We start from the raw sequence: 112,361 nt of genomic DNA on the forward strand, positions 1-112,361 counted from the left end.
GAGGAGTGTCTCTATATGGGCAATATCGACAGTTTGCGCGACTGGGGCCATGCCAGGGATTACGTGCGGATGCAGTGGATGATGCTGCAGCAGGAGGCGCCCGAGGATTTCGTCATCGCCACCGGCAAGCAATATTCGGTGCGCCAGTTCATCACCTGGTCGGCGCAGGAGCTGGGGCTGACGCTGGCGTTTTCGGGCGAAGGCGAAGCGGAAATTGCCACCGTGACCGCGATTGAGGGCGATATGGCCCCGGCGCTGAAGGTGGGCGATGTGGTGCTGCGCATCGATCCGCGCTATTTCCGCCCCGCCGAGGTGGAGACGCTGCTGGGCGATCCGGGTAAGGCAAAGCAGAAACTGGGCTGGGAGCCGGAGATCACCACCGAGGAGATGTGCGCCGAAATGGTGCGCGAAGACCTCAAAACCGCCCGCCGCCACGCCCTGCTGAAAGAACACGGCATGGACCTGCCGGTCAGCACCGAGGGCTGAGGATATGGTGGCGCGCGTTCAAGAGGCTGGGAGACCCGGCCGAAGATGTGATCGTCGACAGATGCTCTGGCAATAGAAACAAGTTATCGGCCACCCCACCACGACGGGGAGGTGGCCGGGATACAGCGTCAGCCAGCGTTTGACACAAGCTCGAATGTGGCATTGTCGTTCAGCACCTGGATGCCCTGGGCGACGCCGACGCCGTTGCTGCCGAACGTCGTTGCGCCCTCCGTGTTGAGCGACAGATAATAGCCAGCAAATGTCGAGCATTCGAAGGCGAAATAATTGGCGCCGACGACACGCAGTATCCAGCGCTCGAGCCCGCCGCAACCGAACTGGCAGTTGATCGGTTTGATCTCTCCCGGCGATGGGGTGCCGATGCGCACGTAGCAATTGTTCCATGCCGCTGAGAGCAGGCCGACTGTACCGTCGTCCTGCGGTGTCAGAATAAACTGCTCCCATGAACTTGCGCCGATTTGCGCGTTGACCGTTCCGGCGCCTTCAGGGGCGGGCGCGTCGACACCGCTGCCATCCATGCGAAGATAGGCGTCGTCATAGGCCGCGCATTTGAGAGCATAGGTCAGCTTCTGCGTCGCTGATGCGGTAGCGTTCTCTTCCAGTAAACCGAGATTCATAGCAGGTACTCCTCCGTTTCAGGGAGGTTTGAATAGCATGAAACACAATCAAAGATTGAGTTAAATCGCCATCATCCCAGCGCGATGGTAGAGTGAATTGCGGCCTCGTGGCTAGGAGCGTTTGATGATCGCAAACAGTGATCCAGCGCTCGGCCACAGGGGGGTGGGTCACGCACTGGGTTTCTGCGCCGCGGCAATATCGACCGGGATCGGCGCGTTGACCGTCAGGGTTCGGTAGGGGAAGGGAATCTCGATACCCGCATCGTCCAGGGCGGATTTCACTGCACCGACAACCTGATCCCGGCTGGCGCGGATATCCACCGGTTCGGACCCGGTCCACCAGGTGATTTCGAAGTCGATGGAGGACGCGCCAAAGCTCTTGGCAAAGACCTGAATGTCGCGCACGTCGTTGCGCACCATATCGACGCCTCTGACCGCTTTTGAGATGACATCACGAGCGGCATCGACGTCTTCGCCATAGGCGACGCCGCAGATCAGCGTGGCGCGCCGCAGCTCGCGGTTGGTGCGCACTGTGACGGCGTTGTGGAACAGCTGCGCGTTGGGGACGACAACCAGTTGGCCGTCTGTCTGACGGATCCGGGTGTCGCGCACGGTGATCGCCTCGATCTGGCCCTCGGCACCCTCGCATTCGATGAAGTCGCCGATTTGAAAGGGTTCTCGCAGGAGGAGCAGAATACCAGCCAGGAAGTTTTCAAAGGTATCCTTGAAGGCAAAGCCAATCGCCACTGACCCAAGGCCAAGGGTGGTCAGCGCCTTGCCCGGCGTGATCGTGGGGAAAACGACGGTGACTGCGATCAGGCTGCCGATAAGCCACAGAAGGACGCTGGCAAGGAGCTGTAACACATCGCAGAGATTGCGTCGCAGTTTCAGCCGGCTGCTGAGCCGCCGGATGATCGTTTTTGCAGTCCAGACCAGCGCAGCTGTCAGCACCAGAACGATGATGGCAACGGCCAGACGCGGTAGCGCATCGATGGCGCCTTCCAGCCACCCCGTCAATTGGTCCATCAGTGTGGCGCTGATCTCGGCAGTCATCGACGTATCCCGTTACAGGTCTCTTGGGCTAACGCTCCGGCGTGAAAAAGGTTCCGCGCGGCGGAACCGACTGGGACGCTTGGGCGTTGAACTGGATACGGAAAACAGGAGTTGCAGATGATCGAGGCCAAGACGTCCGGCGAAGACCTCATCCAGGAAGAGTCCGAGAATGAGGCCGTCGAAGAGGCAACAGGCCTGTCTCCAAGGCTGATCTTTGAAACCATTCGTCGCAACGGTGAGGAAGAATTGGAGCGACCCGTGCGGGCGCTGTGGTGGTCTGGCATCGCTGCCGGGCTATTGATCAGCTTCTCGGTGTTGGGCAAGGCCGTTTTCAAGACCCATCTGCCAGATGCCAGCTGGTCCCCGCTTGTTGAGAACCTTGGATATTCACTAGGCTTTCTGATGGTCATCCTTGGCCGAATGCAGCTGTTCACCGAAAACACCATTACCACCGTGGTGCCGGTCATGTTGCGCGGGGACAAGGCCAGCCTGCTGCGCACCGCGCGGCTTTGGTCGGTGGTGCTGGCTGCGAATGTTGTCGGGGCCTTCCTGATTGCGTCGTTCTTTGCCCTGACCCCGGTGCTGGACCCGGCCCTGCGCGCCTCCATGGTGGAAATCAGCGAACACGCCACCGGAATGCCACCGTTTATCGGCATGATCAGCGGTATCCCGTCGGGGATCCTGATTGCCGCAATTGTCTGGATGCTGCCCTCTGCGCAGAATAGCGAAATCCCCCTGATCGTCATCTTCACCTGGCTGATTGCCGCCGGGGACTTCACCCATATCGTCGCGGGTTCGGTTGAGATGGCGTTTCTGATGGTGCAGGGCATGCTGCCTCTGGGGCAGGCTGTCTTTGGTTTTTTCCTGCCGGTCTTGGTGGGCAATATCATCGGCGGGACAGCGGTTTTCACCGTGTTGACCTACGCGCAGATCAAGCCTGAGATTGACGAGAAATAGGCGTCTGTTTCAGACCCGGTCCGCGCCAGTCAGGCGTAGGACCGGCCAAGTCTCGGAACCTTTTCCTGTCAAAAACGTTGTATTTGCAGAACCATAACGGATAGAGACGAGGATGATCGATGATGAATTGGCCACTGGTTTTTTCTCTGATTGCAGCTGCTTCGGCAGTACTGGCATTTGGTGGTGTCGCGGCAGGGGCGGCATTTGCTGCCAACGTGGTATTCCTGATTTCAATGTTCTTGCTGGGGCTCTCGCTCATCGATCGGACGCTGTGCGACTGACCGGACGACGCCTCCGATAAGAGCAGAAAAAAGACGCGACCCAGAGTGGATCGCGTCTTTTTTGTCTGCGGTATCTTACGGGCCGACCGTCTCTTCTGCAAAACTGGGGTGAATGCCGACGACTGCGTCAAGATCGTCTGCGGTGGCTCCGCTTGCGATCAGCGCGGCGAAGGGGGCGATCACCTCCGGTGCTGAGTGATCGACCAGCGCCACGCCGCTCAGCAGGGGGCCGTTGAACGATCTGTCAAAGAACGAGTTGGCAGCCGTGCCGTCGTCCAGCACATCGCTGGACAGGCCAGACACCTGTTCGCCGCCGCTGTTTGTCTGATCCATCCGGCCGACCTGCGCGACCGGCGGGATGGTATAGGCCGACTGCGGCACCAGATTGAGATCTACCTGTGCGGCGCCGTCGCCAAAGTGTTGGGTCGCAAAACAAGCGCCGTCTCGCGTCGCCACAGGGGTAAGCGGCAGACGGTCGGCAGCGTCGCCGACCGCGTAGATGCCGGGAATGGATGTTTGGAAATGCTCATCAATGGCCAGCGCGCCGGATTTCGCATGGACGATGCCCTGCACCCCTGGCCCAAGGGTGTCGGTGTTTGGTACTCTCCCAATGGCGGCTATCACCTGATCCGCATATTGGATGCTGCCATCGTCGAAGCTGACTTTGAACATTGTCCCGTTGAAGTCGATCTGCTTCGGCTTGCGGCCAAAGCCGATGGTGACGCCCTGTTTCTGAAGACCGGCCTGCACGCAGGCGATCGCCGGTGCGTGAAATTGATCAAGCAGTCTGTCGCCATCGGTCATCAGCTGCACCTCGCTGCCAAAAGCCGCGAAGATACTGGCGAACTCACATCCGATATAGCCGCCGCCGATAATCAGCAGCCGCCCCGGTAAATCACTCCACCCAAAGACATCATCACTTGTGGCGGCCAGATCACCGCCCGGAATATCCAACGCGTGCGGGCGCGCCCCGGTCGCAAGCAACAGTTTTCCGGGCTGGAAAACCTCACCACCGGCGTGAATCTGGCCCGCTTCGCCAATCTCGGCAGTGGCGCGCAGCAGGCGCACACCGGCCTGTTGCAATTGATCCTCGAAGTGGTGGTTGAGGTGGTCAATCTTGGCATCGGAGCGACGGCGCAGCGCGGCGAAATCAAAGTCCGGCAGGGCCGTCAGGCCAACCTTGGCCATATCACGGTGGCTCTGGCGATGGGCCGCGGCTTTCCACATCAGCTTCTTCGGGGTGCAGCCGCGGTTGACGCAGGTTCCGCCCAGCTCAGCCTGTTCGATCATCACGACCGAGGCCCCCAGCCGCGCTGCCGCCTTGGCGGCCGCCAGCCCGCCGGAACCGCCTCCTATGACCACCAGATCGTGGGAAGCAGCCGGGTGATGGGTGAAGTGGCTCATGGTTGTCTCCAATTGGATTGCGTCAAAACCTCAACTCGCGGGCAAAGGCTAAGTTCCAAGAAACAAAACGCCATCTTGCTGCGTTGAGTTGGCAACGCGGGAGACAGCCTCATGCCAAAACAGTCAGATCACAGCTCAACCTCCAAGTCGGGGACGACCACCACCACCGACCAGTCGAAAACAGCCCCCAACCTCGACCGCAGCGGTCCACCGAGTGACCCCGGACGGGACCGGAGCGGGCAGACACAGGATGGATCGCTTGCGCAACTGGCGTCGTTTATGAAACTGCTCTGGCGGGCCTGGGGCCGGATGGGACAGGCCAACGGCGGGCTGCTCGCCGCCGGAGTCGCCTTTTACGGCCTCCTGTCGGTTTTTCCAGGTATTACGGCAGCGGTTGCTCTGTTTGGTCTGATTGCGGATCCAACCCTGATCACTGCACAGGCTGCTTGGCTGACCGGGCTGTTGCCACCGTCGGCTGCGGATCTGGTCAATCAGCAGTTGGTGCAGGTAGCGGGCGCGCGCCCAGAGTCGCTGGGCTGGGCCGCCGCGGTTTCCGCTGCTCTGGCGCTTTGGTCCGCATCGCGTGGCACCGACAGTATGATCCAGGGGCTGAACGTGATTTTTGGCACCCGGGAAGGGCGCAGTTTCATCGTTCTGAAGGCGATGACTGTCGGCATTACTTTCACGGCCATTATTGGCGGGTGTGTCCTGCTGCTGGTCGTTGCAGCGATACCCGCCGCGGCTGCGCTCCTGGGCGAGTCAGCGTTGTTGTCGATGGTGACCCAACTCCTGCGCTGGCCCCTGATGTTCGCAGTCGGCATCGCTGGAATTTCGGCGCTCTATCGATTTGGACCGGACCGGTCGGGGGATGGCTGGCAGCTGTTCACGCCCGGCGCGATACTGAGTTGTACGCTTTGGGTCGTCGGCAGCATCGGGTTCAGCCTCTATGTGCAAGCTTTCGGCAGCTACAACGAAACCTTTGGTGCCCTCTCGGGGGTGATCGTTCTGCTGACCTGGATGTGGTTGTCTGCTTTTGTGATCCTGTTCGGGGCCGGGCTTGATGCCGAGCGCCGCGCGGTGGTGAAAACCGGCCATTCTGTACCGGGTGACGCGCCGCGTGAAGACAAGCTGACAGCGGATCACGTGCCAGCTCCCCACGCCGCCTAACCGAGCGATGGGATCGGGAGAGGCGACAGGGAGATGACGGGGGCCAGTTGGGGTGTTAGCCTTCGGCATCCTCCTGCACTTCGCTCAACCGTGAGCCAAGTGCCGCGCCCAGCCCGCTAAGCAGGGCGAGGAGCGCCAGAACCGGTGCTGCGCCAACAGCATCGGCCAGCAGCCCAAAGCCCCCACCCAGCAGCAACAGCACGCCAATCATCGTGTTGGAAAGTGCGGTATAGACCGATGTGTGACCATCCGTATCCATATCGGTCAGATGTGTTTTTCGACCGGCGCGCGCGCCTTGATAGGCGATCTGGGCGACAAAGACGAAGCAGGCCACCACGGCACTGGCAACAACGCCCTCACCCCAGCCGAACGCCGCCGCCGCCGCCAGCGTCACAGCGCTCAGCGCACCCGACACCATCAGGGTTTGGCGGCTTGATCGGTCCGATAGCTTGCCCCAGATGTAGGAGGAGACAATCGCAGCAATGGAGGAGGCCAGCACCAGCAGCCCGAGATTGCCAAAGCCGCTTTCGGCGTCGCGTCCACCAAGCATCACCAGAAACGGCGGCGCCAAGGCGGTTGAGATCAGCAGCGCCCGGGTGCCGATGTAACGCCGCAACTCGCTGTCCTGCCGCAACGGGCGCAACAGCTCCTGCGGGCTGAAGCCTTCTTCAGACTGAGGCTCGGCTTCTGGCTCGTTCAATCGTGCAAAGACGGCAGCGGCACCGAGCCAAAGCAGGCCTGATACGGCAACAACCAGCGAGATGGCCATCGGGCTGCGGGGCAATAGCCCGGTGCTGAGCAAAATCGCAAACAGAAACACACCGCTGGCGGCGACGGTTCCCGCCGTTCCCGAGACGGACCCCCGTTTGCCCTTGTCCACGGTTCGGGCGAGGATGTCCTTGTAGCTGGCGCTACACGCCGACCGCGCCAGGGCCAGCATGGCAAGGCAGCCCAGAATGACCCAGCCTGCCATGACACCTGGTAGCAGCAGGGCAGCGGCGGCAATGCCAAGCGCAGCGAGACCTTGAAGCGCCGATCCGGCAGCCCAATAGTATTTGCGATATCGGCTTTGTTCGATCCGCTGGGCAAGGACCAGCTGCGGCAGGAGCGATCCTGATTCCCGCACCGGGACCAGCACCCCAATCAGATAGCCCGGCGCACCGATTGCGTTCATCAGCCAGGCCAGCACCAGTTTGGGATCAATCAAACCATCGGCCAGCTTCGTCGCAGTGAGGGCGGTGACATGGGTCGCAACCCGGCGGGCGGCTTTGGGATCGGAAGCCTCAGACCCGGCCGTCAGCTTATACGTCAATTTTGCAAAACCCATTTCAGTCTCCGCCTCGCGCTGTTCCGATATCCTCTGCGATATGTGGCAACGGGCGCAGAAGTCTACGATCACATACAATTGCCGCCAGAAAGCGTCGCCGAAGGAGGAGGTGGCCCGGTTTCAGCCGCGGGTCCGTCGCGCGACCTTCAGGAGCCGTTGAAAGGTTGGGCATTCCATATGCGATGGCGCAGGGCAGTCGGCCACATGGCGGATCGCGTCACGAAGCGTCGACAGGTTGCGGATCTGTTGATCCAGCTTGTCCGCCCTTTGGTGCAGCTCATCGCGTGGCAGATCCGGCCGCCCATCCGAGCCAAACATCCCCGAAATTTCCGCCAGCGAGAAATCGGCTGCCTTGCCAAGCGCGATGACCGATAGCTGCAACAAGGTCTCAGGCCCGAATTGCCGCCGCAATCCCTTGCGCGCGAGCGAGGTGATCAGGCCGAGCTCTTCGTAATACCGCAATGTGGCGGGGGTGACGCCACATCGGGCGGCTACTTCTCCGATGTCGTACAGGCGCATCGCTCTTTCCTCTTGACCTAAAGTGGGCTTGAAGTTGCAGGCTGCGCCAGAATGCTCACACCCACAAGAGGAGACTGGCATGTCTGTACCGGCAGCCCCGATTTCTGATGCCGTCTGGAAGGATCCGCGCGCGCTGGCCCTGCTATTCGCCGCAACCCTGACCATTATGGCGAACGCCACCATCAGCCCGGCCCTTCCCGGGCTTGAGGCCGAGTTCGCCGATACGCCGAATGCGGCCTTGCTGACGCGGTTCCTGGTCTCTGCACCGTCGCTGTCGGTTCTGATCTGCGCGCCGCTCGCCGGGTGGATGGCGGATAGGTACGGGCGGCGCTGGATGCTGTTGCTGGGTATTGCGTTGTTTGCCGTCAGCGGCGCCGCAGGGGCGGTGCTGCCGAACCTGCCGGCGATCATGATCAGCAGGTTGCTCTTGGGCGTGGCGGTGGCAATGATCATGACTGCCCAGACAGCGCTGATCGGCGATTATTTCACCGGCGACGCGCGGCGTTCTATGATGGGTTTGCAGACATCGGCACGCAACTTCGGGGGGCTGATCTTCATCACCTCAGCTGGGGCGCTGGCGGTGATCTCAACCCGGCTTCCCTTTGCGATTTACGCGGTTGCGATCCTTCTTTTGCCGCTGGTTTGGCGTTACCTGGCAGAGCCGGATCCGGCCCAGCGGAGCGAAACCGCAACCGGATCAACCGAGGGCGCAGCCCGTTCGGCTTGGCCTGTGCTGCTTGTCGGCTTGGCATCGTTGCAGATGATTACCAGTCTGGTTTTCTTCATGATGCCGACACAGCTGCCATTTTTTCTGGCGACGCAGGCTGGCGATCATTCCGCAAAAACTGGGCTTCTGTTGGGGGTGCTGACACTATCTGGCGGGATGACAGGTTTTCTTTACCTGCGCATCAATCGCTGGCTCGGTGCGGCGGGCGCCTACGCATTGGGATATGCCTTGATGAGCAGCGGGTTTCTGATGCTGACGGGGGGCGGCACCCTGTGGCAAAGCCTGGCGATGGTCGCCATCGGTTCCGGATTGGCCACGGTGATGCCGAATTTCGTTGCGCTGGCCTTGGCGCTGTCACCCGCCTCGCGGCGCGGCGTTGTGGCGGGCGCGTTGATGGCATCGGTGTTCCTGGGACAGATCCTGTCGCCTGCCGTCAGCATACCCGGCATTGCGACCCTGGGGTTTCTGGAGATGTTTCGTGCGGCGGCTGTGCTGCTGATCTGCCTGGCGATTGGCGCTACTATGTGGGCCCTGATTCCCCGGCTCTATGCGATTCTTCTTGAGCCGATCAGGGGGCTGCGCCGCTCCAGATAGGTCGAATTGGCAGCATCACACCACCGCGCGTTAAGATATTGCAGATAAACCCTAAGGGAAGGTTAAGGCGGAGTTTTGGTTATTTGAAAGTTAAAACGGCTCTTCCTGTGCTCTGTCGACCGACCTGCCGCGCGGCGCCTGCGGCAATGTGGCAACCCTGCCGCACGGTGGCCGTAATGCCATCGTCAGCTGCCAGCGACCGGCTGCAGCCTGATTTGCCACCGTGAGAATTTATTAAGCGATCACAAAGGTTTGCTAAAAAGTTAATAAAACACCCGAGAAATTGTGTGCGCTCTGCGGTTTTTTTGCGATGATGGGGCATCAAAACCCTGGGGGGGGTCCTGATTTGTGTAGAGAGACTTATTTTCCGCATGGTTTCGGCCATGTCGGGCAGTTTTGCGTCTCATTCCAGCCGCACGCTTGAACCAAGGTGTGAGCGTGGGAATTTGGAGTGGGCGATGAAACGCATTTTTGCTGCTTTTGCGGCATGCCTCCTGTTTGGCATGCCTGATAGCTCTGCTGCGGAAGATCCGCAGTCGAGCATCACCTCCGTTATTGGATGGGAAGCCGTGGGTCGGCTGAACATTTCAGGACGGAATATGTGTACCGGGGCCTTGGTGGCACCCGATCTGGTCGTGACGGCGGCGCATTGCGTCTACAACCCCGACACCGGCCGCCAGGTTGATCCGACCAGCATCCGGTTCGAAGCGGGGCTGAACGGGCGACATGCCAAGGCGGCGCGGTCTGTCACCAAGGCGGTTGTCCACCCGAGCTACGAGTATCAGCCACTCGGCGATTCACAATTGGGCAGCGATATTGCGATCCTGCGTCTGGATCGGCCAATCAGCCGCAACATGATCCAGCCCTTTGAACTGGCCAATCGTCCGGCGCGCGGGGCGTCGGTTGAAGTGCTGTCTTATTCGATGGCGCAGCAGAACCGTCCAAATCTGGAACAGAACTGCCACGTTCTGGCGCGACAGGCGCAGGTCGTGGTGATGACGTGCCGGGTTGATTTCGGTGCGTCAGGCGCGCCTGTCTTTGACGTCGTTCCGGGCCGGATGCCGCGACTGGTCTCGGTTATCTCGGCCAAAGCGGCGATGGGCAATCGTCGGGTCTCAATCGGAACTTCGTTTGATCAGACCGTTCTGGCGATGATGCGGTCCGCCAGCTGATGGTACGATACGGGGACAAACCGGCATTCAGACCGGTCGAGCAGACCCCGTTCATCCATCTTGCGAAGGATCTCTAGGCAGCACCGATCCGAGGAAACCAGCTGACGGCCGCAGATGCACGCCGGTTTTCTCCAAGCGATCAACCTCTTAGACAGCCCCCCTGCATCCAATTGGATCGCGGGGTTTCTGGATGTGTTGCCTTAGGGTTCGCGCAGGGCCTCGCGGGATTTATACAGCGGTTTCAGCATGTAGTTCAGGATCGTTTTGCTGCCGGTCTGCAATTCAGCGGTGGCGCGCATCCCGGGGCGGATCTCGATGGCTTGCTGGCGTTCGGTAAATTCGGAACGATCAACCTTCACCGTCACCCGGTAGTACGGCTCTGCACGGGGGTTGCGCTCGTCTTCGAAGGTATCGGGCGAGACAAAATCCACCTTGCCGCGCAGCGATCCGTAGATGGTGTAATCATAAGCTGAAAGCTTGATCGTGGCATCCTGGCCGGGTTGGACGCTGGCGATGTTTTCGGGCTTCACCCGTGCCTCTACAAACATTTCCTCGCCGAGCGGGATGATCTCGACGATTTCCTCACCGGGGCGGATCACGCCGCCGATGGTGGTGACCGCAAGGCTGTTGACGATCCCGGCCATGGGCGAGGTGATCACGGTTCGGTCAAGCTGATCCTGCGCCAGCCGCAGCTCCTGCCGGTATGAGGTCAGCTCGCGAAGGGTTTTGGAGTAATCCTCCGCCAGCTCCAGCTCTGACTGGGTGCCAATTTCATTGTATTTGGCCTGGGCGTCGCTCACGGCCTTTTGCGCGCGGTTGACCTCAATCAACGCCACGATCTCTTTCTTGTAGAGACGCTGCATATTGGCCAGTTCGTCCTTTAGCTGGTCGAGGATCTCGCGGGCGCTGGCGCGGCGACTGGTGAAATCGGTCTGCCGGGCATTCAGCAGCGCACGCTCCGAGGTGTAGATGCCTGGGGAGCGTTCGGCCAGATCGTCGGGAACATTGAAATCAAACGCACCCTCCAGTTCGGCCTCAAGCCTGTATTGCTTGATTTCCAACGCGTCGATCCGGTCCTGCAGATCATCAGCGGCGGCGCGGAACTTGGTATCCTGCAGACGGGCGAGGATCTGCCCGGCCTTCACCGTGTCGCCCTGATGCACATGGAGTTCGGCAAGAATGCCGCCTTCAAGGTTCTGCACGATCTGAGAGCGCGAGGAGGACACAACCTCGCCGTCGGCACGAACGATTTCGTCGACCCAAGCAAAGCTGGCCCAGATCAGAAACACCACCAGAGCGCCCGCCGCCAGATAGATGATGCGGCTCGCCCCGCGCGAGGTTTCGCGAAGATCGTAGCCGGTCGAGGTCATTTGCCCTCACCTGCGGCAAGATGTGCCAGAACCTGATCACGCGGTCCGTCGACCACCATGCGCCCGGATTGCAGGATCAGCGTCCGGTTGGTCAGCGACAGGATCGGCATCCGATGTGTCGCAATCACGGTCGTGCGACCCTCCAGCCAGGTTTCCAGACGGCTGACCAATGTGCGTTCCAGCGTTTGGTCCAGTGCGGCAGTGGGTTCATCCAGAAGCACAATTGACGGGTTCTGCAACCACAGGCGCGCCCAGCCGATCGACTGGCGCTGCCCGATGGACAGCCCGCCGCCACCGTCGAAGATTTCCAGATCGAGGCCCTTGTGGTGATTGCGCACATGGGCGCCGAGGCCTGCAAAATCCAGCGCCGTCATCAGCCGGTCGTCGTCGCGTTCCAGCTGGTTGAGGTTCAGGTTCTCGCGCAGCGTCCCGGCAAACAGCCGCACATCCTGGCTGAGATAGCCGATATGGCGGCGCAGGTCGCGCGGGTCGATCTGGGTCATGTCGGTGCCGTCAATCATCACCCGGCCACGGTCCGGCGCATAAAGTCCCGACATCAGTTTCAACAGCGTCGATTTCCCGGAGCCGTTGACGCCAAGAACCGCAACCCGCTGGCCGGGGGTAACGGCAACGCCCGGCACGTCCAGCGTCGGGGCGCCGTCTTCGTCATAGCGAAACATCACTTCGCGCAGTTCGAACCGGCCTTGCAGGCTGTCGCGGCGCAGATAAGAGCGTTCGTCTTCTTTTTCCTGAGCGGAGTTGGCGATGGCGTCCAGTCCTTCCAGCGCACCTTTGACGTTGCTCCAGCGGGCCAGCGTGGCGGCAAACTGGGTCAGAGGTGCCAGCGTGCGGCTGGTCAGAATACCGGTTGCGATGATGGTACCGACGGTGAACTCACCGGCGAAAACCATCAGAGTGCCCACCACGACAGAGCCGATATAGGTGGCCTGCTGGACCCCCTGCGACCAATGGGTAAGCGCGCTGGCAAGGCGGCGCTGCTCGGTCGCGGCATGAGTGGAGAGCGTGTTCAGCTCATCCCAGAGCCGCAGAACCCGGTCTTCGCCACGCTGGCTCTTCAGCGTGTCCAGCTCGTTCACGACCTCATGCAGCAGGCGTCCGGCTTTGGCATTTGCGCCCTGTGTCTGACGTGTCAGCGCGATCATGCGCTTCTGCATGAAATAGGCGGGCAGCAGCATCAGGATGCCACCTGCAATGATAATCCAGACGATCGGGCCCGCAATCGATGCCACCAGCAGCAGGAACACGGCGATGAACGGAATGTCGGCCAGTGTTGAAATCGTGGTGGAGGTAAAGAACTCGCGCACCGATCCGAAATCGCGCATCGCGGCAAACAGACCTGAGGGGGGCAGTGGTTTCTTGTCAGAGCGCATCCCGATCAACCGCCGCATCAGGTTGTTCTGCACCGACAGCTCGATCTGGCGTCCGGCGGCATCTGTCAGCCGGGCACGCGCCAGCTTCAGCAGTGCTTCCAGCATGATCGCAAGGAAGGCGCCGACTGCCAGCACCCAGAGCGTCGCATGGGACTGGTGAGGAACCACGCGGTCATAGACCTGCAGCGAGAACAGCGCGACTGAGACGGCCAGAATATTGGCAACCAGCGAGCCGAGCATGATCTCGCCGACCTGACGGCGGTATTTGGGGAACTCACCCCAGAACCAGTGATCGCTTTCCAGCTGCGGTGTATGGCGGGCGGCGATCTGTTTCAAGGAATTGCGTGCGCCCAGCGTTGTGCCGGTGAAATAGGGACCGAACTCGGCCACCGGCACATCCGCGCGATTATCTGTGCAAGTGGTGTCATAGACGCTCAGCATATCCCGGCTTTGCGACAGGACCAGAACGCATTGACCATTGTTCATCATGGCCAGCGCGGGCCAGCTTTCGGGGATGAGCGGCACCTGATGATTGATCTGCGCCTGCATCCCCGTGGTCTGAAGCGCACGGGCAAGCGAGTCGACGGAGACATCGCCCGGATCATTGCGCCACATATGTTCGGCAAGGTCGCTGAGGGCGACATTCGTGCCTTTAAGGGCTGCAAAGGTCGCGATGAGCGCGGCGCGATGCTGAATACGCGCTGTTGCGTCCTCGATCAGCGCGCTGACCTCGCCCACGTTGCCATCCTCCAGCAGGCCGGTCAGATCGACATCGGGCATCGGTGGGGTCGCGGGACCGGGGGCCGGCGCAGGGGCGGCAGCGGCCGGCGCCAGATGTGGCGTCGACTGGGTATCAATGGCGCGCAGCACCGGTTTGCCACCACTAGCACGTCCTGCCGTCCCGGTGTCGCGCGGGGCAGGGGGGACGGTCCGCAGCACGGTGTCATCTGTCGGGCGGTTGGAATTGCTCAAATCCGGTCCCCATCGGCCAATAGTCCCATATCGCTTGCCAGCGCCAGCTGGATCAGAACGACTTCGTATTTTGCGTCGATATGGGCGTGTTCGCGGCGTACCACCTCTTCATAGATGGATACCACATCCATGACCGAGCGTTGCCCGGCCTTAAACTGTGCCTGAAACAGGCGATAAGTCTCGCGGCTGGTCTGCGCCAGGGATGCCGCTTCGGCCTCTTGCCTACGATAAGAGGCGAGGCGCTGCATCTGGCGACTGAAATCGCGGCGTGCATCTTCCTCGGCCTCGGATACCTGCCGTTTGGCAATTTCCTTGGAGGCTTCGATCGCTTTCAGCGCCGCAGGCGTGCCAAGGCCAAAGGGCTGCGCCAGATCAAGGGTCAGTCCGGCTCCCGAACCATCGCTGGTGACATTGCCCGCGGCTGAGACCTGCGGCAGCAGCCCTGCGCGCTCCATCTTGGCCTGTTCGACACTGCGGGTGGCCTCGGCTTCGGCTTTGAGAACGGTGAGATAGGCACCGGCCTCCGGCGGGGTCGCCAGTTGCAGGTGGCTTGGCGTCCCGTCAAAGCTCTGACCGGTCATCGCCCTGAGTTCGGCTGTTGAGGTGGTGGTGGCGTCCTTGGCCGTGGCCACGGCTGAGCGGATGCTGTTGATCTTGCTCTGCACTACGTTGAGGTCGGACCGGTCCGACACGCCGCCATCAACGCGCCCCTTCACGATACGTTCAAATTCATACATCCGCGACAGCGCGCGGGTGCCGATCGCAGCTTTCTCAGCGCCGCGCAGGCCCGCGACATAGAGGCCCAAGGCCGTCTCTACACGGCTGTTCATGTCAATCGAGAGGTTGACCGCTGCGACTTCGACATCGGCGGCGGCAAAGGCGCGCTCGGCCTTGCGGCGTCCATTGTCGAACAACACCTGTTCAATCAGGATACCCGCCACCAGATCCCCGAGATCGGTGAGGCTGACAGAGGGGCCAAGCGTCGGCAGCCAGTTCTTGGATTTGGCCTCCGCACGCAGTTTGGCGCTGGTCAGCTCGGCCTCGGCAGCGCGGGCAGAGGCGGAAATCGCGGATTGCGCAACAACGTCATAGACACTGCCGTCTTCAAGCAGGGACTGACGCTGCATCAGGGTTGAGATCACCACCGAGGGGTTTTTGGCATCCGGCTGGGCAAAGCTGCTGGCGCGTCGATTGACATCGGTTTCGGCGCCTTCGCCGGTTTTGGCAAAGGGCAGGGACTGCATGCAGGCCGACAGGCAGCACAACAGTGCCACCGCGCCAATGGGTCGTCCCAATTGCATTCTGCCCCCTCGCATCGCCTGTGCCCTTACCCTTGTTGCCGGGTAGTTTTGCCGGGGGCCGTTGGTTTGCGCCAAACGGCCCCCGGGTGATCGCTGTGGATCAGAAGACCACCTGAACGTCCTGATCGACGATCAGCGTCGTGCCATCGTTGCCAATGGTGTAGACATTGTAGAGTTCACCATCGACCACACGGGTGCCCGCGCTCGCGGCGTTGCCGCCGGTGAGGGTGATCTGGTCGTTGTCATTGTCGCTGCCGTGGATCGTCAGGGTGTCGGAATTGTTCGACAGTGCCTTGATGTCAGCTTCATTGAGTGTGAGGTGCACATCGTTGGCAAATTGCAGGTCCAGATGGTCGATGTTGAACTGGCCCAGCCCGGCGTGATTGATGGTGCCGCTGTTGGTTGCGTTGTCATCAAAGATCACCAAGGTGCTGGAGGTATTGCCAACATCATCGCTGCGCGACAGGACCAGATGTGTGCCATCCGGGATCGGCGTGCCGAAGGCAAACTCGGTGCCATCCTGCGGGTCGACCGTCTTGGTCGCCGCGGGAGAGCCAACAGTGCCTGCCGGGTTCAGCGTATTGACCGCGTAATTGTCGGTAGCGTCCTTGGTTTCCAGCTCAAGAATGCCCTGGCCAGTGATTTTCAGCGCATAGATGGACGCCGGATCAACCAATGTGTCGATGTCGAACTGCTCGGTGATGCTGCGTTCGTTACCGGCAGCGTCGGTCGCGGTAATGGAGGCTGTCACGGTGCGGTCACCGTCCGGCAATGTTGCGTCGTCGAGCGTCGCCGTCCAGTTGCCGAGGGCGTCGACTGTGGCAGTCTGCTCTTTGCCTTCAACGTTGATCACCACCGTCGATCCTGCTTCGACAGTTCCGCTGAAGGTGACACCCGCCTGCTGCTCTGCCTTGTTCACGATGTCGTCCGAGGTCTGGTTCGGTTGCACCGTCAACGGCGTCACCAGCGTATCGAGCGCAACGCTATCTGAAACGCTCGCGGTATTGCCCGCGTCATCGATGATGGAGGCGGTGATCGGCAGGTTGCGGGTGCCGGTCGGGATCTGGGCCGCCGGGAAGGTGGTCGCCCAGTCGCCGTTTGCATCGGCGACGACCTGACGGCTTGCGGTGCCTAGGCCAACCGTCACGGTCAGGCCCGGCGTCGCGGTGCCGCTGATTTCGACACCGTCGGCGCGTTCGACAGCGTTGATCACATCGTCGATCTCGATCGGGTCGGGAGATAGCGTCACAGTGCCCGCAACGGTGTCTACCCGCAGGGCAGAGGAGGCCGAAGCGGTGTTACCCGCCGCGTCCGTTGCCGACACTGTGACCGAGGTATTGTATTCGCCAGCAGCCAGCGCGCCGGGCTCGAACAGCGCACTCCAGTTGCCATTTGAAGCCACGGTTGCGCTGCGGGTCACGCCTGCAACGGTCACCGAAACCACGGAGCCGGGCTCGGCGTTGCCTGTGAGCGTGACACCGGCCTGCGCCTCTGCTGCGTTGACGATATTGTCGCCGCCTGCCTGGTTGGCATCAATGCTGACAGCGGTCGAGGTATCGACACGCAGGGTGCCGGAGGTGCTCTCGCTATTGCCGGCCGCATCGGTCGCGGTGACGCTGATCGGGGCGTCATACTCGCCGGGGGTGATTTCGTTGGTTGCGTAGGGCGCGCTCCAGCGGCCTTGTGCGTCGGCGGTGACGGTCCGGGTGATGCCCTGGAAGGTCACCGCGACAGAGGCGCCGGGCTCGGCGCTGCCGGTCAGGGTCAGACCACCTGCGGCTTCGGCACCGTTCAGCACATCGTCGCCACCGGCCTGCCCGCTATCAAGTCCAACGCTGGTGGTGGTATCCACACGGATCTGACTGCTGGTCGAGGCGGTATTGCCGTAGGCATCGGTCGCTGTTGCGGTCACCGTTGTGTCATAGGTGCCATCGGCGATATCCGACCCGGCGAAGCTGGCCGTCCATTGCCCCTGGGCGTTGGCTGTCACAGTGCGGGTGGCTGTTCCCAGCTTGACCACAACGCTGGCGCCCGCTTCGGCGGTGCCGGTCAGGTCCAGACCGTTGTTGGCCTCTGCCGCATTGATCATATTGTCGCCCGCCAGCGGATTGCTGAGGGTGATATCGGTTTCGGTATCCACACGGACGGTGCCGGTGGTGGAGGCAGTGTTGCCTAGTGCATCAGTTGCTGTCACCGAAATATTGGCGTCATATTCACCGGTCGGGATCTCGCTGCTGGTGAAATCGGCGCTCCAGTTGCCCTGCGCATCCGCAGTGACCGTGCGTGTCGTTCCCTCGAGCGTCACCGCGACACTGGCGCCTGGCTCGGCCTTGCCGGTCAGGGTTACGCCGCTGGCGACTTCCGGCGCGGAAATCACATTGTCGCCGGCCTGAACCGCGTCGAGCGACGCCATGGTTTCAGTATCGACCGGGATCTTGGTGGAGGTGGAGCTGGTATTGCCGCTGGTGTCTGTTGCCACGGCAGAGACGCTTGCGTCATAGGTGCCGGTTGCGATTTCAGAGCTGAGATAGCTGGCCGACCAGTTACCCTGCGCATCTGCGGTTACGGTACGGCTGACCCCCTGGAAGGTCACCACAACACTCGACCCCGCCTCGGCTGTACCGGTGAGGGTAATGCCCGCTGCCTGTTCCGCGCCGTTGATCATGTGATCAGTGCCCACTTGGGTGTTGATCGTGACCCGGGTTTCGGTGTCGACGTCGACCGTGTGAGTCGTGGTGCTTGTGTTGCCAAAGGAATCTGCGCTGGTGACTTCGATGGTGGAGCTGTAGATGCCCGTCGCCACTTCGTTCACGCTGTAGTTCACCGACCATGTTCCATCATCGGCCACGGTGGTTGTGCGGGTCACACCCTGGAACACAACACTGACGCTGGCCCCTGCTTCGCCGGTGCCGTTGATCACAACACCGTCGGCCACTTCGATATAGTTGATGTGGTCGTCGCCTTCGACAGTGTTGACGTCGATTGGCGGCGGGGTGGTGTCGATGATGACCGAGGGACCATCCAGATTGAATTCGGTACCGGCCGGATCTTTTACATAGACTGTGGTCTCGTAGGAGCCATCCGGCGGCAGGTTGGTCACCGGGAAGTTGGCAACCCAGGTGCCATCATCCTTGACCGTGACGGTTTCGGTAATTGTGCCGAGCGTGACTTCCACGGTGGAGCCGGGGGCGCCAGTGCCGCTGACGATCACATCTTCGGTGGTCGAGCCTGCAACCGGATAGGTCGCATCGGGATTGTCGACGGTTGGCGTGACGGCCCCGCCGCCTCCGCCACCACCACCGCCGCCTGCACCAACAATGGCCGCCGCGCCAACGACGCCAGCCGCGGCGCCTGCGGTGCCGAGGCCGCCGATCAGCGGGGCCACAAGGGGAGCGACAACCGGTTCGATACGGTCCACGTCAAGGAACACCATGTCATCGTAGGCGCTCCACTTGCCGCTCATGTCGAGAGGTTCGTAGCTGGCATAGAGCATGCCATCGGTTCGGTCTTCCAGAACCACTTCGATGAAGTTGCCTTCTTCGCTGAGGAACAGGTTCTTGCCACCTGTCGCGTCGGTGTTGAAGAAATCATCCAGCACCACCACCTGACCGTCGATCAGCGTAATATGCAGGTCCTGGCCCCGCCGCGCGTAGCTTTCGACATCGGAGGGTCCGAGGTTCAGCGAAATGTCTTTCGCGGTTGCTGTCGCAATTGTCGCCTGGGGGGTGTCAGCAGATGTACCATGCTGCTTGGTGCCCGCCATGTCGCGGACGATGTATCCAACCGTACTCATTTTTATATACCGCTCGTCAAAAGACCAAAGCGCCGAAACCGTGACGCCCAGGTAGCCTGCATTGTTTTGCCCATCAGCCGTCTCCGCGGCCATATTGCCGCCATATTGCTGCCTTCCCAGCGGCCTTGTCTAGGTTTTGATGAGCGGATTTTTACCGAAAAGATCAGGGTGTGGCTAATTTGTATTCAATTTGCATCGAAGTTTATCCGTCGGTTTTTGTTAATGATACCCTCTGGTTGACGTTAGGGAGGTGGCTGCGGTGGGTTTGCGGTGCATTTGCGATGGGCGCTGCGTTTATTTGCCTTCTGTTTATGGTGGTTCCATGTGCCCGCAGGCCGAAGGGCCGTCAGAAAGGGGGCCGGTTTCGGCTGTTCGGGTCACGTCTATATCGCCAATGTGTGAACAAGCGTTCTATTAAAACGCACTGGCAATTAACCAAAAAGACACCAGTTTCAGATAGGCTGAAGAACATAATTGGTGTAGAGTTGATCCTAAGTACACGACGCCGAAACCCAGGCCACAGCTGGAATGTCACCGCTCAGAGTGACCCGCTGGTCTTGTATCGCCGGATCCGGCGCCGAGCAGAATTCAGACGAATATTTTCACGCGGACATTACTTGGCCCTCGCGCTGGGCGCCCTCTGTCCGTGTGCGATCTTAGACCCCAGGAGGACCGGCGCGCAGTAACTAGGAGGCTAGAGCCAGATGAAAGACATTGCCGAAATTTTTGCCGAACAATACGGCGAAACGCGCGAGCAGGAGATGTCGTTACAGGACTATCTGAATGCTTGTCGCGATGATCCCAGCATGTATGCCAATGTCGCCGAACGTATGCTCAAGGCGATTGGCGAAGAGGAGCTGGTTGATACGTCAAAAGATGCGCGACTGGGTCCGATCTTTCAGAACCGCACCATCAAGCGATACGCTGCCTTCAAAGATTTCTACGGCATGGAGGACACGATCGAGCGGATCGTGGGTTATTTCCGCCACGCCGCGCAGGGGCTGGAGGAGCGTAAGCAGATCCTCTACCTGCTGGGTCCGGTCGGTGGCGGTAAATCCTCGCTCGCGGAACGTCTGAAACGTCTGGTAGAGGAGCAGCCGATCTACGTGCTGAAGGCTGGCGATCAGCTGTCGCCAATCTTCGAGAGCCCGCTTGGCCTTTTCGATCCGGTTCGTATGGGCAAATTGCTGAGCGATGAATATGGCATCGCTCAACACCGGCTGCCGGGGCTGATGTCGCCCTGGGCGGTCCAGCGGCTGGATGAGTTCGGCGGCGATATCAACAAATTCTCGGTGGTGCGGCTCTATCCGTCGCGGCTGCGCCGGATCTGCGTTGCAAAGGTTGAGCCGGGCGATGAGAACAATCAGGACATCTCCACGCTGGTCGGGAAGGTCGATATTCGCCAGCTGGAACATTGCAGCCAGGACAATCCCGACGCCTATAGTTTCTCAGGCGGCCTGAATCGTGCGACCCAGGGCGTTCTTGAGTTCGTCGAGATGTTCAAGGCGCCGATCAAGATGCTGCATCCGTTGCTGACGGCGACGCAGGAAGGCAATTACATGGGGACCGAGAGCTTCGGCGCGATCCCCTTCACCGGGCTGATCCTTGCACATTCCAACGAGAGTGAATGGCAGCAGTTCAAGAACAACAAGAACAACGAGGCCTTCATCGACCGTGTGTCGATCGTGAAGGTGCCTTACTGCCTGCGGGTTTCCGAAGAGGCTAAGATCTACGACAAGCTGATCGAACACAGCGAGCTGGCTGCGGCCCCATGCGCGCCTGAAACGTTGAAGATCCTCAGCCGGTTTTCGGTGCTGACCCGGCTGAAACCGCATGAAAACTCAAATCTCTATTCCAAGCTGCGCGTCTACGATGGCGAAAGCCTGAAGGACACCGACCCGAAGGCCAAGACCGTGCAGGAGTATCAGGATCGCGCCGGTGTCGACGAGGGGATGAACGGGATTTCGACCCGCTTTGCCTTCAAGGTGCTGTCGACCACCTTCAACTTTGACACCGATGAGGTGGCGGCGGATCCGGTGCACCTGATGTATGTGCTGGAGCAGATGATCAAACGCGAACAATTCCCGGCGGAGACAGAGGCGAAATACCTTGCCTTCATCAAAACGGAACTGGCCCCGCGCTATGAGGAATTCATCGGCAATGAAATCCAGAAAGCCTATCTGGAGAGCTATACCGAATACGGGCAGAACGTGTTCGATCGCTATATCTCTTATGCCGATGCCTGGATCGAGGAGCAGGATTACAAGGACCCGGACACCGGCCAGCTCTATGACCGCGAGGTTCTGGACGCCGAGCTGAGCAAGATCGAAAAACCGGTGGGCATCGCCAACCCCAAGGACTTCCGCAATGAGGTGGTCAAATTCGCCCTGCGTCATCGCGCCAATACCGGCTCGAACCCGGCATGGAACTCCTACGAGAAGCTGCGGGATGTGATCGAGAAACACATGTTCAGCCAGGTCGAGGAACTGCTTCCGGTTATCTCCTTCGGATCGAAGAAGGACAGCAAGACCGAAGGCAAACATCAGGAGTTTGTCGAACGGATGCGCAGCCACGGCTATACCGACCGGCAGGTTCGCAGGTTGGTGGAATGGTACATGCGCGTAAATAAGGCGGGCTAACAGCAAAGGGTGGGTGGCAGATGCATCACTTTATCGACAGGCGCGCCAATCCCAAGGGCAAGAGTTTGGGGAACCGGCAACGGTTCCTCGAACGCGCCCGCGAAAGCATCAAGGAGCGCGTGGACAGATCGGTCCGCGACAAATCGATCAAGGATGGTGGTGGTATTCCTGCCGAAGGTGAGAAGGTCACTATTCCCTCACGGGGTTTGAAAGAACCCCGGTTTCACCATTCCGCCAAGGGGGGCCGCCGCCGTCACGTGCTGCCCGGCAACAAGGATTTTGTTGTCGGCGACACGCTCAAGCGACCGCAGGGGGGCGCCGGAGAGGGGGGCAAACAGGCGTCCGAGGATGGCGATGGCGCGGATGAATTTTCCTTTACCCTGACGCGCGACGAATATCTTGAGATCCTGTTTGATGGCCTTGAGCTTCCAGATCTGGTCAAAAAAGCCTCTGTAGAGACTGAAACCATCGGGACACGCCGTGCCGGGCTGACCACTGCGGGCACGCCGAACAACCTCAACCTTGTGCGGACGATGCGCAATTCGCTGGGACGTCGGATCGCACTGCAACGCCCGACTGCCAAATCCATAGCCGAGCTGCAAAAACAGATCGAGGAGCTTCAGGCGCTGGCGGAACGCAGCACCGAACAGGAAGCCTATCTTGAAGAGCTGATCCTCCGGTTGGAGGCTCTGGAGCGCAAACGTCGCGTGGTGGGGTATATTGACCCGCTGGATCTGCGATATGACACCCACGTGCCGGAGAAGATCCGCAACTCCCGTGCGGTCGTGTTCTGCCTTATGGACGTCTCTGGCTCCATGCAGGAGCGGGAGAAGGATCTGGCGAAACGGTTCTTCCTGCTGCTGCATCTGTTCCTGGCGCGCAGCTATGAGCATACCGAACTGGTCTTTGTGCGTCACACCCATCACGCGCAGGAGGTTGATGAAGAAACCTTCTTCTATGCCCGCGAGACAGGCGGCACCATCGTGTCGACCGCGCTGGAGAAGATGAAGGAGATCGTTGCCGAACGCTACCCGCCGGATGAGTGGAACATCTACGGGGCGCAGGCCTCTGATGGGGAGAATTTCGGCAATGACTCGGCGCGTTGCAAGGCGCTGCTTCTGGAAGAGCTGCTGCCGGTCTGCCAGTACTACGCCTATGTCGAAATCGTCGATGAGAACGCCGAGATGCTGTTGAGCAATCCCGAGGCGGGTGAGGATCTCTGGCAGAACTACCGGCAGGTCAAGGCTCAGGTCCCGCATTTTGAGATGCAGCGTGTGTCGCAACCCTCCCATATCTATCCGATTTTCAGGGAGTTCTTCCTCCCCAAGGCAAAAGGGGCGCAGAATGCAGGCGGGTGATACTATCGCGAAGCCACTGTTCACGGGGCCGGAATGGACCTTTGAACTTCTGGAAGTTGCGCGGGACGCGATTGAGGATATTGCGCTGAATGATCTGGGGCTTGATGTATATCCGAACCAGATCGAGATCATCTCGGCCGAGCAGATGCTGGATGCCTATTCCTGCGTCGGTCTGCCGCTGATGTATCAGCACTGGTCATTCGGCAAGCATTTCGCCCGCGACGAGGCGCTGTATCGGACCGGGCGGCAGGGGCTGGCCTATGAGATCGTCATCAACTCAAACCCCTGTATCAGCTACAATATGGAAGAAAATACCATGGCCATGCAGACGCTGGTCATGGCCCATGCGGCCTTTGGGCATAATCATTTTTTCAAGAACAACTACCTGTTTCAGCAATGGACTGATGCGGCCGGCATTCACGACTATCTGGCCTTTGCCAAGAACTACATCGCCGCCTGCGAGGAGCGCTACGGGCTCAGCACAGTAGAGGAGATCCTGGACGCGGCCCATGCGCTGCAATCGCAGGGGGTCTTTCGCTATGGGCGTCCGCCCAAACCCACCACCAAAGAACTGGCAGCGATGCAGAAGGTGCGTGAAGGTTATGAAAGCGGTCAGAGCGTTCTGGATATCTGGACCGATGCGACCATGGGTGGCGACAAGCTGGAGCAGATCAGGGACGAGCCCTATAGTGCCCGTCGCAAGCTGATGAATCTGCCGCAGGAAAACTTGCTGTATTTTCTGGAGAAACACAGCCCGGTTCTTGATCCCTGGCAATCTGAAATCCTGCGCATCGTGCGGATGCTGGCGCAGTATCTTTACCCCCAGAAACAGACCAAGGTTATGAATGAGGGCTGCGCGACCTTTGTGCATTATTACATTATCAACAAGCTGTTCGAGCAGGGCCGCCTGACCGAAGGCGCCTATATGGAGATGATGCACAGCCATACCAATGTGGTGCTCCAGCCGGAATATGACGACCCGCGGTATTCTGGCATCAATCCCTATGCGCTGGGCTTTGCGATGATGCAGGACATTCGCCGCATCTGCGAGAACCCGACCGATGAAGATCGCGAATGGTTTCCGGATTTCGCGGGTGATCCCGACTGGCGCCGGGTGATGCGGGATGCCTGGGCCAATTACCGCGATGAAAGTTTCATCCAGCAGTTCCTGTCGCCGCATCTCATCCGCAAGTTCAAACTGTTCACCCTCGCTGATGACGCCGAGCAGTCACATCTGGTGGTGAGCCAGATCCACAATCGCAGTGGCTATCGCTCGGTGCGGCGCGATCTCGCGCATTCCTACGATCTGGCCTATTTAGAGCCTGATATTCAGGTCACCGATGCCGATCTGAAAGGCGACCGCGAGCTGAAGCTGACCCATACGGTGCGCGACGGCATTCACCTGTCGGAGGATGACCGCGACGAGGTATTGAAGCATCTGCGCCGCTTGTGGGGCTACGATGTCAGCCTTGAGGCGGTGGACGCCGGATCCTAGAGGTGCGGTAGGGCGGCAGTGCGGCGTTAGGGGATCTGCGCGCGTAGCTGATCCTCAAGCGAGGTTTTGGCAGCCAGAATATGCTCTGCTGTCAGTTGGGCCGCGAGATCGGCATCACCTGTTTCGCAAGCCGCCAGTATCGCGCGATGCTCCCTGCTGCTGCGGGCCATGCCGTCGCTCATGACAAGCTGCGCGCGAAGGTAGCGATCAATCCGGTCCATCGAGGTTTCGACGATCTCGACGTGATAGGGCAAGCCGCTGACACTATAGAGCGTGCCGTGAAATTTTCGGTTCAGCGGCCCCCATTGCATTGGCGCATCGCAGGCGGCAAAGGCATCCAGATGCGCGCGCGCCTGTGCGAGGATGTCCATGGTCATATTCGGGACGGCGGCGCGGATGATATCCGCTTCAAGCTTGGCGCGCAGCTCAAAGATTTCTGAGGCGTCCTGCATCGACAGGGTTGCGACCACGGCACCCTTGTAGCGCTGGGAGGTGACCAGCCCCTGCTGTTCCAAGCGGGCAATCGCCTCGCGGACGGGAAAGCGCGAGGTGTGAAAGGCCTTGGCGATTTCATCCTGCCGCAGGGGGGTTCCATCCGACAGCTCACCGGTGATGATCGCCTTGCGCAGGGTGCGAAAGATGATCGTCGCGGCGGATTCGGTCCGGGAGATGTCAACGGCTTGTAGTTTCAAGCAAGGTCCTCAACCAAAGCGGGGCAGGTGCCGGGCAATTATGCCTTTGGTTGACGCGGCTCGCCACCCCTTGCTGGCAGGACGTTCCCCGAATGCAGGCAGATGAAGTGAAAAAAAAAACGCAGGCCCTGCGGCCTGCGTCATGATCTCGGGTATGCGGGTGGATCAGAATTCGACCACGGCGCGGATCGACTTTCCTTCGTGCATCAGTTCGAATCCATGGTTGATCTCGTCCAGCGACAGTTTGTGTGTGATCATCGGGTCGATCTCGATCTTGCCGTCCATATACCAGTCCACGATCTTGGGCACGTCGGTACGCCCGGCGGCGCCGCCAAAGGCGGTGCCACGCCAGCTGCGGCCTGTGACCAGCTGGAACGGGCGGGTCGAAATCTCGGCGCCTGCCGGAGCCACGCCGATGATGATGCTCTCACCCCAGCCTTTATGCGCCGCTTCAAGCGCGGTCCGCATGACCTGCACATTGCCCGTCGCGTCGAATGTGTAATCGGCGCCACCCTTGGTCAGCTCAACCAGATGCGCCACCAGATCGCCCTCCACCTCTGAGGGGTTTACGAAGTCGGTCATGCCGAATTTCTTGGCCATCTCAACCTTGCCGGGGTTGAGGTCGACGCCGACGATCTGATCCGCACCTGCCAGTCGCAGACCCTGGATCACGTTGAGTCCAATGCCGCCAAGGCCGAAGACAATCGCGCGCGACCCGATCTCGACCTTGGCGGTGTTGATCACCGCGCCGATGCCGGTGGTGACGCCGCATCCGATGTAGCAGACCTTGTCAAAGGGGGCGTCCTTGCGGATCTTGGCCAGGGCGATCTCAGGCACCACTGTGTGATTGGCAAAGGTCGAGCAGCCCATGTAATGGTGGATCGGTGTCCCATCCAGCATCGAGAAACGGGTGGATCCGTCCGGCAGCAGGCCCTGACCTTGGGTAGAGCGGATCGCCTGACACAGATTTGTCTTTGGGTTGAGGCAATACTCGCATTCGCGGCACTCGGGGGTGTAAAGCGGAATGACGTGATCGCCCACTTCAAGGCTGGTGACGCCTTCGCCAACTTCGATCACGACGCCTGCGCCCTCGTGGCCCAGGATGGCCGGGAAGATCCCTTCCGGGTCATCCCCGGAGCGGGTGAATTCATCCGTGTGGCAGAGGCCTGTTGCCTTGATTTCGACCAGCACCTCGCCCTTTTTCGGACCTTCGAGGTTCACTTCCATGATCTCAAGCGGTTTGCCCGGGGCAACGGCCACAGCGGCGCGAGTGCGTATCATTGCGAAATTCCTTTGTTCTGTCAGTGACGGCAGGCGCCAATTGCGCTGAGCGGCATATTGGCAGACCCATTGGGGGGGCGTAAACCATCGGCCGTCGCGGGATGTGTATTTCTTGCGCTACCACACTAGCGGCTTCGGCTGGCTGCGCCTCAGAAGAATACGACGAGGGCCTCTTCGTTCCCGTCACCTGCCGATCCGGTGGGCGTAAGTATGGCCACGTCATCTGTTCGAGAAACCTACGCTATCTGCCCTTGACCTTCCCCTGACTGGAAGCCTCATATCTGCCGCAAAAGGGGATGATCAGATGTCGAAAGGGGTGAGCCATGGAACAGGCGCGTGTCAGAAAACTGAACGTTAAGGTGACCGGCCTCGGCAACAGCCTGGGCTTGCGTCGAATGAGTTCCGAAATAGATCCCTTAGGAAAGTTCCCAAACGCGCGAGGCGCGCAGCAATTGGCAGAGGTGCGACCATGAATATAGGCGATGTGGCGAACCGCTCCGGCCTACCGGCCAAGACCATTCGATACTATGAGGACATTGGGCTGATCAAACCGCGGCGCAGCGAAAACGGGTATCGCTGTTTTGCGGAGACCGACCTTCACAAGCTGGCGTTTCTGGGTCGTGCCCGCGCGCTTGGGTTTACGATCGAGGACTGCCGCACGCTTCTTGCGCTTTACGAGGATGAGAGCCGTGCCAGCGCAGATGTCAAACAACTGGCGCAAGAACATCTGGACAAGATCAACCTCAAGATCGCGGATCTGGAAGCGATGCGGGACACATTGTCGGAACTGGTCACCTGCTGTTCCGGCGATAATCGCCCGGACTGCCCGATATTGCGTGATCTGTCGCAGATCCCGGAGCAGCAAGACGTCGCGGATTGAGGAGGCTTGGCGCTATATCTCATGGCCAATGGGATGCGAGGGATGGTAACGCGCGGCGCATTCCAAGCCCTGTGCAACTCGGGAGGGTTAGGCAATCAGGCTACAGCAGCCGAGGGAGGAGCGGCTCTTGCTGCGAATGCGTCGCGCGCATCCTCGAGATAGGGTGCGATATGCGCGCAGGCAAGGGGGGCAGGCTGGCTGACGCCGCGTCCCTTGGGTTGGGCATGAAACAGCCGAAAGAGGTGTCTTGGGTCGGCCTATTGCTGCGCTGATAGGTGATAGCCGGTCGCCCCGTTGCAGCCGTTGGCTGCGCGCAGGCCCAGAATGCTGCGGGCCTGATGAGCGGTAGCAACGGGTCGCCCGTAGCGTTCGCACAGATCCGCCGTCCGGCGCACCAGTGCGGCATTGGAGGGGGCAAGCGTATGTCGGTCCAGTCGCAGATTATCTTCCAGCCCGGTACGGGTGTGCCCGCCTGCCGCGATGGCCCATTCGTTGACCTCGATCTGTCCGGCTCCGATCCCGGCCGCGCACCACTGCGCATCCGGGGCAAGGCGCTGCATGGTCTCGACGTAGTAGTCAAACACATCACGATCCACCGGCATTGCATTCTTCACGCCCAGTACAAACTGGACGTAGAGTGGGGCCTTCAACCGGCCGTCACGCGACATCGCCACCGCCTGATGAATATGGGAGAGGTCAAAGGCCTCAATTTCCGGTTTCACGTCGTAGGCCTGCATCTGCGCAGCCAGCCAATCGACCAGATCCGGCGGGTTCTCGTAGACGCGGGTTGGAAAATTATTGGAGCCCACCGAGAGCGAAGCCATATCAGGCCGAAGAGACAGCATTCCGCCGCGTTCGCGACCAGCGCCGGAGCGGCCGCCGGTAGAGAGTTGGACAATCATGTCGGGACAGTGCCGCCGGATCCCGTCCATCAGTTCAGCAAACCTGTCGGGATCGGAGGTTGGTGTTTCGTCGTCCTGGCGGACGTGGCAATGGGCGATGCTGGCACCGGCTTCATAGGCTTCCTGTGTGCTCTCTACCTGTTCGGAAACAGTGATCGGCACGGCCGGGTTATGGGCCTTGCGCGGCACAGAGCCGGTTATCGCGACGCAGATGATACAGGGATTGGTCATGATCAGCCCTCAGATATCGAAGAACACGGTTTCGTCCGGCCCTTGCAGGTGAATGTCAAAGCGATAGGTCACGGGTGCCTGCGCATCGTCCGCCCTGCCGTGATCCTTGCGGCGGGCGATCAGGGTTTTTTGCCGCTCGGTCTGCTCGATCAGCGCCATGGTGGGATCGCTGGCGTTGGCCTCCGGCTCATCGTCGAAGTAGAGCCGGGTATTCAGCCCGATGTTGATGCCACGCGCCACGATCCAGAGGTTGATATGTGGTGCCATGGTCTTCCCATCACGCCCGCAGACACCTCCCGGTTTCACGGTCTCGAACTGCCAGTCCCCGGTGTCGAAATCAGAAATCGCGCGGCCCCAGCCACGAAAACCGGGTTCGACGGGCCCGCGCGCATCATCGGATGTTGGAGTCTCCGGATGCGGATAGCGCCCGTCGGCATTGGCCTGCCAGACCTCGATTAAAACGTCCTTCAGAGCTGCGCCGGTGCCATCGAAGACCCGGCCTTGAACCCGAATGCGCTGGCCCCTGGCATTAGGCCCGGCGATATCCTGACCCAGCTCGGCCGCATAGATTTCAAACCCGGCGGCACCGGGCGCTAGGCCTATATGCACATAGGGGCCTGCGGTCTGAGACGGGGTTTCCTTCAGTGGCGGCACCATCAGTTCCCCTCCGGCCGGTTTTCAAACAGGGTAGAGCGACGCCCGCGCAGCACGATATCAAAGCGATAGGCAATCATGTCAAACGGCAGCGTCTCGTTCATGTCGAGCCGCGCAATCAGTTGCTGAACGGCGGCGGGATCGGGGATGGTGCTAACGATAGGGCAGCGGGCAATCAGCGGATCGCCCTCGAAGTAGAGCTGGGTGATCAGCCGCTGCGCAAAGGCGCGGCCAAACACCGAAACGTGTATATGTGCAGGCCGCCAGTCGTTTATGCTATTGCGCCAGGGGTAGGCCCCCGGTTTCACTGTGCGAAAGGCATAGGCGCCCTGATCATCGGTCAGAACACGACCGCAGCCGCCAAAATTGGGGTCCAATGCACCCAGATAGCCGTCCTTTTTATGGCGGTAGCGGCCCGAGGCATTGGCTTGCCAGATCTCGACCAGTGTATTGGGAACGGGACGTGCGTTTTCGTCCAGAACACGCCCATGCAGCAATATGCGCTCGCCGATCGGACTGCCGCCATCGTGGGCGAAATTGGTCAGAAGGTCATTGTCTCCGGGCGCGATATCGCTGGGCGCAAACGTCGGGCCGGTGATTTCGCTGGCAGTGTTTTCGAGGCTGAGCAGCGGCAATCGGGGGGATCGGCTGACCGAGGTTTTGTAGTCCGGCGTGAAGGCAGGAGGGTGCCAGCGGCGGTCGCGGGTAAAATAATCAGGGGGCGTCACAGCTGTCTCCTGCGGGGGTGGCGTCGCCTCGTTCTTCGGCGGCCATTTCGGCATAGGTTCTCTTGGCGAGCTTCAGCGCATGATTGGCGCGCGGCACCCCCGCGTAGATGGCAACATGTTGGAAAACTTCAGCAATATCTTCGGGTGTTGCGCCGGTATTTGCGGTTGCACGGATGTGCATCGGGATCTCATCGAAATTGCCGAGCGCCGCAAGAAGGGCTAGCGTCAGCATCGAGCGTTCGCGTCGGCTGATCTGCTCAGAGGCCCAGACTGTCCCCCAGGCTGCTTCGGTAATCAGGGATTGGAAAGGCGCATCCAGCGCTGTTGTCGCAGCATCTGCGCGGGCCACATGGGCTTCGCCCAATACCTCGCGACGAACCTTCATCCCTGCGTCATACTGCGGCTTGTGCATATGCTCCTCCATGGATTATCCCTTATCTCATATCGTAAATGGTCTGTATAATCCCCTTGTGTGGATATTTTTATGTCGAAAATGATATGCGCCTTTCATCTCAGCTGAAGCTCCGCCATCTGGAGGTCTTTGTCGAGGTTGCCAGAAAGATGAGCGTGACCCAAGCGGCGGAGCGCCTGGGCATGACCCAGCCGGCAGTGACGCGGGCGCTGCGCGAATTGGAAGCCGTCTGCGATAAACCTTTGGTCGAGAAACACGGTCGCGGCATTCGACTCTCCAGCTATGGTGAGATGTTCAGGGACTATGCGGGGCGCAGTCTGGCCCTGACACGCGACGGTGTCGAATTGCTACGTGGGCTGGACGAGGCCGCAGGATCCAAGGTCGCGATTGGGGCTTTGCCGACGGTCTCGGCAACCGTTGTCCCGGAGGCGCTGGCCAATATCTGGACGCAGGGCGCGCGCAACCGGTTTTCCGTCATGTCGGGAGACAATCAGCATCTGCTGGATCTGTTGCGGCGCGGAGAGCTGGATGTGGTCGTAGGGCGACTACCGGCACCCGAAAATATGGTGGGCTTGGATTTCGATCCGCTGTTCCGTGAGCGGGTAACCGTGGTCGTCGCACCGGGCCATCCGCTGACGGAGCTGGCACCGCAGGATCTCCCCTATGCGCTGTTCGGTGCGTTTCCGGTTTTGATGCCGCCGCCGAAGTCAATTATTCGCCCTTCGGTTGAACGCATGTTCTTGGAACAGGGCATTTCGATGCCTGAGGCCGCCATTGAAACAGTCTCGTCGACGTTTGGGCGCCAGTTCACATTGGCACATCAGGCGGTCTGGATCATCAGCCATGGGGTGGTGAAATCTGACCTCGCCAGCGGCGCCCTGGTAGAGCTGCCACTGGACACTGACAGCACTCTTGGGCCGGTCGGGCTCTGCCTGCGGAGTGAGCACCGCTTGTCGGCAGCGGCCGCGAGATTCTGCGCTGCGCTAAAGAGCGTCTGCGGCTGACTGGTCACCTCGCGCACCGGTTCGGCCCAAGATTGCGCCGCGAATGGTAGAGGCATTTTTCGAATGCGGTAGCCTGTTTTTCTGGCGCTGACGCAGTGTCGCGCGGATTGACAGGTGAATTTCAACCTCTCTACTCTGGGTTTAATCGCAGCGGCGTTTTGGCTTGAGGAGGTCTGAAACGCATAGGACCTGCGCAAAAAGAAAAGCCGCCTTGAACGGGTGGGGGAGGACAATTTGGACGGAGTGCAGCTGCTGGTCAGCGGGCTCGCGAACGGCTGTGTTTACGGTCTGATCGCGCTTGGCTTCGTGTTGATCTACAAGGCGACCGAGGCGGTCAATTTCGCTCAGGGCGATTTCATGATGCTTGGCGCCTTCGTTACGCTGGGACTGACCAATGCTGAATATCTGGACTTACCCTTCTGGGTCGCGGCACCGCTGTCGATCGCAATCATGGCCGGGCTTGGGTATCTGCTTGACCTGCTGATCCTGCGTCATCTCTTTGGGCAGAACCAGACGGCGGTTGTCATCCTGACGATCGCGCTGGGCTTTGTCATCCGCTTCTTTGCCGGTGCGATCTGGGGCCATGAGCCACAGACGCTTGAGAGTCCGCTGGCGCTGGGAGATGTACAGCTTGCCGGCGTCGTTCTGGGGCTGGCCGATATAGCGGTGATTGTTGTCACGGTGCTGTTGACCTGGTCGCTCTACCAGTTCTTTCAGCGCACCAAGCTGGGTCTGGCCATGCAGGCGGCCAGCCAAAACCAGATGGCGGCCTATTTCATGGGCATTCCGGTCAGGCGGGTGCAGGGGCTCATCTGGGGGCTCTCGGGAGCGACGGCGGCTGTTGCGGGCATCCTCTTTGCGTCGAAGGGCGCGATTGATCCAAATGCCGGGCTGCTGGGCATCAAGGCCTTTGCTGCGGCGGTGATCGGTGGCTTCGGCTCGCTTCCGGGTGCGTTGGCGGGCGGGTTGATCGTCGGCGTTATCGAACCTTTTGCCGCGCGTTACCTGGCGGCTGGCTATTCGCAGATTGCCCCTTACGTGCTGTTGCTGGCGGTGCTGGTCTTCCGTCCGCATGGTCTGTTCAGCCAAGTGCGCACAAAGAAGGTATAAGGCGATGCGGATTCAGTTCAAAACCAGCTACGACCACGACATCCGCCTGTTTCCTGACCGTCATAGCCTGCTGGTTTATGGTGCGTTGATTGTGCTGGCGCTGGCTTTGCCACTGCTGATCAACGAATTCTACATCGGCGAGGTCACCAATGTTCTGATCTGGGCGATTGCCGGGCTGGGGCTGATGCTGCTGACCGGCCAGACGGGACAGGCCAGCCTTGGCCATGCTGCGTTTCTGGCGATTGGCTGCTATGCCAATACCATCCTGATTGAACAGGGGGTGCCCTTTGTTCTGGCGTTCCCGCTGGCAGGGGTCCTGACCGGGGTTGTTGGGGCCATCATCGCCATTCCGGCCCTGCGATTGCACGGGATCTATCTGGCGATTGCTACCATTGCCCTGTCGATCCTGGCCGATGACATCATCGTTCTGCTTGAACCCTGGACCGGTGGTGTGTCGGGCAAATTTCCTGACGTGATCCGTTTATTTGGGATCGAGATTGAACGCTGGACCATGCCGGTGCGCTTTTACTATCTGGTTCTTGGTGTCACGGTGATTTCAACGCTGTTTTACCGCAATCTATTACGGTCACCGCTTGGCCGGGCCTTTGCAGCGGTGCGCGACAGTGAAGTCAGCGCCACCGCGATGGGCGTACATATCGCCCGGACCAAGGCAACCGCCTTTGGGCTAAGCTGCATGATCACCGGTTGGGCCGGGGCGTTGATGGGCTATTACGCCGGTGCCTTTAACAATGAGACCTTCTCTCTGGTGATCTCGATTACGCTGCTGATGATGATCGTGATTGGCGGGCTGGGATCAATACATGGCGCGTTTTTTGGCGCGGTGGTGGTCGCCTTTCTGCCGCAGGGGCTGTCGATCCTGAAAGACAGCGTGCTCGGCAGCGGGGTTGCCATTCCGGGTCTGGAAACCGGCGTCTTTGGCATGATCCTGATCCTGTTCATTCTGTTTGAGCCGATGGGCCTCTATGGACGCTGGCTGAAGATTCGCATCTGGTTTGAGCTGTTCCCCTTCGCACGCAAGGATATGTTCCGGCGTCAGAAATCCTATCTCAAGACGGAGCGCCTCAGATGAGCCTGTTGGAGATTGAACATGCCACGTTGAAATTCGGTGGCGTTGTGGCGGTGAATGATCTCAGCTTCTCGGTTGAGGAAGGTGAGGTCTATGCCATCGTCGGGCCAAATGGGGCGGGGAAGTCCACCGTATTCAACCTGATTTCCAGGTTCTACCAACCACATTCCGGCCAGTTCCGCTTTGATGGGCGTGACCTGTTGCAGTGCAACGCGGATGCGGTGGCGGATCTGGGCATTGCGCGGACGTTTCAGAATATCGAGTTGTTCGATCATGCGACGGTGCTGCAGAACCTGCTGGTCGGTCGGCATCGTCATCGGCGCACCACCCTGATCGAAGAGCTGTTTTTTGCGCCACGTGTCCGGCGCGAGGAACGGTTGCACCGGGCTGCTGTTGAGGAGGTCATCGATTTCCTGGATCTGCAAGCCTACCGCAACAAGATGATTGCCGGGTTGCCCTATGGCATCCGCAAGGTTGTTGAGCTTGGCCGTGCATTGGCCTCGGGGCCGCGGCTTTTGCTGCTGGATGAACCCGCCTCCGGCCTGTCGGTGGAGGAAACCCAGGATATGCGCTGGTGGATCGACGATATCCGCAAACAGATGGGGATCACTGTCCTGATGGTGGAACACGACATGGGTCTGGTGTCCAGCGTGTCGGACCGGGTTCTGGCCCTCGCCGATGGCGCGAAACTGGCCGAAGGCACCCCGGCTGAAGTGCAGGCCGACCCGGCTGTTATCGAAGCCTATCTGGGCGCGGGGGCGGTGTGATGGGCGCGGCCTTGCTGGACATTCGCAATCTTGAGAGTTTCTACGGGCCGATCATGGCCATTCGCGGTGTTTCGCTATCGGTTCAGGCCGGGCAGATCGTCACGGTTCTGGGCGCCAATGGCGCTGGAAAATCTACCCTGCTGAAGACGATTTCGGGTATCATGGATCCTGAGAAGGGCACGGTCAGCTTCGACGGCGAAGAAATCCAAGGTGAGGAACCGCATCGGATCGTCCGCCGGGGCATCGTACATGTGCCCGAGGGGCGCGAGGTCTTTCCGTTGGTCAGCGTTGACGAAAACCTGACCCTCGGGGCCTATACCCGCCGTGATCAGGCTGAGATCGAGCGCGACCGTCAGATGGTGTTTGACTATTTCCCCATCCTGGCTGAGCGGCGCCATCAGGAGGCTGGCACACTGTCAGGCGGTCAGCAGCAGATGCTGGCGATCGGGCGTGGGTTGATGCTCCGTCCGCGCATCATGCTTCTGGATGAACCAAGCCTTGGCCTGTCGCCACTGCTGGTACAGGAAATCTTTGGCATCCTGAAGCGGCTGAACCGCGATGAGGGGGTGACCATGATGCTGGTGGAACAGAACGCGCGGATTGCGCTGGAGTTGGCGCATGTCGGCTATGTCATGGAAATCGGGCGTATCGTCATGGATGGCAGCGCCGACCGGCTGATGGACAGCGAGGATATCAAAGCGTTTTACCTCGGCCATCAGGAGGCCGGGCAGCGCAGCGAGAAACGCTGGAAGCGCAAGAAGACATGGCGCTGATCGGCGCGACTGAGATCAACTAGGGACCTGAATGGATGCGAGGACAGCGGTGACACAGACAGCGTCGGCGGCAGACATAACAACACAGGCGGGCGGCGATGCGGCCCCGCTTCCTCAGGTTGAACTGAACGGCGCCAGCTACAATGCCACGCCGGGGCAGCGGCCCGTCATGGTCGATGGCTGCGATACCGTGGCAAAATTGTTTTCGCTGCGCTGTCATCAACTGGGCAAACGGACGGCTCATCGCGAAAAGGATATGGGCATCTGGAAGGCCTATTCCTGGCAGGACTACTGGGACCATGCGGAAAAGATCGGCCTGGGCCTGATGGCGCTGGGGCTTGAGCGAGGTGAAGTTGTTTCGATCCTGAGCGAAGACCGCAAGGAATGGCTCTATCTCGATATGGGCATCCAGGGCGCCGGGGCCATTGCGTCTGGCGTCTATACGACAGATTCCGCCCAGCAGCTGGCCTATTTGATCAATGACAGCGGCAGCCGGTTTCTGGTGGTGGAAAACGACGAGCAGCTGGACAAGTTCCTGGAGATCGAAGCCGAGGTCCCGCATCTGCGCTGGGTTATCATTCTGGAGCGCGACGGGCTGCATGATCTGGAGCATGACAGATGCCTGTTTCTCGATCAGCTTTATGATCAGGGCGCGGCCTTCAAGATGGCAAATCCAACCGCTTTCGAGGACGCGGTGGCCCGGTCGCGGCCAGATGAAACCGCGCTGCTGATCTATACGTCGGGCACCACTGGCCTGCCCAAGGGCGCCATGTTGAGTCACGAGAACATCCTCGCGACGATGGAGTCAGGCGCGCGTGCACTGGAATGCTACGCCACGGATGAGCAGCTCTGTTTCCTGCCGCTCTGCCATATCCTTGAGCGCAACGTCTCCGTCTACCTGCCAATGGCGGCCGGCAGTACGGTCAATTTCGCCGAAAGCCCGGAAACCGTTTTCGACAATATGCAGGAAGTGTCGCCGGCCACCTTCTTTGCGGTGCCGCGTGTCTGGGAAAAAGTCTATTCCCGCGTTCTGGTCCTGGCGCAGGAGGCGACCTGGCTGGGGCGCTGGGCCTTTGGTCGGGCGGTCGCTGCGGGGGCTGCGCGGGCCGAGTATGTGCTGGCCGCAAAACCCGTCCCTGCGGGTATCGCCCTGCGCTATCGGATCTGGGATATGCTGGTTCTGCGTAATCTGCGCCGAATGCTCGGGCTGGACCGGCTGCGCCGGGGCGGCACCGGGGCGGCACCGATTTCGCCTGAACTGCTGCGTTGGTATTGGTCGATTGGCGTGCCGCTGATCGAGGGCTACGGGATGACCGAAAACGCAGGACTTACCGCGGCAAACCGGGTGTTGTCGCATCGGCCGGGCACTGTTGGCCAGGCCGTGCCGGGCGTTGATATTCGTATCGCGGCGGATGGGGAAATTCAGCTCTGGGGGCTCAACAATTTCCAGGGATATTGGCGCAAGCCTGAAAAAACGGCTGAGACCTATACCGAGGACGGCTGGCTGCGCACTGGCGATGTCGGGCGGCTGGACGAAGATGGGTTCCTGACCATCACCGGGCGGATCAAGGACATCATTATCACCGCTGGCGGCAAGAATATCACACCGGCTGAAATCGAAAGCCGGTTAAAGTTCAGCCACTATATTTCCGACGCAGTGGTGATCGGTGACCGGCGCAAATTCCTGACCTGCCTGATCATGATTGATCAGGAAAACGTCGAGAAATTTGCGCAGGATCGGAAAATCCCGTTTAGTGATTTTGCCTCGCTCTGTGCTGCGGAACCGGTGGTTGATCTGATCCGGGGTGAGGTCGATGCGGTCAACCGTGATTTCGCGCGTGTCGAGCAGATCAAGGATTTCCGTCTGATCAACGTTCTGCTCACGGCCGAGGATGACGAGCTGACCGCGACCATGAAGTTGAAACGTGGGCTGGTCGAGAAAAAGCACAAGAACCTGATCGACCAGATGTACTGACAAACAGGCGCATCCGCGCCGGGGGACACAAGGGAGTAAGCGCAGATGAAGAGATGGACAGCGGGCTTTATCGGGGCCGCACTGGCGGCGGGGCTTGCGCCTCAGGCGATGGCGCAGACCCAAGGAGTGAGCGACAGTGAAATTGTGCTCGGCTCGGTCAATGACCTAAGTGGAATATTTGCCGCTGTTGGTGTGCCGGCCGTAAATGGCGCCAATTTGCGGTTTGACGAGGCCAATGCCAATGGCGGCATTCACGGCCGCCAAATTCGTTTCGTGGTCGAAGACAATGGCTATCAGATTCCGCGGGCCATGCAGGGCTACAATAAGCTTCTGAATCGCGATCAGGTCTTTGCAATGCTCCTGTCGTTGGGAACACCCATGAATATCGCAGGGTTCAAATTGCTGGATCCGAAAGGCATTCCCAATATCAGCCCGCTGACCGCTGCGCGTCAGATGTTGCAGGAGCCGATCGACAATAAGTTCATCGGGTTTTCCAGCTATTACGATCAGGTCCGCGCCGGTGTGACCTATCTGGCGGAAGAATTCGATGCGAAAGAAGTCTGCTCGATGTATATCCCGTCGGATTTCGGCAAGGAGATCAAGGAGGGCAGCCAGGATGTTGCTGCCGAACTAGGGCTGAGTTTCGCTGCCGAGACGACCCATAAGCCGGATGAGCTGGACTTTGTCGGTTCGTTGACGAAGCTGAAGTCCGAAGGATGCGATATCATCACCATGGCTCTTGGCGTGCGGCAGGGGATTACCGTGGTTGGCACCGCCAAGAAACTGGGCTGGACCGAGGCGAAATTCCTCAACACCTCCGCCGGTTTTCTTGAGGTGGTGGCGGCGGTGCCCGGCGGCGTAACGGAGGGTCTCTATGCTGCGGCTGGCTGGGCTGACCTGATCGCGCGGGCTGAGGACGACGTTCCGGCGAAGTTTATGGCGGATTACGAAGCAAAGTTCGGCCAGCCCGCCGGTGGCTTTGCCATGCTCGGGTATAGTGCAGCCAATACCGTGGTGAATGCGCTGGAGGCCGCAGGCCCCGATCTGACTCATGAAAGCTTTATCAAGGGGATGGAAAGCCTCGATTTCTTTGATGCCTTGACCGATACCCAGATCACCTACGGGCCGGATGACCATAGGGGCGCCGATGTCATTGTCATCTCGGTGGTAGAGAATGGCGTCTGGAAAGAGCTGAGCCGGAAATAGGCGACCGCCTCGAAAACAAAAGGGAAAAAGCCGACAGGTTTCTATCTGTCGGTTTCTGCTATTCTTGGATCAGGCCCTCTATCCGGCGTATTGGGCTTCATTTTATGCACATATTTGAATATTATTCCTCTTGCGGAAGAGGGAGTTGAACCATGGCAGTAACAAGACGGCATTTTGTGCAGGGGTTGGGGGCCGGGCTCGCGCTGGTGCCCTTCGGGCGTGTTTGGGCGGAAACCAGAGTGTCGCTCGGCGCAGCGGAGCTGCTCAGCCTCTCAGATGGCCGAATGCAGTTGCCACCCTCTTTTCTGTATGGGGATCTGGAGCCATCTGCGCTTGCGCGTGTCCTTGCGGAGCATGGGATGTCTCCTGATGAGCCGCTCACACCGGAGGTGAATGTCACGCTGTTGCGCGACAAGGATCACATCATTCTGTTTGATACCGGTGCGGGGCCCGCCTTTCAGGATGGGACTGGACAGCTGCCCGATGCGCTAGCTGCCGTGGGGATCAGCCCGGAGGATGTCACGCATGTGGTGTTCACGCATTGCCATCCTGACCATCTCTGGGGTGTTCTGGATGATTTTGACGAACCGCTCTTTAGCAACGCTCAACATATGATGGGGCGCAAGGAATGGGACTACTGGTTTGATCCTGCAACCGTGGGGTCAATCGGCGCGGCGCGTGAGTCCATGGCGGTTGGCGCACGCCGACGTCTGGAGATCCTTGCCGATGGTATCACCCTGTTCGATGATGGCGCCGAGATCCTGCCGGGTGTTGCTGCACACGCGACCTTTGGCCATTCACCCGGCCATATGTCGTTTGAAATCTCAGGTGGGACGGATAACGTGATGGTGCTGGGTGATGCGATCACCAATGCACATGTCAGCTTCTCCGAGCCGGGCTGGGAAATCGCATCCGATCAACTCCCGGCCCCCGCGGCCAGGATGCGGCAAAAGCTGTTGCAGCGGCTGTCATCTGAGCAGCTGATGGTTGTAGGGTATCACCTACCGAATGGTGGCGTGGGTCGTGTCGATACTGTCGGCAGCGGGTATCGGTTTATATCTGAAAATTAACCAAACAATCATAGGGTGCATTATTTCGCATCCATATCCGGCCTCCCGATCAATGACTGTTAGAGAACGGCGCCGGATGTGACGGCTATTCCGCCTGCGCGGTTCTGCTGTCCTGACACCGGATGTGCAGTTTCTCCATCTGGAGGAGACAATATATTGCGGCTGTCGTCTCATTCAGCCGTGGTCAATAGCTGGATGCCGATCAGTGGTTTGGATGTTGGAGGGAATACTCCACAAGTGTGCGTTATTCAAACATGATGAAATCCTTTAGGTTGTATTATTTGTGATGACTTTTATTGATTCTTGTGAGATGGTTAATGAGTGGGTAATCAATTCGGTCGGAGTTGGGGTTTATAGGTTCCGGTTGTATTGCTAGAGGTAATGGGTTTGGGATATGGAAAATAAACTTAGAATTCGCCATTTTGGCGCGTTTGGAGTTTTTCTGCCCGACGGAGACAGTCTTCTCCTCGGCTCAAAGCACCAGGCACTGTTGGCACTTTTGTCTACTGCAGAAGGCGGTGTGCGAACACGAGCGTTTTTGGAGCGTACCCTGTGGAGTCTGGCCCAGCCAGAGCAGGCGAAGGCCAGTTTGCGAACCGCGCTCTCGACTCTCCGTCGGCATCTTGGAAGCGAATGTGCGTCCTTTCTGTCCGCCAATCGAGAGCGCGTGGTCCTGGATCTGTCGAAAATCGAAGTAGATGCAGACCCTGCCAAGGGCGATTTCATGGAAGGCTTTGAGCTGCCGCATGAAACGACATTTGCGGTCTGGTTGGAACAACAGCGCAATGAGCTGACGCGTGCCGATGCCCGCAATCGGGCCGCCACGGGCATGCTGCGTGACTACAGCCGCGCCGTATTGGACAGCCTGTTGCCGCCGATCGCCGTTCTGCCGTTTGTGCACCGCGCGCCGGGGGATGCAAAATCTCCGCTTGGGGCATTGCTCTCGGAGGAGTTGGTGCGCCACCTGTCGCGCAGCCATGCCTTTTGCGTCACGTCATATCTGGCGTCGCGGCAGTTCGATCCGCATCAGATCCGCCCTAGCGAAGTCTATTCGATGGCGGGTGCCAGCTATCTTGTATCGGGGACCGTCAATGTTACGGGCCAGACCTACCGTTTGCAGGTTGACCTGCATGACGCCGAGCGGGAGCGGGTCATCTGGTCGCGAGACTTCACCGAAACCCTCGCGATGCTGACCAATGGGTGCAGCATGGCTTTGCGAGATGTTACCGCGCAGATCGGCTGGACCGTGGTCGGTGAAGCGGTGCGTTTGGTTGGCTTCAGGCCACTGTCCAAACACGATAGCCATACCTTGCTGATGGCGGCGATCGCGCTGATGCAGGACATGCAGATGCCGCAGTTCAACCAGGCGCAGGAAATCCTCGCAGTCCTGCTGGAACGTGAAGTGCAGCACCCGGTTGCCCTGACGTGGATGGCGATGTGGCATGTGATGCGCGTGCAGAAAGGTTTCTCCACGGATCGTCAGCTTGACGCGCATCTCGCCAACCAGCTGGTGGCAGCGGCGCTCGCCCAGGATCCGACGTTCTCTCTGGCACTGACGGTGCGGGGGCTGATCGCCAGCCACCTGATGTTCCGGTTCGATCTGGCGCAGGATTCCTATGACCTCGCACTGAAGGACAATCCGAACGAAGCATTGGCATTGCTGCTGAAGGGCACAACCCTTGCCTATCAGAACCAGCCGGAGGATGCGGTAAGGCTGACGGATGCCGCACGGCGGCTCTCTCCGCTGGGACCGCAGCGCTATTACTTCGATTCATATTCGGCGACGGCCAATCTGGGCGCGCAGAATTACGAGCGTGCAGTCAACCTGGCAGACCGGTCCTTGCAGGCCAACCCGACCTTCCCGGCAACGTTACGGACCAAAGCCATCGCCCTGCAGGCATTGGGGCAATCGGACAAGGCGCGGGATGTCGTGAAATCGCTGCTCACCGTGCAGCCGGGGTTCAACATTGCACGTTACGAAAAAGATCACGCGGCATCCAATGCCCCCTTCGGCAAGGATTGGAGCAAGGCGCTGCGGTCCGCGGGTGTGCCTGCCTGAGCGGTAAAAATCCATCGGGCGGACCATCGACCCGGTGAGAGCGGTGGAGACGCGGGGGCTTGCAGGCCTGCCGTGTCTTCGCTCATCTACGGGGGCAGCAGAGGGTGTGCATCGCGCTCGCCAGTACGAAGAGGTCCCTATCATGAAGGCAGTCACCTATCGCGCGTTTGGAGCGGCAGAAACCGTCCTGCAGCTGGAAGACCTGCCCGATATCGCACCGGGGCCAGGTGAGCTGCGTGTGGAACTGACCTATTCCGGCGTAAACCCCTCTGACGTGAAGGCGAGGGCCGGCGCCCGCGCTGGAGTGACTGAGCTGCCCTATCCGGTGATCATTCCCCATAGTGACGGGTCGGGCGTGATTGCGGAGGTCGGCGAGGGTGTCGATCCGGCGCGTATCGGGGAGGCCGTCTGGATCTGGAACGGCCAGTGGCAGCGGCCGTTCGGGACCGCCGCCACCTCCATAACGCTGCCGGCTGAGCAGGCTGTTCCGCTGCCGGAAGGGCTTGACCTGAAACAGGGCGCGGCTCTGGGAATCCCGGCGCTAACGGCTGCTCATGCGGTGTTCTCGGGTGGGGATGTCACCGATCGGACGGTGCTCGTTCAGGGCGGTGCCGGCACCGTTGGCCTATTGGCCGTGCAGCTGGCCAGATGGGGCGGGGCGCGGGTGATCGCGACCTGCGCATCTCACGCGGCGGACCGGGTCCGGCAGGCCGGAGCTGACGCCACCCTGGCCTATGCCGACGGGGACCTGGCAGAGCAGATCCTGGCGGCAAATGATGGTCGCCACGTCGACCATATCGTCGAGGTTGAGTTTGGTGCGAACTGTGCCGTCGACACCGAGGTCATTGCACCAAATGGTCGGATAACGGCCTATGGGTCGGCGCAGCAGATGACACCGCAGCTGCCGTTCTACCCGTTGATGTTCAAATCGGTGACGCTGGAGATGATGCTGGTCTATCTGCTGCCGCCCGTGGCCCGCCGTGCAGCGATCAAACGTATCGAACATGCCGCAGCCGCTGGGGCGTTGCATCTGCCCATCGCTGAGGTTTTCGATCTGGTCGACACCGCCAAGGCGCATCACGCCGTCGAACGGGGGCATCGCGCCGGCTCCATCCTTGTAAGGACCGGAAGAGATTGAGAAACCCAGCACCAGAGCTGAGTATTTCCGGGTCAGAACAGACCAGCCAAAGGGAAGCATGAAAACTGCATTTTTTTCCAAAAACCCTCTTGCACCTGCTGAAATCTGGCATTAGACACCCGCTCACCGATGGGGTGTGGCCAAGTGGTAAGGCAACAGTTTTTGGTACTGAAGATCGTAGGTTCGAATCCTACCACCCCAGCCATTTTTCCACATATTTTGATGCTTTTGAGGGTCTGGCTTCTCCGGCCACAATCGGCGTTTCGGTGTGGCCAACTGATACCTCGCGGCATATTCGTCTTTAGGTGAAGACCGAGGGGAGGCGCGCTCTACGGTTGTAGTCTCGCTCTGTTCAGCTGCGATATCCGTGCTGAATGCCTCTGGTGCTCGTCAAATCAGAATGGATAAGAGGCAAATACTATTTAAATTTTAATATATTTTACAAAGCAGTATCGATTTTCGGACCGTTGCAAGCCCTGTATTCATTTTGTTTCAACCATAACAGCCTAACCTGATGCACCCGTCGAGACGCGGCAGGCCCACCGGCGCGCACTCGAGGAACGGTAGACTCGGAGGCTGGCCATGACGGTTGGGTATCTTGTCACTCTTGGCGACGGCACACTGGATGCCGGCGACGGGATTTCTGCGAACCAATCCAACTTTACTTCAGCCGACGTCATCGGGACTGGCAGCTGGACCTGGAGCGGTGTCTATCAGGGCGACGGTCAGACCTACTCAAACATCAGTGACACTGGCACCTATCACTATGGAAGTGACGGGAATGTCTATTTTGTTCCAGATACTTGGTACACGACCAGCGGATCCGGCAATGCGACGACGATCCCTGCCAATTCGATGTCGGGCACATCGGGTAATGACGCAATCAACGGCGACGCCAATGACAATGTTATCTATGGCGGTGATGGTGATGACTACCTGACCGGCTCCTCGGGCGATGACATTATCTTCGGCGGCGAGGGGAACGATAACTACGATACCGATACCGGCAATGACACCTTCTACGGTGAGGGCGGCGATGACTGGGTTGCAATCTATGACAACATGGATGGCGAATCGCTCTACGGTGGCGAAACCGGAGAGACCCTGGGCGATATGCTTGAGGTCTACGGCGATTATGCGGGTGTTGATGTCAACGTCACCTTTACCGGCGATGGGGACGGAACCGTCACATTTGCGGGGCAGACGGCCTATTTCTGGGAGTTTGAGCGGTTCTATCTCCATTCGGGAGACGACACGCTGGACGGCTCTGCGGCGACTTCGGCGCTCAACGTGCAAACCGGCAGCGGTGCCAACAGTGTTACGGGTGGGGCTGGTGATGACACGATATCGACCGGCGCGGGAGCGGATGTGGTCGACGGCGGCGCAGGCGACGATCTTGTCTGGGCCGGGGTAGGGGCCGACACGGTTGACGGCGGCGCCGGGGCCGACAGGCTCTTTGGTCAGGACGACAACGACCTCATCTACGGCGGCACAGGGTCTGACACCATCGATGGGGGTTTGGGCGACGACACGATCTACGGGGGTGAAAACCCGGCAACCTCGGTCGGCGGAAGCAATACCGCAGGGAACACCTACACGGTCATTCATCTTGGGACGGCGTCCGAGGTCGACAGCGTCGAGGGGAACGCCGCCAACGAAAACCCGAACGCTCTACTGGGGACATACGGGAGCGCGGGGGCAGAGCTATATAACAACTTCCAGACTGCCATCGCGTCAGACGATAATGCGAATACGCGCATCGACTTCGATGACGAAGCCGCGCCGGAAACGATCAATATCAACGGTGTAGACAAGCTCGTCGACACCGGCATGGTCTATAACGCAACGGTAACGTTCACCGACGGCACCACCGGGACGTTCACGGCTGTGGTCATCCAGACCACGGACGGCCACGTCTACATGATGCCGGAAGCCTCGAACAACGCCGAGAACGTTCTTCTAACCAGCAAGACGATCGAGAGTATTTCGCTTGATAGTGTTGTTGTCGGCTACTCAAACGTCACCGCAACCCGGGTAGATGCCGACTATGCTCTGCCGGGTGACACGGATACCTCGGGCGACAGCATCATTGGCGGTGCCGGCGCAGACGTCATCTATGGCGGTGCCGGGAATGACACCATTGCGGGCGGAACCGGCGCTGACAGCATAGATGCCGGGGACGACGCGGACCTCATCCTTCTCCAGGATGGCTTCGGCAACGACACCATTGATGGTGGTGAAGGGGGCAACGACAGCGATACGCTTTCCATGTCGAGCCTGACCGGGCCAGTGACTGTGACCTATACCGGCGACGAGATGGGGACGATCACCGACGGAACCGATACGGTCAGTTTCTCGGAGATCGAGCGTCTGAACCTGACCGAGCAGGCCGATGTCGTGAATGCCAGCGCGGATAGTGCCGGGGTCGATATAGATGCTCGAGGCGGTGACGACACCATAACCGGCGGCGCGGGTGCCGATTCCATCAAGGGCGGCAGCGGCAGCGATTCCATCGTTGCCGGGGCTGGTGCTGATACGATTGTTGGCGGCATTGGCGACGACACCATTCGGCTGACTGCGGATGCAGATCGCGATCAGCTGGTGTTGGCCGATGGGGCGGGATCCGATCTGATCTATGATTTCGATCTGACCGACAGCGGTGACGGGACCACGGTTGATCAGCTGGATGTTTCAGGGCTCACCAATTTGGCTGGAGATCCAGTCAAAATCGGTGATGTCGTGGTGACCGATACCAATGGTGACGGGACCGGCGATGCGATCATGACCTTCCCCAATGGGGAGAGCATCACATTGGTCGGGGTGCAGCGGTCGCAGGTGGACAACGGGCCCGAAATGCACGCGATGGGCATACCCTGTTTTACGGCTGGGACGCTGATCCAGACGCCAACCGGGCGCGTCAGGGTCGAAGACCTCAGCCCCGGTGATTGTGTCAGCACAATGGGGGCGGGTGCCCAGCAAATCCTATGGGTTGGGGCATCGTCGTTCACCGCCACGCGCAAGCGCCTATCGGAGGCGCTGATGCCGGTGCGACTGGACCCGGACGCCTTTGGAGGTGAGCGGGCGCTGCTTGTTTCGCCTCAGCATTGCGTCCTGATGAAACAGCGCAGTAGCGGGCGCCCGGTGCATGTGCGCGCCAAGCATCTGGCACAGGTAACCGGATTTGCATCGTTCGCACGGGAGGTGACGCAGGTTACCTATGTTCATGTACTACTGAAAAAGCACGAGAATATCCTGTCGAACGGAATCCCCAGCGAGACGTTTTATCCCGGCCCTATGGCGGTCTCCACGCTTGGCCCGGCAGATCGCCTGGGACTGTTTAAATGCCTGCCGCAGCTGATCCTCCATCCGGTAGAGCAGGCTTATGGGCCTCGTGTTCTGCCTGTTCTGACACGCCGGGAGGTGCAATCACTGGCCCGCGCCGGAGACCTGGTGCCCTGGCTGATCGGTGACATATCTCGGCACCCGCCCGCTGAGCAGTGGGCCGAGAAAGGCGGCTGGCAGGCAATGTATTCGCCGCAGTACAGCTTTCAATCCGGCGCCGCAGCAGGGTAGGCAGTCGTCTCAGCCTATCCGCTGTATGGACCTGGTCAGTGGGTGTCGCGCAGGATCATTTCTGCGTCCAGCCTCACCGTTTCTTCGGGGGCCTGCGGGTAATCCAAGCGCCGCTCCAGGCAGCGCAATACGGCGGCAACCATGCCGTCAATCGGGTTTCGCAACGTGGTCAGTCGTATGGTCGGCCAACGGGCCATTTCGATGTCATCAAAACCGATCACCGAGACGTCTTTGGGAACCACCCGACCGGCATCCCGCAGCGCACCGAGTGCGCCGATGGCCATGGCATCATTGGCACAGAATATCCCATCGAAATCCGTCTGTTCCAGCAGATTGCGGGTGGCGAAATATCCACTTTCGGTGGTGTAGGTTCCGGTGATCTCACCCGCCAGTGTGATGCCTTTGGCCGTCAACCCGGCAAGCAGTCCGCTGCGGCGTTCAGCGGTCGCGCCGAATTCCCCCGGACCGCCCACCATCGCAACCCGGCGACGGCCGCGTTGCGCAAACAGATCCGCCGCCATCTGTGCGGCTTCGTGGTTGCGCAGACAGATGTTGTCGACGCCCTCTGCTGCGATGATTCGGCCAGAGGCGATGACCGGGATATGCAGTTTGCTACAGAGTTCGACGATTTCGGTCGCAAGACTGCCGCTACGCAGGATCATCGCATCCAGCGGATAGCGGAGCACCTGGGTCACCGCATCGCGGGCATGGTCGCCACCACCGGCGATCACCACCGGCCATTTGCCCGCGGCATTCAGGCCGGCGATCAGGGCAGAGGTCGCCTCCTTGTCGTATTCATTGCGCATCTCACCGGCGAAAACCGCAACCAGATTGGAGCGCGCCCCCTGCAGACTGGCGGCCAGCGCATTGGGCTGGTAGCCGAGTTCATGTGCCGCCAGCAGGATCCGTTCACGTTTTTCTTGATCCAGATAGGCGCCCTCGGTGAAAGCCCGAGAAACAGCCGAACGCGAAACGCCAGCGATTTCAGCCACATCTGCGGCTGTCACCCGGGGTTGGCGTTTGCCGCCAGCTGACCCTTGTCGCTTCATCTGTCGTCCCTTTCGGGCGTGATGTTTTTTTTGTGAGACACCGAAACCCTTGACACAACCGTTACATAGCGCCCCTATATGAACACGTGTGCAGTTCTGGTGCAACGGACAAGCTCCTGGCAAAAGACACAGGGCGGAAAGACGCAGCGAGCCGCACAGGCCCAGGGGAGGCCATTTCAAAAAACACCATCGGTGGCCGTTTTCGGCTGCCTTGGACAATTGGATCGTTGGCCCGATTGGGCAACGGCAGACCGGAGACTGATGATGAAGCGTATTACGTTTACGACCGCTGCGACGCTGGCTTTTGCTGCAAACGCTGCGTTTGCCGAAACCGAGATCACCTGGTGGCACGCAATGGGTGGAGCGCTGGGCGACACCGTCAACCAGATCGCATCCGACTTCAACGCGAGCCAGGATGAGTACAAGATCACCCCGGTCTTCAAGGGCACCTATGAAGAGACCCTGACCGCAGGTATCGCTGCCTTCCGCGCAGGCGAACAGCCGAATGTGATGCAGGTGTTTGATGCTGGCGCCGCAACCGTGATCGGCGCCAAGGGCGCGACCATACCGGTTCAGGATCTGCTGGCCAACAATGGTGTTGAATTCGACATCAACGATTACATCGCCGGCGTGCGCTATTTCTACGCCGACAGCGATGGCAAGATGATCGGCATGCCGTTCAACTCCTCCACGCCGATCATGTATTACAACATCCAGGCGCTGGAAAAAGCGGGCGTTACCGCGCCCAAGACCTGGGAAGAGTTCCAGACCGTCACTGCACCAGCGCTGAAAGAGGCAGGCTATACCGCCCTGTCGCAGTCACATCTGCCCTGGATCTTCACCGAGAATTTCCACTCGCGCCACAACCTGCCGTTTGCCACCAACAACAATGGCTATGATGGGGTCGACACCCAGATCCTGGTGAACAACGACGCGATCAAGGCACATTTCACAGCTGTCACCGACTGGCAGAAAAACGGCTACTTCGAATGGTTCGGCACAGGTTGGGGCGACAACCAGACGCCGTTTGAAGAAGGCAAGGTTGCGATGTGGCTGGGCTCCTCCGGCTCCTTCGGTGGTCTGAGCAAGAAAGACCTGCCGTTTGATTTCTCCGCGACCATGCTGCCCTATTGGGAAGCCGTGACAACAGAGCCGACGCAAACCTTCATCGGTGGCGCCTCGCTGTTTGCCATGGCGGGCCATGATGCCGAAGAAAACAAGGCAACTGCTGCGTTCTTCGACTTCCTGACCTCCGCCGAGGTTCAGTATTTCTGGCATAAAGAAACCGGCTATGTGCCGATCACCGAAGCCGCATATGAGATGGCAAAGGCGGACGGCCATTATGACCGCGCCCCTGCGGCCGAGGTCGGCATCCAGCAGCTTTCGCTGGCGGCTGGTGACAACACCAAGGGCTATCGCATGGGCTTCTACGTACAGATCCGTGACGTGATGAACCGCGAATACGGTCGCATCCTGACTGGTGAAACCTCGGTTGAAGACGCCTTCAACGCGATTGAGTCCGAAGCCAACAACCTGCTGGCCCGTTTCGCCAAGACCCAAGGCTAATCGCGGGGAATTCCCCCTTACCTGTGACGGCCGCAGCCCCTGCGGCCGTCACGCATTACAACAAAGAGGCACACCGTGAAACGCGCCGGATTCTCGACCAAGTGGATGCCGATCCTGCTGCTGATGCCGCAGCTCGTCATTATCGCTATTTTCTTCTATTGGCCCGCCTGGCACGCAATCCAGTCGTCCTTTTACCTGCAGGATCCGTTCGGGTTTGGCTCTACCTTTGTCGGTCTGGAAAATTACACCGATCTTATGGGGAACAGTGAATATCGCCGCGTTGCGGTTTTCACGCTTGTATTTACGGTTTTGGTGACCTTCTTCTCGCTTGCGATTGCACTGTTGCTGGCGGTGAAGGCGGACAATGTCTTGCGCGGCGCACGCACCTATAGGACCCTTCTGATGTGGGTCTATGCGGTCGCCCCGCCGGTTGCCGGCTTCATTGGTCTGATCATGTTCGACCAGAGCTGGGGACCATTGACGCGGCTTGCCGGTTTCTTTGGCTGGGACTTTGTTCTGGGCGTGAACTTCAACGATACCGCAGCCGCGATGGTTCTGGTGTCGGTCTGGAAACAGATTCCGGTCAACTTCATCTTCTTCCTGTCCGGTTTGCAATCCATCCCGCGTTCCGTACGTGAGGCGGCTCTGATCGACAACGGATCGGCGACCAGCCGGTTCTGGGATGTGACGTTCCCGCTGCTTGCGCCGACGGGCTTCTTCCTCCTGATCATCAATATTACCTATGCCCTGTTCGACACCTTCGGAATTGTCGATACACTGGTGAAGGGCGAGCCCGGCAACAATCCGATGACCCTTGTTTACAAGGTTTATGTCGATGGTTTCCGTGGCAATGACCTTGGCGGTTCCTCGGCACAGTCGGTGATCCTGATGGTTCTTGTCCTCGCGCTTACGGTCTTCCAGTTCCGGCTGATTGACCGTCGGATCCACTATACCTGAGGGGGCTGACATGGCTGACCAAACACCCGTTCAAACGCCGCGCCGCTCCATCAACTGGGGGGCCGTTGGCGACCACACCGTTCTGATCCTCGGCTCGCTCTTCATGCTGGTGCCGCTGATCATGGTGGTGATGACCACAACCGTGCCGGATGTGGATATCATCAAATACGGACCGCAGCTGAAGATCGGCGACCAGTTCGACGAGAACTTCAACAAGGCGATGTTCGAGGCCTCCGGCTTTTCCGGGGCCAACACCGGCACGCGGATGCTGTTCAACTCCTTTGTTCTCGGCATCGGCTTTGCGCTTGGGAAGATCCTGATTGCGATGATGGCGGCCTATGCCATCGTCTATTTCCGCCTGCGGTTTGCCACGCTGGCATTCTGGGTGATCTTCACCACGCTGCTGCTGCCGCTAGAGGTCCGTATTCTGCCGTCCTATGAGGTTGTGCAGCAGCTGGGCATGCTCAACACCTACCAGGGTCTGATCATCCCGTTGATTGCGTCTGCAACCGCAACCTTCTTCTTCCGCCAGTTTTTCCGATCTGTGCCGGAAGAGCTGGTCGAGGCTGCGCGCATTGATGGGGCTGGGCCGGTGAAGTTCTTCATCGATATTCTGGTGCCGCTGTCGCGGACCATGATTGCGGCCATGTTCATCATCATGTTTGTCTTTGGCTGGAACCAGTATCTCTGGCCCACCATGATCACCACCGAAGAGGACATGTATACGCTGGTGCGGGGGATCAAACAGATCACCCAGACCCTCGAAGGCACCAATGTCCCCGAATTCGGTCGCGCAAATCTTCTCGCCGTGATCGCCATCCTGCCGCCCGTGGCAGTCGTCATTTTCTTCCAAAGCTGGTTCGTCAAGGGCCTGACGGAATCCGATAAGTAAGGACTTCAAATAATGGCTCAGGTTTCCCTGAATTCTGTACGCAAGGTCTACCCCAATGGGGTCGAGGCCGTCACTTCCTCCAGCTTCAAGATCGAGGATGGCGAATTCGTCGTCCTGGTCGGCCCATCGGGCTGCGGCAAATCCACGTTGCTGCGCATGATTGCCGGTCTGGAGGATATCACCGAAGGCACGCTGGAAATCGGCGACCGGGTGGTCAACAATGTCGATCCGGCGGATCGCGATATCGCGATGGTGTTCCAGAACTACGCGCTCTATCCGCATATGACGGTGCGCAAGAACATCGCCTATGGCCTGAAGAACCGCAAAACCCCCGAGGCTGAGATCAAGCAGAAGGTGGCCGAGGCCGCCAAGATGTTGAACCTTGAGGAATATCTGGACCGCAAACCCTCGCAGCTGTCCGGCGGCCAGCGCCAGCGGGTTGCCATGGGGCGCGCCATCGTGCGCGATCCGGCGCTGTTCCTGTTTGACGAACCTCTGTCGAACCTTGATGCCAAGCTGCGCAACCAGATGCGGATTGAGATCAAGGCCCTGCAACGCCGTCTGGGCGTCACCTCGATCTACGTGACCCACGATCAGGTTGAGGCGATGACCATGGCGGATCGCATCATTGTCCTGAACGGTGGCCGGATCGAACAGATTGGCACCCCGTCTGAGATCTATCACAATCCGGCGTCGGTCTTTGTCGCCTCCTTCATGGGCGCGCCACCGATGAACCTGGTTGATGCCACGATCTCCGATGGTCAGGTCACCCTGCCGGATGGTGTGGCGATGGGGGCACTGGATGGCGCCGCATCAGGTGCCGTCAAGCTCGGCATCCGCCCCGAGGATGTGCAGCTGGTCAGCGAAGGTGGTATTTCGATCAACGTTGAACTGATCGAAGAACTGGGCGCACATCGCCTGCTGCATGGTCAACTCGGCGGGCAGCCGTTCACAATCCACGTCCTGAAGGACATTCCGGTTGATCCCGGACCCCATCAGATCTCGGTGGATCCGGCGGCGATCTGCCTGTTTGACGCAGAAAGCGGCAAACGCAGATGACCGAGGTTCTGGACAGTCTGCCGCCGGTTTCCCCCGAGATGCAGGCCCGGATCAAGGCAGCGCCGCGCACTGCAGCGGCGCATCGCGCGCTCATGGCAGAGGTGCCGGCGATGGCCGCCTTGCAAGGCGGTGGTAAGGGTCATCTGGAGGCGCTGGCCTCCTCGGTGTCGGTTGTGGCCTGGAACGTCGAGCGCTGCCTTTTTCCTGAGGATACCGCGGGCCACATCCGCCCGCTGGCGCCGAAGGTTGTCCTGCTGTCAGAGGTCGACCATGGCATGGCGCGTACCGGTCAGCGCCACACCACCAAGGAGATGGCTGCCGCACTCGACATGGCTTATGTCTTTGGTGTGGAATTTCACGAGCTGGATCTGGGTGGGCCTACCGAACAGGCGTTTTGCACCGATGATTTCAATCTGTTCGGCTGGCACGGCAATGCCATCCTGTCGGCGGTCCCGCCGGAACGGGTGACGCTGATCCGGTTGGATGATCACGGGCATTGGTTCGCCTCGGATGAGGTGCCGGCTGACCCGGACCAGCCGCGCCTTGGTGGCCGCATGGCGATTGCCGCGGTTCTACCGACTGAGGCTGGACCGATCTGCGTGGTTTCCACCCATCTGGAGAGCAACGCCGACGCAGCCCATAGGCATCAGCAGTTTGACAGGCTGCTCCGCGCCATCGACGCATTTGCGCCGGATATGCCGGTACTGATTGGCGGTGATCTGAATACAGGCAATCACCTGCCGCCTGATTTCGACTGGCAGCGCGAGACGCTGTTCGATCTGGCCCGTTCCCATGGCTACGACTGGAGCGCGACCCCGGATGGTGTCACCACCCGCCCCAGTCTCATCACGCCGCATCCTGATCGGCAGATGAAGCTGGACTGGTTCTGCACCCGCGATATGCGCGCGACCGAGAGTCGGCTGCTGTCTTCGGTTGATCAGAATGGTCGCCCGTTGTCTGATCATGATGCCGTCTGGTGCCGCGTCGCGCTCGATTGATGCCGACACTGGCCTGATCCATTGACCGGGCGGCATGTGTCCGGCCGGTCAAGGCCCTGAGGTGCTATACGCCCGCGGTATTAAAATACGCGCCCGATTATCGGCGGCAGGTCTGCTGTCGCGTGATAAACAGGGCGCATGTTGTTTGATCTTCCTGACCACGAAGCGCTCTATCAGGCGCTGCTGAACCGCGATGACCGCTATGACGGGCAGGCCTATGTCTGCGTGGCCACGACCGGCATCTTCTGTCGCCTGACCTGTCCGGCACGCAAACCTAAGCGGGAGAACTGCCAGTTCTTCGGCAGCGTCGGCGAATGTATCGAAGCCGGGTTCCGGGCCTGCAAACGATGCCACCCGCTGCGCCCGATGGCAGAGGCCGATCCGGCAGTGGCCAGCCTGTTGGCCGCCTTGGATCAACGCCCGGAGCACCGCTGGAGCGAGGGCGATATCCTCCGCATGGGTCTTGATCTCTCGACGGTCAGGCGCAGCTTCAAGCGGCAGTTCGGCATGACCTTTCTTGAGATGGCGCGCCAGCGCCGTCTTCGCGAAGGCTTCACCGTGCTGTCAGACGGCGGCAAGGTCATTGAGGCACAGTTGGATGCGCAATTCGACTCTCCCAGTGCGTTTCGTGCGGCCTTTGCCCGGTTGCTGGGCAGGGCGCCCGGCAGCCTGACCCGCGAAGGCCTTTTGCTGGCCGATTGGATCCCGACACCGCTCGGCGACATGATCGCAGTCAGCAGCCGGACTGAGTTGCACCTGCTGGAATTTGTGGAGCGCAAGGCGCTGAAGGGCGAGCTGGACAAGCTGCAAAAGGCGGTGAAGGGCGATCTTGGTATTGGTCCGACACCACCCGGCGAGCAGATCCGTGCGGAACTGGACGCGTTCTTTGCCGGGATCTCCGCCCGGTTTGAAACGCCGCTGGCCTATCACGGGACACCTTTCATGCAGCAGGTCTGGGATGCCCTACGCCAGATCCCGCCCGGCGTGACGCGTAGCTACTCGGAGATCGCGCGCCAGATCGGACGTCCAGAGGCGACCCGCGCTGTTGCACGCGCCAATGGTGCCAATCAGATCGCGCTGGTGGTGCCCTGTCACCGGGTGATCGGGGCTGATGGGTCGCTGACCGGTTACGGCGGCGGTCTTTGGCGCAAACAGCGCCTGCTCGATATCGAGCGGCAGTATCGCGCGCCCGTCCGGCATACCGCAAGATCCTGCAAGTAAGGGCGGGAAAGGGCGCCCGGATGCCCTGCAAAGGCCTATCGGCGGTTTCCCAAGCCCCGGCAAATCTGTAGAAGGCGGTAACGCCACTCAGAGCCGGAGCCTGAAACCATGTCGACGCCCAAACCTGTTGTTCTGTGTATCCTTGATGGCTGGGGTAGCGCCGATCCGGGAACCGCCAACGCGCCCTATCTGGCCAAGACACCGACGCTGGACGAGATTGCGAAGACATGCCCGACAGCACGGTTGATCACGCATGGGCCGGACGTCGGCTTGCCGACCGGGCAGATGGGGAACTCCGAGGTGGGGCATACCAATATCGGTGCTGGTCGCGTAGTGGCGATGGATCTGGGCCAGATTGATCTCGCAATCGAGGATGGCTCATTCTTTGACAATGACGCGCTGCAAGCCTTCATTGCGAAGATGAAGCAGACCGGCGGCACGGCCCATCTGATGGGGCTGGTTTCGGACGGTGGCGTGCACGGCCATATCACCCATATCATTGCGGCGGTAAAGGCGATCCGCGATGCCGACGTCCCTGTCTGGCTGCATGTGATGACGGATGGCCGCGACGTGGCCCCGAAATCTGCTGCCGGTTTCGTCGCTGCCCTGCAATCGGAACTGGCGGCTGGCGCGCGCATCGCAACAGTGACAGGCCGTTACTACGCCATGGACCGCGACAATCGCTGGGAGCGGGTCAGCCAGGCTTATGACGCAATGATCCATGCCAAAGGCCAGCACCGGGCAGCGACAGCGGAGGCTGCTATTGAGGCCAGCTATACCCGCGAGGAGTTCGACGAGTTCATCAAGGCGACAGTGATCGAGGGCTATGATGGCGTGAAAGATGGCGATGGCCTGTTCTGCCTGAATTTCCGCGCCGACCGCGCCCGCGAGATCCTGCGTGCGATTGGCGAGCCGAGCTTTGATGCTTTTGACACCGGCGCACGCCCGGATCTTGCGGCGCTGCTTGGCATGGTGGAATACTCCGAAGGCCACAACAGCTATATGCAGACCGTGTTTCCCAAACGGGCCATCGTCAACACCCTGGGGGCATGGGTGGCAAAACAGGGCAAGCGCCAGTTCCGTCTGGCCGAGACCGAAAAATACCCGCATGTGACCTTCTTTCTCAACGGTGGCAAAGAGGATCCCGAGGACGGCGAAGATCGCGCGATGCCGAAATCGCCGCAGGTGGCGACCTATGATCTGCAGCCGGAGATGTCGGCGCCAGAGGTGACGGAGCGCTTTATCGAGGCTATCGAAGCGGGGTATGACCTGATTGTCACCAATTATGCGAACCCGGATATGGTGGGCCATACCGGTGATCTCGACGCTGCGATCAAGGCCTGTGAGGCCGTGGATCAGGGTCTTGGCAAGGTCGTGGCCGCGCTGACGGCGGCGGGCGGCGTCATGCTGGTCACCGCCGATCACGGCAATTGCGAGGTGATGGTGGACCCCGAAACAGGCGGGCCGCACACCGCTCATACCACCAATCTTGTGCCAGTCGCGCTGGTTGGTGGGCCGACAGGCGCAAAGCTGCGCAACGGTCGGCTCGCGGATCTGGCCCCAACCGTGCTGGAGCTGATGGGCCTTGCGAAACCGGATGAAATGACTGGAGAGAGCCTGCTCGTATGAGGCCTGCGTTTGGCATCACTGGACTGTCGGTAATCCGGCGCGCCCTGCTGATATCGGCGGCGTCGCTTGTCCTGCCGATCCTAGCCGGGACTGCGGCGGCCGCGGATAATCCCGCCGCTGCCGCGCAGCAGGCCGCCAACCAACTGGAAGTCGCGACGCTGGCCTTGCAGGACGCCGAAAGCGCGCGCGACCGGGTTGCCGCGCTGACCGAGACGGTGCGTGCCTATGAGGCGGGTCTTGCGGCGATGCGCGATGGGCTGCGTCGTGTGGCGCAGCGCGAGGGCCAGCTGGCGGCCCAGCTGAAGGCACGCGAGGACGATGTGGCGGATCTTCTCGGCGTGTTGCAGACCATTGAAACCTCGCCGCCGCCGGTGTTGATGCTGCACCCCTCAGGCCCGCTTGGCGCGGCGCGCTCCGCCATGACACTGGCAGAGGTGACACCGGCGCTTCAATCGCGCGCAACCGCACTGCGTCGCGACCTTGAGGAGGTCCAGACCTTGCGCCTGTTGCAGCAGAACGCGGCGAATACGTTGCAGGAGGGGCTTAACGGTGTGCAGGAGGCGAGGGCGCAATTGTCTGCCGCTATCGCCGACCGGACCGACCTGCCGCGCCGCTTTACCCAGGACCCGGTGCGGACGGCTATTTTGATTTCATCCACTGAAACCCTCAGCGGATTTGCCAGCGGGCTTGCTGAAATCGCCGAAGGCGAGATTGCAACGACTGATGCTGATATCAGCGCCCTGCGGGGGGAGTTGTCGATCCCGGTCGAAGGGCTGGTTCTGCGCGGCTACGGCGAGAAAGACGCCGCAGGCATCGCCCGGCCCGGCTGGCTTGTTGCGGCACGTCCGCGCGCGCTGGTGGTCTCTCCCACGGCGGCAACGATCCGCTATCAGGGGCCGCTTCTGGATCTTGGCAATGTGGTCATTCTTGAACCACAGCCGGAGACACTGTTTGTACTCTCCGGGTTGGCTGAGGTTTACGGCACCATGGGCGAGGTCATCCCGGCAGGAACCCCGGTTGGCCTGATGGGGGGCAAAAGCCCCGAAATCGGTGCCATTTTGTCACTAAGCGGTGAAGGGGCTGGAACTGACCGCACAGAAACGCTCTATATAGAAGTGAGAATGGACAACAGTCCGGTGGACCCCGAAACCTGGTTCCGCACCGACAAGGATGGAAATTAGTTCATGAGAAAATTTGCGATGGCCGCGGTGGGCGGCACGCTGGCAGGAATCCTTGCCACCACCTATGTAGCTGAGCCGCTTCTGGCTCAGGAAGGCAGCAGAGAGGCCAGCGTCTATGAACAGCTGGATCTTTTTGGCGACATCTTTGAACGCATCCGCGTGCAATATGTCGAAGACGTCGATGAGACCGAGCTGATCGAAGCCGCCATTGGCGGAATGCTGGCTTCGCTGGATCCTCATTCCAGCTATCTGTCGCCCGACGATGCCACCAAGATGCGGGTGCAGACCCGTGGTGAATTCGGCGGTCTCGGGATCGAGGTCACGCAGGAAGAGGGCTTTGTCAAAGTTGTCTCTCCGATCGATGGAACACCGGCGGATGAAGCCGGGATCGAGGCCGGTGATTTCATCACCCATGTGGATGGCGAAAGTGTTCTTGGCCTTTCGCTGGACGATGCGGTTGAGCTGATGCGGGGGCCGGTTGGTTCCGAAATCATCATCACCGTTGTGCGCGAAGGCGAGGCGGAGCCGTTTGACGTCTCGATCATCCGCGACACGATCAAGCTGACAGCGGTGCGGGCGCGGACCGAAGACGACACTGTCGTGCTGCGACTGACCACATTCAACGATCAGACCACGCCGAACCTGGAAGCCGGGCTGAAAAAACAGCTCGAAGAAGCCGGTGGTATGGATAACGTCAACGGGATCGTTCTGGACCTGCGCAACAACCCCGGTGGCCTTCTGACACAGGCGATCAAGGTGGCCGACAGCTTCCTCGACAGCGGTGAGATCGTCTCGACCCGCGGTCGTAACCCCGAGGACGGCGAGCGGTTTAACGCTACGCCGGGCGACCTTGTGGACGGCAAACCGATTGTGGTGCTGATCAACGGTGGATCGGCGTCTGCATCGGAAATCGTTGCAGGTGCCCTTCAGGACCATCGCCGCGCGATCGTGGTCGGCACCAAATCCTTTGGCAAAGGGTCTGTGCAGACGGTGATGCCGCTGAAAGGAGAGGGCGCAATGCGCTTGACCACGGCGCGCTATTACACACCCTCCGGGCGCTCCATTCAGGCCTTGGGTGTCTCACCCGATATCGTCGTGGAACAGCCCCGACGCACCCCGGATACCGAGGAGGAGGACGAAAAGGCATCCGCAGCACGCCGGACCCGTTCGGAGGCCGACCTGCGCGGACGTCTGAACAATGACAGCCTTTCCGCGGATGAAATCCGCCAGATCGAAGAAGACCGCGCCAAGGCCGAGGCCGCTGCCGAACGTCGCGAAGAGGATTATCAGCTGGCCTATGCCATCGACATTCTGAAAGGCTTGTCGAAGCTGGGGCCGGAGCAGCAGTAGACACCACCTCGCAGATATGACCCATGATAACCGCCCCGGACCTGTTCCGGGGCGGTTTCAGTTTGATCAGCTCGGTCGCAAATGGGGTTTGGCCAGGGCGGGGCGGCTCACGCGCGGGGCGGTTTTCCCGCAATGATATCGCGACGAAACCGGCGTGGTGGCAGCCCGGTGCCCCGGGTAAAGACGCGGCTGAAATGTGCCGGGTCCGAATAGCCCAGCTCGTAGGCGATTTCTGCCGCACTCAGCGCAGTATAGATCAAAAGTCGCCGCGCCTCGCGCAGCATCCGCTCACTGATAAGTTGCGAGGCTGGCTGACCGGTAGCCTGATGGCAGATCCGATTGAGGTGTGTTGTCGAAACGGCAAGTTCGCGCGCATAGTCGCTCACTTGACGCCGTTTGCGGAAATCCCGGTTCACCAGTGTTTCGAACTGCGCAAACAGCTGGTGGGCCTTGGGGCTCGCGTTGCGATATCGCAAGGCGCCGATAGACTGCGCGACAGTGCCGGTAAGCGCGCCGACAAGCCCGCGCAGGATCTGGCGGCGTGCAAATCCATCGGTTTCATAGGCGTCCCGGATACTCTCGACAAGGCGCTCCAGAGGCGCATCCAGCGGGGTGATGGTTGCGCGGTCTAGCGTGGTCAGGACATCGGGAATGTCATCAAGTACCTGATCAATAAGGTCTGATGTCAGGGTCAACACCCAGCCGCAGGTGTCACTGTCAAAGCGGAAGCCATGCACCGCACCGCGTGGCACATTGACCACGCAAGGCGGTGTCAACTGTTGAGCGATGCCATCCAGGGTAGCCTCACCGCTGCCCCGCATCAGCACGATCAGTTGGTGAAGCCGCGCGTGGCGGTGTGGTTTCAAAGCCCAATCATGCAGCGAGGAACGCGCCTCGATGCTCTCGATATGCAGAAGGTCTGCCAGCTCTCCATGCTCTCCAAACAGGGAGTAGGTATTGATAGCGTATTCTTCCCTCATGTGCGAAATATACAAGAAATCGGCGGTAGGGTCTATTCGCAACCCTGCCTTCTCCGGGCAAGATAAGGATGCGAACAGGAGTGAACCGGAATGCCGAACCAGACAACACAGGTGGTCATTGTAGGGGGCGGCCCGTCTGGCTTGTTGCTCTCGCAACTGCTGCACCGGGCCGGTATCGACACGATTGTGCTTGAGCGTCAGACCCGCGACTATGTGCTTGGTCGCATTCGTGCCGGTGTGTTGGAACATGGGTTTGTGGACCTGATGCGCCGGGCAGGAGCCAATGCGCGTATGGACCGCGAAGGCGTGGTTCATCACGGATTTCACATTGCTCATCAGGGTCGTCTGGACCGGATCGACCTTTCGGGCAGAACCGCCGGTCAAACCGTCATGGTCTATGGCCAGACCGAGGTCACGCGCGACCTCTACGACGCCCGCGATGCCATGGGCGGGCAGATCATTCACGAAGCGATGAATGTCGCCCTTCATGATATCCAGTCGGATCAACCCTATGTCACCTATGAGTTGCAGGGCGAAACCCGCCGGATCGATACCAAGTTCATCGTCGGGGCGGATGGGTTTCATGGCGTCAGCCGTCGCTCAATTCCAGCGGATGTGCTGCGTGAATATGAGAAGGTCTACCCTTTTGGCTGGCTTGGCGTGCTCTCACAGACGCCGCCCGCAACGGCTGAGCTGATCTATGCCCGCCATGAACGCGGATTTGCCCTGTGCTCGATGCGCAATGCACAGTTGAGCCGTTACTACATCCAGGTGCCGCTGACCGACCGTGTCGAGGATTGGAGCGATGCGCAATTCTGGGAGGAGTTGAAGAGGCGCTTGCCTGCGGATGTTGCGGACAGTCTGAAAACCGGCCCCTCGATTGAGAAATCCATCGCCCCGCTGCGCAGCTTCGTCGCAGAGCCGACGCGCTACGGTGCGCTGTTTCTGGCAGGCGATGCGGCGCATATCGTGCCACCCACCGGGGCCAAGGGGCTGAACCTCGCAGCATCTGATATCTACTATCTGTTCGAGGGGCTGTCGGATCATTTCCAGCGCGGCGATGACGGCGCGCTGGACAGCTATTCAGAGCGCGCACTGGCGCGGATCTGGAAGGCGGAACGCTTCAGCTGGTGGATGACCAACCTGCTGCATCGGTTCCCCGACATGTCGCCGGCGGATGTACGATTACAACAGGCCGATCTCGACTATCTGTTTTCCTCCGATGCGGCCCAGGCCTCTCTGGCGGAAAACTATGTCGGCCTGCCTTATTAGGCTCTACCCCAGGCCACTGTCAGCCGTTTATCCGGCCGGTGGCCCTGTTCCGCCAGATCCATAAGCGCACCGCCGAAATCGGCAAAGGAAATCTGTGACTGGCCTTCGTGGTCGGTGACCAGCGTGTCGGTTCCCCAAGCGTACCGCCCCTTGCGTGGTCCCTCTTGCAGCATCGCTGGCGGGCGCAGGCAGGTCCAATCCACATCCGGTGTGGAATCTAGTAGCTGATCCTGCGCAGCGCAGGCTTCCGCGATCGGGCGCACCGCTTCGGGCAGAAAACCAGGTGCGCTCAGCACGGTCTCGCCGCTACCATCTGCAAGCTTCAACAGAGCGGCGCCACCGGTGATGAGGGCAGGGATGCCGACGGAGCGGGCGGCATTCAGGACCGCCCTGGTCAGATCCACCAGCAATGCATCCTGCCCGGGCAGCGGGCGAAGGGCGCTGATAATGATCTGGTGTTGCCGGGCCAGCCCCGCCAGCTGGTCTGCACTGGACAGAACATCCAGCGCGACGGCGGTGACCCGAGCGTCGCCGCTATGGCCTGACCGTTCAGGATGACGGGCGACGGCGGTCACGGTATGGCCGCGTTCGATGGCCTGTTGCAGGGTCGCACTCCCGACATCGCCGGTCGCCCCAAAGAGAAGAATATCCATTTCAAACCTTTTATCTTGATATCGAGATAGTGGGTATTGATTATTTATCTTCACGTCAAGATAGTTCGTGCGGTGCAAAAACGCACAAAATATTGCGCGCAGGCAAACATTTGGCCTGCATTCCACGCTGGCGATCCGATGACCTGGACGCTAACGTGCACTGAACTGATCAGTTTACTTTTAAGGGAGGCAGCAATGTCAGCCATCCTATCTATCCGTGATTTGGAAAAGACATACGAAGGCGGGTTTCAGGCGCTCAAAGGGGTCTCGCTCGAGATCGAGAAGGGGGAGATCCTCGCCCTTCTGGGGCCGAATGGCGCAGGTAAGACGACGCTGATTTCAACCGTTTGCGGCATCACCACGCCCAGTTCCGGGAAGGTGTCGGTGGGCGGTCACGACATCATCGAAGACTTTCGGGCCGCGCGCAGCCTGATCGGGCTGGTGCCGCAGGAGATCAACCTTGAGCCGTTTGAGACGGTGTGGAATTCGATCAAGTTTTCGCGGGGGCTTTTTGGCAAGCCGCGCAATGATGCGCTGCTGGAGGATATTCTCCGCAAGCTGTCGCTCTGGGACAAACGCAAGAGCCAGATCAAGGAATTGTCCGGCGGCATGAAGCGCCGTGTGCTGATCGCCAAGGCGCTCAGCCACGAGCCGCGCATCCTGTTTCTGGATGAACCGACTGCCGGGGTGGACGTGGAGTTGCGCAAGGATATGTGGGACGTCGTGGCAGAGCTAAAACGCGGCGGTGTCACCATCATCCTGACCACCCACTACATTGAAGAAGCCGAAGCCATCGCGGATCGGGTCGGAGTCATCACCAACGGAGAGATCCTGCTGGTCGAGGACAAGGACAAGCTGATGGCGCAGCTTGGCAAGAAGCAGCTGGAGGTGCAGCTGACAGAACCGCTAACAGCCGTGCCGGAAGGTCTCAGCGGCTATGGTGTGACCCTGACAGAAGATGGCCGAGGCCTGATCTATTCCTATGACACCAACGCTGAGCGGACCGGCATCACTGCCCTGCTGAACGACGTGGCTACCGCGGGTCTGACGCTGGCGGATGTGCAGACCCGGCAATCCAGCCTCGAGGACATATTCGTCGGGCTGGTCTCAGGAGAACCGACATGAATTGGACTGCAATCGCCTCCATTTACCGCTTTGAAATGGCGCGATTTTTTCGCACCCTGATGCAGAGCTTCCTGTCGCCGGTGCTGTCAACCTCGCTTTATTTCGTGGTGTTTGGTGCCGCCATCGGTAGCCGGATCGACCAGGTCGAAGGCGTGCCTTACGGTGCCTTCATCGTGCCGGGTCTGATCATGCTCAGCGTGATGACGCAAGCCACCTCCAATGCCTCTTTCGGGATCTATTTCCCAAAGTTCATCGGCACTATATACGAGCTGCTATCGGCGCCAGTGAACTTCCTTGAGATCGTGATCGGCTATGTCGGCGCCGCCGCCACCAAGGCCCTGTTTATCGGTGTGGTGATCCTGCTGACGGCCTCGCTCTTTGTCGATCTGACCATTGCGCATCCGCTCGCCATGGTGCTGTTCATGGTGCTGACCTGCGTCAGCTTTGCGCTGCTGGGATTCATTATCGGGGTCTGGGCGAAAAACTTTGAACAGCTGCAATTGGTGCCGCTGCTGATTGTCACGCCTCTGGTCTTCCTGGGCGGGTCTTTTTATTCGATTTCGATGCTGCCGCCGATCTGGCAGAAAATCACCCTGTTCAACCCGGTAGTATATCTGATTTCCGGCTTTCGCTGGTCCTTCTTCGGAACCTCTGACGTGCCGGTCGGGCTCAGCCTTCTGGCCATCGGCGGCTTTACCGCGCTCTGCCTGGCGGTGATCTGGTGGATCTTCAAAACCGGCTGGCGGATCCGCGCCTGACCCCGAGTAACCGCGCGGCAGATTAGGACCATAACCCGCCCGCCGCGCGGCTTTGGGGCAGCCGCAACATCGCTGCCCCAAGGGAAGGTAAGCCCGGTTAATTCCGCACGTATGTGGCGAACGTTGCAATTTTACCCAAGGTGCGCGGCTTTTTTGCTGCTGCTTTCGCCTCGTTCCGGTGCCATCCCTTGTTTCAGGGCAGTCGGCATTCTACATCGGCGCCATGAACCTGAGATTGCCTTTCTTGAACAAGCCTCCGCTGGTTGCTGTTGTGCGCCTCAATGGCGCCATTGGCATGGCCGGTCGCGGTGCGCTGAATGATGCCACTCTTGGACCGGTGCTGGAGCGCGCCTTTCGAAAGGGAAAGCCGGCAGCGGTCGCCTTTGAAATCAATTCGCCCGGCGGTTCGCCGGTGCAAAGCGCCCTGATTGGTGCCCGCATTCGTCGCCTCTCCGAAGAACTGAAGGTTCCCACTATCGCTTTCGTCGAAGATGTCGCCGCGTCCGGGGGCTATTGGCTGGCCGCCTCGGCGGATGAGATCTGGGCCGACGAAAGCTCGATCCTCGGATCGATTGGGGTGATATCGGCTGGCTTCGGCGCCCATGTCTTTCTGGCCCGCCAGGGTGTCGAACGGCGGGTCTATACAGCGGGCCGCAGCAAATCGATGCTCGATCCCTTCCGCCCGGAAAACGCTGAGGACGTGAAGCGTCTGAAGCAGCTTCTGGGGGACATCCACGACAATTTCATCGCCCATGTCAAAGATCGCCGCGGCGATAAACTGGACACCAGCGAAGATCTCTACACCGGTGAAATCTGGCTGGGACGACGTGCGGTCTCGCTGGGGCTGATTGATGGCATCGGCCATCTGCGCCCTAAGATGCAGGCCCGTTTCGGCGACAAGGTGCGGTTCCGCCGCTATGGCATCAAAAAGCCCCTGTTGGGCCGGATCGGTATGCAGATGGCGCAGGATGCGCTGAACGGTATCGAGGAACGCGCTGAATATGCGCGGTTTGGCCTCTGACGTGATTTTCAAAATCGTTTCCCTGTTTCTTGTGGTGATGGCTGTGCTGGCGATGTTCGGCAAGCTGCGGATGCCCGGGCAAAAGCGCCTGGCCTCGCGGCGCTGCGCCAGCTGCGGACGCTTCAAGATCGGAAAAGGCCCCTGTGCCTGCAAAAAGAATGGAGGGCCTCGGCAATGATGCCATGGCTGTTATCTGGACTTGGGCTGGTCATCCTGCTGTTGGCAGGGGATGCGCTGGTACGGGGTGCGGTGAACCTCAGCCTGCGGATCGGCGTGCCCGCATTGATCGTCAGCCTGACCATCGTTGCCTTTGGCACCTCGGCGCCTGAGATGCTGATCTCCATCCGGGCTGTCGGAGACAATGCGGACGGCATCGCTCTTGGCAACGTTGTTGGCTCGAACACGGCAAATATCCTCATGGTTCTCGGCATCCCGGCGCTGATGCGATCGCTTCACACCAGCGAATGCGATACCCGCAAGAACTATGTGTTCATGTTGATCGCATCGGCACTGTTCATTGCGCTGGCGTTTTACGGAACCTTCACGGTCTGGTCTGGCCTTATCCTGCTGGGCGCGCTGTCGGTTGTTCTGGGCGTGGCCTTCCGCGAGGCGCGCGCCCATCGCCGCAACGGCAAGGATAGTGACCTCGACGAGATTGATGAGGCGGATCCCGATATGCCCTATTGGCGGATCGGCATCTACCTGTTCCTCGGATTGGTCGGATTGCCGCTGGGGGCCGATCTGCTGGTCGACAACGCGTCGATCATCGCGCGGACCTATGGCGTTACCGAAACGGTGATCGGTCTCACGCTGGTGGCCATAGGCACCTCGTTGCCGGAGCTGGCAACCACCGTCATGGCTGCACTGCGTCGGCAGGCGGATGTGGCACTGGGCAATGTGATCGGCTCCAACATGTTCAACCTGCTGGCAATTGTCGGCGTTGCCACCTTTGTCGGCCCGATCAGCGTTGATCCCTCCTTCCTGCGGGTGGATCTCTGGGTGATGCTGGCCTCATCGCTGCTGCTGGTGCCGTTTGTTTTTCTCAAAATGGACATCACCCGCACCTGGGGTGTGATTTTATCGGCGGTTTATGTGGTCTACCTAGTGCAGCTGTTCTAACTCATTGCCAAACAGGCAGATGAGGAGAGAGCAAGATGCGGGCATTGGTAACCGGCGCGGGCAAGCGACTTGGCCGCGCGATGGCACTTGAATTGGCTGCGAGCGGCTATGACGTCGCCGTTCACTACGCCAGTTCCGCAGATGCGGCGGAACGCACGGCGGAAGAGATCCGCGCCATGGGGCGCATGGCTGTTACCCTGCAGGCCGATCTTCTGCAGGAGTCGGCGACAGCCGCCCTGCTGCCCGCCGCTGCCGAGGCTCTGGGCGGTCCGATTACCTGCCTTGTGAACAACGCGTCAATCTTTGAGCACGACAGTCTGGAAACGGCGACCCGCAGCAGCTGGGATCGTCACATGGACAGCAATCTGCGCGCGCCGTTCATTCTGACACAGCAGCTGGCCGCGCAGGACCTGCCCCAGCAGATGGACGATGAGGGGCGACCGCTGGCTTCTGCCGCTGTCATCAATCTGATCGATCAGCGTGTGCGCAAGCTTACACCGGAGTTCATGACATATACGCTGGCAAAATCCGCCCTCTGGACGTTGACGCGGACCAGCGCACAGGCGCTCGCCCCGCACATCCGGGTAAACGGGATCGGTCCCGGCCCAACGCTGAAAGGCCCGCGTCAGAGCGAGAGCCAATTTGCCCGTCAATGTGCAAATACACCGTTGCAGCGCGGCGCTGACCCGGCCGATATCCGCGCGGCTCTGGCCTATCTCCTGCGCGCACCCTCGGTCACCGGGCAGCTGATCTGCATCGACAGCGGTCAGCATCTCAGCTGGGAAACACCCGACGTTGTGGGGTTGGAATAAGGGGCTCTGCGGCCTGGTTCAAAAGTGGTAGCGGCGAAGTTGTGCACGTAGCGTCAACGCGTCGTAAATCCGTTACAAAATTCCTTTTGGAATCATAAACTTGTCAGCAATTGGAAAATTTTACAATTAAAATCAATAACTTATGATAGTGCCTAATTATTAGGCAAACGCTGGAAATCAGCCGAATATAAGGAAAAATCGCGGATAGCCATAAGATACTACCAGACTTATCCACAGCATCGGTGGATTTGTTCGCTGTTGATCCCGATGCGCTAACATTGCAGACCAGCCCCGGGAATCATAGATCTCGAAACATGACAGACCATCAGCCCGACACCCCATCCGAAACGGCATCTTCCCCGGCATTGACGGGGTATGCCGTGATTCAGGAGTACCTGAAGACACTGGACCACTCGCCCGGTGTTTATCGGATGCTCGATAGCGAAAGCCGCGTGCTCTATGTCGGCAAGGCGCGCAATCTACGGGCGCGGGTGTCGAATTACTCTCGTCCCGGCCATTCGCCGCGGATTGAACGAATGATTGCGGCGACCGCTTCGATGATGTTCCTGACAACCCGGACCGAAACCGAGGCGCTGCTGCTGGAGCAGAACCTGATCAAGCAGCTGAAGCCAAAATACAATGTGCTGCTGCGTGACGACAAAAGCTTTCCGAACATTTTGGTGGCAAAGGATCATGCCTTTCCCCAGATCAAGAAACACCGTGGTGCCCGGCGTGAGAAAGGTAGCTACTTTGGACCTTTCGCCAGTGCGGGCGCCGTAAACCGGACGCTCAATCAGCTGCAAAAGGCATTTCTGCTGCGCAATTGCAGCAATGCCATGTTCGAAAGCCGCACCCGCCCGTGTCTGCAATATCAGATCAAGCGCTGTACTGCGCCCTGCACCGGTGAGATATCGGCCGAGGATTATGCCGCATCCGTACGGGACGCCGAACGTTTTCTGTCCGGTCGCTCGACCAAGATCCAGGAGGAACTCGCCGAGCAGATGACCGCAGCATCCGAGGCCATGGAGTTTGAGCGCGCCGCTGCCCTGCGCGACCGGATCAAGGCGCTCACTCAGGTGCAGACGTCCCAGGGCATCAACCCCCGTGGTGTGGCAGAGGCCGATGTGATCGGCCTGCATCTCGACAGCGGACAGGCCTGCGTGCAGGTGTTCTTCATCCGCGCCAATCAGAACTGGGGCAATCAGGATTTCTATCCCCGCACCAGCGGCGATGTCTCACCGGCGGAGGTGATGGAAGCCTTTATCGGCCAGTTCTATGACAATAAGGAACCGCCCCGGCAGCTGATCCTGTCGGATGAGATCGAGAACTGCGACCTGATGGAACAGGCGCTCAGCGACAAGGCCGGGCGTCGCGTCGAAATTCTGGTGCCACAGCGCGGGGAAAAGACGGAACTGGTCGCCGGTGCTGTGCGCAATGCTCGCGAATCTCTGGCCCGCCGCATGGCCGAAAGCGCGACGCAGGCGAAACTGTTGCGCGGCGTGGCCGAAGCCTTCGGCCTTGATGGGTCACCCCAGCGGATCGAAGTCTACGACAACTCGCATATTCAGGGCAGCCATGCCGTCGGCGGCATGATCGTCGCAGGTCCCGAGGGTTTCATGAAAAACGCCTATCGCAAGTTCAACATCAGAGGTGACGAACTGACCCCCGGCGATGACTTCGGCATGATGAAAGAGGTGCTGAACCGACGTTTCTCACGCCTGCTGAAAGAAGATCCCGACCGTGACAAAGGTCTTTGGCCGGATCTATTGCTGATCGACGGTGGCGCCGGTCAGGTCAGCGCCGTTGCCGAAATCATGGCCCGCCACGGCGTCGAAGACATCCCGATGATCGGCGTCGCCAAGGGGGTTGATCGCGATCACGGCAAGGAAGAGTTTCACCGTCTCGGCGAAGCGCCCTTTGCTTTGCAGCGCAATGACCCCGTGCTTTATTTCGTGCAGCGGATGCGGGATGAGGCGCACCGCTTTGCCATCGGGACCCATCGTGCCAAACGGGCGAAAGCCATCGGCGCGACCCCACTGGATGAGGTGCCGGGGGTTGGTGCCGCGCGCAAACGCGCCTTGCTCACCCATTTTGGCAGCGCAAAGGCGGTGAGCCGGGCCAACTTGTCGGACCTGAAAGCGGTCGAGGGGGTCTCGGCAGCGCTGGCGCAGCGGATCTATGATTACTTTCACGGGCAGGGGTAGCCACGCAAACCGGCCGTCGGGTGCCATTGGCGCCTAACCATTGGTTGGGCCGGGCAAGGTCCTGACTTATTGGTCAAAAAACAGCCTCGTAGATGTGACCATTCGCGACGGAAAATTCATCTGTTCCGCTTTCCACCCGTGAAACTGCGGGCTAGTGTGCAGCCATGAAATGGACTGTTCCCAATATCCTCACCCTCCTGCGACTGGTGGCAGCCCCGGGGCTCGCGATCATGTTCCTCTATTTTTCGCGACCCTATGCCGATTGGTTTGCGCTGATCCTATTTGTCAGCGCGGCCATCACCGACTGGTTTGATGGCTATCTGGCGCGCTCCTGGGGGCAGGAGACCAAGATGGGCGCGATGCTGGACCCGATTGCCGACAAGGCAATGGTGGTGATCGCGCTGATGATCCTGGTTGGATATGCTGCCGAGCATTGGACACCCTGGCTGGTCCTGCCTGCAACGGTGATCCTGTTTCGCGAAGTCTTCGTCTCGGGCCTGCGCGAATTTCTTGGAGATACGGCCGGCACGCTCAAGGTGACATCACTGGCGAAATGGAAAACCACGGCGCAGATGATCGCGATCGCCACCTTGTTTTCGCAAGGGATCTTTGAACACTATCTGGTCATGTCCTCCTTTGGCATGGATCAAGCGATTGTGGATCAGATCATGATGGGGGAGATCAGCGACGAATTCGGCCTGCGCTGGAAGTTCGAGGGCATGATCTGGACCGGCCGACTCGGGTTGTGGCTACTTTGGATCGCGGCCGCGCTGACCCTGATCACCGGCGCTGACTACATGCGCAAGGCACTGCCACATCTGAAGGAGACCCGCTGATGGATATCCTCTATTTCGCCTGGGTGCGCGAACGTATCGGCCTGCCGAAGGAAAAGATCGAGACAACTGCCGGCACCGTGCGCGAGCTGGTGGGCGAGCTGAGCGCCCGGGATCCGCGCTATGCGGCCGCATTTGCCGACCTGTCGGCGCTTCGTGTGGCTCTTGATCAGAACCTCTCGGATTTCGATGCCCCGTTGGAGGGCGTGCGCGAAGTGGCGTTCTTCCCGCCGATGACCGGAGGCTGAGCCATGCGGATCGCAGTGCAGGAGGCCACCTTTGACCTGGGCGAGGAGAGCCAGCGCTTTGCGGCAGATGTTGCGACGTCCGGCGCCAATGCCGGCGCCATCGTGACGTTCACCGGCGTTGTGCGCGGGTCGGACCGCGGCGACATGGTGGCGATGGAGATCGAACATTACCCCGGCATGACCGAGCGTGCGATCGTGAAGATCACGGAGGAGGCGCTGCGGCGCTGGTCTCTGGCCGATGCGCTGGTGATCCACCGCCATGGACGTCTGGTCCCCGGCGAGCAGATCATGATGGTCGCCACTGCCGCACGCCACCGGTCCGATGCTTTTGAGGCAGCGGAATATCTGATGGATTACCTCAAGTCCCGCGCGCCCTTCTGGAAGAAAGAGCTGACACGGGACGGTTCGGGCAACTGGGTCGAGGCCAAAGACAGCGATGAAGATGCCCTGACCCGCTGGGACTGACCCGGCGTTCTGCGCCCGGTCAGCGGGCAGCCAGACTGGTACGTTTCTGATTCCGGTATTAACCGTGCAGCTGGCCGCGCAGCTCTTCCGCCTCGCGACGGGCATCGCGCAGCCCGTCCATGGCAGCCCGCAACTCGGCCTCGGTCTGAACCAGTTGATTGGACAGCTCTGCCTCACGTTGTTGCAGGTAGGTGATCGCCTGATCGCGGGTTTCCTCCGCTTCGTGCAGCTCCTGGCTCATCCGATCCAGATCGGCGACATCGCTTTGCCGCACGCGGGTGAAACGATGCACCAGCCAATTGGCAAACCACCCCATCGCAAAGGCGACAAACAGGATAATGGCAGTGGTGATGATGAACTCTGTCCTGTTCATTGTCCGGAGGTCTCCTGTTCGCTGTCTGGGGCGGCTTCTTCGGCGGCGGCCTCATCAAGGGTCGTTTCGCTTGTCGGGTCATTGGCCGGGCGGATCAGCCGGAATTCGATACGGCGATTGGCCTCGCGCCCTTCCTCGGTATCATTGGTCGCAATTGGTGTGCTTTCGCCATAGCCCTTGGCGGTAAAGCTGCTGGTCACCAGCCGCCGTCCGCGCAGCTCGTTCAGAACCGATTGGGCTCGCGACTGGCTGAGCGACTGGTTCATTTCCTCGCGCCCCTGACTGTCAGTATGGCCCTGGATCTCCAGCCGCACACCGTTACAGCGCGACAGGATATCGGCGATCTGATCCAGCGTATCGCGGCTGCCCGCAGCGACGGTTGCCGACCCCGGCTCAAAGGTGATTTTCGAAACGGTCTGCACCGCTGCCAGTTCGGCTTCGCAGAGTTCCGGCGACATCGGTTTGTCCGCAGGCTCCGGCGGCTCCTCATAGGAGACGTTCAGCTCATAGCTCTCCGCCTCGCCCAGCTTGGCCGATAGCAGCTTGGCAATTTCAGCCGGGGCGTCTTCGCGGTGGCTCATCCCACTCAGTGTGAGACTATCCGGCGTCACGGAGACCGCACCGCGTTGCAGAAAGGACAGCGCCTCCAGCCCGGCCAGCACCCGCACAGGCCAGTCGGCAGGCAGGTCTTCGACAACGCGGGTGGCGCTGTGAACATTGTCGGAACCAAACCGGGCCTTGGCATAGCTGCTGCTGATCTGACGCAGCGCCTCATCCGAAATGCGCCCGCGCAGCTGGACCTGGCCCTCCGGGCTCAGGGTTGCGGTGAACTCAGGCGGCCCATTGCCCGCGTTGGCTTCGGGTTGCGGCAGGACCGCGTGAACCGCAAAGACCTGCGGCAGGGCGCTTTCCAACTCTCCCACGACATGGTCGAACAGCGCCGCTGCGGTGCCTTCGGCGGCGACCAGCGTCATATCGGCATTGGCCAGTGTCATGGATCCAGCGCCCAGCTCGGCCAGTGCCGCGATCCCCAGCTCTGCGGCGCGCGCCCAATTGGGCGAGGGAACGCCCATGCCGATCACGCAGTCAACCTTGCCGTCAAACCCGGCCTTCTCGGCGGCCCGCAGGATGCGGTCGCGGCTCAGCTCGCTTTCGGCGGAACAGGCATCAAAGCGCCCGCCAGAGCCATCAATGCTGTAGCGCAGTGTAAATGGAGTAATGACCGGGCGCGGGGCCGCGATATCCAGCGATAGGCGCAGACCGGCCGGCGCCATCCGTGTCAGGCGTTTCTCGATCTGTTCCTTGGCTTCGATACTGTCCGAGATCGCGGTGATCGAAACTTCCTCGGCCTCAACCGAAATCTTGGACCGGGGCAGCAGGCTCAGCGCGTCCAGCGCGTAATCCATCGCAGACATCCAGCCCTTCGGAGCGGCGTAATTGGCGGTCTCCAGCAGATCGGCGACCTGATCGGCGCCCGCAATCGTATTCAGCCGCGTGATCACCGTGTCACGGTCCGTGACGCGGGGGATCAGTCCGATGATCGAAATGCCGCTGTCATTGCGCAGGATCTCAGCCGAAAATCGCGGAGGGGCGATCCCTTCGGACGGGGTGATCTGCATGTCGTCGATCACGCGCGCCGCATCGACCACGCCACCCACCAGCGAAATCGCGCCAAAGCGTGTGGCCTCATCGGGGGCGGTGCCGTTCAGGATCACCCGCAGCCCGTCGGCGGTCACCTCGGCCCAGGTGTAGCCTGCCTTGTCCAACGCGCGCCGCACGGCGGTTTCGCTGCCTGCTTCGATCCCCGTCACTGCAAACCCGGCCACAACCAGACTGAGCGCGGCAGCCGCGACAAAGGTCAGGCCAGAGATCAAAAGCGAGGACAGGCGCATGGGCAGACTGGTCTCCGTTGGGGCATCCGTCCGAGACGGCTTTTGTCTGTCTTACAGGGGCGCGGCGGCGGGTTCAATCATGCGAACAGAGCTGCGGCAAAGAAGATCAGCGGAATCAAGCCCGTATCCCGATTGAGCCGAAACAGCTGCAACAGGCGCTCGCCGTTTTCGGCATCAAACACCCTGAGTTGCCAGGTCATGTGCCAGCCCATCGCCCAAGGAGCCACCAGCGCCAGCACCAGCGCCAGCACCGATCCCTGCGGCTGCACCGCAAGAATGATCGCGATCCCCATCAGGCTGACCGTTGCCACGATGAAGCGGCGTAGCCACATCGGCGTTTGCGTGCCAAACAGCCGGGCGGTTGATTTCACGCCGATCAGCGCGTCATCCTCGGTATCCTGATGGGCGTAGATCGTGTCATAGAACAGCGTCCAGGCAATGCCCGCCAGATACAGGATGACCGCAGGCCAGTTCAGCGTGCCGGTATGGGCAACCCAGGCCAGCATCGCACCCCAGTTGAAGGCAAGGCCAAGAAACATCTGCGGCCACCAGGTAAACCGCTTGGCAAAGGGATAGATGGCCACCGGAAACAGCGCGAGGATTCCCATGGCAATGGCCGCCTGATTGAACGTCAGCAGGATGCCAAGGGAGACAAGCGCCTGAAGCCCCATCCAGATCACCGCACCGCGAACGGTCACCTGACCGGATGGAATGGGGCGCGAGCGGGTGCGTTCGACCTGACCGTCAAAATTGCGGTCGGTGATATCGTTCCAGGTACAGCCTGCGCCGCGCATCAGCCAGGCACCGGCACCGCAGGCCACAAAGATCCACAGATCACCCCAGCGCGGGCTTTGATCCCAGAGGATCGCCAGCATCAGGCCCCACCAGCAGGGGATCAGCAGCAACCAGGTTCCGATGGGGCGATCGGCGCGGCTCAGCCGCAGATAGGGACGGCTCCATGCCGGGGCGTAGTGATCGACCCAATTGCCTTTGACCGCATCTGCGACCTGTCCATCTGGTGTTGGCGTCCCGCCTTGCATATGTATGCCTCATGAGTGCAAAGATCAGACTGTATGTAGAGCACCCGCTGGGGGCAGGGCAATCGGTTCCTCTGGACCGCGATCAGGCGCATTACCTGTTTGGGGTCATGCGGCAGACGGTGGGGGCGCAGCTGTTGCTGTTCAACGGACGGGACGGCGAATGGCGCGTCGAGGTGGCCGAGGCCAGCAAGCGCAGCGGTGTCCTTATCTGCCAAGAGCAGACGCGGCCATTGGTGCTGCCGCCGGATTTGTGGCTGCTGTTCGCCCCGATCAAGAAGGCCCGCACCGATTTCATCGTGGAGAAGGCCGCTGAAATGGGCGCGGCGCGGATCCTGCCGGTGCAGACCGATTTCACCAATTCCGACCGCATCCGGCAGGATCGACTTCAGGCCCATGCGGTGGAGGCCGCAGAGCAATGTGGCGGCACCTACGTGCCGGAGGTCGCGGATCTTCAGAAACTCTCGCGGCTGCTCGACCATTGGCCCGAAGAGCGCCAGCTGATGTTTTGTGACGAAGCAGAGGTCGGCAGCGCATTGGCACTGGCCAGCGAGGCACAGGCACAGGTACCTTGGGCCATCCTGATCGGTCCCGAGGGCGGGTTTTCCGAGGCAGAGCGCAAGCGTCTCCACGCGTTGCCGCAATCCCATGTCGTGAGCCTTGGTCCCCGCATCCTGCGCGCGGATACCGCAGCGGTGGCGGCGCTGACCGTTTGGCAGCAACGCTATGGGGATTGGTAATGAATTGGCGCCCGGCACAGGACAATGATCTCCCGGCGGTTCAGGATCTGCTGCATCGCCATATCGAAAGCTCCATGTTTCTGCTGATCAACCTGCGTGATCACGGGCTGGCTGGCACCGCGCCAAAGGCGGTGCAGCTCTGGGTGCGCGGTCGTGCAGAGGATGGTGTTGCCGGGCTCACCAATGATGGGAGTCTCTTGATCCAGGCGGGCGCCGCCACCGCAGAGGACTGGCGGCAGCTGCAACAGCTGGTGGATCACCGACTGGCGCAGACAGCGTCGCAACAGCAGGTCGGCGTGTTGGGGGAGACCGCCCAGCTGCGCCGCTACCTCGCTGCCACCGGCCTTGATCAGCGGCCCAAGCGCCTTGACCGCGATGAGCCGGGGCTGGCGCTGACCCTGTCCGATCTGGATCGGAGCAGCCTTGATCGTCCGCAGCTGCGGGGCGCGGTGTTGCATCCGCTATCTGCGGCACCCCGCCCGATGTTGGTACAGTGGCGGGCCGCCTACCATCAGGAAACTCTGGGCACTCCGGCATCAGAGGCCGTCGCCGTCGCGGCCGGCGATATCGACAGCTATCTGCTGCGCGACAGCCATAGGGTGCTTGAGGTGGCGGGCCATTGGGTTGCGATGACCGGCTTCAACGCCCAGCTGCCGAAGGTCGTGCAGATTGGTGGGGTCTATACGCCACAAGAGCAACGCGGGCGCGGCTATGCCCGCTGCGCTCTGGCATTCCACCTGCGAGAGGTCCAGACCGCAGGGGTCGAGAAGGCGGTTCTCTTTGCAGCTGGAGACGCGGCAGTCCGGGCCTATCGTGCCATCGGGTTCCAACCCATCGGGGGCTATTCGCTTGTCCTGTTCGATCAGGAACCCGAGACCGTCGTGACCGAGGGAGCGCTGACAACATGAGCTTCATCCGACCCGAAGCCCGCCGGTCCCTCTGGCGCTGGCGCGAGATGATCGCGGCGACCGTGCTGGGGGCTCTCGGCTTGTTCTGGGCTTTTGGTGGCTATGGGGTTCAGGCGCTGATCGGCTGGGCTCTGCTGGGCCTTGGGGTGATCATTGCCGTCATCGGTATGCAGCGGATGCGGTTCCGTCTGGGTGGAGGTGGCCCCGGCGTGGTTCAGGTCGACGAAGGCCAGATCGCCTATTTCGGTCCGCTGACCGGTGGGGCCGTTGCGCTATCCGAACTGGAGCGGCTGACACTGGACCACGCCGCGAAACCACCCCATTGGCTGCTGGATCAGCCGGGGCAGGCGGCGCTGGCGATTCCGGTCAATGCGACCAACACGGATGCGCTCTTTGATGCCTTTGCGACCCTGCCGGGGTTGCGTATGGAGCGTATGCTGGCAGAATTGCATAAATCCGGCGCTCACCAGGTCGTGATCTGGGAGCGTGCACCAACACGTCAGACCGTGCACAGGCTGCATTGACACCACCGGAAATACCGACCACGACTTGCAACGCAAGACGGATCAACCTTACGGAGAGCCCCAGATGTCTATTCCTCAATCCGGCGGTGGGCCGATCGAACGTCACGAGCAGCTTGCGGAATATCTTGCCTCCGGCTGCAAGCCCCGTGACCAGTGGCGGATCGGTACGGAGCACGAGAAATTCGGCTACTGCAAGGACTCCCTGAAACCGCTGCCATTTGAGGGCACCCGGTCCATCGTTGCCGTGCTTGAGGGCTTGCGCGACCGCCATGGCTGGTCCGAGGTGCGCGAAGGGGGGCATCTGATCGGTCTGGAAAAGGATGGCGCCAATGTTTCGCTGGAACCCGGTGGTGCCCTGGAACTCTCTGGTGCGCCATTGGAGACCATCCACGAGACCTGCGACGAGGTAAACACCCACCTGCGCGAGGTGAAGGATATCGCCGACGAGATCGGCGTCGGGTTCATCGGTCTGGGCGCGGCTCCGATCTGGACCCATGAAGAAATGCCGCTGATGCCCAAGGGTCGCTACAAGCTGATGGACGCCTATATGGGCAAGGTCGGCACCATGGGGCGGACCATGATGCGGAGGACCTGTACCGTGCAGGTCAATCTCGACTTCGGATCGGAGGCCGACATGGTGCAGAAAATGCGGGTGGCCATCGCGCTGCAACCCGTTGCCACTGCGCTGTTCGCCAATTCTCCCTTCCTTGAGGGAAAACCGAACAACCACAAATCCTGGCGCTCGCGGGTCTGGCGCGATCTGGATGCGGATCGGACCGGCATGGTGCCTTTCGTGTTCGAAGAGGGCTTCGGCTTTGAACGCTGGGTGCAATATGCCCTCGATGTGCCGATGTACTTTGTCTACCGCGACGGCCAGTACATTGACGCGCTGGGCATGTCGTTCCGCGATTTTCTCAACGGGGAACTGCCCGCACTGCCGGGTGAAACCCCGACCCTCAGCGACTGGGCCGATCACCTGACGACGGCTTTCCCTGAGGCACGTATCAAGAAATACATGGAGATGCGGGGCGCCGACGGTGGCCCGTGGCGTCGCCTCTGTGCCCTGCCGGCCTTCTGGGTGGGGATGATGTACGATCAGTCCAGCCTCGATGCCGCCTGGGATCTGGCCAAGGGCTGGGACGCGGAAACCCGTGAAGCCCTGCGTGTCGCCGCTTCGGAGCAGGGGCTGCAGGCACAGGTGGGCAATATCAAGATGCACGATCTGGCGCGCGAAGTGGTGGCGATTTCCGAGGCGGGTCTCAAATCCCGCGGTCGCGCGGGCGCCGGTGGGCTGGTGCCGGATGAAACGCATTTCCTCAACGCGCTGAAGGACAGTATTGAAACCGGCAAGGTCCCGGCGGATGAGCTGCTCGACCGCTACAATGGCGACTGGAACGGCGATCTGAGCCGGATCTACGCGGAATACAGCTACTGAGGAACGCTCAAGATCGCCTCAGACCAATCTCAGGGGGTGCCTATCGGGGCGCCCCTTTTTCATATGGCGGCCGGTTGATACCTGCTCGCTATGACTGGGTGTCGCAGGGGCGTTCACCGGTGGGTTCACTGGCGCTATCCAGCTGGTTTTCCCCCTAAATGACACCTTGCTCACTCATTTACTGGTCCCTAGAAGAGCGCGCATTCTATAGCTCTGAAAGGTGTTGAAATGGGCAATTTCTTTATCTCTGCATTTGAAAAACTTGTAGGCGTATTCATGGTTTTGCTGCTGATCGCCGTCGCAGGGGGTGCTGTGCTTGCGGCCCTGCAGCCCGGTGGCGGCGGCATCCTCGCAGCCCTTGGCGTGCTGGTGGTCGGCGGTCTCTACGTCGTTCTGATTGGTGGCTCGCTGTATCTGGCGGTGGGGATCTACAACAACACCAAGCGGACGGCTGATGCGATCGAACGGCTGGCTTCAAAGTAACTATTGTCGGCTGGGGCGATGGTCCCAGCATTGCGGTAATACAAATGGGCGGCAGGATACCTGCCGCCCATTATTCATGATCTAGCGTCGCGCGCTGGGAAGGTTACTGCAGAAGCTCGGCTGGTTCAGCGTCGGCGATTTCTTTCCAGTTCACATCAGCTTTTTCAATGAAGCCGGGAATGTCCTTGCTCCAGCGTTCCTGAATGTCCTTCGACAGGTTCAGGTAAAGCACATTGTCGACGATTTTCCACTCGTTCGGGTCGCCGTCGAATTTGAAGCCCATCGCGGCCCCAAAGGCGCAGTAGCCACCATAGGCCGGGACATAGGCCTCGGGGCTGGCTTCAAACAGTGCTTTGTTTTCCTCGGTGGCAAACCAGTAGGTGGCGTCATCGAATGTCGCGGTTACCTTGTAGGATCCTTTGGTCGGCTCTCCGGCGTTGAAATATGCGACCGGGTCGTAGCCCTGCATTGCCAGACCGGTGGAGGAGGCGTTGACATCCACGCCGACTGCCAGTGCCGAGGTTGCCAGTGTCACGGAAAGGGCGATCCCGCCCAGAAGGGATTTTACGGTGTTCATCGGTGTGAACCTTTCGATTTGTCGGATGCCGTGGCACCCGGAGTTGGAATGATAAAAGGCGTGCGTCATCAAAATGTCGGTGTTCGAAATTAGACCGTCCTGGTCACGACACCGATATGAGGGCTCTACCGATCACGTTCAAAACAACTCCTTTTGTATGTGTGTTGATGCACAATCACTCTGCACCGGAGCGCTGGCACATTCGCGTGATGAAAAAAGCCCTCATCCGGTGTGGATGAGGGCTTTTCTTTGAAAACAAGTGCTTATATGGCGGTGGCCGCTATTTCTGGCCGATCCTCGGTTCGGTGCCCATGCGCAGCCGGGCGATGTTTTCCTTGTGCCGCCAGAGGATGATCAGCGCCAGAAGCGCGGCCAGTGCCGTGATCATCGGGACACCCAGCAGCAGGCACCACAGCGGTGCGGCTACGGCTGAGACCAGAGCGCCCATCGAGGAAATCTTGCTCAGATAGGCTGCCGCCAGCCAGGTGAGACAGCAGGCGATGCCCACCGGCCAGGCCAGTGCCAGCATCAGGCCGAGGAAGGTCGCGACGCCTTTGCCGCCTTTGAACTTCAGCCAGATCGGGAAGCAGTGACCCAGAAACGCGGTGAGACCGGCCAGCTGCGCTGCATCCTCACCGGCCAGAACACGGGCCAGCAGGACCGCCGCCGCGCCCTTGCCGCCGTCCAGCAGCAGGGTCAGCGCTGCGGCCTTTTTCGATCCGGTGCGCAGCACATTGGTGGTGCCGATATTGCCGGATCCAATGGCGCGAAGATTGCCCAGGCCCATGATCCGGGTCAGCAGCAGGCCAAAGGGGATGGACCCCAGACCATAACCGATCACGGCCCAAAGCAGCAGAAATGGGGCGGCAGTCTCAATTGGCGGCATCAGTCTCTCCGATAGACCGGTTCGCCGGCCACATAAGTTGCCAGTACCCTACCTTGCATGCGCTGCCCGTCAAAGGGGGTGTTCTGCGATTTCGAGTGCAGCGAAAAACGGTCCATTACAAAGGGCTGGTCGGCGTCAAACAGCACCAGATCAGCCGGTGCGCCTTCGGCCAGGCGACCGCAGTCGAGCCCCAGTCGTTTGGCCGGGTTGAGGGCCATCGCCCGAAACAGCGTTGGCAGGTCCAGCTGTTCGGCATGATAAAGCCGCAAGGCCGCGGGCAGCAGTGTTTCCAGTGCGACAGCCCCGGCGGCGGCTTCCTCAAACGGCAGGCGCTTGCTTTCTTCATCCTGCGGTGTGTGCATCGAGGAGATCGTGTCGATCAGCCCCTCGCGCAGCGCGTCGATCAATGCCAGCCTGTCCTCCTCGGATCGCAGCGGCGGTTTGACCTTGAAGAAGGTGCGGTAGTCGGCAACGTCCAGCTCGTTCAGGGTCAGGTGATGGATCGAGGTTCCGGCAGTGATGTCCAGCCCGTTGGCTTTGGCCCGCTGAAGGGCGGGCAGGGCGCGCGCGGTGGTGATCTGATCTGCGTGATACCGCGCTCCAGTCATTTCCAGCAGGGCGATATCGCGATCCAGTCCCATCCGCTCGGCCATCGGGGTGACGGCGGGCAGCCCACGCAGCGTGGCGAATTTACCCGAGGTTGCGGCGGCCCCTTTGCTCAATCCCGGCTCCTGGGGGTGGGCGATGACCAGCGCGCCGCAGCTGCGCGCATAAGACAGGGCGCGGGAGAACACCTTGGTGTCGGCGACGACATGATCGCAATCGGAAAAGGCAACCGCACCTGCATCCATGAGAAAGCCGATCTCGGTCATTTCTCGGCCCTCGCGCCCCTTGGTCAGGGCGGCCATTGGCAGCACGTTCACCGGTGCATCGGCCTGCGCGCGACGGGTCACGAATTCCAGTGTCTCGGGGCTGTCGATGGCGGGCGTCGTATCCGGCCGCGTTACCATGGTGGTAACCCCCCCTGCCGCTGCTGCAAGGCCTGCGGATTTATAGCTTTCCTTGTGACGTTCCCCGGGTTCGCAGACCTTGACCCCGATGTCGACGATACCCGGCGCAAGACATTTTCCGTGGCAGTCAATAAGGGTCACATCCTCTGCCCCAATGTTTCGCGTGCGAAACAATTGGTCAGGGTCGGTGCCATTCTTTTCAACCGCTGCAATGCGCCCCGAGTGTACCAGAACCGCACCTAGGCTGTCGGTGCCGGCTTCGGGGTCGATCAGTCGGGCGTTGGTGAACAAGAGGGTCATGCGCGTGGACTTTCCGGGTGGTCAGAGAGGGCGGTTTCGATGGCGGTGCGGGTCGCAGCCGGGTCGGGCTGGTATTTGATCAGGTATTTGTGGCCGTCGCGGGTGACGATCTGCACAGTGCTGCCGAGCTGGTTCACCTGGGCAATATTGGCCAGCGGAATCTGTTGGTGGTCCGGGCCGATCACCGATGTGCCGCCAAGGGTCCAGACCCGGGTCAGCTCATCCGACATCAGATAGCCACCACGCAGGCCGATCGCGGCGAGCCCGCCAATGGCGCCAGTCCAGACATATGGGTTCCCCATCACACAGAGAATGCCCATCGCGCCAACCATGGCGATGACCGCGAGCCAGGCGTGGCTGCGCCAGTAGGCCATGCGATCCGGGTAAAAGCGGGTCTCGGCCATGATGTCAGCTCGCCAGCAACAGCACGACGAGGAGGATCAGTGCCATCACGATGGCAAAGATGGTCGCGCCGATGCGTCGGGCGCGTGAGCGTGCCGCGCGCGGGGAGGGGCGTGGAGCCGAATAGGGTTTGGCGCTGTCAGGGGTTTCGTCGGGATTGCTCGGCAGGCTGGCCCAATCCGCACCAAGTTCGCTGTAATCGCCGATATGGCGGATCTGATGCGCCGGGATCAGGCGGGTTTCCTCGCCCCTAAATGCGCGCGACCGCAGCAGCAGCACATAGCCGTCGATTGCCATCAGCCTCTGGGCATCGGCTTCCAGCTGCTCGACGGGAATGCCGCAGCCGTCGCGCAGGTAACCGATCAGTCCCAGATCCTCCAGATCGCTTACTGGAAAGATTTCGACATGATCGAGGTCGACATACTCAATCCCCAGAACCTGTGCCAATGCGCCGGGCTCTCGCAGGAAACGGGCCTGTTCCGACCGCATGTCGAGATCAAAGACATGGATCATCCGCTGCTCGCCTGCGGGGATGGTCAGGGGCTGCGTTACCGGCTCGGTCATTGATCAGACCACGCCCGGTTGCGCCATGGCAGTCTGACGGCTGGCGCGCAGATTGCGGGCCAGAAGATCCATCACCGCCATGCGAACGGCCACACCCATTTCGACCTGCTCCTGAATGACCGAACGATTGATATCGTCCGCCAGCGTACCGTCGATTTCAACGCCCCGGTTCATCGGGCCGGGGTGCATCACGATGGCGTCGGGTTTGGCCAGCGCCAGCTTCTCGGCATCCAGCCCGTAGCGGTGGTAATACTCGCGTTCGGAGGGGATAAAGCCACCGTCCATCCGCTCCCTTTGCAGGCGCAGCATCATGACCACATCCACGTCTTTCAGCCCTTCGCGCATGTCGTCGTAGATTTCGGCACCGAACTCTGCGAAATGGTCGGGCACCAGGGTCGGCGGGCCGATCAGCCGGATGCGGTTTTCCATCTTGCCCAGAAGGATCAGATTGGAGCGGGCTACCCGGGAATGCGCGACGTCGCCACAGATCGCAATGTTCAGACGGTGCAGGCGCCCTTTTGCACGGCGGATGGTCAGCGCATCCAGCAGCGCCTGTGTAGGGTGCTCATGCCGCCCGTCGCCCGCGTTGAGCACGGCGCAGTTCACCTTTTGCGCCAGAAGATCCACGGCACCTGAGTGCGGGTGGCGCACAACCAGCAGATCGGGGTGCATCGCGTTCAGTGTCATCGCGGTGTCGATCAGGGTCTCGCCCTTTTTGATCGAGCTGGCCTGCATCGCCATGTTCATGACATCTGCCCCCAGCCGTTTGCCTGCGATTTCAAAACTGGCCTGAGTGCGGGTGGAGTTCTCAAAGAACATGTTGACCTGGGTCAGCCCGGACAGCGCATCGGCGTGTTTGTCAGGGCGTCGGTTCAGCTCGGCATAGCTGTCGGCCAGATCCAGGATGGCGGTTATTTCATGCGGCTTCAGCGGCTCAATACCCAGAAGATGCCGTTGGTTGAAGGACATCGGATCAATCGACGTGGGGGCATTGGGCATGGGCTGGCTCCGTGCTGTTTGGCGCTCTTATAGCAGGGCTGTGGCGTCCGGCAAGACAGCCGGGGCGTGTTCTGGGCCGGGGTGAAGGCTGCGGTGAAGTCAGGTGTTTTGCTTGGCTCCCGAGCAGAGTAGCTTGGGGCCATGGAATCGGCATTGGATTATCACAGCGCGCGGGCGCTCTTGGCGTGGCAGATTGAACTGGGGGCGACCGATGCAATCGGCGATGCGCCGGTTAATCGCTATGAGCTGCAGGCGCGGCTGCCCAAGGCGGCTGCGACGACTGCGGATGCCGCGCCGATCAAACCTCTCGAAATCGACCCGGTTGAGGTGGCGCGACAGATGGCAGGGGCCGCTGGTTCGCTGGCGGCGCTGCGCGATGCGCTGGATCAGTTTGAACATTGCGAGCTGAAAAAGGGCGCGCGTAACCTGGTGTTTGCTGATGGCCACCCCGGTGCCCGCGTGATGGTGGTTGGCGAAGCCCCCGGTCGGGATGAGGATATGGCCGGAAAGCCTTTTGTGGGCCGCGCCGGGCAGCTGCTGGACCGGATGCTGGCAGCCATTGGCCTGTCGCGTGAGGACAGCGTTTATATTGCCAATGTGTTACCGTGGCGACCGCCGCAGAACCGGGATCCGCTGCCTGCGGAAATCGCCATGATGACTCCGTTTTTGGAGCGCCACATTGCCCTTGTGCAGCCGGATATCCTGATTGCCATGGGCAATATCAGCTGTGATGCCCTGCTCGGAAAACGCGGTATCACCCGGATGCGTGGCACTTGGCATGAGGCGCAGGGCAAACCGGTGATGCCGATGTTTCACCCGGCCTATCTGCTGCGTCAGCCGGTGCAGAAACGCGCCGCCTGGGCGGACCTGCTTGAGGTGAAGACGCGGCTGACCGCCGGGTGATACGCAACCACTAACGGGGCGGGCCGGAAACGGGCGCTACCCAAGGCAGCTGATATTTCAGATGGGGGCCGGAAACATGGCACAACTCGACGACAGCAAGAATTTTATTCCCGTTCGCATTGCAGTGCTGACGGTCTCGGACAGCCGGTCGCTGGCAGAGGATCGTTCCGGTCAGGTTCTTGTGGATCGGCTGGAGGCGGCGGGGCATGTGCTGGCCGATCGCAAGATCCTGCCGGACGAGCGGGCCGAGATCGCAGGCCAGCTGCGTGACTGGATCGCCGACCCAGAGGTCGATCTGGTGATATCGACCGGCGGCACCGGGCTGACCGGCCGCGATGTCACGGTCGAGGCACACCGGGATGTCTATGAAAAGGAAATCGATGCCTTTGGCACGGTTTTCACCATCATATCCATGCAGAAGATCGGCACATCAGCGGTGCAATCAAGGGCCACTGGCGGCGTCGCTGGCGGCACCTATCTCTTTGCGCTGCCCGGAAGCCCGGGCGCCTGCAAGGATGCCTGGGATGAAATTCTGGTGAAGCAGCTGGATTACCGGCATCGTCCCTGCAATTTTGTGGAAATCATGCCGCGGCTTGACGAACATTTGCGTCGCAAGTGAGACGGAATTGATCCGTGACTGCGTGTAACCTCGTATTGTTTGTACAAACTGGTATTCTTGCGGCTTAAGGTGTTCATTTTGAACGCTGCGGTGGTGGTGTGGCCGGTTCGTTTAGCCGATTGAAGGATAAAGAATGCGCTTTTTGCGGCAAACGGTGATTGGGGTCTTTCTTGCGGCGCTGACAGCGGCGCTGCTGCTTCTGGCGGTGCAGATGGTGGTGTCTGCCATTCAGACCCGTATGGCGGACGAACGTGGCGCGCCGCCGGATCGTGAACGGGTGTTTGCGGTGAATGTCGAGCGGGCTGAGCTGGGTACGGTGCAGCCGCGGCTGACCGCCTTTGGCCGGATCGAGAGCCGCCGCAGGCTGGAGCTGCGTACGGCGGCTGCCGGTCGGGTGGTCAAGCTGGCGCCGGGTTTCGAGGATGGCGGTGACGTGAAGGCCGGGGCGCTTCTGGTGCAGATCGACCCGGCAGATGCGCAGGCCGCCCTGCGACGCGCAGAGGCGGACATGCTGGACGCAGAGGCCGAGACCCGAGAGGCCCGGCGCGGGCTGGCGCTGGCGCAGGACGAACTGGCCGCTGCCGAGGATCAGGCAGAGCTGCGCACGCGCGCGCTGGAGCGGCAGCGCAACCTGGAAACGCGGGGCGTCGGATCGGCGGCAACGGTTGAGGTGGTGGAACTGGCGGCGGCACAGGCCCGGCAGGCGGTGATTTCTCGCAGGCAGGCGGTGTCGCTGGCCGAGGCCCGCATTGATCAAAGCGTCACGCGACTGGCGCGGGCCGAGATCGCACTTGAGGATGCCCGCCGCAATCTGGCCGACACCAGGATCACCGCCGCGTTTGACGGGACGCTGCAATCGGTGAACCTGGTGGAAGGGCGGTTGGTTTCGGCCAATGAAAAGCTGGCCGATCTGGTGGATCCGGCGCAGCTGGATGTGGCGTTCCGGGTGTCGACGGTTCAATACGCCCGTCTGCTGGATGCCGATGGGCAGCTGCTTGCGGCCCCGGTTGAGGTCACGCTGGATGCCACCGGCGCCGCATTGAAGGCAACGGGTGTTGCGGTGCGGGTCAGCGGTGATGCAGGCGAAGGGCTGGCAGGGCGGTTGATCTACGCGCGGCTTGATCCGGCACTTGGCTTCAAGCCCGGCGATTTTGTCACCGTTCACGTGCAGGAACCGGAGCTGGCAGAGGTGGCGCGGCTGCCGGCCTCGGCGCTGGGGGCGGATGGGACGGTTCTGGTGCTGGGGGAGGACGACCGCCTTGAGGCGCTTCCTGTAACGCTGGTGCGTCGCCAGGGTGATGACGTGCTGCTGCGCGGCGCAGGTCTGGAAGGCCGCGACGTCGTCACCGGGCGCACGCCGCTGCTGGGGGCGGGGATCAAGGTGCGCCCGCTCCGTCAGGGGGCGGAGGCCAGCGGCGCAGGGGATAGCGCCGCCGCGGAGGCGGATCTGGTTGAGCTGACCGAGGATCGTCGAGCCAAGCTCGTCGCCATGGTCGAAGGCAACAGCAGGATGCCGCAGGCGGTGAAGGCGCGGATGCTGGAACAGCTGGCTGCGGCCAAGGTGCCCGCTGGGCTGATCAACCGGATCGAAACGCGGATGGGAGGGTAGCGACGATGCTGCGCAATCTCCCCCGATCGGCTGGCGGTGTTCTGAGTTATTTCACTCGCCACCGGACCTTGTCGAACCTGCTGCTGGTCCTGCTCCTGGTGCTGGGTGCGGCGGCGATCCCCAATATGCGGGCGCAGTTCTTTCCCGATGTGATCGTGGACCAGGTGTCGGTGGGAATCGAATGGGAGGGGGCTGGCCCGGAAGATATCGACAGTGCGATCGTGCAGGCGCTGGAGCCGGCGCTGCTGGCGGTTGATGGGGTCGAAAGTTCAAGCGCGACGTCGCGCGAAGGCTGGGCCAGCATCTCCTTGGAATTCGAACCCGGTTGGGACATGGCGCGGGCTGCCGATGACGTGCAAACCGCCGTCGATGGCGTCACCACCCTGCCGGAGGAGGCAGAGGAGCCCAGCGTGCTTCGCGGGGCCTGGCGTGACAGAGTCACGGATGTGGTGATCACAGGCCCGATCGCGCCGCGCCAGCTGGGGCTGTTTGCGGATGAGCTGATCGCGCGCCTGTTCGAGGTCGGGGTGACGCGAACCACGATCCGTGGCATCGCCGCACCGCAGACTATGGTCGAGGTGCCCTCGGCCAGTCTGATTGCCCACGATATCGCGATGACGGATATCGCCGCCGCAATCGCCGCAGAGGTTGATGCCAATCCCGCGGGCGATGTGAGTGGCGCAAATGCCCGGATCCGCACCGGCAGCGAAAAGCGCAGCCCGGAGGAATTGGCAGGCATCGTGCTGCGTACCAACCCCGATGGGTCCGCGCTGACCGTGGGAGATGTCGCCACAATCCGTGTGGAGGGTGTGGATCGCAATCGTTCTTATTTCGTCGGCGACGATCCGGCGATGTCGATCCGGGTGGACCGGTCGGATCAGGGCGATGCGATTAAGATTCAGCATCAGGTCGAAGGGGTGGTTGAGGCTTTGCAGGCCAGCCTGCCGGACGGTGTCAGCGCCAGTCTGATCCGAACCCGGGCCGAGGCGATCACCGGTCGTCTGGATATCCTGCTGGACAACGGGCTGATGGGTCTGGGTCTGGTGTTGGCATTGCTGTTCCTGTTTCTGAACGCACGCATTGCCTTCTGGGTCGCGGCAGGGATCCCGGCGGCGATGTTTGCCGCAGTGGCCTTCATGTATATGGCTGGTCTGACGATCAATATGATCAGCCTGTTTGGCCTGATCATCACGCTGGGCATTGTGGTGGATGATGCGATCGTGGTGGGTGAACATGCCGATTTCCGTGCGCGGCGTCTGGGCGAGCACCCGGTTGCGGCGGCAGAGAACGCCGCGCGCCGCATGGCCATGCCGGTTTTCGCGGCCACATTGACCACGGTGATCGCATTTTTCGGATTGGTGTCGATTGGCGGGCGGTTCGGCGAGCTGATCCGCGATATCCCCCTGACGGTGATTGCCGTACTTGCGGGGTCACTGATCGAGTGTTTCCTGATCCTGCCCAATCACCTGGCCCATGCCCTGGCCCATAGCGCCAAGGAACATTGGTATGATCTGCCGAGCCGGGTGGTCAATCGCGGGTTTCGCAGGCTGCGCGATGGCCTGTTCCGACCGCTGATGGCGCTGGTCGTACGCGGACGCTACGTAGTGCTCGCGGGGGCTTTGGTGATCCTGGCCAGTCAACTGGCGCTGTTCATCGGCGGCGATGTCAAATGGCGGTTCTTCAATGCGCCGGAGCGTGGCTCGGTCACCGGTAATTTCGCGATGGCCGAAGGTGCGACGCGGGCCGATACGCTGGCGATGATGCGCGAGATGCAGCGTGCGGTGGATGAGCTGGGTGCGGAGTATGAGGACCGCTATGGCCGCAACCCCATCGAATTTGTCATGGCTGAGATCGGCGGCAACGCCGGGCGCGGTCTGGCCGGTGTCGATGCCAAGGATAGTGATCTTTTGGGCGGGATTTCGATTGAGCTGATTGATGCGGATCTGCGGCCCTATTCCAGCTTTGCCTTTGTTGCGGAGATCCAGGAGAGGGTGCGCCGTCATCCGATGACGGAGACGCTGTCTTTCCGTGGTTGGCGGTCCGGCCCGGGTGGGGATGCGCTGAATGTGCAGTTCAGCGGTGCGGCGGTCGAGGTTCTGAAAGGCGCATCGGAGGATCTGAAAACGGCACTGCTGCGCTATCCTGAGGTCTCCGCTGTTGAGGACAATCTTGCCTATGACAAGGAAGAGCTGGTGCTGGAGCTGACGCCGCAGGGGCGCGCGCTGGCGTTCACGGTTGAGACGCTTGGCCGGGCGCTGCGTGCGCGGCTCAATGGGATCGAGGCGGCAACCTACCCGGAGGGCCCGCGTAGTGCCACGATCCGGGTGGAACTGCCGAAGGACGAGCTGACGGCCGATTTCCTGGAGCGCACGCTGATGCGTAGCCCGGCGGGTGTCTATCTGCCGCTTGCGGATATCGTCTCTGTCAGCCAGCGCACCGGTTTTTCGACAGTGCGGCGGGAAAACGGGGTACGCGTGATCAGTGTCACGGGCGATATCTCCGAGGACGATCCGGCCAGAGCTCAGGCCATAGCAACCGCGCTGGAAGAGGAAATCCTGCCGAGCATCGCCAGCGAACGGCAGGTCGATTGGCAGCTCGCCGGGTTGAGCGAACAGGAGAACGAGTTCCTGAATGACGCGCGAACCGGACTTATACTCTGCCTGACCGGTATCTATCTGGTGCTGTCGTGGATATTCGCCAGCTGGACGCGGCCCTTGGTGGTGATGGCGATTATTCCCTTTGGTCTGGTTGGCACGATCTGGGGCCACTACCTGTGGGACGTGCCGCTGTCGATGTTCACGGTGGTGGGGCTGTTGGGAATGACCGGCATCATTATCAACGATTCGATCGTGTTGGTGACCACGATCGATGAATATGCGCAGGAACGTGGCTTAATACCGTCGATCATTGACGGGGCCGCTGACCGGCTGCGGCCGGTGATGCTGACGACGCTGACAACGGTGCTGGGGCTGGCGCCCTTGATGTACGAGGGTTCGCAGCAGGCGCAGTTTCTGAAGCCGACCGTGATTACGCTGGTCTATGGTCTTGGTTTCGGGATGTTCCTGGTGCTGCTGGTGGTACCGGCCCTGATCGCGGTTCAGGCCGATGTGGCGCGCCCCTTTGCGGCGCTGCGGCGCGGGCTGACATCGCGGGCGGGCGAACTGCGCTGGCTGACGCTGGGGCTGGGAGCGGCGCAGCTGCTGTGGCTCGCGGTAACACTTGGCTATGCGATGGCGGTTGGGCTACTGCATCCGCTGCTGCGAACGTTTGTGCCGGTGCTGGCGGCGATGGATCCGGTGCGGGCAGCCACGCTGCTGTTCATCGTTGGTGCTGCGCTTCTGAGCCTGTTTGGCTACCTCTGCGCCCGCGCGGTGGGCGCACGCCGCGCCAGGGTCTGAGCGCGCAACAGTTCTGAGCGTCGACCCGGGCTTTATGGATGCAGTGTGAGCGGGAGTCCCAAGGCTAACCCGTCATCCGGCGGCGCTGTTGCTGGGCGAGGGCGGCGACCTCCGCCACCTGGTCAATCAGCATCCTGTCAGGAGACTGGTCGAAGCCAGTGGTCAGATCGGAGACCTGCACCCATTGTGCCTGCAGGGCGTCATCATTTGGGGCGGGCTGGCCTGAGACGTAGTCGCAGAGCACGGCGACGAGAAGATATTGCCGCTGCACCTCACCCGCGTCATCCCGCAGCATGACGTCGATATGGGTCAGCACTTCGCGGGGGCTGGCGATGACGCCGGTTTCTTCCAGCAGTTCGCGGGCGGCAGCCTGCATCGCGGTCTCGCCGAGTTCGACATGGCCGCCGGGAAAGCCCCACCAACCTGCATTTGGCGGCGATCTGCGCTGGATGAGGATCACCTGATCACCATCCTGTCGGGGATGGCAGACCACGGCCAAGGCCCCCAGGACCGGGCGGCGAGGGGCTTCGTCGGAGGCGGGATTGGCGGGCATGGCTGGATCCGGTCGGGCAGATGATCCCTTGTTAGTGCCGGGTGCAGCCCTGAATGTCTACCGCCCGGTTCTGCCCAAGTACGGTGATACGCATCTGCGAGCGATCCACAGCGAAGGGACCGCCATCGGCGGAGATGATTTCGGTTTTCGCCGTCAGCTTGTGGCCCTGTCGGCTGGTCGTCGTTTCGGTTGTGACCAGCGAGGGGACGCCGGGTTCGACAACCACGACCTCCTCACCGCCTGCGCTGGGCATGGTGATCCGGGCAACCAGCTCCATCCCATAGCGGCTGGGGGACAGCGCACAGGTCGCGGCCTGCACCCCTGCCTCCTTTGCGGACCAGGGACGGTCAGCCAGTGCTGCGACAATTGCCGGGTTGCGCGGGCTGTCCGGTTTCAGCGCCTGATCGAAACGCAGTTCCGAGGGTATGCAGACATCCTTGCAGATGCCGAGCTCCATGCGGCCCTTCAGCCGCAGCGGCTGCCCGGGTTTGGCCGGGGTGATCTCGACCGGAAGCACCAGCTGGTCATGATAGCCGATGGTGCGAAATCCTGAGGTGAGGAACACTTCGGGCGTGGGCCAGCGGATTGCGACGGCCCCGACATTGCGCGAGCCTTGCCAGCTGAAGCGGGGCGGAATGCCGGCATCGCCGGGCGCGCGCCAGTAGGTTTTCCAGCCTTCGGAAAGCGTCAGCCGCAACGCTCCCATATGGGTGCCGCGTCGCGTGGTGCCGCCGTCCAGCACCTCGATACGGACAATATCGGACATCTGCTCGGCGGGGGCCGTAGCAGGCAGGGCCAGAAACGACAGCGCCAGCGGTGCGCAGAGGCATTTCGCCAAGGTCTTGGCCGTCGTGGTGCGGGCCGTCAGGGGCGTCGCAAGCGCCGAGAGAAGGGAGAACATAACCATGCCCATTTACATGCGCATTCCAGCAAGAAAAGCCAAGTCACGTTCCGGTCAACGGCGTTGAGCATTGGCTAAGGCACGGGTTGGTCTTGAACCTCTGCCTGCGGGTGGCCATTGTGACAGGGCAGGCAGGTTGCCCGGTCACGGGTGGCGGCGATTTGAAAAAAGGACGACAGATTCATATGGATCTTACCGGCGAACTGCTGATTGCGATGCCCGGCATCGGTGACCCGAGGTTCGAGCATTCGCTGATCTTGCTATGCTCGCATGAGGACGATGGTGCGATGGGCTTGATCGTGAATAAACCGGCCACCGGCGTTGATTTGTCCAACCTGTTGGAACAGCTGGATATTACTCCGCGCAGTGCAGAAGAGGCCGCGCTACCGGTGCGGTTTGGCGGGCCGGTCGAGACGCAGCGCGGCTTTGTCCTGCATTCACCGGAGTACAAATCCAACGTCAGTTCGCTGCGGGTTTCCGAGGCGTTTTCGATGACCGCGACCGTTGACGTGCTCGAAGATATCGCGATGGGGCGGGGACCTGAGCAGGTGATGGTCATGCTTGGCTACGCCGGCTGGGGGCCGGGGCAGCTTGAGGCCGAGATTGCCAATAATGGCTGGCTGACCGCAACAGCAACGCCGGAGGTGGTGTTCGAGCTGGACGATTTCGCCAAATGGGAGGCGGCGCTGCGCTCCCTCGGCGTCGATCCGCTGACTCTGTCCACCAGCGCCGGTCACGCGTGACCGGCGGCTTACGATGCCCTGAGCAGGCTGCTAGCGTGGCGCGGCGGCGCGGCGCAGCCGGTCGTTGATGGCGACACCCAGCCCGATTTCCGGGATTGGGGCGACAGCGATAGGGCGGGCCTTGGCGTCAAGCTGGTGAAGATGTCCAAACAGCTGCGCCGCAGCCTCGCGCAGATCGCCGCTGGCCGAGAGGTTGAGATCACAGTCCATTTTGCCAAATCCGAGATAGAGCTCGCCCTCTGCTGGGTTTGTGACGTTCAGCCTGACGCTGGCGCGCGGGGCGTAGTGCGACAGCAGCTGCCCCGGAGCGGTCAGTGGATCGCCGACATCGCGCTGCTGCAGCGGGTGTCCCAGAACGGCCTCGATTTCCTCGGCGGCCAGCCCGCCGGGACGCAGCAGCAATGGCGTGCCGGTTGCAAGGCCGACAATGGTGGATTCCACGCCGACGCCGCAGGGACCGTCATCGACCACGGCCGCGATGCGGCCGTCCAGTCCGGCGATGACATGGGCGGCGGTTGTCGGGCTGATCCGGCCCGATGGGTTTGCGGAGGGGGCCGCCACCGGGCCATCCAGAACCGACAAAAGCGCCCGGGCCGCAGGATGGGCCGGGATACGGATGCCGAGGGTGGTCAGCCCGGCAGTGACCAGAGGCGAGATACCGTGGTCCTCACGTAGCGGCAGGACCAGCGTCAGCGGGCCCGGCCAGAAGGCCTCGGCGAGTTTGCTGGCGGTGTCGGACCAGACCACATAGCGCTGGGCGGTCTCCACCGCGTGGACGTGGGCAATCAGCGGGTTGAAACTGGGGCGGCCCTTGGCGGCATAGAGGGCCTCAACCGCGTCGGTCTGGCGCGCATCAGCCCCGAGCCCGTAGACGGTTTCGGTTGGAAATGCGACCAGCCGGCCCTCTTTCAACAGGTCCGCAGCTGTGCTGATCTCCTGTGGTTGCGCGGTCAGGAGGCGGGTTGTGGGACTGGACATGGCTGGTGACGCGGCGTTTTGGTTGCTTGATTAAAGGGCCCGGTTAGGTAATCGGACAAGACATTCAACATAAAGGTTTGGGGCAATGATGCCAAGGCTGCCCCAACCAGCTCTCTGAAAGAGGCCAGACATGACCTTCCGTGCCCCGGTTCCCGAGTATCAGTTTCTTCTCGAACATATCATCGGTTTTCATGAAATCGCCGCTACCGAGCGCTTTGGCGAGGCCAGCGATGATGTGGTTGCGGCGATCCTGACCGAGGCGGGGAAGTTCTGCGATGAAGTTATGGCCCCCTTGAATCGTGGCGGCGATCTGCAACCGGCGCGTCTGGAGAACGGGGTGCTGCGCAGCTCTCCCGGTTATGCCGAAGGCTGGCAGGCGATTTCCGAAGGCGGCTGGATTGGGATGAGCGCGGCAGAGGAATTTGGCGGCATGGGGCTGCCGACGACCCTGACCACCGCGGTCAATGAGATGATGTCGGGCGCCTGCCTGTCGCTGCAACTGGCCCCGCTGATGAGCCAGGGTCAGATCGAGGCGTTGGAACATCACGCCAGCGATGAGCTGAAGTCGCTCTACCTGCCCAAGCTGATTTCGGGGGAATGGTCGGGCACCATGAACCTGACCGAGCCGCAGGCCGGATCGGATGTGGGGGCGCTTAGCTCCAAGGCAGAGCCTCTGGACGACGGCACCTATGCGATCAGCGGTCAGAAGATCTATATCTCCTGGGGCGACAATGATTTTGCGGGCAATATCTGCCATCTGGTTCTGGCCCGCCTGCCTGATGCGGCACCCGGAACCAAGGGGATTTCGCTGTTCCTCGTCCCCAAGTACCTGCCGGACGCCGAGGGTAACCCCGGCAAGGCCAACACGCTGAAGGTGGTGAGCCTTGAGCATAAGATGGGCCTGCACGGTTCGCCGACCTGCGTCATGCAATATGACGGCGCAATCGGCTGGACGGTCGGCAAACCGGGGGGCGGTCTGGCAGCAATGTTCACCATGATGAACAATGCCCGGCTGGGCGTTGGTGGTCAGGGCGTCGGTGTTGCTGGTGCGGCCTATCAAAAGGCGCTGGCCTACGCGCTGGAGCGCAAGCAGGGCAAATCCGCCTCCGGCACCATCGTGGACCATGCGGATGTGCGCCGGATGCTGATGGAAATGAAGGCCGATCTCTTTGCAGCGCGCGCGATCCTGCTGGCCTGTTCGCAGGCCATCGACATGCAGACCGCAACCGGCGCACAGGAGTGGGCCGCGCGGGCCGCGTTTCTGACGCCAATCGCCAAGACCTTTGGCACGGAAACCGGGATGCGTGTTTCGGAAACCGGTGTGCAGGTGCATGGCGGTATGGGGTTCATTGAGGAAACCGGTGCAGCGCAGTTTTATCGCGATGTGCGGGTGACGGCGATCTACGAAGGCACCAACGGCATTCAGGCGATGGATCTGGTTGGGCGCAAGATGATGGACGGCGGCGACATGGCCAACCGTCTGATCGACGAGATCGAGGAGCAGGCCGAGCGCGCCCGAACCACTCATCCGAATATGGCCGAGGCCGTCTGGCAGGCCTGTGAATCCCTGCGCGAAGCGACCGAGTGGTTGACCGCACAGAGCGACATGGATGAGCGTTTCGCAGGAGCGGTTCCCTATCTGCATGCTTTTGCGCGGGTTCTTGGCGGGCATTACCACCTGGCGGCTGCGATGGCCGACATCGGTGGCCCGCGCGAAAAGCTGGCGCGGTTCTATATCAACCGGATGTTGCCGGAACACGCCGCGCTCTTGGCTCATGCGCAGGCGGGTGCGGACGGCGCGCGCGCTCTGACGCTGGATGAATTGGCTGACGGATGACCAGCCCGCGACCCGACGGTCCATGGAACACGCCGCCTGCCGAGGGTGAGGCGATCGAGGTGGCGGAAGGCGTCCTCTGGATGCGGCTGCCGCTGCCGATGAAGTTGGATCATGTGAACGTCTATGCGCTGGATGATGGCGATGGCTGGACCATCGTCGATACCGGCATGTCCTCAAACAAGACCCGCCGCATCTGGGAGCGGCTGATGGCGGGGCCGCTGGAGGGCAAGCCGATCCGGCGCGTGGTGGTCACGCATCATCACCCCGATCACATCGGCAATGCCGGCTGGTTCCAGTCTGAGCATGGGGCTGAGCTGGTGACCACGCGAACGGCCTGGCTGTTTGCTCGAATGCTGACGCTGGACGTGCAGGAAAGCTGGCCTGAGGAAACGCTGGCGTTTTACCGCAGCTCGGGCATGGATCCCGCGATCTATGACGCACGGCTGGCGGAGCGGCCGTTCAATTTCGCCGATACGGTCTATCCGATGCCGCTGGGCTTTACCCGGATCAAACAGGGCGACGTGTTTCGCATGGGCGGGCGCAACTGGGACGTCCACATGGGTAATGGTCACTCGCCAGAGCACGCAACCTTCTGGAGCCGCGATGACAATCTGGTGATCACCGGCGACCAGATCCTGTCCTCGATCAGTCCCAATATTGGCGTCTATGCGACCGAGCCGATGGCGGATCCCGTGGCTGAATGGCTGGAGGCCTGTGAACGTCTGGCACCGCTAACACGGGGTGATCAGCTGGCTTTGGGCGGGCATAAGTTGCCATTTCGCGGTCTGCCGCATCGGATGGCGCAGTTGATCGACAACCATCACGGGGCGCTGGCGCGGCTTCTTGAGCATCTCGACGAACCGCGCAGCGCGGCCGAATGTTTTGCGCCGCTGTTCAAACGCAAGATCGGCTCCGGGGAATATGGCCTTGCTTTGGTCGAGACGGTGGCCCATTTAAATCATCTGTACCATCTGGGTCAGGTTGACCGCAGCCGTCGTGCGGACGGGGCTTGGCTTTACCAGCGCAAGGGGTGATCGACCCCTGGAAAGGGAGAGATCATGACCGATGAGATCGCAACCAGCGCCGAGGCGGCAGAGGCGGCCGTTCTGCCCTGCGTTCACGAGGTCCACGCGGATCCCGACGCCTGCACCGGTATCGAAAAAGTGCAGATGCCGTTGCAAAAATCCGTTGCCGAGAAAAGCGCCGCACGCTGGGCCTATGAACGGTTGATCCTTTATATCAAGAACTTCGAGGAGCAGCTGGATAGCGAGCATGAGGTCGCGATGGGGTTTGCCGGCGGCGATGCCGGTGTGATGCGGATCGAGGGTATGGGCTACTTCGACCCCGATATCATCACCTATTACGGCAGCGATTCCAGCGGCGCGCGCACGCAGCTGGTCCAACACGTCAGCCAGCTCAACGTGATGTTGCGGGCCTTGCCGAAGCGGAATGAGGCGGCACCTGCCAACCGGATCGGTTTTCGTTTGGTGTCCGACCTTGAGAGTGATCCGGCTGAGACCTGACGTTCGGGCAGCCTGTTGCGCTGGGGGTGTTGCCACACTTCTGTTCGGCGCGCTCAGCAGCGTTGCGGCCGCCGAAGACGCGGTTGCGGCGGGCTATTGGGCAATGTTGGAGCGTGCAGCTCATCGCGGCCTCATGCAGGAAGTCGCGGCAGCAGGTGGCAGGCCAGCGCCCTTTGCCACCGATGGCTGTAGCGGTGGGTTGTCTGCGATCTGGCGCCAGTTCAGTGGCAGGGAAGAGACAGCCGACGGTCCGCCGTTTGAGGCCTGTTGCGTGGCTCATGACCTGCTCTATCACGATGCCGACGGGATCGGATCATCTGGCCGAATCCTTGATGGTCGCGACGAAGATCTGGCCACCGCCAGCCAGCAGGCAAGACTGGCCGCGGATCAGGCTCTGCGCCGCTGTGTAGAGACGCAACTCAGCAGCCGGGAGTCCCCAACAGCGGCCATCGCCGCACCGGTCGCAACCGCCATATATGCTGCGGTGCGATTCGGTGGCGCGCCTTGCAGCGGGCTGAGCTGGCGCTGGGGCTACGGCTATGGTCACTGCCAAGCGGTGTTTGGCCAGTGAATTGCCCGGTGATTTGCCCTGGCTGCGCCCGATTGACGTGGTGACAGGGTCTGTGAAATCCAGTATTCAGCGGAAAACAGACGCGAATAGGAATGGACACATGGCTGACCATAAGCACGGTTCGATGGATATCACCGTTCAGGAAAAGACCTACAACGGCTTCATCAAGTTCACGACACGGTTCTGCATCGCAGCGCTGCTCTTTGCAGTGTTCCTCGCGATTTTTGCAACCTGATCACCCTCGTGAATGGTTCTGATCTGAGCGGGCGTTGTGGCGCCCGGCACCTTGCGAGCGGGCTAAGGCTTGCGCTTGTGTGCGCCGGTGTGGCGCTGCTGTCGGCCTGTGCCGCCCAGCAGCAGCCCAACGCGGATGACGCCACGCTGGAACGGGTTGCCTATCGGCATAATGGTCCGCCTGCGCTGACGCTTTATACGATGATCAACAATCGTACCGGGCAGGGCGCGCATACCTCGCTGATGATCAATGCCTCGGAACGGGTGATCTTTGATCCTGCCGGGTCATTCTATGCCGATGTGGTGCCGGAGCGGGATGATGTGCTCTTTGGCATCACGCCGGGGGTGGAGAAAGCCTATCGCGGATCACATGCGCGCAGCACCCATCATGTGGTGGTGCAGCGGATCGAAGTGACGCCCGAGCAGGCGCAGCGCGCCTATCAGCTGGTACGGGCAAACGGTCGGGTTCCGGGCGCGTTCTGTGCCAATGCCACAGCCTCGATCCTGAAGCAGGTACCTGGGTTTGAGACGCTGGATGTGACTTTCTACCCTGGCAATCTCTCGGAACAATTTGGCGCCCTGCCGGGGGTGACGACTGAACGCTACCGTGAAAACGACAGCGCAGACTTGCAAGAGGGGCTGGCAAAGAACAATGCGGCGTTGAACGCAGGCGGGTGATGCTGCCACGTTCAGGCACAGCTATAGATGGGAAAAGCCGCAGCATCGTCTGCGGCTTTTGTCTGTTTGTCGGGATGGATCAGCCTGCCAACAGAAAGAGGAGCAGGAAGCCAACAGCACCGCTGCCCATGGCGATCAGGACATTGCGTGTCCAGTACCCGAGCGCGAAGACCGCCGCGGCGACGGCGAGATGGGGCAGGCTGGGGGTGCCACCGGTCGGCGTCGGCCAGACCACCAGCGGCGCCACCAGCGCAGGAATGATCGCCACCGCAGTATAGCGCAGATGGCGCATCAGCCAAACGGGCATGGTCCTGCCGCCCATCAGCCCGATAAAGGCAAAGCGCAGGGCGAAGCTGCCAATGGCAAGGCCGATGATGATCGTCCATAGCAACGTCGGATCGGGGGGCTGGGTCATGACGGATCCTTTGCAATGCTGCGGCGCTCCAGCCAGAGCTCGGCCTGGGCGCCAGCCATCATGCCGATAAGACCGGCAACAATCAGGCCAAGATTGTAGGGCAGCGCGGTGGCCGGCAGCGCGGTGGCGACAGCGGCGAAACAGGCAATGACATGGGCCGGTGTGCGCAGCATTGGGCCGATCATGGCCAGGAACGCCAGCGGCAGGACAAAGTCGAGGCCCCAGCTGGCCGGGATCTGGGTGCCGACCAACGCCCCGATATAGGTTGCGAGCATCCAACCGGGGGCAACGCATCCATTTGTGCCGAAGAAATAGGCCATGCGTTGTGATAGGGTCATCTGCGGATGGGTTTCGAACTGCACGATCGAGAGCGCATAGGATTGGTCGACAGTGAGATAGGCCGCACAGGCGCGTTGCCACAACGGAGCGCCGCCGAGGTACGGCGTCAGTGATGCCGAATACATCGCCACCCGCAGGTTCACCGCAAGCGCTGAAATCAGGATGATCAGAACCGGCGTGTTTTCTTGCATCAGTTGCAGCGCTGTAAACTGGGCCGAACCGGCAAAGACCGACAGGGAGAAGATCATGGCCTCAGGGACAATCAGTCCCGCTTCGGCAGCAAGAACGCCAAACAGCAGCCCAAATGGTCCGGACACCAGAAGGAAAGGCGCGCCATCGCGAAACCCCTTCCAAAAGGCCGATTTCGTGGTGGTGATTGCCATGATCAGGTCCTAGGTTATTGCTGAAACGGCATAGGCCTGCTGGCGGAGGTTTGCAATTGATGATGGTTGAGAACAGCTCCGACCTGGCGTCGATACTGGCTGAATATGTGATTGCACCTGCGCCGAACGATGCACGGCTGACACGGGTGGTTCAGGGGTTTGATCACACGGGGACCGCGACGGAGATCTCTGTCGTGGAGGAACGGCCGCTGACGATTTACCTCAACCGTCAGGAAATCGTCACCGCCATGACCATTGGCGATTACCCCGAATATCTGGCGCTGGGGTTTCTGCGCAATCAGGGGATGTTGAATCCCGGTGATGAGGTCACCGCCATCGATTACGATGAAGAGCTGGATACCGTGGTCGTAAGGACAGCAGTTGAGACCTCATACGAAGACAAGCTGCAAAAGAAGACCCGCACGTCAGGCTGTGCGGTGGGCACTGTGTTTGGTGACATGATGGAGGGGCTGGAAGGGGTGAGCTTGCCGCAGACAGCGGTGCGCAGCTCCTGGCTTTATGCGTTGGCGCATAAGATCAACCGCACCCCCTCGCTCTATCTTGAGGCTGGCGCCATTCATGGCACGGTTCTGTGCCAAGAAGATCGCCCATTGGTCTATATGGAGGACGTGGGGCGGCACAATGCGGTGGACAAGATCGCCGGCTGGATCCAGAGCACCGGCGCGGAGGTCTCCGACAAAATCCTCTATACCACCGGGCGACTCACCTCGGAGATGGTGATCAAAACCGCGATGATGGGGATTCCGGTGCTGGTGTCTAGATCCGGCTTTACCGCATGGGGGGTGGAGATCGCACAGGAGCTGGGTCTCACTTTGATCGGGCGGATGCGGGGGCAGCGGTTTATCTGCCTGTCGGGAGAGGATCGGCTGATCCGGGATGTGGATCCGGCAAAGGTGCCGGTTGAGGCAAAAGCGCATCGGCGCAAGAGTGCGGACCACTAGGCGCAGACCGCCCGCGATATGGTCCGCAGACGATGTGGCATCAGGCGCAGAGAGGAGATGTCGTGAGACAAAGCAAACCATTGGGCATCATCCTTGCTGGCGGGTTGGCCACAAGGATGGGTGGCGGTGACAAGGGACGCTTACGGATTGGGGGACGCAGTCTGATTTCCCATGTGATCGACCGTCTGTCGCCGCAGGTCGAGCGTATCGCGCTGAATGCCAATGGTGATCCTGCGCGCTTTGCCGATCTTGCGTTGCCGGTGATCGCCGACAGTATCGACGGCTTCGCAGGTCCTCTGGCGGGGGTGCTTGCCGGGTTGGACTGGGCGGCAGCGCAGGGAGCCGAGAGCATTGTCACGGTGGCTGCCGACACCCCGTTCTTCCCCAAGGATCTGGTTCAGCGGCTAAAGGGGAGCGCCGCCGGGCAGCAACATCCGCTGGTGCTGGCTACAACGCCAAAGTCCGGCGAGGAACATCTGAAATCCGGTGGCGGCGGCCGGGTGAACCGGCATCCGACCTTTGGTCTTTGGCCTGTTGCCCTGCGCGATGACCTGCGCGCGGCGCTGGAGGGCGGCCTGCGCAAGGTGGTTTTGTGGACAGACCGTCACGGCGGCCAGGAGGCCCTGTTTGAGGCGGATCCGTTTGATCCGTTTTTCAACGTCAATACGCCTGAGGACCTGGCCCGGGCAGAGGCCTTGCTGCGATGAAAATATATGGCGTCACCGGCTGGAAGAACTGTGGCAAGACCGGGCTGATGGAGCGGTTGGTGGCTGAGTTCTGCAGACGTGGTCTTACCGTGTCGACCTTGAAACATGCCCACCACAGCACTGATGTGGATCAACCCGGTACTGACAGCCATCGCCACCGGATGGCGGGCGCCGCCGAGGTGATCCTTGCCTCGCCCAATCGGGTGGCGATCATGCAGGAGCTGCGTGGCATGGCCGAACCCAGCTTTACCGAGCTGCTGGCCCGTCTGCGGCCTGTGGATCTGGTGCTGGTCGAGGGGTTCAAACGCGAGGTGCATCCGAAGATAGAGGCCTATCGCACAGCGGCGGGCCAGCCGCTCATCGCGCCTGAAGACCGGTCCATTCGTGCCGTTGCCAGTGACATTCCGCTGCATCTGGACAGGCCGGTTTTCGATCTGGACGACACGGTGGCGATTGCCGATTTCATCGCCGGGGAGATTTCCCTTTGAGCGGATGGCAGAGCTTTGCCATGGTGGATTGGTCTGGCGGCAACGACCGTGGGCCAAGCCCTTGCAAGGATGCCATCTGGGCCAGCGTCAGCCGCGATGGATCAGCGGATGAACCGGTATATCTGCGCAATCGGCAGCTGGCGGAGCTGTGGCTCACCGAGCTGGTCGAGGCAGAACTGGCCGCCGGGCGCCGCCTGATGCTTGGGTTTGATTTCCCCTTTGGCTATCCGGCGGGGTTTTGCGAGGCAATCACGGGTTCGGATGATCCTCTTGGCCTGTGGGACTGGTTTGAGACACATATTGAGGATGCGCCAAAGTCTAACAACCGCTTTGATCTGGCGGGGGCGATCAATCGCCGCTTTGGTGGGCAAGGGCCATTCTGGGCCAATGGGCTAGCCCGCGACATCGACGGTTTGCCGCGTCGCAAGGACCGCTATCGCAACCCGTTCCCGGACCGCCGCGCGGTTGAGCATCGGGCCAAGGGCAGCTTTACCTGCTGGCAGATGGCCGGGGCAGGTGCCGTGGGCAGCCAGGTGATGATGGGCCTGCCGGTTCTGTCACGCCTGCGAAAGCGTTTTGCCGGGCAGGTCGCTGTCTGGCCGTTTGAATCCCTGGACACGCCGGTGGCTCTGGTGGAGATCTGGCCGACCCTTCTGGCAGGCCCCGCGCCGGATCACTGGATCAAGGATGCCTGGCAGGTGCATAAGGTGTCCCTAGAATTGTCGGGCCTGCACATGGCAGAGTTGGACCAGTTATTGACCGTCACAGCGCCCGAAGAGGGCTGGATCCTGGGAGTGGACCAGATATGAGCCTTGCCCCGCCACCCCTGCGTAATGATTGCTTTGCTCTTCCAGCAGGCGTCGATTGGACACCGGTGGATGACGCGCTGGATCACTTACGGCGAAATCTCACGGCAGTGACGGCGGCAGAGGTTCTCCCATTGGGGCAGGCTTTGGGGCGGGTTCTGGCTGAGGATGTTTTTGCCGCGCGGAGCAACCCGCCACAGGCGAACACGGCCGTGGATGGCTACGGGTTTGCGGGTCCCGCCGGAGAGGGGCCGCAGGTGATGCAGCTGAGCGAGGGGCGTGCGGCGGCGGGGCTGGCCCATGAAGGCGAGGTTGCTCCCGGGCAGGCCATTCGCATTCTGACAGGGGCGGCGTTGCCTACGGGGGTTGATACCGTCATTCTTGAAGAGGACGTAACCTGCGATGGTGCGCAGATTGCTTTTCACGGACCACTTAAACTGGGCGCCAATACTCGCCGGGCTGGCGAAGATGCCGCCGTCGGCGATCGGATCCTGACCAAGGGTCGCGTGGTGAACCCTGCGGATCTGGCGCTGGCCTCCGCCACGGGATTGTCTGAGCTACCGGTGCGGCAACTGCTGAGGGTGGGTGTGCTGTCGACCGGAGATGAACTGGTCGAGCCGGGTGAGACGGCTGCGGCAGGGCAGATTTACGATGCCAATCGCCCGATGCTGCTCGCGCTGCTGGCAAAGATGGGGTTCGACGCTGTGGATCTGGGCAAAGCTGCCGACGATCGCGCCGCGCTGCGACGTCGCCTGGACGCTGCGGCTGAGGCGGTGGATGTGATCCTGACAAGTGGCGGTGCCTCTGCCGGGGATGAGGATCATATGTCGGCGCTGCTGCGCGAAAGCGGGGCCATGCAGCAATGGCGGATTGCCCTGAAACCGGGCCGACCGCTGGCGCTGGGGATTTGGCAGGGAACGCCGGTGTTCGGTCTGCCGGGCAATCCGGTGGCCGCGATGGTCTGCACGTTGATCTTTGCCCGCCCTGCGATGGGGCTGATGGCGGGGGCAAGCTGGGCTGAGCCGCAGGGGTTTGATTTGCCAGCCGCCTTTGAGAAACGCAAAAAGCCGGGACGGCGAGAATATTTGCGCGCCCGTGTACGCAACGGTCAGGTCGAGGTCTTCAAATCAGAAGGGTCGGGCCGTGTCAGTTCGCTGAGTTGGGCCGAAGGTCTGGTGGAACTGGCGGATGGCGCTGCGGTGATTCAGCCGGGGGATCCCGTCCGTTTTATTCCCTACGCCAGCTTTGGCATGTAACCGGAGCGCGGTCGGAAAGCGTCAGTCAAAGGTGCCAGCGACCCGCCCCAGCAGCATGAAGGCGCGGGCGGTGCGTGTTTCGCCAAGCGATGATATCTCGGCGTCGCTGGCCTCTTGTTCAAATTCCGCCAGCATCTGGTCAAAGCGGCGCAGGAAATGATGTGCGGCATCGCGAAAGATCGGATCCTGTTTCATCCGCGCATTTGTCAGGGCAAGTGAGCTGCGATCCCTCACGCCACCCAATGCGGCAACGGCGCGACCGCGTGTGCCCTGGGCGAACTGTCGCCAGATCTCTGGTCGGGCCATATCGGGGCGCAGGTCATCCATGTAGATGCCATCCTGGCTGAGCAGGGTGAGCACATCCTGCGCGGCCTGAATGATCTGGGCGGCTTTGCGGTCCCGCAAGGCAAGGCGCAGGGCGGCAAAGCCTTCCTCGTCTTCGGCGGTTTCAGGAAAATTCAGGGCCCGGATCAATTGCGGAGCAGGCAGCGGGGCTGCAAAATCCTCGGCGGGCGTGCCAAGCGCCAGCAGTCCCTGATCGGTCGCGTCGCCGCCCGTCGCCGCGGTGGTGGATATGCTCGGCATGGGTCGATCACGGCGGCTGGTGTGAAATGTCGCGAGGGCGGTTTCCGTCTTGCGGGTCGCGGCGGCAATCTCGTCCAACTTGCGTGTGACGGAGGGTTCGGAGACCGAAGCCGCCTGCTGCGCATGGGCGATATAGGCGTTGCGCATTCCGTCGATGGCAGCGTGCAGGCGCTGCGATTCATCCCGCATCACCTGGGCGGATCGCAGAGCGATAGCACCGACCCAGATCAGGAGGACAGGCAGGACCACAGCGACGATCCGCAGCAGGATATCCGACCATCCCGCCGCAGGCGTCGCGTCAGGCGTACCACCCAGCACGAAAACTGCGACAACCACGAGCAGCCACAACGCGCTCAACGCAAGCGCCGCAGCCTCGATCAGGCCAAAGACCGGTCGTTCCGGCGGCGCGTCGAGGGCGCTGGTGGGCGGCTTTGCAGCGGTGGAACTGGTGCGGGTCATACTGTTGCTCGAAACAGAGGGTGGCGAGAGAGATTGGCATATGCCGCATGGCGCGGCGGTGAGATGGACATGGCGGGGCGCCGGTGACTGGCGCCGAGCCGGTAATGCGTATCAGGAAAAGACGATCTTGAGGATTTCATAGGCGCGGTCGCCGCCTGGGGTGCGGACCTCGACGCTGTCGCCTTCTTCCTTGCCAATCAGAGCGCGGGCGATCGGGGATTTGATGTTCAGAAGGCCCGCTTCGATATTGGCCTCATGCTCGCCGACGATCTGCCAGGTCTTTTCCTCATCGGTGTCTTCGTCGACGACGGTGACCTTGGCGCCGAATTTGATCGCGCCGGACAGTTTGGCCGGGTTGATCACATCGGCGAGCGACAGGATGCCTTCCAGCTCCTTGATGCGGCCTTCAATGAAGGATTGCTTCTCGCGGGCGGAATGGTACTCGGCGTTTTCCGAAAGATCGCCGAGTTCGCGGGCTTCGGCAATGGCCTTGATGATGGCCGGGCGTTCGACCGACTTCAGGGTCTTCAATTCAGCTTCTAGGGCGGCGTGACCCGCGGGGGTCATCGGGATCTTTTCCATGTCTGTGTCCAGATATCGTGTCAGGTTCTGCCACCGGCCGTGGCGGTTCGCGTCTATAGGAAAACCGGTTTGTCCCACTGCCAGACTGACAGCGGGACAAACCGGTTATGTCTCATTTACCTGACCCAATCCTGCCGCCGAATGCAAGAGGGCGGCAGGGGCTGTCCACAGCGATTTCATGCCAACAGGCGGAAAACTCCACTTTTTTACGCCTGTCCGTTTTGCACCTGTCCGGGGTGCGGGATGGCGGCAAACGCGTCATGGACAGGCGGGACGACGGGTGGGCGCCTCGCAGTCCTGCCGATACGGAGTAAGGTCAGGGAACCTGCGCTGTGGTGGACGTCTTGCCGGTGATGCTGTGACGCGGCACCCGCGGGCGCGGATCCAGTTGCCGCAGCAGCTTTAGCAGACGGCTGTACCTGAGCAGGGTTTCTTCCCGCCCGAAGCGTGGCTGCACCACAGATTGCCGCTTCGAGCGTTCGGCATCAGGCGCGATGAGGCGCGGAGGCAGGACCGCGCGCGGGCGGCTGGTGTGCCAGAGCAGATCAAGCATCATATTCCACCACCTCGAATTCGATATTGTCGCGGTCGCGGAAGTAGAACCTGCGACCCGGCTCGTAGTCGTGATGCTCACCTGGCGTGAAGCCTGCATCCCGTACACGGGTCTCGACCGTGCTCAGATCATCAACGACGACGGCAATGTGATTGAGCCCTCCGGTGATGCCGTAGCTGATCGGGGCTTTGGCCAGCGGTTCCGGGGGGCAGTAGAGCGCAAGATAACTGTCAGAACCACCGATATGCAGGCTGTAGCCGCCGTTGATAGCCTCACCCTGCCAGCGAATGCGCCAGCCGAACACATCCAGCATCCAGGCGGCGGTGGCTTCAGGGGAAGAAACGGTGATGTTTGCATGTTCAAGACGTACAGTCATATCAGGCTCCGATGCTTGTCAGTTTGGATCGATTACCTGTAGGCTAATTTCTCAACCTAACTTTAGATCAAGGTTTTTCTTTACCCTGAAGGTGAAGCTGTAAACCTATTATTTTTCAGTTGTTTATCAGGTTGATGGAGGGGTTGTGGCAAAGTCAGCTGGCGTGTCGATCGGATATCTTGCGGAGCGAACCGGGCTCGCCGTGTCTGCTATCCGCTATTATGAGTCGCAGGGTCTGGTTGAGCCCTGGCGGAATGCGGGAGGACAACGGCGGTTCCACCGGGCGGACCTGCGGCGGCTGAGTTTTGTGATGATCGCGCAGAAGTTTGGGTTTTCCCTGCCTGAGATCCAGGGGTTTCTCAAGAGCCTGCCGGGTGGGCGCACCCCGACCAAGGCTGACTGGACGCGGCTTTCAGCGCAGTTCCGCGAGCACCTGAACGCCCGAATCGAAACGCTGGAGCGGCTTCGTGACAATCTGGATGGCTGCATCGGCTGTGGCTGCCTGTCGCTGCCCAATTGCAAGTTGTACAATCCGGATGATGCTGCCGCTTCCAAGGGGCAGGGGCCGCGCTATCTGATGGGGGACCGGCCAGCGGATCTGGCCAAAGACGGGAACGGCGCGCCAAATGACGATATTTGACGCACCATTTGTCGCAATTGAGGGTTCTAGATCATCGTAACGTAGAGTTTGGATTGACCAGAGCCTCTGGCACCCGCTAAGCAACCGCGAAAGAAAATTGCGCCAAGGACGCACAGCCTGCACGGGCTGGTCCTGAGCCATAGCCTAAGGAGCCTTCGATGGCCGAGATTGAACGCGAAGCAATGGAATACGACGTTGTGATCGTTGGGGCAGGCCCGGCTGGTCTGTCTGCGGCGATCCGTTTGAAACAGCTGGACAGCGACCTGCAGGTCGTGGTGCTGGAAAAAGGCTCTGAAGTGGGTGCGCATATCCTGTCCGGCGCGGTGCTGGACCCCTGCGGGCTGGATGCACTGATCCCCGACTGGAAAGAAAAAGGCGCGCCACTGAACGTTCCGGTCAAGGACGACAATTTCTACATGCTGGGTGAGGCGGGGCAGATCCGCATCCCGAACTTCCCGATGCCGCCGCTGATGAACAACCATGGCAACTACATCGTCTCGATGGGCAATGTCTGCCGCTGGATGGCTGAGCAGGCAGAAGAGCTGGGCGTCGAGATCTTCCCGGGTATGGCCTGTTCCGAATTGGTCTATGGTGACAATGGCGAAGTCAAAGGCGTGGTTGCCGGTGTCTTTGGTCTGGAATCCGACGGTACCTATGGTCCGAACACCGAGCCGGGGATGGAACTGCACGGCAAATATGTCTTCCTCTCCGAAGGTGTGCGCGGCTCGCTTTCCAAAGAAGTGATTGCCAAATACGGCCTGTCTGACGGCAAGGAGCCGCAGAAATACGGCGTTGGCATGAAAGAGATCTGGGAAATTGATCCTGCCAAGCACAAAGAGGGCTCTGTCACCCACACCATGGGCTGGCCGCTGGGGGGCAACGCGGGTGGCGGTTCCTTTATCTATCACCTCGACAACAATCAGGTTTACGTCGGTTTCGTGGTTCACCTGAACTACAAGAACCCGCATCTGTACCCCTACATGGAATTCCAGCGCTTCAAGCACCATCCGATGGTGGCTGAGCTGCTGAAAGGCGGTAAGCGCGTGGCCTATGGCGCCCGTGCGATCACCGAAGGTGGCTATCAGTCGATGCCGAAGCTGGTCGCCCCCGGCGTGGCGCTCTTGGGTTGCTCGGCTGGCATGGTCAACGTGCCGCGCATCAAGGGCAACCACAACGCCATGCTGTCGGGCAAGGCAGCCGCCGAAGCCGCCTATGACGCGATCAAGGCTGAGCGTTCGGGCGACGAACTTGCCGACTATGAGGTCAGTGTCCGCGACGGCGCGATCGGTGCCGACCTGAAGAAAGTGCGCAACGTCAAACCGATGTGGTCGAAGTGGGGCCTCACCGCCTCGCTGATGCTGGGTGGTCTGGATATGTGGACCAATACGTTGGGCTTTTCGCTGTTTGGCACTTTGGGTCACGGTAAAAATGACGCAGAGGCAACCGAGGAAGCCTCCAAGCACAAACCCATCGACTATCCCAAACCCGATGGTGTGCTGTCGTTTGACCGCCTGACCAACGTTGCCTTTGCGGCGACCAACCACGAAGAGAGCCAGCCCTGCCACCTGCGTCTGGGCAATCTGGACACGCCGATCAGCGTCAACCTGCCAAAGTTCGCGGAGCCTGCGCAGCGCTATTGCCCTGCGGGTGTCTATGAGGTGGTGGAGAAGGACGGCAAGCCGGAGTTCGTGATCAACTTCCAGAACTGCGTCCACTGCAAGACCTGTGACATCAAGGATCCGAGCCAGAATATCACCTGGACCACGCCGCAGGGCGGTGACGGGCCGAACTACCCGAATATGTGATCGGTTTCGGCAGGTATTTGCCGGAATAATTGGGGCAGCCTGCGGGCTGCCCCATTGCGTGTTAAGGGGCGGCGTTCTACGCTTTGTGGCGAGGCAGTATTTGACCAGTCACCAACGAGGAGGCCCCCCGTGCCCGTCCCATTCTTTCGCAGCCTGACAAGCGCAGCGGCTCTTGCCGTGGCGACCACCCTGCCGATACTGGTGCAGGCCGATGCGGTGCGTGCAGATGGGCTGGCGGGTGCGTATCTGGCGGCACGGGCTGCTACCCTGGATAGTGATTTCCGCGCCTCCGCGGATTATTACAACCGCGCGCTGGTGCGCGACCCGAAGAACCCGCTGCTCATGGAGCATGTCGTGTTTTCCCGGCTTGCGCTGGGTGATATCAAAGGGGCCGCGCCGGTCGCGGCCCGCCTGTCGGAGATGGGCGCGCGCAGTCAGGTCGCCAATATCGTTACCACTGCCAACCTGGTCCTGACCGAGGACTATCAGACCATCATCGAACGCGTGACCTCTCAGCAAGAGGGGCAGTATGAGATCAATGCCCTGGTGGATGGCTTGCTGTTGGGCTGGGCACATCTGGGCGCTGGTTCAGTGTCCGATGCGCTGACACAGTTTGACGTCTTGGGTGAAAAAGAGGGGCTTGGCCTTTTCGCGCGCTATCACCGGGCTCTGGCGCTGGCCTCTGTCGGGGATTACGAGGGGGCGGAGGCCCTGTTTGCTGCCGAGGAGGGCCAGCTGACCAATACCTCGCGTCGGGCGGTGATCGCGCGGCTTGAGATTCTGTCGCAGCTGGGGCGCAATGAACAGGCGCTCGATGTGCTGTCCGACGCCTTCAATGGGCAGCTGGATCCGGGGCTTGCAGCGCTGTCCGCACGGCTGAAGGATGGCGAAACCCTTCCCTATACGCTGGCGGCCACGCCGACACAGGGCATTGCCGAAGTGTTCTTCACCATGGGGGCTGCCCTTAATGGTGAAATGGCCGATGACTATGTGCTGATGTATGCCCGTGTCGCAGCTGCCTTGCGCGAAGATCACGTGGACGCATTGTTGCTGGCTGCGGAGCTCTTTGACCAGCTGGGCCGCTACGCCCTGTCGATCGAGCTTTACAAGCAGGTGCCGCGCGAGCATCCGGATTACCACGCCGCAGAACTGGGACGCGCCGAAGCATTGCGTCGCGCCGCCAAACCTGATGCGGCCGCCGAGGTCCTGCAGCAGCTGGCGCGTGATTTCCCGAAAGAGGCACCGGTCCACACCAATCTGGGTGATCTGTTGCGGCAGCAGGAGGATTACAGCGGCGCCGTCGCTGCCTATGACACCGCGCTGGGGCTGATGGATGAAAGCGTGGAGGGACGTTGGTTCCTGCTGTATGCCCGTGGCATCTGCCACGAGCGGCTGAAAAATTGGGAGCAGGCAGAGGCGGATTTCCGCGCCGCACTCGAAATTCGCCCGGATCAGCCGCAGGTTCTGAATTATCTCGGCTATTCTCTGGTGGAGAAGCAGATCAAACTGGACGAGGCGCTGTCGATGATCGAACGCGCTGTCGCCGCGCGCCCTGACGCGGGCTATATCGTCGACAGCCTCGGCTGGGTACTCTATCGGCTGGGTCGCTATGAAGAGGCGGTTGGCCATATGGAAACCGCGGTTGAATTGATGCCGGTCGACCCTGTGGTCAACGACCACCTCGGGGATGTTTACTGGGCTGTCGGGCGGGCGCGGGAAGCTGAGTTCCAGTGGAAGCGCGCGCTGTCGTTCATCGACCCCGAAGATACTGACAGTGAAGCCGACCCTGAGCGCATTCGCCGCAAGCTGGAAAGCGGGCTTGATGCCGTTCTTGCCGAAGAGGGTTCGGCGCCGTTGAACGTGGCACATGACGGTTGAGGGATTTGCCCCGGCCAAGATCAATCTGACCCTGCATGTGACCGGCCAGCGCACAGATGGCTATCATCTGCTGGATTCGCTTGTGGTCTTTGCTGACATCGGGGACCGGATCACGGCTGTATCTGCCGACACCCTGAGCCTGCGGGTGGGGGGCGCGATGGCAAGGGGTGTACCGACCGACAGCTCCAACCTGATGATGAAAGCGGCTGAGCTGTTAGAGGTCGAGCGGGGGGCGGAGCTGAGGTTGGATAAGCAGCTGCCACCGGCCTCTGGCATCGGGGGCGGGTCCTCCGATGCGGCGGCGACGTTGCGGGTCCTGTGCGAGCTGTGGCAGGTACCTCTTCCCGGAGTTGCAGAGGTTCTCCCCCTGGGAGCGGATCTGCCGGTTTGCATGGAGCCGGGCGCCCAGCGGATGCGTGGTATCGGTGAGCAGCTGGAGCGGCTGCCAGCCTTGCCCGACTGCGCGATTGTTCTGGTCAATCCGGGGGTGTCAGTCGCCACGCCCGCGATTTTTCGCGCGATGGAGAAACGTGACAACCCACCGATGCCCGACAGGCTACCCGTTTGGCAGAGCGCAGAGGAGCTGGCGGCCTGGCTTTCGGGTCAGCGCAACGATCTGCAGGGGGCGGCAATCATGCTCGAGCCTCTGATCGGAGCGGTTCTCGACGCGCTGTCGGGTTTGGCCCCGCTGTTTCACGCGATGTCGGGGTCAGGTGCGACCTGCTACGCGTTATTTGCCGACGAGGCGACGGCAGAGGCGGCGGCTGCCACCTTGCAGGCGGCACATCCTGACTGGTGGGTGCGCGCGGGCCGGTTGCTGGCATGACCGGCGCACAGCCAAAAAAGCCTGCGCAGCGGTGCGGGCCTCCCAGGCGTTAATCCGGTTATTCTTTAGGCCTAGGCAAGGCGGGCGACAACATAGTCGGCCAGATCATGCAGCATCTGGCGGATCGGATCCTCTGGCAGGGAGGTCAAGGCGTCCTGTGCCTTGGCAACCCATTCCATCGCATCGCGGCGGGTCGCGGCCAACGTGTCGTATTTGTCCATCAGGGACAGCGCATGGTCGAGGTCGCCCTCATCCTGACGTCCCTTTTCAATGGTGCGAACCCAGAAAGCGCGCTCTTCTGCGGTGGCCTGTGCAACGGCCTTGATCACCGGCAGGGTCAGCTTGCGTTCGCGGAAATCATCGCCAACGTTTTTTCCCGTCGCGGAGCTATCACCCTGATAATCCAATAGATCGTCGGCAATCTGGAAGGCGATACCAAGCGCATCTCCATAGGCAAACAACGCGTCTACCTGCGCTTCGGGTGCGCCGGCTACGACGCCACCGGCCTGAGTTGCGGCGGAGAACAGCGCTGCTGTCTTGCCGCGCACAACCTGCAGGTACACGGCCTCATCGGTGGCAAGATCGCTGGCCGCAGTCATTTGCAGAACTTCACCCTCGGCAATGGTCGCCGAGGCGTTGGCCAAGATATCGAGCACCCGCAGAGAGCCGGTTTCCACCATCAACTGGAAACTGCGTGCAAAGAGGTAGTCGCCGACCAGAACCGAGCTTTTGTTGTCCCACAAGAGATTGGCCGTCGGGCGACCGCGGCGCTGTCCGCTTTCGTCAACCACGTCATCATGCAGCAGGGTGGCGGTGTGAATGAATTCAACGGTCGCTGCCAGTTTCACGTGGTTTTCACCGCTGTAGCCACACAGGCGCGCTGCCGCGAGGGTCAGCATCGGGCGCAAACGCTTGCCGCCGGCCTCGACAAGATGGGCCGTTACCTCGGGAATGCGCGGCGCATGTTTCGAGGCCATGCGTGTCTGGATCAGCGTATTGACCGCTGCCATTTCGTCGCTGAGTGTCGCGGCCAGCATGTCATGCGGCTTTTGCGTCAGGATTTGATTCATCGTTTTCCCGCTTGCAAGGCTCGACAAGGCGCAGCCCTTGCCCTTAGATCCATCCCTATGAAGGAACTTTTGCGCAGCACCGACCCAACTGTCATGGCCTTTGCCACCGCCCTTCTTGAGGGTGAGGATATAGACTGCTTTCAAATGGACGTAAATATGAGCATCCTTGAAGGTGGTATCGGGATATTCCCGCGCAGATTGATGGTGCGCAGCGATGATCATGCCGCTGCCGAGCGCGTGATGCGTGACAATGATATTCCGCTGCGCTGATGTCGGGATTTGAGGACAGCGCTCTTAGCCAGGATGCGTTTCTGGGTGGGCGGGTACAGTTGTTGCAACCAAAGCAGGGGTATCGCGCAGGGGTCGACCCTGTCCTGCTGGCCGCAGCCGTTCCCGCACAGCCTGGTGATCGGGTGCTGGAGCTGGGCTGCGGAGGCGGTCCGGCTCTGTTATGTCTGGCTGCGCGGGTCCCGGATCTGGACCTGACCGGGGTCGAGCTTCAGGTCGATTATGCCGATCTGGCGCGACGCAATGCCGCGCTGAACGCAGTCGATATCACGGTCGTCGAGGCTGATCTGGCAGCACTGCCGGTGGATCTGCGCCAGATCCAGTTTGATCATGTCATCGCCAACCCACCTTATTATCGCGCCGGTGCGCATAGTCCGGCGCAGGACGTGGGGCGGCAGATTGCGCTCGGCGGGGCGACGGAGTTGACCGTCTGGATCGATACCGCCGCGCGACGCCTCACCCATAAGGGATATCTGCACATGATTCAGCGGGCCGATCGCCTGCCGGAAATGCTTGGGGCCTGTCTTGGACGTCTGGGCTCACTTGAGGTGTTGCCATTGGCCGCCCGTGTCGGTCGTGGCGCCGAATTGGTTCTGCTGCGGGCGCGCAAGGGTGGTCGTGCAGGGTTCAGGCTGCATGCGCCGCTGATCCTGCACAACGGTGAAGCACATTTGCGTGACGCCGAAAACTACCAGGCGGAGATCCGGGCTGTTCTTCGTGATGGCCATGGGTTGCCCTGGCCAAGCTGATATTTGCGGGAGACTCGCGGAGAATCGGCTCTCATTCGGCGAGGACATGCCGAAATGACGGTTTCATGACAAAATATATGCTTCTGCAGCGTGACAGAGCAATAATCTTGTGTTCCACTCACTTTGTACGCAACACGCTCAAAGAAGGAGGAATGACATGAGCCTCAGCTCGCATCTGACCGAACTAAAGAAGAAGCACGAGCATCTGAGCATGGAAGTCGAACACGCCCAACGTTCACCCGCGACCGACGGGCTGCGTATCGCGTCGATGAAGAAACAGAAACTGAAACTCAAAGAAGAAATTAAACGTCTCTCGACGGAGGAACTTGCCGTCTGAGAGAGTGATCTGATCTGAGGTGACCGCAGTCCCGTCGCTGCGGTGCCTGAGGCAGAACCGATTGGTTGTTAGGGGTCATCAGCACGGCTGGTGACCCCTTCTTGTTTCTGGGTCTGGCGCGGGATTTTCTGTTGCGGCCCTGGGGAGGGATGCGCCGGTAGATGGATGCTTCAGGGCGTCGCATTGGCCCGCGCGGCCAGCAGCGCCCCGCCTGTTATCAGGCAGGCTGCAATCGCCAGCGTCCATGACGCAGCCGCAATTCCTGCAACAACAAGGATCAGTGTTGAAAGCAAAGGTGCTGCATAAGAGCTGGTGCCGAGCAGTTGGATGTCACCCTGTTTCACTCCGATGTCCCAGACATAGAACGCAAGGCCGACCGGCCCCAAACCCAGCGCGACTGTCGCTCCCCAACCGCTGATGCCGATGGGCCAATGGCTTTCTTCCAGCGCGAAATGAAGGCCCCAGGATGCTGCCGCAGTGATCAGGCAGAATACGGCAACCGTGCTGGTGGGGGCTGTCCCCAGGCGTCGCGCAAGCACGGAATATCCCGACCACGTCAGTGCGCAGAGTAGCGCAAGCCCATAGCCGGGCAGTGCCGCGGCATC

General features: G+C 60.8%; 107 protein-coding genes and 1 tRNA gene (1 of these 108 running past the window's edge). 70 read left to right on the top strand and 38 right to left on the bottom strand.

The annotated features are described in order from the left end of the window. The coding region (locus VXL81_RS10305) for a GDP-mannose 4,6-dehydratase (RefSeq protein WP_416554116.1) at window positions 1-486 on the top strand (486 nt) is incomplete at its 5' end. 128 nt (window positions 487-614) lie between these two features. On the opposite strand, the gene VXL81_RS10310 is transcribed toward VXL81_RS10305, so the two are convergent. After that, complete coding sequence (locus VXL81_RS10310) at window positions 615-1,121, bottom strand: fascin domain-containing protein (RefSeq protein ID WP_416537121.1); 507 nt, start codon at window positions 1,119-1,121, stop codon at window positions 615-617. 168 nt (window positions 1,122-1,289) lie between these two features. After that, window positions 1,290-2,174 carry a mechanosensitive ion channel family protein gene (locus VXL81_RS10315; RefSeq protein WP_416554118.1) on the bottom strand — a complete coding sequence of 295 codons (885 nt, stop codon included), beginning with the start codon at window positions 2,172-2,174 and terminating at the stop codon, window positions 1,290-1,292. A gap of 117 nt (window positions 2,175-2,291) precedes the next feature. Here VXL81_RS10315 and VXL81_RS10320 point away from each other — a divergent pair, with 117 nt between their 5' ends. Further along, window positions 2,292-3,131, top strand: a complete 840-nt coding sequence (locus VXL81_RS10320) for a formate/nitrite transporter family protein (protein WP_416554120.1) — start codon at window positions 2,292-2,294, stop codon at window positions 3,129-3,131. Window positions 3,132-3,250: 119 nt separating this feature from the next. Further along, window positions 3,251-3,412: a DUF1328 domain-containing protein gene (locus VXL81_RS10325; protein WP_340544129.1), complete on the top strand. Its 162-nt coding sequence runs from the start codon at window positions 3,251-3,253 to the stop codon at window positions 3,410-3,412. Window positions 3,413-3,487: 75 nt separating this feature from the next. Here VXL81_RS10325 and VXL81_RS10330 read toward each other — a convergent pair whose 3' ends face one another. Next, the gene (locus VXL81_RS10330) at window positions 3,488-4,816 is read right to left on the bottom strand and encodes a dihydrolipoyl dehydrogenase family protein (RefSeq protein WP_416554122.1); all 1,329 of its coding nucleotides are present in this window, start codon (window positions 4,814-4,816) and stop codon (window positions 3,488-3,490) included. A 111-nt stretch (window positions 4,817-4,927) separates the two neighbouring features. On the opposite strand from VXL81_RS10330, the gene VXL81_RS10335 reads away from it, so the two are divergent. Beyond that, window positions 4,928-5,983: a YihY/virulence factor BrkB family protein gene (locus VXL81_RS10335; RefSeq protein ID WP_416554124.1), complete on the top strand. Its 1,056-nt coding sequence runs from the start codon at window positions 4,928-4,930 to the stop codon at window positions 5,981-5,983. A 55-nt stretch (window positions 5,984-6,038) separates the two neighbouring features. Here the strand turns inward: VXL81_RS10335 and VXL81_RS10340 are convergent, their stop codons facing one another. Then, on the bottom strand, window positions 6,039-7,310 hold the full coding sequence (locus VXL81_RS10340) for an MFS transporter (RefSeq protein WP_416554126.1): 1,272 nt from the start codon (window positions 7,308-7,310) through the stop codon (window positions 6,039-6,041). 120 nt (window positions 7,311-7,430) lie between these two features. Next, window positions 7,431-7,829, bottom strand: a complete 399-nt coding sequence (locus VXL81_RS10345; protein ID WP_340544135.1) for a helix-turn-helix domain-containing protein — start codon at window positions 7,827-7,829, stop codon at window positions 7,431-7,433. 79 nt (window positions 7,830-7,908) lie between these two features. Between VXL81_RS10345 and VXL81_RS10350 the strand changes: the two genes are divergently transcribed. Both VXL81_RS10350 and VXL81_RS10355 read left to right on the top strand, forming a co-directional pair. Then, the gene (locus VXL81_RS10350) at window positions 7,909-9,150 is read left to right on the top strand and encodes an MFS transporter (protein ID WP_416554128.1); all 1,242 of its coding nucleotides are present in this window, start codon (window positions 7,909-7,911) and stop codon (window positions 9,148-9,150) included. A 458-nt stretch (window positions 9,151-9,608) separates the two neighbouring features. After that, a complete protein-coding gene (locus VXL81_RS10355; RefSeq protein WP_340544138.1) occupies window positions 9,609-10,322 on the top strand; it encodes a trypsin-like serine peptidase in 714 nt (237 codons plus the stop codon). A gap of 200 nt (window positions 10,323-10,522) precedes the next feature. Here VXL81_RS10355 and VXL81_RS10360 read toward each other — a convergent pair whose 3' ends face one another. The 4 genes from VXL81_RS10360 to VXL81_RS10375 form a co-directional block, all read right to left on the bottom strand. Further along, on the bottom strand, window positions 10,523-11,692 hold the full coding sequence (locus tag VXL81_RS10360; protein WP_340544139.1) for an HlyD family type I secretion periplasmic adaptor subunit: 1,170 nt from the start codon (window positions 11,690-11,692) through the stop codon (window positions 10,523-10,525). Next, window positions 11,689-14,055 carry an ATP-binding cassette domain-containing protein gene (locus VXL81_RS10365; RefSeq protein WP_416543413.1) on the bottom strand — a complete coding sequence of 789 codons (2,367 nt, stop codon included), beginning with the start codon at window positions 14,053-14,055 and terminating at the stop codon, window positions 11,689-11,691. The genes VXL81_RS10360 and VXL81_RS10365 overlap by 4 nt, the downstream gene beginning before the upstream one ends. Further along, on the bottom strand, window positions 14,052-15,356 hold the full coding sequence (locus VXL81_RS10370) for a TolC family protein (protein ID WP_416554130.1): 1,305 nt from the start codon (window positions 15,354-15,356) through the stop codon (window positions 14,052-14,054). The genes VXL81_RS10365 and VXL81_RS10370 overlap by 4 nt, the downstream gene beginning before the upstream one ends. A 100-nt stretch (window positions 15,357-15,456) precedes the next feature. Beyond that, entirely contained in the window at window positions 15,457-19,149 is a 3,693-nt protein-coding gene (locus VXL81_RS10375; RefSeq protein ID WP_416554132.1) for an Ig-like domain-containing protein, read from the bottom strand. Between the two features lie 704 nt (window positions 19,150-19,853). On the opposite strand from VXL81_RS10375, the gene VXL81_RS10380 reads away from it, so the two are divergent. From VXL81_RS10380 to VXL81_RS10390, 3 genes are read left to right on the top strand one after another with little or no spacing between them, the layout of a single operon-like run. After that, entirely contained in the window at window positions 19,854-21,788 is a 1,935-nt protein-coding gene (locus VXL81_RS10380) for a PrkA family serine protein kinase (RefSeq protein WP_416554134.1), read from the top strand. 20 nt (window positions 21,789-21,808) lie between these two features. Further along, window positions 21,809-23,146: a YeaH/YhbH family protein gene (locus tag VXL81_RS10385; protein ID WP_416537134.1), complete on the top strand. Its 1,338-nt coding sequence runs from the start codon at window positions 21,809-21,811 to the stop codon at window positions 23,144-23,146. Beyond that, window positions 23,133-24,641 carry a SpoVR family protein gene (locus VXL81_RS10390; protein WP_416554136.1) on the top strand — a complete coding sequence of 503 codons (1,509 nt, stop codon included), beginning with the start codon at window positions 23,133-23,135 and terminating at the stop codon, window positions 24,639-24,641. Before VXL81_RS10385 ends, VXL81_RS10390 begins: the two co-directional genes overlap by 14 nt. 26 nt (window positions 24,642-24,667) lie before the next feature. Here the strand turns inward: VXL81_RS10390 and VXL81_RS10395 are convergent, their stop codons facing one another. Both VXL81_RS10395 and VXL81_RS10400 read right to left on the bottom strand, forming a co-directional pair. After that, window positions 24,668-25,333: a GntR family transcriptional regulator gene (locus tag VXL81_RS10395; protein WP_416536368.1), complete on the bottom strand. Its 666-nt coding sequence runs from the start codon at window positions 25,331-25,333 to the stop codon at window positions 24,668-24,670. 165 nt (window positions 25,334-25,498) lie between these two features. Continuing rightward, the gene (locus tag VXL81_RS10400; RefSeq protein ID WP_340544152.1) at window positions 25,499-26,614 is read right to left on the bottom strand and encodes an S-(hydroxymethyl)glutathione dehydrogenase/class III alcohol dehydrogenase; all 1,116 of its coding nucleotides are present in this window, start codon (window positions 26,612-26,614) and stop codon (window positions 25,499-25,501) included. A 469-nt stretch (window positions 26,615-27,083) separates the two neighbouring features. On the opposite strand from VXL81_RS10400, the gene cueR reads away from it, so the two are divergent. Further along, window positions 27,084-27,494 carry a Cu(I)-responsive transcriptional regulator gene (gene cueR / locus VXL81_RS10405; RefSeq protein ID WP_340544153.1) on the top strand — a complete coding sequence of 137 codons (411 nt, stop codon included), beginning with the start codon at window positions 27,084-27,086 and terminating at the stop codon, window positions 27,492-27,494. A 257-nt stretch (window positions 27,495-27,751) separates the two neighbouring features. Here cueR and VXL81_RS10410 read toward each other — a convergent pair whose 3' ends face one another. From VXL81_RS10410 to pcaC, 4 genes are read right to left on the bottom strand one after another with little or no spacing between them, the layout of a single operon-like run. Continuing rightward, window positions 27,752-28,627 carry a 3-keto-5-aminohexanoate cleavage protein gene (locus VXL81_RS10410; protein WP_416554138.1) on the bottom strand — a complete coding sequence of 292 codons (876 nt, stop codon included), beginning with the start codon at window positions 28,625-28,627 and terminating at the stop codon, window positions 27,752-27,754. Between the two features lie 9 nt (window positions 28,628-28,636). Continuing rightward, window positions 28,637-29,284 carry a protocatechuate 3,4-dioxygenase subunit alpha gene (pcaG, locus tag VXL81_RS10415; protein WP_416554140.1) on the bottom strand — a complete coding sequence of 216 codons (648 nt, stop codon included), beginning with the start codon at window positions 29,282-29,284 and terminating at the stop codon, window positions 28,637-28,639. Continuing rightward, window positions 29,284-30,009, bottom strand: coding sequence for a protocatechuate 3,4-dioxygenase subunit beta (gene pcaH, locus VXL81_RS10420; RefSeq protein ID WP_416554142.1), 726 nt, complete (start codon window positions 30,007-30,009; stop codon window positions 29,284-29,286). Before pcaH ends, pcaG begins: the two co-directional genes overlap by 1 nt. Next, window positions 29,996-30,421: a 4-carboxymuconolactone decarboxylase gene (gene pcaC, locus VXL81_RS10425; protein ID WP_416536371.1), complete on the bottom strand. Its 426-nt coding sequence runs from the start codon at window positions 30,419-30,421 to the stop codon at window positions 29,996-29,998. Before pcaC ends, pcaH begins: the two co-directional genes overlap by 14 nt. Before the next feature lie 86 nt (window positions 30,422-30,507). Between pcaC and pcaQ the strand changes: the two genes are divergently transcribed. The 12 genes from pcaQ (at window position 30,508) to VXL81_RS10485 (ending at window position 46,183) form a co-directional block, all read left to right on the top strand. Further along, the gene (gene pcaQ, locus VXL81_RS10430) at window positions 30,508-31,425 is read left to right on the top strand and encodes a pca operon transcription factor PcaQ (RefSeq protein WP_416537140.1); all 918 of its coding nucleotides are present in this window, start codon (window positions 30,508-30,510) and stop codon (window positions 31,423-31,425) included. A gap of 234 nt (window positions 31,426-31,659) precedes the next feature. Beyond that, window positions 31,660-32,535 (top strand): branched-chain amino acid ABC transporter permease, encoded by an 876-nt coding sequence (locus tag VXL81_RS10435; RefSeq protein WP_340544161.1) that lies wholly within the window; start codon window positions 31,660-31,662, stop codon window positions 32,533-32,535. A 4-nt stretch (window positions 32,536-32,539) separates the two neighbouring features. Beyond that, window positions 32,540-33,625, top strand: coding sequence for a branched-chain amino acid ABC transporter permease (locus tag VXL81_RS10440; protein ID WP_260082436.1), 1,086 nt, complete (start codon window positions 32,540-32,542; stop codon window positions 33,623-33,625). After that, window positions 33,622-34,389, top strand: coding sequence for an ABC transporter ATP-binding protein (locus tag VXL81_RS10445; protein ID WP_340544166.1), 768 nt, complete (start codon window positions 33,622-33,624; stop codon window positions 34,387-34,389). Before VXL81_RS10440 ends, VXL81_RS10445 begins: the two co-directional genes overlap by 4 nt. Continuing rightward, the gene (locus VXL81_RS10450; protein ID WP_416554144.1) at window positions 34,389-35,162 is read left to right on the top strand and encodes an ABC transporter ATP-binding protein; all 774 of its coding nucleotides are present in this window, start codon (window positions 34,389-34,391) and stop codon (window positions 35,160-35,162) included. Before VXL81_RS10445 ends, VXL81_RS10450 begins: the two co-directional genes overlap by 1 nt. Window positions 35,163-35,193: 31 nt before the next feature. After that, window positions 35,194-37,137 (top strand): AMP-dependent synthetase/ligase, encoded by a 1,944-nt coding sequence (locus tag VXL81_RS10455; protein WP_416543406.1) that lies wholly within the window; start codon window positions 35,194-35,196, stop codon window positions 37,135-37,137. Window positions 37,138-37,182: 45 nt separating this feature from the next. After that, window positions 37,183-38,343, top strand: a complete 1,161-nt coding sequence (locus VXL81_RS10460; RefSeq protein WP_416536374.1) for an ABC transporter substrate-binding protein — start codon at window positions 37,183-37,185, stop codon at window positions 38,341-38,343. Window positions 38,344-38,495: 152 nt separating this feature from the next. Then, window positions 38,496-39,413, top strand: coding sequence for an MBL fold metallo-hydrolase (locus tag VXL81_RS10465; RefSeq protein WP_416543405.1), 918 nt, complete (start codon window positions 38,496-38,498; stop codon window positions 39,411-39,413). A gap of 394 nt (window positions 39,414-39,807) precedes the next feature. Beyond that, window positions 39,808-41,472: a tetratricopeptide repeat protein gene (locus VXL81_RS10470; protein WP_340544173.1), complete on the top strand. Its 1,665-nt coding sequence runs from the start codon at window positions 39,808-39,810 to the stop codon at window positions 41,470-41,472. Between the two features lie 142 nt (window positions 41,473-41,614). Beyond that, entirely contained in the window at window positions 41,615-42,610 is a 996-nt protein-coding gene (locus tag VXL81_RS10475; protein WP_416537145.1) for an NADPH:quinone reductase, read from the top strand. Between the two features lie 130 nt (window positions 42,611-42,740). Then, a tRNA-Gln gene (locus VXL81_RS10480) sits at window positions 42,741-42,815 on the top strand. A 377-nt stretch (window positions 42,816-43,192) separates the two neighbouring features. Continuing rightward, window positions 43,193-46,183 carry a Hint domain-containing protein gene (locus VXL81_RS10485; protein WP_416554146.1) on the top strand — a complete coding sequence of 997 codons (2,991 nt, stop codon included), beginning with the start codon at window positions 43,193-43,195 and terminating at the stop codon, window positions 46,181-46,183. Between the two features lie 35 nt (window positions 46,184-46,218). Here VXL81_RS10485 and VXL81_RS10490 read toward each other — a convergent pair whose 3' ends face one another. Continuing rightward, window positions 46,219-47,232, bottom strand: coding sequence for a LacI family DNA-binding transcriptional regulator (locus VXL81_RS10490; protein ID WP_416536385.1), 1,014 nt, complete (start codon window positions 47,230-47,232; stop codon window positions 46,219-46,221). Between the two features lie 264 nt (window positions 47,233-47,496). Here VXL81_RS10490 and VXL81_RS10495 point away from each other — a divergent pair, with 264 nt between their 5' ends. The 9 genes from VXL81_RS10495 (at window position 47,497) to VXL81_RS10535 (ending at window position 58,085) form a co-directional block, all read left to right on the top strand. Then, a complete protein-coding gene (locus tag VXL81_RS10495) occupies window positions 47,497-48,798 on the top strand; it encodes an extracellular solute-binding protein (RefSeq protein WP_416545636.1) in 1,302 nt (433 codons plus the stop codon). 75 nt (window positions 48,799-48,873) lie between these two features. Next, window positions 48,874-49,755 (top strand): ABC transporter permease subunit, encoded by an 882-nt coding sequence (locus tag VXL81_RS10500; RefSeq protein ID WP_340544181.1) that lies wholly within the window; start codon window positions 48,874-48,876, stop codon window positions 49,753-49,755. Window positions 49,756-49,765: 10 nt separating this feature from the next. Then, entirely contained in the window at window positions 49,766-50,647 is an 882-nt protein-coding gene (locus VXL81_RS10505) for an ABC transporter permease subunit (RefSeq protein ID WP_416536387.1), read from the top strand. Window positions 50,648-50,659: 12 nt separating this feature from the next. Further along, entirely contained in the window at window positions 50,660-51,706 is a 1,047-nt protein-coding gene (locus VXL81_RS10510; protein ID WP_340544184.1) for an ABC transporter ATP-binding protein, read from the top strand. Continuing rightward, window positions 51,703-52,704 carry an endonuclease/exonuclease/phosphatase family protein gene (locus VXL81_RS10515; RefSeq protein WP_416554148.1) on the top strand — a complete coding sequence of 334 codons (1,002 nt, stop codon included), beginning with the start codon at window positions 51,703-51,705 and terminating at the stop codon, window positions 52,702-52,704. The genes VXL81_RS10510 and VXL81_RS10515 overlap by 4 nt, the downstream gene beginning before the upstream one ends. 138 nt (window positions 52,705-52,842) lie before the next feature. Further along, complete coding sequence (locus VXL81_RS10520) at window positions 52,843-53,925, top strand: bifunctional transcriptional activator/DNA repair enzyme AdaA (RefSeq protein WP_416554150.1); 1,083 nt, start codon at window positions 52,843-52,845, stop codon at window positions 53,923-53,925. Between the two features lie 108 nt (window positions 53,926-54,033). Beyond that, window positions 54,034-55,554, top strand: coding sequence for a 2,3-bisphosphoglycerate-independent phosphoglycerate mutase (gpmI, locus tag VXL81_RS10525; protein WP_416536391.1), 1,521 nt, complete (start codon window positions 54,034-54,036; stop codon window positions 55,552-55,554). After that, the gene (locus VXL81_RS10530; protein WP_416554152.1) at window positions 55,551-56,735 is read left to right on the top strand and encodes a murein hydrolase activator EnvC family protein; all 1,185 of its coding nucleotides are present in this window, start codon (window positions 55,551-55,553) and stop codon (window positions 56,733-56,735) included. The genes gpmI and VXL81_RS10530 overlap by 4 nt, the downstream gene beginning before the upstream one ends. 3 nt (window positions 56,736-56,738) lie before the next feature. Further along, a complete protein-coding gene (locus tag VXL81_RS10535) occupies window positions 56,739-58,085 on the top strand; it encodes a S41 family peptidase (protein WP_416554154.1) in 1,347 nt (448 codons plus the stop codon). 107 nt (window positions 58,086-58,192) lie between these two features. Here the strand turns inward: VXL81_RS10535 and VXL81_RS10540 are convergent, their stop codons facing one another. After that, window positions 58,193-59,065: a helix-turn-helix domain-containing protein gene (locus tag VXL81_RS10540; RefSeq protein ID WP_416554156.1), complete on the bottom strand. Its 873-nt coding sequence runs from the start codon at window positions 59,063-59,065 to the stop codon at window positions 58,193-58,195. A 90-nt stretch (window positions 59,066-59,155) separates the two neighbouring features. On the opposite strand from VXL81_RS10540, the gene pobA reads away from it, so the two are divergent. Continuing rightward, complete coding sequence (gene pobA, locus VXL81_RS10545) at window positions 59,156-60,337, top strand: 4-hydroxybenzoate 3-monooxygenase (RefSeq protein ID WP_416554158.1); 1,182 nt, start codon at window positions 59,156-59,158, stop codon at window positions 60,335-60,337. Here pobA and VXL81_RS10550 read toward each other — a convergent pair. After that, the gene (locus tag VXL81_RS10550) at window positions 60,334-60,990 is read right to left on the bottom strand and encodes an NAD(P)-dependent oxidoreductase (protein WP_416554160.1); all 657 of its coding nucleotides are present in this window, start codon (window positions 60,988-60,990) and stop codon (window positions 60,334-60,336) included. The genes pobA and VXL81_RS10550 overlap by 4 nt on opposite strands. Window positions 60,991-61,185: 195 nt before the next feature. Here VXL81_RS10550 and VXL81_RS10555 point away from each other — a divergent pair, with 195 nt between their 5' ends. The 10 genes from VXL81_RS10555 (at window position 61,186) to VXL81_RS10600 (ending at window position 69,575) form a co-directional block, all read left to right on the top strand. Beyond that, complete coding sequence (locus VXL81_RS10555; protein WP_340544196.1) at window positions 61,186-62,115, top strand: ABC transporter ATP-binding protein; 930 nt, start codon at window positions 61,186-61,188, stop codon at window positions 62,113-62,115. Further along, entirely contained in the window at window positions 62,112-62,873 is a 762-nt protein-coding gene (locus VXL81_RS10560) for an ABC transporter permease (RefSeq protein WP_340544197.1), read from the top strand. The genes VXL81_RS10555 and VXL81_RS10560 overlap by 4 nt, the downstream gene beginning before the upstream one ends. Window positions 62,874-63,096: 223 nt before the next feature. Next, window positions 63,097-63,894, top strand: a complete 798-nt coding sequence (locus VXL81_RS10565) for a S49 family peptidase (protein ID WP_340544198.1) — start codon at window positions 63,097-63,099, stop codon at window positions 63,892-63,894. Beyond that, a complete protein-coding gene (locus tag VXL81_RS10570; RefSeq protein WP_340544199.1) occupies window positions 63,875-64,072 on the top strand; it encodes a hypothetical protein in 198 nt (65 codons plus the stop codon). The genes VXL81_RS10565 and VXL81_RS10570 overlap by 20 nt, the downstream gene beginning before the upstream one ends. After that, a complete protein-coding gene (locus VXL81_RS10575) occupies window positions 64,069-65,013 on the top strand; it encodes a calcium/sodium antiporter (RefSeq protein ID WP_416554162.1) in 945 nt (314 codons plus the stop codon). The genes VXL81_RS10570 and VXL81_RS10575 overlap by 4 nt, the downstream gene beginning before the upstream one ends. Before the next feature lie 35 nt (window positions 65,014-65,048). Next, complete coding sequence (locus VXL81_RS10580; protein ID WP_416543398.1) at window positions 65,049-65,825, top strand: SDR family oxidoreductase; 777 nt, start codon at window positions 65,049-65,051, stop codon at window positions 65,823-65,825. A 314-nt stretch (window positions 65,826-66,139) separates the two neighbouring features. Continuing rightward, window positions 66,140-68,029: an excinuclease ABC subunit UvrC gene (uvrC, locus tag VXL81_RS10585; protein ID WP_416536397.1), complete on the top strand. Its 1,890-nt coding sequence runs from the start codon at window positions 66,140-66,142 to the stop codon at window positions 68,027-68,029. A gap of 164 nt (window positions 68,030-68,193) precedes the next feature. Further along, window positions 68,194-68,865 carry a CDP-diacylglycerol--glycerol-3-phosphate 3-phosphatidyltransferase gene (gene pgsA / locus VXL81_RS10590; RefSeq protein ID WP_416545626.1) on the top strand — a complete coding sequence of 224 codons (672 nt, stop codon included), beginning with the start codon at window positions 68,194-68,196 and terminating at the stop codon, window positions 68,863-68,865. After that, window positions 68,865-69,110, top strand: coding sequence for a molybdopterin converting factor subunit 1 (gene moaD / locus VXL81_RS10595; RefSeq protein ID WP_416554164.1), 246 nt, complete (start codon window positions 68,865-68,867; stop codon window positions 69,108-69,110). The genes pgsA and moaD overlap by 1 nt, the downstream gene beginning before the upstream one ends. Before the next feature lie 3 nt (window positions 69,111-69,113). Beyond that, window positions 69,114-69,575 (top strand): molybdenum cofactor biosynthesis protein MoaE, encoded by a 462-nt coding sequence (locus VXL81_RS10600; protein WP_416554166.1) that lies wholly within the window; start codon window positions 69,114-69,116, stop codon window positions 69,573-69,575. A 58-nt stretch (window positions 69,576-69,633) separates the two neighbouring features. Here VXL81_RS10600 and VXL81_RS10605 read toward each other — a convergent pair whose 3' ends face one another. From VXL81_RS10605 to ubiA, 3 genes are all read right to left on the bottom strand, one after another. Beyond that, window positions 69,634-69,948 carry a hypothetical protein gene (locus VXL81_RS10605; protein WP_340544210.1) on the bottom strand — a complete coding sequence of 105 codons (315 nt, stop codon included), beginning with the start codon at window positions 69,946-69,948 and terminating at the stop codon, window positions 69,634-69,636. After that, complete coding sequence (locus VXL81_RS10610) at window positions 69,945-71,840, bottom strand: OmpA family protein (protein ID WP_416536400.1); 1,896 nt, start codon at window positions 71,838-71,840, stop codon at window positions 69,945-69,947. Before VXL81_RS10610 ends, VXL81_RS10605 begins: the two co-directional genes overlap by 4 nt. Window positions 71,841-71,917: 77 nt before the next feature. Next, window positions 71,918-72,880, bottom strand: a complete 963-nt coding sequence (ubiA, locus tag VXL81_RS10615) for a 4-hydroxybenzoate octaprenyltransferase (protein WP_416554168.1) — start codon at window positions 72,878-72,880, stop codon at window positions 71,918-71,920. A gap of 11 nt (window positions 72,881-72,891) precedes the next feature. Here ubiA and VXL81_RS10620 point away from each other — a divergent pair, with 11 nt between their 5' ends. From VXL81_RS10620 to VXL81_RS10640, 5 genes are all read left to right on the top strand, one after another. Beyond that, the gene (locus VXL81_RS10620; RefSeq protein ID WP_260099592.1) at window positions 72,892-73,617 is read left to right on the top strand and encodes a 16S rRNA (uracil(1498)-N(3))-methyltransferase; all 726 of its coding nucleotides are present in this window, start codon (window positions 72,892-72,894) and stop codon (window positions 73,615-73,617) included. After that, window positions 73,617-74,525, top strand: coding sequence for a GNAT family N-acetyltransferase (locus VXL81_RS10625; protein ID WP_416554170.1), 909 nt, complete (start codon window positions 73,617-73,619; stop codon window positions 74,523-74,525). Before VXL81_RS10620 ends, VXL81_RS10625 begins: the two co-directional genes overlap by 1 nt. Next, on the top strand, window positions 74,522-75,049 hold the full coding sequence (locus VXL81_RS10630; protein WP_416554172.1) for a hypothetical protein: 528 nt from the start codon (window positions 74,522-74,524) through the stop codon (window positions 75,047-75,049). Before VXL81_RS10625 ends, VXL81_RS10630 begins: the two co-directional genes overlap by 4 nt. Window positions 75,050-75,113: 64 nt before the next feature. Continuing rightward, entirely contained in the window at window positions 75,114-76,484 is a 1,371-nt protein-coding gene (locus tag VXL81_RS10635; RefSeq protein WP_416536404.1) for a glutamate--cysteine ligase, read from the top strand. Between the two features lie 228 nt (window positions 76,485-76,712). Beyond that, the gene (locus VXL81_RS10640) at window positions 76,713-76,967 is read left to right on the top strand and encodes a hypothetical protein (RefSeq protein ID WP_340544218.1); all 255 of its coding nucleotides are present in this window, start codon (window positions 76,713-76,715) and stop codon (window positions 76,965-76,967) included. A 103-nt stretch (window positions 76,968-77,070) separates the two neighbouring features. On the opposite strand, the gene VXL81_RS10645 is transcribed toward VXL81_RS10640, so the two are convergent. The 6 genes from VXL81_RS10645 to VXL81_RS10670 all read right to left on the bottom strand — a co-directional run bounded on the left by VXL81_RS10645 (window position 77,071) and on the right by VXL81_RS10670 (window position 81,705). Then, the gene (locus VXL81_RS10645; RefSeq protein WP_416554174.1) at window positions 77,071-77,544 is read right to left on the bottom strand and encodes a YHS domain-containing (seleno)protein; all 474 of its coding nucleotides are present in this window, start codon (window positions 77,542-77,544) and stop codon (window positions 77,071-77,073) included. Window positions 77,545-77,824: 280 nt separating this feature from the next. Then, entirely contained in the window at window positions 77,825-78,430 is a 606-nt protein-coding gene (gene plsY, locus VXL81_RS10650) for a glycerol-3-phosphate 1-O-acyltransferase PlsY (RefSeq protein ID WP_416536407.1), read from the bottom strand. After that, window positions 78,430-79,740: a dihydroorotase gene (gene pyrC / locus VXL81_RS10655; protein WP_340544221.1), complete on the bottom strand. Its 1,311-nt coding sequence runs from the start codon at window positions 79,738-79,740 to the stop codon at window positions 78,430-78,432. Before pyrC ends, plsY begins: the two co-directional genes overlap by 1 nt. Beyond that, complete coding sequence (locus VXL81_RS10660) at window positions 79,737-80,144, bottom strand: hypothetical protein (RefSeq protein ID WP_416554176.1); 408 nt, start codon at window positions 80,142-80,144, stop codon at window positions 79,737-79,739. Before VXL81_RS10660 ends, pyrC begins: the two co-directional genes overlap by 4 nt. Before the next feature lie 4 nt (window positions 80,145-80,148). Next, entirely contained in the window at window positions 80,149-80,706 is a 558-nt protein-coding gene (locus VXL81_RS10665) for a hypothetical protein (protein ID WP_416554178.1), read from the bottom strand. A 3-nt stretch (window positions 80,707-80,709) separates the two neighbouring features. Beyond that, on the bottom strand, window positions 80,710-81,705 hold the full coding sequence (locus tag VXL81_RS10670) for an aspartate carbamoyltransferase catalytic subunit (protein WP_340544224.1): 996 nt from the start codon (window positions 81,703-81,705) through the stop codon (window positions 80,710-80,712). A 141-nt stretch (window positions 81,706-81,846) separates the two neighbouring features. On the opposite strand from VXL81_RS10670, the gene VXL81_RS10675 reads away from it, so the two are divergent. From VXL81_RS10675 to VXL81_RS10690, 4 genes are all read left to right on the top strand, one after another. Next, window positions 81,847-82,608 carry a uracil-DNA glycosylase gene (locus VXL81_RS10675; RefSeq protein WP_416554180.1) on the top strand — a complete coding sequence of 254 codons (762 nt, stop codon included), beginning with the start codon at window positions 81,847-81,849 and terminating at the stop codon, window positions 82,606-82,608. 76 nt (window positions 82,609-82,684) lie between these two features. Beyond that, a complete protein-coding gene (moaB, locus tag VXL81_RS10680; RefSeq protein WP_416554182.1) occupies window positions 82,685-83,227 on the top strand; it encodes a molybdenum cofactor biosynthesis protein B in 543 nt (180 codons plus the stop codon). A 133-nt stretch (window positions 83,228-83,360) separates the two neighbouring features. Next, window positions 83,361-84,836 (top strand): efflux RND transporter periplasmic adaptor subunit, encoded by a 1,476-nt coding sequence (locus VXL81_RS10685; RefSeq protein ID WP_416554184.1) that lies wholly within the window; start codon window positions 83,361-83,363, stop codon window positions 84,834-84,836. 5 nt (window positions 84,837-84,841) lie between these two features. After that, a complete protein-coding gene (locus tag VXL81_RS10690; RefSeq protein WP_416543387.1) occupies window positions 84,842-88,234 on the top strand; it encodes an efflux RND transporter permease subunit in 3,393 nt (1,130 codons plus the stop codon). Window positions 88,235-88,298: 64 nt separating this feature from the next. Here the strand turns inward: VXL81_RS10690 and VXL81_RS10695 are convergent, their stop codons facing one another. Together VXL81_RS10695 and VXL81_RS10700 are read right to left on the bottom strand one after the other, a co-directional pair. After that, window positions 88,299-88,787, bottom strand: a complete 489-nt coding sequence (locus VXL81_RS10695; RefSeq protein ID WP_340544230.1) for an NUDIX hydrolase — start codon at window positions 88,785-88,787, stop codon at window positions 88,299-88,301. Window positions 88,788-88,818: 31 nt separating this feature from the next. Next, on the bottom strand, window positions 88,819-89,688 hold the full coding sequence (locus tag VXL81_RS10700) for a protein-disulfide reductase DsbD domain-containing protein (RefSeq protein WP_340544231.1): 870 nt from the start codon (window positions 89,686-89,688) through the stop codon (window positions 88,819-88,821). 185 nt (window positions 89,689-89,873) lie between these two features. Here VXL81_RS10700 and VXL81_RS10705 point away from each other — a divergent pair, with 185 nt between their 5' ends. Further along, window positions 89,874-90,431, top strand: coding sequence for a YqgE/AlgH family protein (locus tag VXL81_RS10705; protein WP_340544233.1), 558 nt, complete (start codon window positions 89,874-89,876; stop codon window positions 90,429-90,431). Between the two features lie 30 nt (window positions 90,432-90,461). Here the strand turns inward: VXL81_RS10705 and VXL81_RS10710 are convergent, their stop codons facing one another. Next, a complete protein-coding gene (locus tag VXL81_RS10710; RefSeq protein ID WP_416554186.1) occupies window positions 90,462-91,409 on the bottom strand; it encodes an L-threonylcarbamoyladenylate synthase in 948 nt (315 codons plus the stop codon). A gap of 130 nt (window positions 91,410-91,539) precedes the next feature. Between VXL81_RS10710 and VXL81_RS10715 the strand changes: the two genes are divergently transcribed. The 6 genes from VXL81_RS10715 (at window position 91,540) to VXL81_RS10740 (ending at window position 96,252) form a co-directional block, all read left to right on the top strand. Then, the gene (locus VXL81_RS10715) at window positions 91,540-93,246 is read left to right on the top strand and encodes an acyl-CoA dehydrogenase (protein WP_416554188.1); all 1,707 of its coding nucleotides are present in this window, start codon (window positions 91,540-91,542) and stop codon (window positions 93,244-93,246) included. Then, window positions 93,243-94,280, top strand: a complete 1,038-nt coding sequence (locus VXL81_RS10720) for an MBL fold metallo-hydrolase (protein WP_416554191.1) — start codon at window positions 93,243-93,245, stop codon at window positions 94,278-94,280. Before VXL81_RS10715 ends, VXL81_RS10720 begins: the two co-directional genes overlap by 4 nt. Window positions 94,281-94,304: 24 nt before the next feature. After that, window positions 94,305-94,769 carry a DUF6173 family protein gene (locus VXL81_RS10725; RefSeq protein ID WP_340544237.1) on the top strand — a complete coding sequence of 155 codons (465 nt, stop codon included), beginning with the start codon at window positions 94,305-94,307 and terminating at the stop codon, window positions 94,767-94,769. Between the two features lie 103 nt (window positions 94,770-94,872). Next, entirely contained in the window at window positions 94,873-95,340 is a 468-nt protein-coding gene (locus tag VXL81_RS10730) for a hypothetical protein (protein ID WP_416554193.1), read from the top strand. Window positions 95,341-95,440: 100 nt separating this feature from the next. Further along, entirely contained in the window at window positions 95,441-95,575 is a 135-nt protein-coding gene (locus VXL81_RS10735; protein ID WP_340544239.1) for an aa3-type cytochrome c oxidase subunit IV, read from the top strand. Window positions 95,576-95,583: 8 nt separating this feature from the next. After that, window positions 95,584-96,252, top strand: a complete 669-nt coding sequence (locus VXL81_RS10740; RefSeq protein ID WP_416536420.1) for a hypothetical protein — start codon at window positions 95,584-95,586, stop codon at window positions 96,250-96,252. 79 nt (window positions 96,253-96,331) lie between these two features. Here the strand turns inward: VXL81_RS10740 and VXL81_RS10745 are convergent, their stop codons facing one another. After that, a complete protein-coding gene (locus VXL81_RS10745) occupies window positions 96,332-96,667 on the bottom strand; it encodes an AzlD domain-containing protein (protein WP_340544242.1) in 336 nt (111 codons plus the stop codon). Further along, window positions 96,664-97,389 (bottom strand): AzlC family ABC transporter permease, encoded by a 726-nt coding sequence (locus VXL81_RS10750; protein ID WP_340544243.1) that lies wholly within the window; start codon window positions 97,387-97,389, stop codon window positions 96,664-96,666. The genes VXL81_RS10745 and VXL81_RS10750 overlap by 4 nt, the downstream gene beginning before the upstream one ends. A gap of 59 nt (window positions 97,390-97,448) precedes the next feature. Here VXL81_RS10750 and VXL81_RS10755 point away from each other — a divergent pair, with 59 nt between their 5' ends. Genes VXL81_RS10755 through glp form a run of 5 tightly spaced genes read left to right on the top strand, consistent with a single transcriptional unit; the run spans window position 97,449 to window position 101,608 of the window. Continuing rightward, window positions 97,449-98,351, top strand: a complete 903-nt coding sequence (locus tag VXL81_RS10755) for a formate dehydrogenase accessory sulfurtransferase FdhD (protein ID WP_340544245.1) — start codon at window positions 97,449-97,451, stop codon at window positions 98,349-98,351. A gap of 32 nt (window positions 98,352-98,383) precedes the next feature. Further along, window positions 98,384-99,058, top strand: a complete 675-nt coding sequence (mobA, locus tag VXL81_RS10760) for a molybdenum cofactor guanylyltransferase MobA (protein ID WP_416554195.1) — start codon at window positions 98,384-98,386, stop codon at window positions 99,056-99,058. Then, complete coding sequence (gene mobB / locus VXL81_RS10765; RefSeq protein ID WP_340544247.1) at window positions 99,055-99,546, top strand: molybdopterin-guanine dinucleotide biosynthesis protein B; 492 nt, start codon at window positions 99,055-99,057, stop codon at window positions 99,544-99,546. Before mobA ends, mobB begins: the two co-directional genes overlap by 4 nt. Next, the gene (locus VXL81_RS10770) at window positions 99,543-100,355 is read left to right on the top strand and encodes a molybdopterin guanine dinucleotide synthesis (protein WP_416554197.1); all 813 of its coding nucleotides are present in this window, start codon (window positions 99,543-99,545) and stop codon (window positions 100,353-100,355) included. The genes mobB and VXL81_RS10770 overlap by 4 nt, the downstream gene beginning before the upstream one ends. Continuing rightward, complete coding sequence (gene glp, locus VXL81_RS10775; RefSeq protein WP_416554199.1) at window positions 100,352-101,608, top strand: gephyrin-like molybdotransferase Glp; 1,257 nt, start codon at window positions 100,352-100,354, stop codon at window positions 101,606-101,608. The genes VXL81_RS10770 and glp overlap by 4 nt, the downstream gene beginning before the upstream one ends. A 21-nt stretch (window positions 101,609-101,629) precedes the next feature. On the opposite strand, the gene VXL81_RS10780 is transcribed toward glp, so the two are convergent. The 4 genes from VXL81_RS10780 to VXL81_RS10795 all read right to left on the bottom strand — a co-directional run bounded on the left by VXL81_RS10780 (window position 101,630) and on the right by VXL81_RS10795 (window position 104,163). Beyond that, window positions 101,630-102,652, bottom strand: a complete 1,023-nt coding sequence (locus tag VXL81_RS10780) for a hypothetical protein (RefSeq protein ID WP_416554201.1) — start codon at window positions 102,650-102,652, stop codon at window positions 101,630-101,632. A gap of 111 nt (window positions 102,653-102,763) precedes the next feature. Continuing rightward, window positions 102,764-103,234, bottom strand: a complete 471-nt coding sequence (gene greA / locus VXL81_RS10785) for a transcription elongation factor GreA (RefSeq protein ID WP_340544253.1) — start codon at window positions 103,232-103,234, stop codon at window positions 102,764-102,766. A 316-nt stretch (window positions 103,235-103,550) separates the two neighbouring features. Then, window positions 103,551-103,790, bottom strand: coding sequence for a hypothetical protein (locus tag VXL81_RS10790; RefSeq protein WP_416554203.1), 240 nt, complete (start codon window positions 103,788-103,790; stop codon window positions 103,551-103,553). Next, the gene (locus VXL81_RS10795) at window positions 103,780-104,163 is read right to left on the bottom strand and encodes a VOC family protein (RefSeq protein ID WP_416554205.1); all 384 of its coding nucleotides are present in this window, start codon (window positions 104,161-104,163) and stop codon (window positions 103,780-103,782) included. Before VXL81_RS10795 ends, VXL81_RS10790 begins: the two co-directional genes overlap by 11 nt. 145 nt (window positions 104,164-104,308) lie before the next feature. Between VXL81_RS10795 and soxR the strand changes: the two genes are divergently transcribed. From soxR to VXL81_RS10815, 4 genes are all read left to right on the top strand, one after another. Then, the gene (gene soxR / locus VXL81_RS10800) at window positions 104,309-104,803 is read left to right on the top strand and encodes a redox-sensitive transcriptional activator SoxR (protein WP_340544256.1); all 495 of its coding nucleotides are present in this window, start codon (window positions 104,309-104,311) and stop codon (window positions 104,801-104,803) included. 158 nt (window positions 104,804-104,961) lie between these two features. Next, a complete protein-coding gene (locus VXL81_RS10805) occupies window positions 104,962-106,608 on the top strand; it encodes a 4Fe-4S dicluster domain-containing protein (RefSeq protein WP_416554207.1) in 1,647 nt (548 codons plus the stop codon). 129 nt (window positions 106,609-106,737) lie between these two features. Continuing rightward, a complete protein-coding gene (locus VXL81_RS10810; RefSeq protein WP_416554209.1) occupies window positions 106,738-108,486 on the top strand; it encodes a tetratricopeptide repeat protein in 1,749 nt (582 codons plus the stop codon). Further along, on the top strand, window positions 108,476-109,312 hold the full coding sequence (locus tag VXL81_RS10815; protein ID WP_416554211.1) for a 4-(cytidine 5'-diphospho)-2-C-methyl-D-erythritol kinase: 837 nt from the start codon (window positions 108,476-108,478) through the stop codon (window positions 109,310-109,312). Before VXL81_RS10810 ends, VXL81_RS10815 begins: the two co-directional genes overlap by 11 nt. A gap of 71 nt (window positions 109,313-109,383) precedes the next feature. Here the strand turns inward: VXL81_RS10815 and VXL81_RS10820 are convergent, their stop codons facing one another. Then, window positions 109,384-110,382, bottom strand: a complete 999-nt coding sequence (locus tag VXL81_RS10820; RefSeq protein ID WP_416537177.1) for a polyprenyl synthetase family protein — start codon at window positions 110,380-110,382, stop codon at window positions 109,384-109,386. 57 nt (window positions 110,383-110,439) lie between these two features. On the opposite strand from VXL81_RS10820, the gene VXL81_RS10825 reads away from it, so the two are divergent. The 3 genes from VXL81_RS10825 (at window position 110,440) to VXL81_RS10835 (ending at window position 111,756) form a co-directional block, all read left to right on the top strand. Continuing rightward, window positions 110,440-110,652, top strand: a complete 213-nt coding sequence (locus VXL81_RS10825) for a DUF2007 domain-containing protein (RefSeq protein WP_340544262.1) — start codon at window positions 110,440-110,442, stop codon at window positions 110,650-110,652. After that, entirely contained in the window at window positions 110,652-111,419 is a 768-nt protein-coding gene (locus VXL81_RS10830; RefSeq protein WP_416554212.1) for a tRNA1(Val) (adenine(37)-N6)-methyltransferase, read from the top strand. Before VXL81_RS10825 ends, VXL81_RS10830 begins: the two co-directional genes overlap by 1 nt. A 157-nt stretch (window positions 111,420-111,576) precedes the next feature. Continuing rightward, the gene (locus VXL81_RS10835; protein WP_340544264.1) at window positions 111,577-111,756 is read left to right on the top strand and encodes a YdcH family protein; all 180 of its coding nucleotides are present in this window, start codon (window positions 111,577-111,579) and stop codon (window positions 111,754-111,756) included. Window positions 111,757-111,926: 170 nt separating this feature from the next. On the opposite strand, the gene VXL81_RS10840 is transcribed toward VXL81_RS10835, so the two are convergent. Then, window positions 111,927-112,361 carry the 3' portion of a DMT family transporter gene (locus VXL81_RS10840; protein WP_416554214.1) on the bottom strand. Its footprint extends 429 nt past the window's final position, so the window shows 435 of its 864 coding nt (coding positions 430-864); its start codon lies off the right edge, out of view — the gene reads right to left on this strand; it ends in the stop codon at window positions 111,927-111,929.

This window comes from Phaeobacter sp. JH204B, from assembly GCF_048055755.1.
In the GTDB taxonomy this organism is placed as follows: Bacteria; Pseudomonadota; Alphaproteobacteria; order Rhodobacterales; family Rhodobacteraceae; genus Phaeobacter; species Phaeobacter bryozoorum.

Excerpts from the sequence above, each read along its gene's own strand:
- VXL81_RS10755 (WP_340544245.1), top strand. The coding sequence starts at position 97,449 with ATGATGGTTGAGAACAGCTCCGACCTGGCGTCGATACTGGCTGAATAT.
- mobB (WP_340544247.1), top strand. The coding sequence starts at position 99,055 with ATGAAAATATATGGCGTCACCGGCTGGAAGAACTGTGGCAAGACCGGG.
- greA (WP_340544253.1), bottom strand. The coding sequence starts at position 103,234 with ATGGAAAAGATCCCGATGACCCCCGCGGGTCACGCCGCCCTAGAAGCT.
- VXL81_RS10690 (WP_416543387.1), top strand. The coding sequence starts at position 84,842 with ATGCTGCGCAATCTCCCCCGATCGGCTGGCGGTGTTCTGAGTTATTTC.
- VXL81_RS10315 (WP_416554118.1), bottom strand. The coding sequence starts at position 2,174 with ATGACTGCCGAGATCAGCGCCACACTGATGGACCAATTGACGGGGTGG.
- VXL81_RS10750 (WP_340544243.1), bottom strand. The coding sequence starts at position 97,389 with ATGGCAATCACCACCACGAAATCGGCCTTTTGGAAGGGGTTTCGCGAT.
- VXL81_RS10715 (WP_416554188.1), top strand. The coding sequence starts at position 91,540 with ATGACCTTCCGTGCCCCGGTTCCCGAGTATCAGTTTCTTCTCGAACAT.
- VXL81_RS10370 (WP_416554130.1), bottom strand. The coding sequence starts at position 15,356 with ATGCAATTGGGACGACCCATTGGCGCGGTGGCACTGTTGTGCTGCCTG.
- VXL81_RS10665 (WP_416554178.1), bottom strand. The coding sequence starts at position 80,706 with ATGACCGAGCCGGTAACGCAGCCCCTGACCATCCCCGCAGGCGAGCAG.
- VXL81_RS10520 (WP_416554150.1), top strand. The coding sequence starts at position 52,843 with ATGTTGTTTGATCTTCCTGACCACGAAGCGCTCTATCAGGCGCTGCTG.
- VXL81_RS10685 (WP_416554184.1), top strand. The coding sequence starts at position 83,361 with ATGCGCTTTTTGCGGCAAACGGTGATTGGGGTCTTTCTTGCGGCGCTG.
- pyrC (WP_340544221.1), bottom strand. The coding sequence starts at position 79,740 with ATGACCCTCTTGTTCACCAACGCCCGACTGATCGACCCCGAAGCCGGC.
- VXL81_RS10720 (WP_416554191.1), top strand. The coding sequence starts at position 93,243 with ATGACCAGCCCGCGACCCGACGGTCCATGGAACACGCCGCCTGCCGAG.
- VXL81_RS10795 (WP_416554205.1), bottom strand. The coding sequence starts at position 104,163 with ATGACTGTACGTCTTGAACATGCAAACATCACCGTTTCTTCCCCTGAA.
- VXL81_RS10445 (WP_340544166.1), top strand. The coding sequence starts at position 33,622 with ATGAGCCTGTTGGAGATTGAACATGCCACGTTGAAATTCGGTGGCGTT.
- VXL81_RS10410 (WP_416554138.1), bottom strand. The coding sequence starts at position 28,627 with ATGACCAATCCCTGTATCATCTGCGTCGCGATAACCGGCTCTGTGCCG.
- VXL81_RS10580 (WP_416543398.1), top strand. The coding sequence starts at position 65,049 with ATGCGGGCATTGGTAACCGGCGCGGGCAAGCGACTTGGCCGCGCGATG.
- VXL81_RS10550 (WP_416554160.1), bottom strand. The coding sequence starts at position 60,990 with ATGGATATTCTTCTCTTTGGGGCGACCGGCGATGTCGGGAGTGCGACC.
- VXL81_RS10495 (WP_416545636.1), top strand. The coding sequence starts at position 47,497 with ATGAAGCGTATTACGTTTACGACCGCTGCGACGCTGGCTTTTGCTGCA.
- VXL81_RS10475 (WP_416537145.1), top strand. The coding sequence starts at position 41,615 with ATGAAGGCAGTCACCTATCGCGCGTTTGGAGCGGCAGAAACCGTCCTG.
- VXL81_RS10355 (WP_340544138.1), top strand. The coding sequence starts at position 9,609 with ATGAAACGCATTTTTGCTGCTTTTGCGGCATGCCTCCTGTTTGGCATG.
- VXL81_RS10440 (WP_260082436.1), top strand. The coding sequence starts at position 32,540 with ATGCGGATTCAGTTCAAAACCAGCTACGACCACGACATCCGCCTGTTT.
- VXL81_RS10560 (WP_340544197.1), top strand. The coding sequence starts at position 62,112 with ATGAATTGGACTGCAATCGCCTCCATTTACCGCTTTGAAATGGCGCGA.
- VXL81_RS10670 (WP_340544224.1), bottom strand. The coding sequence starts at position 81,705 with ATGCCCAATGCCCCCACGTCGATTGATCCGATGTCCTTCAACCAACGG.
- VXL81_RS10630 (WP_416554172.1), top strand. The coding sequence starts at position 74,522 with ATGAGCTTCATCCGACCCGAAGCCCGCCGGTCCCTCTGGCGCTGGCGC.
- VXL81_RS10390 (WP_416554136.1), top strand. The coding sequence starts at position 23,133 with ATGCAGGCGGGTGATACTATCGCGAAGCCACTGTTCACGGGGCCGGAA.
- VXL81_RS10450 (WP_416554144.1), top strand. The coding sequence starts at position 34,389 with ATGGGCGCGGCCTTGCTGGACATTCGCAATCTTGAGAGTTTCTACGGG.
- VXL81_RS10515 (WP_416554148.1), top strand. The coding sequence starts at position 51,703 with ATGACCGAGGTTCTGGACAGTCTGCCGCCGGTTTCCCCCGAGATGCAG.
- VXL81_RS10335 (WP_416554124.1), top strand. The coding sequence starts at position 4,928 with ATGCCAAAACAGTCAGATCACAGCTCAACCTCCAAGTCGGGGACGACC.
- mobA (WP_416554195.1), top strand. The coding sequence starts at position 98,384 with ATGTGGCATCAGGCGCAGAGAGGAGATGTCGTGAGACAAAGCAAACCA.
- VXL81_RS10380 (WP_416554134.1), top strand. The coding sequence starts at position 19,854 with ATGAAAGACATTGCCGAAATTTTTGCCGAACAATACGGCGAAACGCGC.
- VXL81_RS10455 (WP_416543406.1), top strand. The coding sequence starts at position 35,194 with ATGGATGCGAGGACAGCGGTGACACAGACAGCGTCGGCGGCAGACATA.
- VXL81_RS10530 (WP_416554152.1), top strand. The coding sequence starts at position 55,551 with ATGAGGCCTGCGTTTGGCATCACTGGACTGTCGGTAATCCGGCGCGCC.
- moaB (WP_416554182.1), top strand. The coding sequence starts at position 82,685 with ATGGCACAACTCGACGACAGCAAGAATTTTATTCCCGTTCGCATTGCA.
- VXL81_RS10565 (WP_340544198.1), top strand. The coding sequence starts at position 63,097 with ATGAACCTGAGATTGCCTTTCTTGAACAAGCCTCCGCTGGTTGCTGTT.
- VXL81_RS10805 (WP_416554207.1), top strand. The coding sequence starts at position 104,962 with ATGGCCGAGATTGAACGCGAAGCAATGGAATACGACGTTGTGATCGTT.
- VXL81_RS10375 (WP_416554132.1), bottom strand. The coding sequence starts at position 19,149 with ATGAGTACGGTTGGATACATCGTCCGCGACATGGCGGGCACCAAGCAG.
- VXL81_RS10470 (WP_340544173.1), top strand. The coding sequence starts at position 39,808 with ATGGAAAATAAACTTAGAATTCGCCATTTTGGCGCGTTTGGAGTTTTT.
- pcaG (WP_416554140.1), bottom strand. The coding sequence starts at position 29,284 with ATGGTGCCGCCACTGAAGGAAACCCCGTCTCAGACCGCAGGCCCCTAT.
- VXL81_RS10555 (WP_340544196.1), top strand. The coding sequence starts at position 61,186 with ATGTCAGCCATCCTATCTATCCGTGATTTGGAAAAGACATACGAAGGC.
- VXL81_RS10725 (WP_340544237.1), top strand. The coding sequence starts at position 94,305 with ATGACCGATGAGATCGCAACCAGCGCCGAGGCGGCAGAGGCGGCCGTT.
- VXL81_RS10635 (WP_416536404.1), top strand. The coding sequence starts at position 75,114 with ATGTCTATTCCTCAATCCGGCGGTGGGCCGATCGAACGTCACGAGCAG.
- VXL81_RS10465 (WP_416543405.1), top strand. The coding sequence starts at position 38,496 with ATGGCAGTAACAAGACGGCATTTTGTGCAGGGGTTGGGGGCCGGGCTC.
- VXL81_RS10600 (WP_416554166.1), top strand. The coding sequence starts at position 69,114 with ATGCGGATCGCAGTGCAGGAGGCCACCTTTGACCTGGGCGAGGAGAGC.
- VXL81_RS10645 (WP_416554174.1), bottom strand. The coding sequence starts at position 77,544 with ATGAACACCGTAAAATCCCTTCTGGGCGGGATCGCCCTTTCCGTGACA.
- VXL81_RS10535 (WP_416554154.1), top strand. The coding sequence starts at position 56,739 with ATGAGAAAATTTGCGATGGCCGCGGTGGGCGGCACGCTGGCAGGAATC.
- glp (WP_416554199.1), top strand. The coding sequence starts at position 100,352 with ATGAGCCTTGCCCCGCCACCCCTGCGTAATGATTGCTTTGCTCTTCCA.
- VXL81_RS10620 (WP_260099592.1), top strand. The coding sequence starts at position 72,892 with ATGAGTGCAAAGATCAGACTGTATGTAGAGCACCCGCTGGGGGCAGGG.
- VXL81_RS10510 (WP_340544184.1), top strand. The coding sequence starts at position 50,660 with ATGGCTCAGGTTTCCCTGAATTCTGTACGCAAGGTCTACCCCAATGGG.
- pcaQ (WP_416537140.1), top strand. The coding sequence starts at position 30,508 with ATGCGCCTTTCATCTCAGCTGAAGCTCCGCCATCTGGAGGTCTTTGTC.
- VXL81_RS10360 (WP_340544139.1), bottom strand. The coding sequence starts at position 11,692 with ATGACCTCGACCGGCTACGATCTTCGCGAAACCTCGCGCGGGGCGAGC.
- cueR (WP_340544153.1), top strand. The coding sequence starts at position 27,084 with ATGAATATAGGCGATGTGGCGAACCGCTCCGGCCTACCGGCCAAGACC.
- gpmI (WP_416536391.1), top strand. The coding sequence starts at position 54,034 with ATGTCGACGCCCAAACCTGTTGTTCTGTGTATCCTTGATGGCTGGGGT.
- VXL81_RS10400 (WP_340544152.1), bottom strand. The coding sequence starts at position 26,614 with ATGATACGCACTCGCGCCGCTGTGGCCGTTGCCCCGGGCAAACCGCTT.
- VXL81_RS10345 (WP_340544135.1), bottom strand. The coding sequence starts at position 7,829 with ATGCGCCTGTACGACATCGGAGAAGTAGCCGCCCGATGTGGCGTCACC.
- VXL81_RS10705 (WP_340544233.1), top strand. The coding sequence starts at position 89,874 with ATGGATCTTACCGGCGAACTGCTGATTGCGATGCCCGGCATCGGTGAC.
- VXL81_RS10340 (WP_416554126.1), bottom strand. The coding sequence starts at position 7,310 with ATGGGTTTTGCAAAATTGACGTATAAGCTGACGGCCGGGTCTGAGGCT.
- VXL81_RS10780 (WP_416554201.1), bottom strand. The coding sequence starts at position 102,652 with ATGACCCGCACCAGTTCCACCGCTGCAAAGCCGCCCACCAGCGCCCTC.
- VXL81_RS10675 (WP_416554180.1), top strand. The coding sequence starts at position 81,847 with ATGGAATCGGCATTGGATTATCACAGCGCGCGGGCGCTCTTGGCGTGG.
- VXL81_RS10825 (WP_340544262.1), top strand. The coding sequence starts at position 110,440 with ATGAAGGAACTTTTGCGCAGCACCGACCCAACTGTCATGGCCTTTGCC.
- VXL81_RS10695 (WP_340544230.1), bottom strand. The coding sequence starts at position 88,787 with ATGCCCGCCAATCCCGCCTCCGACGAAGCCCCTCGCCGCCCGGTCCTG.
- VXL81_RS10330 (WP_416554122.1), bottom strand. The coding sequence starts at position 4,816 with ATGAGCCACTTCACCCATCACCCGGCTGCTTCCCACGATCTGGTGGTC.
- VXL81_RS10460 (WP_416536374.1), top strand. The coding sequence starts at position 37,183 with ATGAAGAGATGGACAGCGGGCTTTATCGGGGCCGCACTGGCGGCGGGG.
- VXL81_RS10540 (WP_416554156.1), bottom strand. The coding sequence starts at position 59,065 with ATGAGGGAAGAATACGCTATCAATACCTACTCCCTGTTTGGAGAGCAT.
- VXL81_RS10730 (WP_416554193.1), top strand. The coding sequence starts at position 94,873 with ATGTTGGAGCGTGCAGCTCATCGCGGCCTCATGCAGGAAGTCGCGGCA.
- VXL81_RS10610 (WP_416536400.1), bottom strand. The coding sequence starts at position 71,840 with ATGCGCCTGTCCTCGCTTTTGATCTCTGGCCTGACCTTTGTCGCGGCT.
- VXL81_RS10660 (WP_416554176.1), bottom strand. The coding sequence starts at position 80,144 with ATGGCCGAGACCCGCTTTTACCCGGATCGCATGGCCTACTGGCGCAGC.
- VXL81_RS10485 (WP_416554146.1), top strand. The coding sequence starts at position 43,193 with ATGACGGTTGGGTATCTTGTCACTCTTGGCGACGGCACACTGGATGCC.
- VXL81_RS10310 (WP_416537121.1), bottom strand. The coding sequence starts at position 1,121 with ATGAATCTCGGTTTACTGGAAGAGAACGCTACCGCATCAGCGACGCAG.
- pcaC (WP_416536371.1), bottom strand. The coding sequence starts at position 30,421 with ATGCACAAGCCGCAGTATGACGCAGGGATGAAGGTTCGTCGCGAGGTA.
- VXL81_RS10745 (WP_340544242.1), bottom strand. The coding sequence starts at position 96,667 with ATGACCCAGCCCCCCGATCCGACGTTGCTATGGACGATCATCATCGGC.
- pobA (WP_416554158.1), top strand. The coding sequence starts at position 59,156 with ATGCCGAACCAGACAACACAGGTGGTCATTGTAGGGGGCGGCCCGTCT.
- VXL81_RS10325 (WP_340544129.1), top strand. The coding sequence starts at position 3,251 with ATGATGAATTGGCCACTGGTTTTTTCTCTGATTGCAGCTGCTTCGGCA.
- ubiA (WP_416554168.1), bottom strand. The coding sequence starts at position 72,880 with ATGCAAGGCGGGACGCCAACACCAGATGGACAGGTCGCAGATGCGGTC.
- VXL81_RS10490 (WP_416536385.1), bottom strand. The coding sequence starts at position 47,232 with ATGAAGCGACAAGGGTCAGCTGGCGGCAAACGCCAACCCCGGGTGACA.
- VXL81_RS10735 (WP_340544239.1), top strand. The coding sequence starts at position 95,441 with ATGGCTGACCATAAGCACGGTTCGATGGATATCACCGTTCAGGAAAAG.
- VXL81_RS10625 (WP_416554170.1), top strand. The coding sequence starts at position 73,617 with ATGAATTGGCGCCCGGCACAGGACAATGATCTCCCGGCGGTTCAGGAT.
- VXL81_RS10575 (WP_416554162.1), top strand. The coding sequence starts at position 64,069 with ATGATGCCATGGCTGTTATCTGGACTTGGGCTGGTCATCCTGCTGTTG.
- VXL81_RS10605 (WP_340544210.1), bottom strand. The coding sequence starts at position 69,948 with ATGAACAGGACAGAGTTCATCATCACCACTGCCATTATCCTGTTTGTC.
- VXL81_RS10385 (WP_416537134.1), top strand. The coding sequence starts at position 21,809 with ATGCATCACTTTATCGACAGGCGCGCCAATCCCAAGGGCAAGAGTTTG.
- VXL81_RS10830 (WP_416554212.1), top strand. The coding sequence starts at position 110,652 with ATGTCGGGATTTGAGGACAGCGCTCTTAGCCAGGATGCGTTTCTGGGT.
- uvrC (WP_416536397.1), top strand. The coding sequence starts at position 66,140 with ATGACAGACCATCAGCCCGACACCCCATCCGAAACGGCATCTTCCCCG.
- VXL81_RS10320 (WP_416554120.1), top strand. The coding sequence starts at position 2,292 with ATGATCGAGGCCAAGACGTCCGGCGAAGACCTCATCCAGGAAGAGTCC.
- VXL81_RS10350 (WP_416554128.1), top strand. The coding sequence starts at position 7,909 with ATGTCTGTACCGGCAGCCCCGATTTCTGATGCCGTCTGGAAGGATCCG.
- VXL81_RS10700 (WP_340544231.1), bottom strand. The coding sequence starts at position 89,688 with ATGTTCTCCCTTCTCTCGGCGCTTGCGACGCCCCTGACGGCCCGCACC.
- VXL81_RS10710 (WP_416554186.1), bottom strand. The coding sequence starts at position 91,409 with ATGTCCAGTCCCACAACCCGCCTCCTGACCGCGCAACCACAGGAGATC.
- pgsA (WP_416545626.1), top strand. The coding sequence starts at position 68,194 with ATGAAATGGACTGTTCCCAATATCCTCACCCTCCTGCGACTGGTGGCA.
- VXL81_RS10505 (WP_416536387.1), top strand. The coding sequence starts at position 49,766 with ATGGCTGACCAAACACCCGTTCAAACGCCGCGCCGCTCCATCAACTGG.
- moaD (WP_416554164.1), top strand. The coding sequence starts at position 68,865 with ATGGATATCCTCTATTTCGCCTGGGTGCGCGAACGTATCGGCCTGCCG.
- VXL81_RS10790 (WP_416554203.1), bottom strand. The coding sequence starts at position 103,790 with ATGATGCTTGATCTGCTCTGGCACACCAGCCGCCCGCGCGCGGTCCTG.
- VXL81_RS10640 (WP_340544218.1), top strand. The coding sequence starts at position 76,713 with ATGGGCAATTTCTTTATCTCTGCATTTGAAAAACTTGTAGGCGTATTC.
- VXL81_RS10820 (WP_416537177.1), bottom strand. The coding sequence starts at position 110,382 with ATGAATCAAATCCTGACGCAAAAGCCGCATGACATGCTGGCCGCGACA.
- plsY (WP_416536407.1), bottom strand. The coding sequence starts at position 78,430 with ATGCCGCCAATTGAGACTGCCGCCCCATTTCTGCTGCTTTGGGCCGTG.
- VXL81_RS10570 (WP_340544199.1), top strand. The coding sequence starts at position 63,875 with ATGCGCGGTTTGGCCTCTGACGTGATTTTCAAAATCGTTTCCCTGTTT.
- VXL81_RS10815 (WP_416554211.1), top strand. The coding sequence starts at position 108,476 with ATGACGGTTGAGGGATTTGCCCCGGCCAAGATCAATCTGACCCTGCAT.
- VXL81_RS10835 (WP_340544264.1), top strand. The coding sequence starts at position 111,577 with ATGAGCCTCAGCTCGCATCTGACCGAACTAAAGAAGAAGCACGAGCAT.